At 45.1% G+C, this 115,343-nt stretch carries 113 protein-coding genes (1 of these 113 running past the window's edge); 46 read left to right on the plus strand and 67 right to left on the minus strand.

The genetic code is table 11. The features are described from left to right. Window positions 1-1,901, minus strand: a 1,901-nt coding sequence (locus BC643_RS21025) for an HYR-like domain-containing protein (RefSeq protein ID WP_211338167.1), incomplete at its 3' end; no start/stop codon positions are given. A 96-nt stretch (window positions 1,902-1,997) separates the two neighbouring features. Between BC643_RS21025 and BC643_RS21030 the strand changes: the two genes are divergently transcribed. Next, entirely contained in the window at window positions 1,998-2,327 is a 330-nt protein-coding gene (locus BC643_RS21030; protein WP_120275267.1) for a hypothetical protein, read from the plus strand. On the opposite strand, the gene BC643_RS21035 is transcribed toward BC643_RS21030, so the two are convergent. The 3 genes from BC643_RS21035 to BC643_RS21045 form a co-directional block, all read right to left on the minus strand. Further along, on the minus strand, window positions 2,324-3,187 hold the full coding sequence (locus BC643_RS21035; protein ID WP_120275268.1) for a hypothetical protein: 864 nt from the start codon (window positions 3,185-3,187) through the stop codon (window positions 2,324-2,326). The genes BC643_RS21030 and BC643_RS21035 overlap by 4 nt on opposite strands. A gap of 205 nt (window positions 3,188-3,392) precedes the next feature. Then, window positions 3,393-4,034, minus strand: a complete 642-nt coding sequence (locus BC643_RS21040) for a response regulator transcription factor (RefSeq protein ID WP_170154650.1) — start codon at window positions 4,032-4,034, stop codon at window positions 3,393-3,395. Window positions 4,035-4,284: 250 nt separating this feature from the next. Beyond that, window positions 4,285-4,932, minus strand: a complete 648-nt coding sequence (locus BC643_RS21045) for a response regulator transcription factor (RefSeq protein WP_170154651.1) — start codon at window positions 4,930-4,932, stop codon at window positions 4,285-4,287. A 121-nt stretch (window positions 4,933-5,053) separates the two neighbouring features. On the opposite strand from BC643_RS21045, the gene recR reads away from it, so the two are divergent. Genes recR through BC643_RS21060 form a run of 3 tightly spaced genes read left to right on the plus strand, consistent with a single transcriptional unit; the run spans window position 5,054 to window position 8,161 of the window. Further along, window positions 5,054-5,680 carry a recombination mediator RecR gene (gene recR / locus BC643_RS21050; protein ID WP_262697265.1) on the plus strand — a complete coding sequence of 209 codons (627 nt, stop codon included), beginning with the start codon at window positions 5,054-5,056 and terminating at the stop codon, window positions 5,678-5,680. Window positions 5,681-5,687: 7 nt separating this feature from the next. Next, window positions 5,688-7,637: a glycosyltransferase family 2 protein gene (locus BC643_RS21055; RefSeq protein ID WP_120275271.1), complete on the plus strand. Its 1,950-nt coding sequence runs from the start codon at window positions 5,688-5,690 to the stop codon at window positions 7,635-7,637. Next, the gene (locus BC643_RS21060; protein ID WP_120275272.1) at window positions 7,634-8,161 is read left to right on the plus strand and encodes a GNAT family N-acetyltransferase; all 528 of its coding nucleotides are present in this window, start codon (window positions 7,634-7,636) and stop codon (window positions 8,159-8,161) included. The genes BC643_RS21055 and BC643_RS21060 overlap by 4 nt, the downstream gene beginning before the upstream one ends. Here BC643_RS21060 and BC643_RS21065 read toward each other — a convergent pair. After that, window positions 8,156-8,623 carry a type I restriction enzyme HsdR N-terminal domain-containing protein gene (locus BC643_RS21065; RefSeq protein WP_120275273.1) on the minus strand — a complete coding sequence of 156 codons (468 nt, stop codon included), beginning with the start codon at window positions 8,621-8,623 and terminating at the stop codon, window positions 8,156-8,158. The genes BC643_RS21060 and BC643_RS21065 overlap by 6 nt on opposite strands. Before the next feature lie 89 nt (window positions 8,624-8,712). Between BC643_RS21065 and BC643_RS21070 the strand changes: the two genes are divergently transcribed. From BC643_RS21070 to BC643_RS21085, 4 genes are read left to right on the plus strand one after another with little or no spacing between them, the layout of a single operon-like run. After that, window positions 8,713-9,483: an AMP nucleosidase gene (locus BC643_RS21070; protein ID WP_120275274.1), complete on the plus strand. Its 771-nt coding sequence runs from the start codon at window positions 8,713-8,715 to the stop codon at window positions 9,481-9,483. A gap of 18 nt (window positions 9,484-9,501) precedes the next feature. Then, the gene (gene holA, locus BC643_RS21075) at window positions 9,502-10,500 is read left to right on the plus strand and encodes a DNA polymerase III subunit delta (RefSeq protein WP_120275275.1); all 999 of its coding nucleotides are present in this window, start codon (window positions 9,502-9,504) and stop codon (window positions 10,498-10,500) included. A gap of 7 nt (window positions 10,501-10,507) precedes the next feature. Beyond that, window positions 10,508-11,116 (plus strand): rhomboid family intramembrane serine protease, encoded by a 609-nt coding sequence (locus BC643_RS21080; RefSeq protein ID WP_120275276.1) that lies wholly within the window; start codon window positions 10,508-10,510, stop codon window positions 11,114-11,116. 20 nt (window positions 11,117-11,136) lie between these two features. After that, window positions 11,137-11,952, plus strand: coding sequence for an aminotransferase class IV (locus BC643_RS21085; RefSeq protein ID WP_120275277.1), 816 nt, complete (start codon window positions 11,137-11,139; stop codon window positions 11,950-11,952). On the opposite strand, the gene BC643_RS21090 is transcribed toward BC643_RS21085, so the two are convergent. The 3 genes from BC643_RS21090 to pruA all read right to left on the minus strand — a co-directional run bounded on the left by BC643_RS21090 (window position 11,941) and on the right by pruA (window position 14,712). Further along, complete coding sequence (locus BC643_RS21090; RefSeq protein ID WP_120275278.1) at window positions 11,941-12,534, minus strand: YqgE/AlgH family protein; 594 nt, start codon at window positions 12,532-12,534, stop codon at window positions 11,941-11,943. The genes BC643_RS21085 and BC643_RS21090 overlap by 12 nt on opposite strands. Before the next feature lie 145 nt (window positions 12,535-12,679). Beyond that, a complete protein-coding gene (locus BC643_RS21095; protein ID WP_120275279.1) occupies window positions 12,680-12,976 on the minus strand; it encodes an FtsB family cell division protein in 297 nt (98 codons plus the stop codon). 98 nt (window positions 12,977-13,074) lie between these two features. Beyond that, window positions 13,075-14,712 carry an L-glutamate gamma-semialdehyde dehydrogenase gene (gene pruA, locus BC643_RS21100; protein WP_120275280.1) on the minus strand — a complete coding sequence of 546 codons (1,638 nt, stop codon included), beginning with the start codon at window positions 14,710-14,712 and terminating at the stop codon, window positions 13,075-13,077. Window positions 14,713-14,897: 185 nt separating this feature from the next. Here pruA and BC643_RS21105 point away from each other — a divergent pair, with 185 nt between their 5' ends. Then, window positions 14,898-16,982: a sensor histidine kinase gene (locus BC643_RS21105; protein WP_120275281.1), complete on the plus strand. Its 2,085-nt coding sequence runs from the start codon at window positions 14,898-14,900 to the stop codon at window positions 16,980-16,982. Here BC643_RS21105 and BC643_RS21110 read toward each other — a convergent pair. Then, window positions 16,979-18,286 (minus strand): type IX secretion system plug protein, encoded by a 1,308-nt coding sequence (locus tag BC643_RS21110; RefSeq protein ID WP_120275282.1) that lies wholly within the window; start codon window positions 18,284-18,286, stop codon window positions 16,979-16,981. The genes BC643_RS21105 and BC643_RS21110 overlap by 4 nt on opposite strands. Before the next feature lie 176 nt (window positions 18,287-18,462). Here BC643_RS21110 and BC643_RS21115 point away from each other — a divergent pair, with 176 nt between their 5' ends. From BC643_RS21115 to BC643_RS21175, 13 genes are all read left to right on the plus strand, one after another. Beyond that, a complete protein-coding gene (locus BC643_RS21115) occupies window positions 18,463-19,815 on the plus strand; it encodes a Na(+)-translocating NADH-quinone reductase subunit A (protein WP_120275283.1) in 1,353 nt (450 codons plus the stop codon). 29 nt (window positions 19,816-19,844) lie between these two features. After that, entirely contained in the window at window positions 19,845-21,008 is a 1,164-nt protein-coding gene (locus BC643_RS21120; RefSeq protein ID WP_120275284.1) for an NADH:ubiquinone reductase (Na(+)-transporting) subunit B, read from the plus strand. 18 nt (window positions 21,009-21,026) lie between these two features. Further along, window positions 21,027-21,722, plus strand: a complete 696-nt coding sequence (gene nqrC / locus BC643_RS21125) for an NADH:ubiquinone reductase (Na(+)-transporting) subunit C (RefSeq protein ID WP_120275285.1) — start codon at window positions 21,027-21,029, stop codon at window positions 21,720-21,722. 6 nt (window positions 21,723-21,728) lie between these two features. Next, window positions 21,729-22,379 (plus strand): NADH:ubiquinone reductase (Na(+)-transporting) subunit D, encoded by a 651-nt coding sequence (locus tag BC643_RS21130; RefSeq protein WP_120275286.1) that lies wholly within the window; start codon window positions 21,729-21,731, stop codon window positions 22,377-22,379. Between the two features lie 26 nt (window positions 22,380-22,405). Beyond that, window positions 22,406-23,023, plus strand: a complete 618-nt coding sequence (gene nqrE, locus BC643_RS21135) for an NADH:ubiquinone reductase (Na(+)-transporting) subunit E (RefSeq protein WP_120275287.1) — start codon at window positions 22,406-22,408, stop codon at window positions 23,021-23,023. 19 nt (window positions 23,024-23,042) lie between these two features. Beyond that, complete coding sequence (nqrF, locus tag BC643_RS21140; RefSeq protein WP_120275288.1) at window positions 23,043-24,314, plus strand: NADH:ubiquinone reductase (Na(+)-transporting) subunit F; 1,272 nt, start codon at window positions 23,043-23,045, stop codon at window positions 24,312-24,314. Between the two features lie 160 nt (window positions 24,315-24,474). Further along, window positions 24,475-24,858, plus strand: coding sequence for a hypothetical protein (locus BC643_RS21145; RefSeq protein ID WP_147377297.1), 384 nt, complete (start codon window positions 24,475-24,477; stop codon window positions 24,856-24,858). An 18-nt stretch (window positions 24,859-24,876) separates the two neighbouring features. Beyond that, a complete protein-coding gene (locus tag BC643_RS21150; RefSeq protein WP_120275290.1) occupies window positions 24,877-26,202 on the plus strand; it encodes a 4Fe-4S binding protein in 1,326 nt (441 codons plus the stop codon). Between the two features lie 4 nt (window positions 26,203-26,206). Next, on the plus strand, window positions 26,207-27,475 hold the full coding sequence (locus BC643_RS21155) for a hypothetical protein (protein ID WP_120275291.1): 1,269 nt from the start codon (window positions 26,207-26,209) through the stop codon (window positions 27,473-27,475). A gap of 12 nt (window positions 27,476-27,487) precedes the next feature. Further along, window positions 27,488-28,501 (plus strand): 4Fe-4S binding protein, encoded by a 1,014-nt coding sequence (locus BC643_RS21160; RefSeq protein ID WP_120275292.1) that lies wholly within the window; start codon window positions 27,488-27,490, stop codon window positions 28,499-28,501. Next, window positions 28,479-28,910, plus strand: coding sequence for a hypothetical protein (locus BC643_RS21165; protein WP_120275293.1), 432 nt, complete (start codon window positions 28,479-28,481; stop codon window positions 28,908-28,910). Before BC643_RS21160 ends, BC643_RS21165 begins: the two co-directional genes overlap by 23 nt. Continuing rightward, on the plus strand, window positions 28,907-29,929 hold the full coding sequence (locus tag BC643_RS21170; protein ID WP_120275294.1) for a permease: 1,023 nt from the start codon (window positions 28,907-28,909) through the stop codon (window positions 29,927-29,929). The genes BC643_RS21165 and BC643_RS21170 overlap by 4 nt, the downstream gene beginning before the upstream one ends. Before the next feature lie 124 nt (window positions 29,930-30,053). Next, entirely contained in the window at window positions 30,054-30,743 is a 690-nt protein-coding gene (locus BC643_RS21175; protein WP_120275295.1) for a murein L,D-transpeptidase catalytic domain family protein, read from the plus strand. Between the two features lie 11 nt (window positions 30,744-30,754). Here the strand turns inward: BC643_RS21175 and BC643_RS21180 are convergent, their stop codons facing one another. After that, a complete protein-coding gene (locus BC643_RS21180; protein WP_120275296.1) occupies window positions 30,755-32,455 on the minus strand; it encodes a L,D-transpeptidase family protein in 1,701 nt (566 codons plus the stop codon). Between the two features lie 282 nt (window positions 32,456-32,737). Here BC643_RS21180 and BC643_RS21185 point away from each other — a divergent pair, with 282 nt between their 5' ends. Both BC643_RS21185 and BC643_RS21190 read left to right on the plus strand, forming a co-directional pair. After that, on the plus strand, window positions 32,738-33,352 hold the full coding sequence (locus BC643_RS21185; RefSeq protein ID WP_120275297.1) for a sterol desaturase family protein: 615 nt from the start codon (window positions 32,738-32,740) through the stop codon (window positions 33,350-33,352). Between the two features lie 37 nt (window positions 33,353-33,389). Beyond that, window positions 33,390-33,743, plus strand: coding sequence for a DUF3088 domain-containing protein (locus BC643_RS21190; protein WP_120275298.1), 354 nt, complete (start codon window positions 33,390-33,392; stop codon window positions 33,741-33,743). A gap of 77 nt (window positions 33,744-33,820) precedes the next feature. On the opposite strand, the gene BC643_RS21195 is transcribed toward BC643_RS21190, so the two are convergent. The 3 genes from BC643_RS21195 to BC643_RS21205 all read right to left on the minus strand — a co-directional run bounded on the left by BC643_RS21195 (window position 33,821) and on the right by BC643_RS21205 (window position 37,376). Continuing rightward, window positions 33,821-34,531 carry a YebC/PmpR family DNA-binding transcriptional regulator gene (locus tag BC643_RS21195; protein WP_120275299.1) on the minus strand — a complete coding sequence of 237 codons (711 nt, stop codon included), beginning with the start codon at window positions 34,529-34,531 and terminating at the stop codon, window positions 33,821-33,823. A gap of 59 nt (window positions 34,532-34,590) precedes the next feature. Beyond that, window positions 34,591-35,751 carry a sensor histidine kinase gene (locus BC643_RS21200; RefSeq protein WP_147377298.1) on the minus strand — a complete coding sequence of 387 codons (1,161 nt, stop codon included), beginning with the start codon at window positions 35,749-35,751 and terminating at the stop codon, window positions 34,591-34,593. 341 nt (window positions 35,752-36,092) lie between these two features. Then, a complete protein-coding gene (locus BC643_RS21205; protein ID WP_120275301.1) occupies window positions 36,093-37,376 on the minus strand; it encodes a sensor histidine kinase in 1,284 nt (427 codons plus the stop codon). Window positions 37,377-37,540: 164 nt separating this feature from the next. On the opposite strand from BC643_RS21205, the gene BC643_RS21210 reads away from it, so the two are divergent. After that, on the plus strand, window positions 37,541-38,557 hold the full coding sequence (locus BC643_RS21210; RefSeq protein WP_211338168.1) for an FAD:protein FMN transferase: 1,017 nt from the start codon (window positions 37,541-37,543) through the stop codon (window positions 38,555-38,557). A 17-nt stretch (window positions 38,558-38,574) separates the two neighbouring features. Here BC643_RS21210 and BC643_RS21215 read toward each other — a convergent pair whose 3' ends face one another. Continuing rightward, window positions 38,575-38,823, minus strand: coding sequence for a hypothetical protein (locus BC643_RS21215; RefSeq protein WP_120275302.1), 249 nt, complete (start codon window positions 38,821-38,823; stop codon window positions 38,575-38,577). Between the two features lie 191 nt (window positions 38,824-39,014). Between BC643_RS21215 and BC643_RS21220 the strand changes: the two genes are divergently transcribed. The 3 genes from BC643_RS21220 to BC643_RS21230 all read left to right on the plus strand — a co-directional run bounded on the left by BC643_RS21220 (window position 39,015) and on the right by BC643_RS21230 (window position 41,197). Continuing rightward, window positions 39,015-39,395: a hypothetical protein gene (locus tag BC643_RS21220; protein WP_120275303.1), complete on the plus strand. Its 381-nt coding sequence runs from the start codon at window positions 39,015-39,017 to the stop codon at window positions 39,393-39,395. Next, window positions 39,392-39,673 (plus strand): acylphosphatase, encoded by a 282-nt coding sequence (locus BC643_RS21225; RefSeq protein ID WP_120275304.1) that lies wholly within the window; start codon window positions 39,392-39,394, stop codon window positions 39,671-39,673. The genes BC643_RS21220 and BC643_RS21225 overlap by 4 nt, the downstream gene beginning before the upstream one ends. Before the next feature lie 102 nt (window positions 39,674-39,775). Continuing rightward, window positions 39,776-41,197 (plus strand): pyridoxal-dependent decarboxylase, encoded by a 1,422-nt coding sequence (locus tag BC643_RS21230; protein ID WP_211338169.1) that lies wholly within the window; start codon window positions 39,776-39,778, stop codon window positions 41,195-41,197. A 72-nt stretch (window positions 41,198-41,269) separates the two neighbouring features. On the opposite strand, the gene BC643_RS21235 is transcribed toward BC643_RS21230, so the two are convergent. Further along, window positions 41,270-42,112: an SDR family oxidoreductase gene (locus BC643_RS21235; RefSeq protein ID WP_120275305.1), complete on the minus strand. Its 843-nt coding sequence runs from the start codon at window positions 42,110-42,112 to the stop codon at window positions 41,270-41,272. A 181-nt stretch (window positions 42,113-42,293) separates the two neighbouring features. On the opposite strand from BC643_RS21235, the gene BC643_RS21240 reads away from it, so the two are divergent. After that, complete coding sequence (locus tag BC643_RS21240) at window positions 42,294-42,656, plus strand: winged helix-turn-helix transcriptional regulator (RefSeq protein WP_120275306.1); 363 nt, start codon at window positions 42,294-42,296, stop codon at window positions 42,654-42,656. Window positions 42,657-42,682: 26 nt separating this feature from the next. Here BC643_RS21240 and BC643_RS21245 read toward each other — a convergent pair whose 3' ends face one another. Continuing rightward, window positions 42,683-43,258 (minus strand): Crp/Fnr family transcriptional regulator, encoded by a 576-nt coding sequence (locus BC643_RS21245; protein ID WP_120275307.1) that lies wholly within the window; start codon window positions 43,256-43,258, stop codon window positions 42,683-42,685. Window positions 43,259-43,436: 178 nt separating this feature from the next. On the opposite strand from BC643_RS21245, the gene BC643_RS21250 reads away from it, so the two are divergent. Continuing rightward, the gene (locus tag BC643_RS21250) at window positions 43,437-44,078 is read left to right on the plus strand and encodes a DUF3575 domain-containing protein (protein WP_120275308.1); all 642 of its coding nucleotides are present in this window, start codon (window positions 43,437-43,439) and stop codon (window positions 44,076-44,078) included. A 68-nt stretch (window positions 44,079-44,146) separates the two neighbouring features. Here BC643_RS21250 and BC643_RS21255 read toward each other — a convergent pair whose 3' ends face one another. The 11 genes from BC643_RS21255 to BC643_RS21300 form a co-directional block, all read right to left on the minus strand. Then, window positions 44,147-46,639, minus strand: a complete 2,493-nt coding sequence (locus tag BC643_RS21255; protein WP_120275309.1) for a M1 family metallopeptidase — start codon at window positions 46,637-46,639, stop codon at window positions 44,147-44,149. A gap of 67 nt (window positions 46,640-46,706) precedes the next feature. Then, window positions 46,707-47,450, minus strand: a complete 744-nt coding sequence (locus BC643_RS21260) for a dienelactone hydrolase family protein (RefSeq protein WP_120275310.1) — start codon at window positions 47,448-47,450, stop codon at window positions 46,707-46,709. Window positions 47,451-47,556: 106 nt separating this feature from the next. Beyond that, window positions 47,557-48,360 carry a polysaccharide deacetylase family protein gene (locus BC643_RS21265; RefSeq protein ID WP_120275311.1) on the minus strand — a complete coding sequence of 268 codons (804 nt, stop codon included), beginning with the start codon at window positions 48,358-48,360 and terminating at the stop codon, window positions 47,557-47,559. An 80-nt stretch (window positions 48,361-48,440) separates the two neighbouring features. Beyond that, a complete protein-coding gene (locus BC643_RS21270) occupies window positions 48,441-48,803 on the minus strand; it encodes a hypothetical protein (protein ID WP_147377299.1) in 363 nt (120 codons plus the stop codon). Window positions 48,804-48,814: 11 nt separating this feature from the next. After that, on the minus strand, window positions 48,815-49,867 hold the full coding sequence (locus BC643_RS21275) for a tetratricopeptide repeat protein (protein ID WP_120275313.1): 1,053 nt from the start codon (window positions 49,865-49,867) through the stop codon (window positions 48,815-48,817). Between the two features lie 29 nt (window positions 49,868-49,896). Next, window positions 49,897-50,298: a DUF1648 domain-containing protein gene (locus tag BC643_RS21280; protein WP_120275314.1), complete on the minus strand. Its 402-nt coding sequence runs from the start codon at window positions 50,296-50,298 to the stop codon at window positions 49,897-49,899. 55 nt (window positions 50,299-50,353) lie between these two features. After that, window positions 50,354-51,112, minus strand: a complete 759-nt coding sequence (locus tag BC643_RS21285) for a DUF4919 domain-containing protein (RefSeq protein WP_120275315.1) — start codon at window positions 51,110-51,112, stop codon at window positions 50,354-50,356. 49 nt (window positions 51,113-51,161) lie between these two features. Then, entirely contained in the window at window positions 51,162-51,629 is a 468-nt protein-coding gene (locus tag BC643_RS21290; RefSeq protein WP_120275316.1) for a GNAT family N-acetyltransferase, read from the minus strand. Window positions 51,630-51,729: 100 nt separating this feature from the next. Then, complete coding sequence (locus BC643_RS21295) at window positions 51,730-52,110, minus strand: hypothetical protein (protein ID WP_120275317.1); 381 nt, start codon at window positions 52,108-52,110, stop codon at window positions 51,730-51,732. Window positions 52,111-52,194: 84 nt separating this feature from the next. Continuing rightward, a complete protein-coding gene (locus BC643_RS23445; protein ID WP_170154652.1) occupies window positions 52,195-52,353 on the minus strand; it encodes a hypothetical protein in 159 nt (52 codons plus the stop codon). 368 nt (window positions 52,354-52,721) lie between these two features. Beyond that, entirely contained in the window at window positions 52,722-53,165 is a 444-nt protein-coding gene (locus tag BC643_RS21300; protein WP_120275318.1) for a putative signal transducing protein, read from the minus strand. A gap of 601 nt (window positions 53,166-53,766) precedes the next feature. On the opposite strand from BC643_RS21300, the gene BC643_RS23695 reads away from it, so the two are divergent. Then, entirely contained in the window at window positions 53,767-53,901 is a 135-nt protein-coding gene (locus BC643_RS23695) for a hypothetical protein (RefSeq protein ID WP_262697266.1), read from the plus strand. Here BC643_RS23695 and BC643_RS21310 read toward each other — a convergent pair. The 8 genes from BC643_RS21310 to BC643_RS21345 all read right to left on the minus strand — a co-directional run bounded on the left by BC643_RS21310 (window position 53,891) and on the right by BC643_RS21345 (window position 60,174). Beyond that, window positions 53,891-54,700, minus strand: coding sequence for a hypothetical protein (locus BC643_RS21310; protein ID WP_120275320.1), 810 nt, complete (start codon window positions 54,698-54,700; stop codon window positions 53,891-53,893). The genes BC643_RS23695 and BC643_RS21310 overlap by 11 nt on opposite strands. A 696-nt stretch (window positions 54,701-55,396) precedes the next feature. Further along, window positions 55,397-55,720, minus strand: coding sequence for a hypothetical protein (locus BC643_RS21315; RefSeq protein ID WP_120275321.1), 324 nt, complete (start codon window positions 55,718-55,720; stop codon window positions 55,397-55,399). Window positions 55,721-56,125: 405 nt separating this feature from the next. Further along, window positions 56,126-56,893: an SDR family NAD(P)-dependent oxidoreductase gene (locus tag BC643_RS21320; RefSeq protein WP_120275322.1), complete on the minus strand. Its 768-nt coding sequence runs from the start codon at window positions 56,891-56,893 to the stop codon at window positions 56,126-56,128. Between the two features lie 143 nt (window positions 56,894-57,036). Continuing rightward, entirely contained in the window at window positions 57,037-57,972 is a 936-nt protein-coding gene (locus tag BC643_RS21325) for a helix-turn-helix domain-containing protein (protein ID WP_120275323.1), read from the minus strand. 87 nt (window positions 57,973-58,059) lie between these two features. Then, window positions 58,060-58,257: a hypothetical protein gene (locus tag BC643_RS21330; protein ID WP_120275324.1), complete on the minus strand. Its 198-nt coding sequence runs from the start codon at window positions 58,255-58,257 to the stop codon at window positions 58,060-58,062. 209 nt (window positions 58,258-58,466) lie between these two features. Next, entirely contained in the window at window positions 58,467-58,763 is a 297-nt protein-coding gene (locus tag BC643_RS21335; protein ID WP_317127740.1) for a Bor family protein, read from the minus strand. A gap of 295 nt (window positions 58,764-59,058) precedes the next feature. Next, the gene (locus BC643_RS21340; protein WP_120275325.1) at window positions 59,059-59,391 is read right to left on the minus strand and encodes a potassium channel family protein; all 333 of its coding nucleotides are present in this window, start codon (window positions 59,389-59,391) and stop codon (window positions 59,059-59,061) included. A gap of 186 nt (window positions 59,392-59,577) precedes the next feature. Further along, on the minus strand, window positions 59,578-60,174 hold the full coding sequence (locus tag BC643_RS21345; protein ID WP_120275326.1) for an OmpH family outer membrane protein: 597 nt from the start codon (window positions 60,172-60,174) through the stop codon (window positions 59,578-59,580). Window positions 60,175-60,475: 301 nt separating this feature from the next. Between BC643_RS21345 and BC643_RS21350 the strand changes: the two genes are divergently transcribed. Beyond that, window positions 60,476-61,387, plus strand: coding sequence for a proline dehydrogenase family protein (locus BC643_RS21350; protein ID WP_120275327.1), 912 nt, complete (start codon window positions 60,476-60,478; stop codon window positions 61,385-61,387). Window positions 61,388-61,433: 46 nt separating this feature from the next. Here BC643_RS21350 and BC643_RS21355 read toward each other — a convergent pair whose 3' ends face one another. Further along, on the minus strand, window positions 61,434-62,003 hold the full coding sequence (locus tag BC643_RS21355) for a nitroreductase family protein (RefSeq protein ID WP_120275328.1): 570 nt from the start codon (window positions 62,001-62,003) through the stop codon (window positions 61,434-61,436). Between the two features lie 100 nt (window positions 62,004-62,103). Between BC643_RS21355 and BC643_RS21360 the strand changes: the two genes are divergently transcribed. The 4 genes from BC643_RS21360 (at window position 62,104) to xylE (ending at window position 67,669) form a co-directional block, all read left to right on the plus strand. After that, complete coding sequence (locus BC643_RS21360; RefSeq protein WP_120275329.1) at window positions 62,104-63,099, plus strand: GntR family transcriptional regulator; 996 nt, start codon at window positions 62,104-62,106, stop codon at window positions 63,097-63,099. A gap of 120 nt (window positions 63,100-63,219) precedes the next feature. After that, window positions 63,220-64,704: a xylulokinase gene (locus BC643_RS21365; RefSeq protein ID WP_120275330.1), complete on the plus strand. Its 1,485-nt coding sequence runs from the start codon at window positions 63,220-63,222 to the stop codon at window positions 64,702-64,704. A 57-nt stretch (window positions 64,705-64,761) separates the two neighbouring features. Further along, complete coding sequence (gene xylA, locus BC643_RS21370) at window positions 64,762-66,078, plus strand: xylose isomerase (protein ID WP_120275331.1); 1,317 nt, start codon at window positions 64,762-64,764, stop codon at window positions 66,076-66,078. Window positions 66,079-66,256: 178 nt separating this feature from the next. Then, a complete protein-coding gene (xylE, locus tag BC643_RS21375; RefSeq protein ID WP_120275332.1) occupies window positions 66,257-67,669 on the plus strand; it encodes a D-xylose transporter XylE in 1,413 nt (470 codons plus the stop codon). Window positions 67,670-67,730: 61 nt separating this feature from the next. Here xylE and BC643_RS21380 read toward each other — a convergent pair whose 3' ends face one another. The 3 genes from BC643_RS21380 to BC643_RS21390 form a co-directional block, all read right to left on the minus strand. Continuing rightward, entirely contained in the window at window positions 67,731-67,922 is a 192-nt protein-coding gene (locus tag BC643_RS21380) for a transcriptional regulator (protein ID WP_120275333.1), read from the minus strand. 140 nt (window positions 67,923-68,062) lie between these two features. Further along, entirely contained in the window at window positions 68,063-68,638 is a 576-nt protein-coding gene (locus BC643_RS21385) for a superoxide dismutase (protein WP_120275334.1), read from the minus strand. A 199-nt stretch (window positions 68,639-68,837) separates the two neighbouring features. Next, window positions 68,838-69,824 carry a YhdH/YhfP family quinone oxidoreductase gene (locus BC643_RS21390; RefSeq protein ID WP_120275335.1) on the minus strand — a complete coding sequence of 329 codons (987 nt, stop codon included), beginning with the start codon at window positions 69,822-69,824 and terminating at the stop codon, window positions 68,838-68,840. Between the two features lie 137 nt (window positions 69,825-69,961). Here BC643_RS21390 and BC643_RS21395 point away from each other — a divergent pair, with 137 nt between their 5' ends. Then, complete coding sequence (locus BC643_RS21395) at window positions 69,962-70,309, plus strand: winged helix-turn-helix transcriptional regulator (protein ID WP_120275600.1); 348 nt, start codon at window positions 69,962-69,964, stop codon at window positions 70,307-70,309. Window positions 70,310-70,317: 8 nt separating this feature from the next. Here BC643_RS21395 and BC643_RS21400 read toward each other — a convergent pair whose 3' ends face one another. Further along, window positions 70,318-70,992 (minus strand): VOC family protein, encoded by a 675-nt coding sequence (locus BC643_RS21400; protein WP_120275336.1) that lies wholly within the window; start codon window positions 70,990-70,992, stop codon window positions 70,318-70,320. A 79-nt stretch (window positions 70,993-71,071) separates the two neighbouring features. Further along, window positions 71,072-71,671, minus strand: coding sequence for a superoxide dismutase (locus BC643_RS21405; RefSeq protein ID WP_120275337.1), 600 nt, complete (start codon window positions 71,669-71,671; stop codon window positions 71,072-71,074). Window positions 71,672-71,895: 224 nt separating this feature from the next. Here BC643_RS21405 and BC643_RS21410 point away from each other — a divergent pair, with 224 nt between their 5' ends. Continuing rightward, the gene (locus BC643_RS21410; protein WP_120275338.1) at window positions 71,896-73,197 is read left to right on the plus strand and encodes an MATE family efflux transporter; all 1,302 of its coding nucleotides are present in this window, start codon (window positions 71,896-71,898) and stop codon (window positions 73,195-73,197) included. A gap of 11 nt (window positions 73,198-73,208) precedes the next feature. Here the strand turns inward: BC643_RS21410 and BC643_RS21415 are convergent, their stop codons facing one another. The 11 genes from BC643_RS21415 to BC643_RS21470 form a co-directional block, all read right to left on the minus strand. Further along, window positions 73,209-74,648: a sulfatase gene (locus BC643_RS21415; protein ID WP_120275339.1), complete on the minus strand. Its 1,440-nt coding sequence runs from the start codon at window positions 74,646-74,648 to the stop codon at window positions 73,209-73,211. 47 nt (window positions 74,649-74,695) lie between these two features. Next, on the minus strand, window positions 74,696-76,366 hold the full coding sequence (locus BC643_RS21420; RefSeq protein ID WP_120275340.1) for a nucleoside kinase: 1,671 nt from the start codon (window positions 76,364-76,366) through the stop codon (window positions 74,696-74,698). Between the two features lie 68 nt (window positions 76,367-76,434). Beyond that, window positions 76,435-79,299 carry an excinuclease ABC subunit UvrA gene (uvrA, locus tag BC643_RS21425; protein ID WP_170154653.1) on the minus strand — a complete coding sequence of 955 codons (2,865 nt, stop codon included), beginning with the start codon at window positions 79,297-79,299 and terminating at the stop codon, window positions 76,435-76,437. 2 nt (window positions 79,300-79,301) lie between these two features. Continuing rightward, complete coding sequence (locus tag BC643_RS21430; protein ID WP_120275341.1) at window positions 79,302-80,243, minus strand: lytic transglycosylase domain-containing protein; 942 nt, start codon at window positions 80,241-80,243, stop codon at window positions 79,302-79,304. Between the two features lie 251 nt (window positions 80,244-80,494). Continuing rightward, window positions 80,495-80,968 (minus strand): DinB family protein, encoded by a 474-nt coding sequence (locus BC643_RS21440; protein ID WP_120275343.1) that lies wholly within the window; start codon window positions 80,966-80,968, stop codon window positions 80,495-80,497. A 10-nt stretch (window positions 80,969-80,978) separates the two neighbouring features. Further along, window positions 80,979-81,473, minus strand: coding sequence for a GNAT family N-acetyltransferase (locus BC643_RS21445; RefSeq protein WP_120275344.1), 495 nt, complete (start codon window positions 81,471-81,473; stop codon window positions 80,979-80,981). Window positions 81,474-81,533: 60 nt separating this feature from the next. After that, window positions 81,534-82,181 (minus strand): class I SAM-dependent methyltransferase, encoded by a 648-nt coding sequence (locus BC643_RS21450; protein ID WP_170154654.1) that lies wholly within the window; start codon window positions 82,179-82,181, stop codon window positions 81,534-81,536. A gap of 13 nt (window positions 82,182-82,194) precedes the next feature. After that, window positions 82,195-82,563 carry a hypothetical protein gene (locus BC643_RS21455; RefSeq protein WP_120275346.1) on the minus strand — a complete coding sequence of 123 codons (369 nt, stop codon included), beginning with the start codon at window positions 82,561-82,563 and terminating at the stop codon, window positions 82,195-82,197. Between the two features lie 98 nt (window positions 82,564-82,661). Continuing rightward, window positions 82,662-83,153, minus strand: coding sequence for an IS200/IS605 family transposase (tnpA, locus tag BC643_RS21460; protein WP_120275347.1), 492 nt, complete (start codon window positions 83,151-83,153; stop codon window positions 82,662-82,664). Window positions 83,154-83,347: 194 nt separating this feature from the next. Continuing rightward, on the minus strand, window positions 83,348-84,055 hold the full coding sequence (locus tag BC643_RS21465; protein ID WP_120275348.1) for an SIMPL domain-containing protein: 708 nt from the start codon (window positions 84,053-84,055) through the stop codon (window positions 83,348-83,350). 195 nt (window positions 84,056-84,250) lie between these two features. Continuing rightward, on the minus strand, window positions 84,251-84,637 hold the full coding sequence (locus tag BC643_RS21470) for a VOC family protein (protein WP_211338170.1): 387 nt from the start codon (window positions 84,635-84,637) through the stop codon (window positions 84,251-84,253). Window positions 84,638-85,308: 671 nt separating this feature from the next. Between BC643_RS21470 and ahpC the strand changes: the two genes are divergently transcribed. Together ahpC and ahpF are read left to right on the plus strand one after the other, a co-directional pair. Beyond that, window positions 85,309-85,872, plus strand: a complete 564-nt coding sequence (ahpC, locus tag BC643_RS21480) for an alkyl hydroperoxide reductase subunit C (protein ID WP_120275351.1) — start codon at window positions 85,309-85,311, stop codon at window positions 85,870-85,872. A 73-nt stretch (window positions 85,873-85,945) separates the two neighbouring features. Next, window positions 85,946-87,529 carry an alkyl hydroperoxide reductase subunit F gene (gene ahpF, locus BC643_RS21485; RefSeq protein WP_120275352.1) on the plus strand — a complete coding sequence of 528 codons (1,584 nt, stop codon included), beginning with the start codon at window positions 85,946-85,948 and terminating at the stop codon, window positions 87,527-87,529. A 426-nt stretch (window positions 87,530-87,955) separates the two neighbouring features. Here the strand turns inward: ahpF and BC643_RS21490 are convergent, their stop codons facing one another. From BC643_RS21490 to BC643_RS21540, 11 genes are all read right to left on the minus strand, one after another. After that, on the minus strand, window positions 87,956-88,651 hold the full coding sequence (locus tag BC643_RS21490; RefSeq protein WP_120275354.1) for a hypothetical protein: 696 nt from the start codon (window positions 88,649-88,651) through the stop codon (window positions 87,956-87,958). 2 nt (window positions 88,652-88,653) lie between these two features. Continuing rightward, window positions 88,654-90,267, minus strand: coding sequence for a hypothetical protein (locus BC643_RS21495; protein ID WP_147377300.1), 1,614 nt, complete (start codon window positions 90,265-90,267; stop codon window positions 88,654-88,656). Window positions 90,268-90,269: 2 nt separating this feature from the next. Beyond that, window positions 90,270-91,349 (minus strand): DUF4249 family protein, encoded by a 1,080-nt coding sequence (locus BC643_RS21500; RefSeq protein ID WP_120275357.1) that lies wholly within the window; start codon window positions 91,347-91,349, stop codon window positions 90,270-90,272. Next, window positions 91,349-94,051, minus strand: coding sequence for a TonB-dependent receptor (locus tag BC643_RS21505; protein ID WP_120275358.1), 2,703 nt, complete (start codon window positions 94,049-94,051; stop codon window positions 91,349-91,351). Before BC643_RS21505 ends, BC643_RS21500 begins: the two co-directional genes overlap by 1 nt. Window positions 94,052-94,147: 96 nt before the next feature. Continuing rightward, complete coding sequence (locus BC643_RS21510; protein ID WP_120275360.1) at window positions 94,148-95,605, minus strand: outer membrane beta-barrel protein; 1,458 nt, start codon at window positions 95,603-95,605, stop codon at window positions 94,148-94,150. After that, window positions 95,602-96,150, minus strand: a complete 549-nt coding sequence (locus BC643_RS21515) for an RNA polymerase sigma factor (protein WP_245995041.1) — start codon at window positions 96,148-96,150, stop codon at window positions 95,602-95,604. Before BC643_RS21515 ends, BC643_RS21510 begins: the two co-directional genes overlap by 4 nt. A 190-nt stretch (window positions 96,151-96,340) precedes the next feature. Further along, the gene (locus BC643_RS21520; protein WP_120275361.1) at window positions 96,341-97,708 is read right to left on the minus strand and encodes an OmpP1/FadL family transporter; all 1,368 of its coding nucleotides are present in this window, start codon (window positions 97,706-97,708) and stop codon (window positions 96,341-96,343) included. Between the two features lie 189 nt (window positions 97,709-97,897). After that, window positions 97,898-99,289 carry a dihydrolipoyl dehydrogenase gene (gene lpdA, locus BC643_RS21525; protein ID WP_120275363.1) on the minus strand — a complete coding sequence of 464 codons (1,392 nt, stop codon included), beginning with the start codon at window positions 99,287-99,289 and terminating at the stop codon, window positions 97,898-97,900. Between the two features lie 149 nt (window positions 99,290-99,438). Then, window positions 99,439-100,536: a TlpA disulfide reductase family protein gene (locus tag BC643_RS21530; RefSeq protein WP_120275364.1), complete on the minus strand. Its 1,098-nt coding sequence runs from the start codon at window positions 100,534-100,536 to the stop codon at window positions 99,439-99,441. After that, entirely contained in the window at window positions 100,533-101,663 is a 1,131-nt protein-coding gene (meaB, locus tag BC643_RS21535; protein WP_120275365.1) for a methylmalonyl Co-A mutase-associated GTPase MeaB, read from the minus strand. The genes BC643_RS21530 and meaB overlap by 4 nt, the downstream gene beginning before the upstream one ends. 104 nt (window positions 101,664-101,767) lie before the next feature. After that, window positions 101,768-102,859, minus strand: coding sequence for a DUF1573 domain-containing protein (locus BC643_RS21540; protein WP_120275367.1), 1,092 nt, complete (start codon window positions 102,857-102,859; stop codon window positions 101,768-101,770). 199 nt (window positions 102,860-103,058) lie between these two features. On the opposite strand from BC643_RS21540, the gene BC643_RS21545 reads away from it, so the two are divergent. From BC643_RS21545 to BC643_RS21555, 3 genes are read left to right on the plus strand one after another with little or no spacing between them, the layout of a single operon-like run. Then, window positions 103,059-104,429 (plus strand): sensor histidine kinase, encoded by a 1,371-nt coding sequence (locus tag BC643_RS21545; protein WP_120275368.1) that lies wholly within the window; start codon window positions 103,059-103,061, stop codon window positions 104,427-104,429. Between the two features lies 1 nt (window position 104,430). Then, window positions 104,431-105,141, plus strand: coding sequence for a response regulator transcription factor (locus BC643_RS21550; RefSeq protein ID WP_120275370.1), 711 nt, complete (start codon window positions 104,431-104,433; stop codon window positions 105,139-105,141). Between the two features lie 12 nt (window positions 105,142-105,153). Then, window positions 105,154-105,522, plus strand: a complete 369-nt coding sequence (locus BC643_RS21555; RefSeq protein ID WP_120275372.1) for a sulfite exporter TauE/SafE family protein — start codon at window positions 105,154-105,156, stop codon at window positions 105,520-105,522. A gap of 45 nt (window positions 105,523-105,567) precedes the next feature. Here the strand turns inward: BC643_RS21555 and BC643_RS21560 are convergent, their stop codons facing one another. After that, window positions 105,568-106,605 carry an ATP-dependent 6-phosphofructokinase gene (locus tag BC643_RS21560; RefSeq protein ID WP_120275373.1) on the minus strand — a complete coding sequence of 346 codons (1,038 nt, stop codon included), beginning with the start codon at window positions 106,603-106,605 and terminating at the stop codon, window positions 105,568-105,570. A gap of 255 nt (window positions 106,606-106,860) precedes the next feature. Here BC643_RS21560 and BC643_RS21565 point away from each other — a divergent pair, with 255 nt between their 5' ends. Together BC643_RS21565 and yiaK are read left to right on the plus strand one after the other, a co-directional pair. Beyond that, the gene (locus BC643_RS21565; RefSeq protein ID WP_120275375.1) at window positions 106,861-107,550 is read left to right on the plus strand and encodes an aspartate/glutamate racemase family protein; all 690 of its coding nucleotides are present in this window, start codon (window positions 106,861-106,863) and stop codon (window positions 107,548-107,550) included. Window positions 107,551-107,556: 6 nt separating this feature from the next. Beyond that, entirely contained in the window at window positions 107,557-108,573 is a 1,017-nt protein-coding gene (gene yiaK / locus BC643_RS21570; protein WP_120275377.1) for a 3-dehydro-L-gulonate 2-dehydrogenase, read from the plus strand. Between the two features lie 2 nt (window positions 108,574-108,575). Here the strand turns inward: yiaK and BC643_RS21575 are convergent, their stop codons facing one another. From BC643_RS21575 to BC643_RS21585, 3 genes are read right to left on the minus strand one after another with little or no spacing between them, the layout of a single operon-like run. Continuing rightward, entirely contained in the window at window positions 108,576-109,868 is a 1,293-nt protein-coding gene (locus BC643_RS21575) for a TolC family protein (protein ID WP_120275378.1), read from the minus strand. A gap of 7 nt (window positions 109,869-109,875) precedes the next feature. Continuing rightward, on the minus strand, window positions 109,876-113,085 hold the full coding sequence (locus BC643_RS21580) for an efflux RND transporter permease subunit (RefSeq protein ID WP_120275380.1): 3,210 nt from the start codon (window positions 113,083-113,085) through the stop codon (window positions 109,876-109,878). Between the two features lies 1 nt (window position 113,086). Then, the gene (locus tag BC643_RS21585) at window positions 113,087-114,247 is read right to left on the minus strand and encodes an efflux RND transporter periplasmic adaptor subunit (protein ID WP_120275381.1); all 1,161 of its coding nucleotides are present in this window, start codon (window positions 114,245-114,247) and stop codon (window positions 113,087-113,089) included. A 318-nt stretch (window positions 114,248-114,565) separates the two neighbouring features. Here BC643_RS21585 and nadB point away from each other — a divergent pair, with 318 nt between their 5' ends. Next, window positions 114,566-115,343, plus strand: partial view of an L-aspartate oxidase gene (gene nadB, locus BC643_RS21590; protein ID WP_120275383.1) — the 5' portion only. The gene runs 794 nt beyond the window's last position; 778 of the gene's 1,572 nt are visible here — the first part of the coding sequence; it begins with the start codon at window positions 114,566-114,568; its stop codon lies off the right edge, out of view.

Below are 115,343 nucleotides of genomic sequence, written 5' to 3' on the forward strand. Positions count from 1 at the left end.
TCCGTTGCATTGAAGCTGTAGTCGATGTATTGAGTACAGTCATCCAGCCACATCACTTCACCCGCTACACCTGCCAGTGTGCCCGAGGTTTGTCCACCAACGCCACAGTTGTCCGTCCAGCTGGTGGTCACTTCTGACGGCCAATCCGGGTTACAACCATCCAGGGTCATGTCATCCATGTCGGCAATAACCGGTGCGGTCATATCATGAATCGTGATAATCTGGCTCACTGAAGTCGTGTTACCACAAGCATCAGTATAAGTCCAGGTACGGGTAATGGTTTCCGGACAGCTTTGTCCGTCAGACTCATCAACACCCAGCACTTCACCGCTGCCGTCACAGTTATCCGTCCAGCCCAACATACCTGCAGCCGGAACATCTACTGCACACTCGTAGGTAATATCACCAGGTACTTCAGCAAACACCGGAGCTACCGCATCAGGATAAACCGTAAAGGTTGCACCGCACGAATCCATCTTCCCGCAATAATCTACGGCCTTGATCCAATGAGTTGCGGTGAAGCCGCAAGAAGCTCCCTCTGGAAGATCCTCCGGTAAATCATCTCCTCCCATTGTTACCGTAACCGGTTCGGTTGAATTTCCGGTTCCTTCAACATAGCTAAATTGAACTCGCCAATTATCCCATTGTTCCTCGAGATCAACTTCAGCACAAGGCTCAAATTCAAGGTCGCCGGGGCAACTAACAACCGGTGGGTTACTTAGCACATTCACCTGCGCAGGCGGTCCGGGGAAGTCTTTTAATTCCGCAGTCCCGGATTCTCCTGAAGTCCGGGTGCGTGTAAATACAGTTGCAATCCCAAAACAAGGATTAATAGTCTCATCGAAGAAAGCACTCAAGTTGATAGCCCCCTCGCACCATTGATTAATATCGTAATAGGGAAGCATTCCGGTGTACCCGGCGCCTCCATTGGAACCGACCAAAGTTACCTGCTCTACATTTCCAAATGCAGGAAAATGCACATAGGTTTTCTCCGTGTTTACTGTTGCGAGAATCGTTCCGTGAGGATAATCGGTAAATGGAACGTATTCATAAGTTCCACCAACATTCTGCCAAATCAGAACGATGACGTTCGCAACCGGCCCACCGTTTGTAAACTCAACGGTGACCAAAATATCTCCGGGAGTCCGTCCGCCTGTTGCAGCATCGGCTTCAGTTACAAATTTTCCATAATAATACCCGGCATTGTCCATTCCCAGGGTATCCATATAAAATGGCTTTTGCAGGAACTCGAAGTCGATATAACTACTACCATTCGTTACCTCGCGGTCAGCGGCCCAAGCCACCCACAGATCATCCGGATTACCTGGATTTCCGTCGATTCCGATAATGCTGGAATTACCACGGGTAAAAATTACACCAGCATTCTGAATCTCGTTTTTGTTCGGATTTGAGCCGACACCCCATTCATAAGTACTGGGGTTATCGTTAATCTTGTTTCTTCCGGTAAAAATCGTTGGATCCTTATTTGTAATATCATCAACATACCGAACGACCGTGTAATCAGCCACGCCGGGAAAACTGTTTTCCGATACATCAAAATAAGGAGGATCAGCAATTGGCAAAATATCAAATACACCGCCGCCATCTCCGGGGTATACCTGATCCCAATAAAAAATATCTCCGGCAGTTCCATAATTTTGAGGAAACCCGGAGGTATTATCCGTAAGTCCAAATACGTGATTCGCGTACGCGTTGCCGTCAATCGCCGTACCATTTGTCGGGGCCTGTACAGGAGCGATCCCCTGAATATTTCCCGTTGTTTGTGCGACCGATTTGTTCGGCATTACCATCGCCAGTAGAATCACCAAGAGTATAGGTACAGAAAAGCGCCAACAACCATAACTACTCTTTTTAGAGGTAGAGATGTAAACGTCTGTCATAACTACATAAATTTAGATTTGATAGTGTTCAGTGTTGGCCCCGACTCAAAAACCAGTTATTAAAAATGAGCCCGAACCAATTACAAAACCTTAGGTTTGAACAAAAAAATTCCCTTAATCACAGGGAATCGCAATAGAGAGCAGCAGACCTCCAGCCTGCAAATCATAAAAAAAGGTAAGGGAAAACCCATAGGCGGTCAATCAGGAATCTTACGGATATTTTTCTCAGTAGAAGTGCCAATTGAATATTCACCAAAGCCGCATCAACAGCGACTTTGCAGTAGACCAAATCATTCAGAAAGAAAAAATAAGTGGAAAATTGAGAATGAAATTTTTCAGATTGGACTGACTGAATTAAATGATGGGGGAAGCCCCCAAGAAAGAACCGAAGAAAGCGTCAACTTGAAAATAGAATTTGCGCACTAAGGATTTACGCCCTTCACTTCGAACTCGACACTCGCGATGATCTCATCGCCGACCTTTGCCTCGGCTGTCACTAAAATGGTGTCTTTGGAAATATGTTTGCTAATCCGCCCCACGAAAGTGACAAACTCACCCGCAAATGCCAGCCTGTAAGCCCGAATAGTAGTGTACGGACTGATTAATTTCGAATAGCCGGGAATGTGTTTTTTGAAAAGTTCGAAACCGAGCTCACCGAATAAGTTACCGACCAGTGCCACGGGGAGAGCCGGGTATTGCCGGAAATGCCCTTCGCAATCATTCGGACGAATAACACCATAATCAGCCTTGAGACGATCACCTTCAAACACCAGATTCGTCAAGTTACGACGGTTTTTATACGGACTTTCAATGTTTTCAATTTCCTCCTCCACCTTGTTCTTCCCGTAAAATTTCGTAAAAATGGCAGGGCTCATAATCATGTACTCCACCTCGGCCGTGTACAGCAGTTCGTTGTGCTCGCCCAACAACTCTCCGTAAACTTTCCCCTTGCTTTTTTCGGCTAAAACCGGGATAGCATATAAATTCAGGTAGGGAGCATCGTAAACCAAATCGCTTTTCCGATCGAGTATGGCGTGAATGGCCAAATAATAGTGCCGTTTCTTAAAGTGGAATCCCATTGCCAACACTATCGACCCCAAGATTGCCAAATGCCTGCCACATTCTGCGCCTCCAATCGGTCCGCCTTCATCCGGATTTAAATATTCATTGTAAATTTTTGCTTTCAATCCCCCATATTCCAGCAATTCCAGATCCTGCAAAATATTATAGGGTTCTTCCACCATGATCAACTGATCCAGTTTTATTTCAACTTTATTCTGATCCATGAATTACGAAAAAGGAATTAACAGCTAACAGCATTCAATCATAATATTCCGGCAGAAAACAGCGCGATCCGCCGACCAAAGAGGAGACCAACGTTCAATTACCACATAATTGAAAAAAAGATAGATGATTCAGCAGGGCCATTCAATCAGGAATTTTCCGGATATTTTATGTCGAAAAGAACACGCGCCAAAAAACAACTATTCCTCAAATAATCAAATGATTGTGAAAAGCATACTTAACCATTTCGGCCGTCGACTTTAACCTCAATTTTGTCAGAATATTTTTTTTGTGCGTTTCCACTGTACGAGGGCTGATAAACAGTTTTTTGCCTATTTCTTTATAAGTTAACCCCTGGCAGAAGAGCTTCAGGATTGAGATTTCCCGTTCGGTAAGGGTATTTTTCTTTTTAAGAACCAAGGCATTTCGCTTACCCGATGGCGAAATCTCCGCCAGCCATTTCTGCATTTCGCGCGGCAGATAGGTCGACCCCGAAATGATCTTTCGGATCGCACACTTCAGATCCTCCGGAGTTTCATTTTCGAACACGAAACCTTTAACTCCCAATTTGACGTGATCGGTGAAGCAATCCGAAAACTGCATGCTGGTCAGCAAAACAACCGGCAAATCCGGGTATCTCCGGATTACTCTGCGAATCAGGCGAATTCCGCCATTGTCGCAATGCAGAATGTCGAAGAGAAGAATATCCGGCGATTTCTCTTCGATCTCTTTCAACAAATCGCTGATGGAATTTGCAGCCACGACAATTTCAAGTTGGTTTTGCTCAGCCAATACCGATTTCAAGCCTGAACTAAACAGATTATAGTTCTCAAAAATCGCAATTCTCACAGGCCTTTTCATGAATCAATCCTCCACTAAATTTGAATATACCACTAACTTTAAATTGTTCGCATGGAGTTAAATTGGGCCGGTATTGATTACTTGGTTTTTTCGGAATCTGTCACTTTTTCACCTGAGGGAGTCGATGGACAAGCAAGTTACGAAAACTGGCTAAGCGATTTCAATCCGTAAAAAAACGGATAGCTATCCGTGATTTCACGGATTATTTGTAAACATTCGGATTGAAAATGGAGAAAAATCAGTCAACAAGCTTCATACGCATGGCATATTTCACCAGGTCAACAGGAGTAGACAAGTTCAACTTTTCGAGCAGGTTATTTTTGTGCGACTCAACCGTTCGCGGACTAATCGACAATATATCGGCAATTTGTTTGTAGGAAAGTCCTTCGGCAATCAGCTTGAGAACCTGTTGCTCGCGCGGGCTTAAATCCAGTAACTCTTTTCCGGCATTGTTGGCTTTCTGAAGTCCTTCTAGTAATTTCTTCTCAAGTCTCCTTTCTGACATTTCAAAGTAAATCTCGCCGTTCAAAACACGGCTCATGGCCTCCAATAGATTTTCCCAGGAATCCTCTTTCCATATCACAGCCCGCACGCCCATCATCACGGCATCCAATACCGCGCCTTCGCTTGCACCGATCGCCAATGCAACAACCGGAATATCGGGATGACCTCCCCTTAAAAAATTGAGTATGGAAAACACGTCGTCCTGAAGAAGGGTCAAATCCAATAGAACAATTTCCGGCACGTTTCTTTTAAACTCCGAAAAGAATTCAGCAGGTTTTGAAACCTCCCCAACCACCCTAAACCGCCCGTCGTTTTCGAACAACATTCCTAAGCCCTTTCGCAATATGTGGTTATCACCAGCAATTACGATCTCTTTATTCACAACTCCATGTACGGAATTTTACGGATAGGGTTTTAGACCCACTCGCTCAGAAAATACGATATTCTTGAGTTGAAATAGATTTCCATTATTAAATTTGAGCGCAACAAACACTTCCACAAATATGATGACAGAAAAATTTCCTTCCCGGCTGCTGGAAAATGCGGTGAATGAATTCTCAAAATTACCCGGGATTGGAAGAAAAACAGCTTTACGATTGGTGCTCCATTTACTGAAGCAGGAGACGAACGATGTGGAAATTTTTGGGAACAGTATCATTCAGGCAAGAACGGAAATCAAACATTGCAAAGTTTGTCACAACATATCCGATCATGACGTTTGCAACATCTGCAGCCAACCGGATCGCAGCGGCGAAATCATCTGTGTGGTAGAAACGATTCGCGACGTAATGGCCATTGAGAACACCCGGCAGTTTATCGGCTTGTACCATGTTTTGGGTGGAATCATCTCGCCGATGGACGGAATCGGACCTTCTGACCTGGAGATTAACTCGCTGGTTGAGCGTGTAAAAGAAGGCACGGTAAGTGAGGTTATTTTGGCGCTCAGCACAACCATGGAGGGAGACACCACAAACTTCTACATTTATAAAAAGCTGAAAGACTACAACATCAAAATTTCAACCCTGGCCCGGGGCGTCTCGGTTGGTGATGAACTGGAATATGCAGACGAGCTCACGCTCGGTCGTTCCATCAAAAACCGACTCGACTTCGAAAGTTCGCTATCTCAATAAGCTCAATATGAAGTTGTCCGTCATCATCGTTAATTATAATGTGAAGCATTTTCTGGAGCAATGTTTACGCTCCGTGACCGATGCGTTGACGGGAATTGACAGTGAGATTCTGGTTGTTGACAACAATTCGGTTGACGGCTCCTGCCTGATGGTGAATGATAGCTTCCCAAAAGTCAAGCTGATAGAAAACAAAGAGAACACAGGTTTTTCGAGAGCCAACAACCAAGCCATTTCCGTTGCCCGAGGCGAATACATTCTGCTGCTCAACCCGGACACACTGGTTGAGACGGACTGTTTCCGAAAATGTGTTGCTTTCATGGACGAACATCCGGAAGCTGGTGGCTTGGGCGTGAAAATGATTGACGGCAAGGGCCATTATTTGCCCGAATCGAAAAGAGGAATTCCAACGCCGTGGGTGTCGTTTTGCAAAATATTCGGGTTGACGGCTTTGTTTCCTCATTCTCCCCGCTTCGCCGGATATTACCTCGGACATCTATCCAATACGGAAACCCACGAAGTTGAAGTTTTGGCCGGTGCCTTCATGCTGCTTCGGAGCGCCGCACTGCAAAAAGCGGGCTTGCTGGACGAGCAATTTTTCATGTACGGTGAAGACATCGACCTCTCCGTTCGAATTCGACAAAGTGGCTATAAAAACTATTACTTCCCCGAAACCAAGATTATTCATTATAAAGGAGAAAGCACAAAAAAAGGTAGTCTTAACTATGTCAAACTGTTTTACAAGGCGATGCTCCTTTTTTCAAAAAAACACTTTTCGGGCCGGCAAAATCAACTCTTCAATTTCACCATTAACCTCGCCATCTATTTTCGTGCTTTGCTGTCTGTTGTCAGCAGAGTGGTTGCGGCAATTCTGCTGCCCTTGATTGACGCTTTAATCATCCTTCTCGGTTTTTACCTTTTGATCCCCGTTTGGGAAACCTTTCAGTTTGAAGCCGATCATTTTCCGCCCGAATTCTTCAAGCTCGTAGTTCCCGGGTACACCCTTATCTGGATTGTGACATTATTATTTTTCCATGCCTACCTGCGACCACTCTCAATCGGAAAGCTACTTCGCGGAATACTGGCGGGCGGTGTTCTGGTCATGTTGTTCTATTCATTCCTGAACGAGAACTGGCGTTTCTCGCGAGCTCTGATCGTACTGGGTACTTGCTGGAACCTGCTAATGCTACCACTAATCCGCTACTCATTAAGTAGTACTAAGCTTGGCATTTTTCGGATCAAAGGCTATCGAGCAAGTAAAATAGTTGTGATTGCCGGTACCGAGGAGGCTGAAAGAATCCTCAGCTTGCTGGAAAATTCAGACTTCCGCTACGAGCTGACCGGGCTAATCGCTCCGGACAACAAAGTTCCCGGATCAATCTACTTGGGAAATTTCAGCCAAACCATCGAAATTATCGATATCCATCGGCCCGACGAACTGATTTTTAGCGGGAAAGATGTACCACCGGCCGAAATTATCGATTGCATGCTCGATCTGAATGACAAGAACATTCATTTTAAAATTGCCCCACAGGAAAGTCTGTCGATTATCGGGAGCAGCTCGCCCAATGCAGCCGGAGAGTTTATCAACCTGAAGTCAAACCCGCTTTCAAAAAAAACGAACCTTACATTGAAACGATTGCTCGACATCAAACTGGCAATCATACTGATCATCTTTTTTCCCGTCTTGTTTTTCAGCTTTTCGGATGTAAAAGGATTGATAAGAAATTGTCTAGCTGTTATTTCGGGTAAAAAAACATGGATCGGCTTTGCCAGCCCGATCAGTTCCGACATCCATTTGCCGAAGCTGAAACAAGGGGTATTGACACCCTCTTCGCCATTCGAATTTCGATATTCAGCCGCGAAAATATTGGATAATGACCGTGTGTATGCCAAAAATTACCGAATTTTAACCGATCTGGAATTGATATTCCGCAACTGGAAAATCCTGGGACAATGAACCAACCTTCGCTTTCGTATGGTAACATCAGCCTTCGCCCTTTGGAGCCGGAGGATCTTGAATTGTTATACCTGTGGGAAAACGATTCTTCAATCTGGCAGGTCAGCAATACGCTGGCTCCCTTTTCACGCTATATTTTAAGGCAATACATTGAAGAGTCGCATCGGGATATTTACGAAACCAAACAACTTCGACTGATTATTGAGAACGAATCGGGAGATCCGGTTGGCGCCGTTGACCTTTTCGATTTTGAGCCTTTCCACCAGCGTGCCGGTGTTGGCATTTTAATTTATGCAACTACTGACAGGCAAAAAGGATATGCCGCCGATGCACTGCAGCTAATGTGCCAATATGCCAAAGAGGTACTTGGATTGCACCAGCTTTATGCCAACATCGGAGCAAATAACCCCGCCAGCGTGGGACTCTTCGAAAAATCTGGGTTTCAACTTTCCGGAAGAAAAAAAGATTGGCTAAAATTGCTGTCCGGTCGAGTGGATGAATTCCTGTATCAAAAGATTTTATAAGCCGGTGATTGAAAGATCGGCGTACACGGGAATATCACGGAAGAACTGGTAATTTTTGGACTCAAAATCCACCTGGCAACAATAATGTTCCAAACCATTTGAAATAATCAGGAACGGCACTTTGAAGGTCAGATTGTAGCGGGCAATCTGATCAAAGGTTTTCTGCGTAATTTTCACTTCCGGCGCCTTGAACTCAACAATCAGCAGTGGATTTCCGTTTTTACCGTATACCAGCAAATCGGCCCTAAACTGGTTCCCGTTCAATTTCAAGCCTGTTTCAATAGCCATCAGTGATGCCGGAAAAGCTTTCACTTCAACCAAATACCGAATAAAATTCTGTCGTACCCATTCCTCGGGTGTCAATACCAGAAACTTTTTCCTGATCTCATCAAAAATCTGGACTTTGGAATCGACTTGTTTGGTTCGGAATGAATATGATGGTAAATTTAGCTGAGTAAACATTTTAACGATGCAATTTGTATTTTTGTGCATCCGCTCCAAAAAGCGGAGTCAAACATGCCTTCAAAATTGCAAAAATATATCCATTGTACATGAAGACAAAGAAAGAGATTGTAGACAATTGGCTTCCCCGCTATACCGGTAGAAAATTAGAAGATTTTGGTGAATACATTTTATTGACGAACTTTCAACTGTACGTCGATATGTTTGCCGAAAAATTCAATGTTCCGGTGATCGGCGAAGAAAAAAATATGCCCAGCGCGTCAGCTGAGGGAATGACAATCATCAATTTTGGGATGGGTAGCCCCAATGCTGCCACCGTGATGGATTTGCTCTCAGCTATTATGCCCAAAGCGGTTCTGTTTTTGGGAAAATGCGGCGGATTGAAGAAAAAGAACAAATTGGGAGACTACATCCTCCCCATTGCAGCTATCCGCAGCGAGGGAACATCCAATGATTATCTGCCTGCCGAGGTCCCGGCATTACCGGCGTTTAACCTGCAACGGGCCGTTTCAACAGCCATCCGCGAAAATGCCATGGACTACTGGACTGGTGTGGTTTACACAACCAACCGACGCGTTTGGGAGTACGACGAACGTTTCAAAAAATACCTGAAAAAGACGCGGGCAATGGCTGTGGATATGGAAACGGCAACCATTTTCACCGTGGGTTTTGCCAACCAAATACCAACCGGGGCACTTCTGCTTGTTTCGGACCAACCCATGATTTCGACCGGCATAAAAACTGATGCCAGCGACCAGCGCGTAACCACCAATTTTGTGGAAAAGCACATCAAAATTGGCATTGATGCTTTGGTTGAAATCAAAACAAACGGGCGATCGGTGAAACACCTGAAGTTTTAAACCCTGCAAAAGCAACTTATGACCTTTGAAGATATTCTGAACAACCTGAAGAAAAAAATCTATCACCCCATTTATTTCCTGATGGGTGAAGAGAGTTATTTTATCGACCAAATTTCGGATTACATTAACCAGCATGTGCTCACTGACGCTGAAAAAGGCTTCAATCAACACATTCTGTACGGAAAGGACACGGATATTGACACCATCATTACCTACGCGCGCCGGTTCCCGATGATGTCCAGCCACCAGGTAATTATTGTCCGCGAAGCTCAGAACATCAAGAAGATTGAAGAGTTGGAATCCTATGTGAAGAATCCGCTGAACTCGACGATCCTCGTATTAAATTACAAATACAAAACAATCGACAAACGCAAAACCTTCAGCAAGTTGATCGGTCAGAAAGGCGTTTTGTTCGAGTCGAAAAAGATTTACGACAACCAGCTTCCCGACTGGATCAAACGGTACCTGGCAACGCGCAACTACACCATTGTTCCGCAAGCGTCGATGTTGCTGGCCGAATACCTGGGCACTGATCTGAGCAAGGTTTCCAACGAGCTTGATAAATTAATTATCAGCCTGCCGGAAAATTCTCAAATCACGCCGGATCACATTGAAAAGAACATCGGGATCAGCAAAGATTACAACATTTTCGAGCTGCAAAATGCGTTGGGCGAGCGTAACGTACTGAAGAGTAACCAAATCATCAACTATTTTTCAGCAAACCAAAACGCGAACCCTTTTCCGCGAACAATTTCGAGTCTTTACCAGTTTTTTATGAAGATACTGACCTACCATTTTTTGGAGGATAAATCTCAAAACGCTGTTGCCTCGAGCCTCGGAGTACATCCGTTCTTTGTCAAATCATATATTGCTGCTGCAAAGCAATATCCAATCCGAAAAGTAGTTGAAATTATATCAACGCTGCGCGATTTCGACATGAAATCGAAAGGACTCGGAAATGTTTCGTCCAGCGCCGGTGATTTGCAGAAAGAGATGATTTATAAAATCTTACACTGACAATTTTATGACATTATACATCATTGCTGCTACCTGCCTTGTTTCAATCATGGCATTCAGCCGCCCCGATCTGATTGAGAAGCTGCAGTTCAATGCCAGCAAGATCGTCCACGAGCGCCAGTATTACAGGCTGGTTTCCCATGGCTTTGTTCATGCCAACTGGGAACACCTGATCGTGAATATGATTGTACTGTACTCCTTTGGCCGGGCAATCGAGTTGTACTTTGGCTACACCTACGGCAGAATGGCCAATGCCTACTTCCTGATTTTATATTTCGGAGGCATGTTGGTGTCCAATATTTACGCGCTCATCAAACACCGCAACGACTACTACTACAATGCCGTTGGTGCATCGGGTGCTGTTTCGGCTGTTTTGTTTGCCGCCATCTTTTTCGATCCCTGGGATATGATTTACTTTTTCGGAATCATACCGACTCCGGGAATTGTGTTCGCTGTTTTATACCTGGTTTATTCGTATTACATGAGCCGCAAACAAAAGGACAATATCGCCCACGACGCCCACTTTTTGGGAGCGCTTTTCGGCTTCATTTTCCCGATTCTGCTTAGACCGGACAATTTCCAGTATTTCATCGACAAACTCTTTCGGGTTCTCTAATCCGTTCAAAGCAGAAAGCCATGGCTTATTTCCTTTACAACGGAAACTTTCATTCCGCCGACGAAACTATTTTTTCGCCAATAGCGCTGAAACAGTTTCTGTTTGAGGATCAGTTGAGGGTTATAAAAAGCCGGTTTCTGTTTTGGGATGAACACCTACAGCTATTGCAACTGCACTTTAAGTTGTTTAATCTGAAAGTTCCGGCAATTCTCGAAAACGAAGGGAAAGAGTTGAAACGACAAATTGAACGCAGCATCACAAAAAACAAGTATTTCCACAGCACACTGGTTCGGATCTCCTTTTTTAAAAGGGAAAAGCAAATTGACTATCTGATTGAACTTGTACATAAAAAGGAATCCGCTTATGTTTTCAATCCCTCCGGTTATGCTTTGGCACCATTTACAGGAATCACAAAGTCCGACTCGCCGCTTTCAACACTTGCATCCGGATCCAGAAAACTGTGGGAAATGGCCAATGCGCATCAGGATGATCCTGACACCAAACCAATCCTACTGGATGGCAATCTGCAGGTCCTGGAAACTCCGGGCTCAAATATCTATTTGATCAAAGATCAAACCGTTCGGACGCCAAGCCCGTTGAGCGGCGCCTATCTCAACCCAGCAAAACGCATCATTAAAAAAATTGCAGAGAATTTTGAATTGAAATATTGGGAAGACGATGCAATTACACTTGAAGACTTGGAAGAAGCAGACGAAGTTTTTCTGGCTGACGATTTGAACGGCGTACAATTTATCCGAGCTTTTGGACCCAAAAGATATTTCCGAAAACAAGCGACGGCCATCGCCGACGAGTTCAACCGCCTATTAATTCATTGAGGGATTTTCGGGGAAATGCTCCCACATCAGGTATTTGCCGCCGATTTCGCGAACGATATTCAGCCACATTTTTTTGCGGCTTTCCACATCCATCACATTTTGTTCCTCGATCTCGGAGACGAGCCAACTATTTTCTTCCAGTTCCTCTTCCAGCTGTCCGCCATCCCATCCGGAATAGCCCATAAAGAACCGCACATCGCCGGGCTTCACCATGCCCAACCTAATTTTATTTTTCAGTTCCTCGAAATCGCCACCCCAATAAAGGTTTTCTTTGATGTGGATACTGCCGGAAATCTCATCACCGAGCGAGTGAATGAAATAAATAGAGTCGGTACTTACAGGCCCGCCAATGTAAATATCAGCTTCAAAATCAGGGAAATCTGGAATAATCTCGGTAATTGGATAATCCACTTTCTTATTTAAAATAAATCCGACAGCACCCTTGTCGCTGTGTGCAACCAACAAAATCACGGACCGGTTGAAATAGCTTCCGGGCAAAAATGGTTCTGCAACCAAAATTCTCCCCTTCTTTGGCTCTACATGATTCGTCTCTATTTTAAATATGTTGATATTCAGCTTCATATTCCGAAATCAATTTAAAGAAAAAGTTTTGATATATCAAACACTAAAAAGCGGCGATTCACACAAATCTTTCAAGATTTACAATTTTATAACCCTTTGGTTACAAAATCCACACATAAAAATGATGGGGAATGAGAATACCTGACTATTCGACAATTATGAAAACATCTTCGTTTTCTTTGTGCATCAGGAATTGCTCGCGGGCGAATTTTTCGAGGTTTTTCTGGTTGGTTTGAAGCTCTTCAATTTTCATCTGATCTGCTTCAATCTTCTCTTCCAGTATTTCTTTCTGCTCAATCAGCTGCTCCAGTTTATGCTTGTTTTGCATGTGTTGCACCAAGTTATGTTCGTTGATCAGGAGAATATAAACAAGAAAAAGCACCGTTGCGATGCCCCATTTTGTCAGTAAATTTTCCCGAATCCATTTTGGTGTTTTCAACATAGTTGCGCGATTGTTACCCGACAAAAGTAATCAGTCTGGAAACAAAAAAAAAGGAGATGAATAAAATCATCTCCCCTATCTGAAAATAAATTCTTAGTCTATTCCTGATCCGGCATAAAGTTCGGGTACAGATAATCTTTCGGCGAAACGAAAGTTTCTTTTACGGTCCGAATTGATGTCCAGCGAAGCAGGTTGAAAACAGATCCTGCTTTATCGTTGGTACCCGAACCTCGTGATCCGCCAAATGGTTGCTGACCTACAACTGCTCCGGTTGGTTTATCGTTGATGTAAAAGTTTCCGGCTGAGTTTTCCAGGAACTTCGCCATCTTTTCAATATTATATCGGTTTTGCGAGAAGATGGCACCGGTAAGCGCATAGATTGAAGTCTTGTCCAGCACTTTCATGGTCTCGTCCATTTTTTCATCTTCGTAAACGAACACCGTCAACACCGGTCCGAAGATTTCTTCAACCATGGTTACATAGTCCGGCTTCTTTGCCAAAATCACCGTCGGCTCAACAAAATAGCCAACCGACTTATCGCAACCGCCGCCAAAAATGACTTCCGCATCCGGGCTCTTCTTTGCACCATCGATGTAAGCTGCGATCTTATCGAACGACTTCTCATCGATTACAGCATTTACAAAATTGGTGAAATCTTCAACCGGCCCCATTTTTACGGTAGCCAGCATTTTGCCGAAGCGCTCTTTTACTTCGTCCCAAATGCTCTCGGGCACATAAACCCGTGAGGCAGCAGAACATTTTTGTCCTTGGTATTCGAATGCTCCACGCAACATGGCTACTGCCAGACTTTGCGGATCAGCAGTTGGATCGGCAAAAATAAAGTCCTTACCACCAGTTTCACCCACAATGCGCGGATACGACTTGTACTTGTAAATATTTTCGCCAATGGTTTTCCAAATGCGTTGGAAAACTTCGGTTGAACCGGTAAAATGAATTCCGGCAAACTCAGCATGATTGAAAATCACATCACCCGCAACCGGTCCAGAAACATGCACCAGGTTAACTACACCAGCCGGCAAACCAGCTTCGCGCAACACTTCCATAATAACAGCTGCCGAGTAAACCGCAGTGTTCGAGGGTTTCCACACCACCACATTCCCCATCATGGCCGGAGCAGATGGCAGGTTTCCGGCAATTGCCGTAAAATTGAACGGCGTCAGTGCAAACACGAATCCTTCCAACGGACGATATTCATTGTAGTTCCAGATCCCCGCAGCCGATTCCGGTTGAATCTCGTAGATCTCGGTCATACATTTCACACCGAAGCGAAGGAAGTCGATGATCTCGCAAGCTGAGTCAATCTCGGCCTGGAAAGCATTTTTACCCTGCCCCAACATGGTTGCGGCGTTCATCTTGTCGCGGTACGGACCAGCGATCAAATCAGCTGCCTTCAGGAAAATAGCAGCACGGTGCTGCCAGCCCATGTTCGCCCATTCCTTCCGGGCTTCCAAGGCGGCATCAATCGCCATCTGTACGTGCGATGCATCTCCTTCCGAAAAATATCCCAGTGTATGTTTGTGATCGTGCGGCGGAGCAATCCGCTTGCGACGGTCGGTCGTTACTTCGTTACCACCAATCACCATTGGCAATTCCATTTCAACTGATCTCATTTCGGCCAGCTTGGCCTGCAATTTTTTCCGTTCGTCCGAGCCCGGAGCATAAGTTCTCACAGGTTCGTTTTTTGCTACCGGTACGTTAAAAATTCCTTTTGGCATATTTTATTATTATAATTATTATTGCATTATAATTCTGTTAACCCTTGATCCACAAATCTAAATATTCGCCAAAACCTAATCCATAATAAAAATCAGCTTTCAAAAATTGTGGGTATTATATGCCCGATAAAAAATCAACAGGAACTAAAAAGTATTATATTTAGACGCATATTTTAAGTTCATACATGCAGGAACCAAAAACTCATTTGATCTCAAAAATATTTTCATTTAACCCGAGCGAAGAGAAGCGAATACGAATTGGTCTTTACCTGGTTTATCTTTCCGGTATTGTTTTCAGCCTTTACAGTTTTACTGCCACATTGGCTGGTAGCCTGAAGTACTCGTGCATCCCGGGTGATGCATCGCTGCTGGCCATGTCGGTCATCGGCATCTATTTTTTGCGTGCCAACAAAGTATCCGGCGCAATCAACACGCTTTTCCTGATTGTACTGCCGATGTACTTTTATTTCATTTCAGCTCCTTACGCAATCATGCCGATTCACCTGACGATACCGTTCACTTTGTGGACCGCAATCGGCTGCCTCGTTTTACTGTTATTCTTCAGCAACAACCGCCGCAAAATCACTGTTTTTTTCTTGCTGGCACTCTGTGTCCTGGCCGTTCACGTTTGGGATTCGAACAGGATTGATCAACTCACATCCTTTTATTGGAATGCCAATGAGTTTGTTTTGAATCCGATTATTGTGCTCTCAACTGCTTACATTATCTGTTTTATCACGGCCTGGAGTTTCGAACTGAACATGAAGGAACTGCGCGAAAAAGCAGAAGAAACGGAGAATGAAATCACGCAAACCCTGCGGCAACTGCAACATGGTTACTTGTTGCTCAAAATCAACCGCGACGAGATGGGAAGTGCTGTCAACATGGAAGTTCGAAAAGTAAACCTGGCTTTCGAAAACCTTTTTAAAGTGAATGCTCGGGAAGTGAAGAATGTCGACGCCGACGTGATTTTCCCGAAGATTTTCAGAAATTCATTCGATTGGAATAACTTCTTCTTATTCTCGAAAAAAAATAAAACTGAATTTTTTGTCGAGCATCTCAACAAGTGGGTCGAGTTGACCACCCTTTCTCCCAAGAAAGATTACATCGCCTGCCTGTTTCACGATATTTCATCCAAGCAAAATACCATTGTCAGCCTGAAAGAAAGCCGAAAGCGGTACAAAGTTTTGCTGGAAGCCATTCCCGATTTGTTTTTCATTATCGACAAGGATGGAATTTACGTTGACTTTGCGATTAAAGACTCTGAAGTGATCCAGATCAACGCAGACGACATTATTGGGAATTCAATTTTCGAAGTTGGTTTTTCGGAGAAGATGTCGCGAAAAATCTACCAGTTTATTCAGGACGCTATTCGCTTTGATTCAATAGAGACGATTGAATATGCTTTGGAAGTTGAAAAAGGGACAGCAATGTTCGAGATGCGGATTGCCAAGCTGGATGACAACTCAGTGATCTCGATTGCACGGGATATTACCAAACGAAAAATGGCCGAAATCCGATTGGAAGAAGCCAAACAAAAAGCGGAAGAAGCAGACCAACTGAAATCCGCTTTCCTTGCCAATATTTCACACGAAATCAGAACACCGATGAATGCCATCATTGGCTTCTCGCGCATGATCGGATCACCCGATTTCGACCTGGAAGAAAAGAACCGGTTCATCGACATCATCATCAGCAACGGGCGCCTACTGATGGAAATGATCAACGACATGATCAGCATTTCAAAAATCGAGAGCAAGCAGGTTGTTGTGCACAAGGGATTTTGCAAAATCAACGACATGATGGTCGATCTGTACCGCGAGTACAGTATGGAAGTGAGCAACAAGCCGGTTCGCATGAAACTGAGTAACGAGAATGCAAATCCCAAATTTGGCGTAACAACCGACCGCTATTTGCTCGGTGAAATCCTGAAAAAACTCATCGACAACGCCATCAAATTTACCCACGAAGGTGAAATTGAGTTTGGCTACCAACTTTTGGACAAAACCCGCCTGAAGTTTTTTGTTCGTGATACCGGTATCGGGATTGAAAAGCAAAACCTGGAGCGTATTTTCGACCGCTTTCACCAAATCGACAACAAGAAGTCGCGCAAGTACGAAGGAACCGGACTTGGACTGGCTATCGCCCAGCACTACGCTGTTGTTTTGGGTGGAAAAATTGAAGTGCAGTCGGAAGTTGACAAAGGCTCAACTTTCTGGTTTACTATTCCTTTTGAGAATGGCGATGGCATGCTGAAAGTCGTGCGCTAGTTCATCGAGGTCAACTGTTGAAAACCAACCAGCTGATCATATCTTCCTGAAAGTCCGCGGTAATACACGTAAATCTGGTAATCATTTTCCGTTTCGTAAAAACTGCCTTCCAGTACCGATTCGTCTATTTTGTGATCACCATTATCAACGTAAACGTATTCGTAGTTATAATATCCTTGTTTCAGCAAGAGCGTTAGTTCATATTCCTTCGTCTTGTCATTCCAGGTCATTGCCGTTTCCGGCCCGGTTTTCCAATCGCTTAAAGCGCCGAACACGTGCACTGAACCGCCGACCAATGGCACCGGAACGGCAAGTGAAAAATGCACAAATCCATAATCGCATTCCGTATCCGGATCCTGCACTTCCCGATCCTGGCTCTCAATCCGATATTTCCCGTTCATTTCGCGGTAGAAAAAGTATTTCTTATTCGATCGCAACTCGTCTTTTGCGAGCGTGACGTGATAGTATTGATCAAACTGACCAATCGCATCAACATTTTCGCCGTTGTATTGCCATGAGCGTATATCGAAGTAGCGATACTCATTTCCGCCCGGAAATACATTCTCTTTGTCGTAATCGTAAACCAGCTCATTTTTGCGAACGAAAATCGGCTGCAGTCCTTTTATTCCCGTATCCCAGCAATTGTTTTTCATCACCACCACTTTAATTTCTTTAAACGGGTCATCCAGTTTTAATTGCGCTGGAAAAACACTGAAATCAACTTCCTGGTTGTCGCCTTTATACGGATCGAAGGTGGCGCGCTTCACCTGGCCAGTCACCTGCACTTTGGGATCGAGCACATAAAACCTTCGGCTTAAGACCGGCTTTTCACGGTCGTTTCCTTCGTACACCTGCAACACGTAATTGCCCGAATAGCGAAGCTGTACGCGATCATTCGGAATCAGCAACTGGTAATTGCTGTACTGCATGGTTGTATTGAAACTTAGCGCATAATCGTCAATCGGGTTTTCGAAAAAGCCTCCCAGGTATTCACTTTGAATTAAGAAAGATTCGTGCCAGTCAGCATCGCACTGTATGATGGTATAACTGTAACTTTTGGAACCACCGGAAAGGTCATCAAACTTCAGCAACAACTGTCCGTCACTCCCAAGGTTCAGGATGGGCAAAGCCAGTTGATCGTCATTTGGAAACAGCTGAACCGACTTAATATCGGGGTTGAAAACGGCATCTTCGAAGTAAGTATCGCCAGCCGATTGAGCCGAAGAATTTAATGAAAAGATAACGCATCCGAATAGCTGTAAAAAAACACGTAAAAAAGCTGATTTTGACTGAAAACAAGGCATAATTGAACGCTTTTAGAGATCATCAACCAACATGTTTCAGGAACTGTTCACCGAGTTTATAGTTCATGTGAATCAATCGGTTGATCTGCCTCAAGTTTATAAACAAAGATTGTGAAAAGTTTTTAATAATATTTACATTTGCTACCCATAAAAAATTAACACAACAAGGGATTACAATGTCAAAGCATTTTAAACTAAAACGCGGATTGGATATCCGGTTAAAAGGTGCTGCCGAAGCCACTCTTGAGGTTGCTCCAGCCCCTGTAACCGTAGCCCTTAAGCCAATCGATTTTCCAGGCTTAACTCCAAAATTAAGTGTGAAGGCTGACGCCCAGGTAAAAGCTGGTGATGCCCTGTTTTTCGACAAATACAATCCTGAAATTTTATTTACTTCTCCGGTGAGCGGAACCGTTAAGGCGGTGAATCGCGGAGAGCGTCGTAAAATTCTGGAAGTAATTGTTGAAGCAGACGGCAAAAACGAATTCGTTTCGTTCTCACAAGCTGATCCCCTGAAACTGTCTCGGGAGAAAATTACAGAACAGCTGCTTACCTCCGGCCTGTGGCCATTCTTCAAACAACGTCCTTACGGCACTTTAGCCAAACCTAGTGATCAACCAAAAAATATTTTCATCTCGGGATTTGATTCCAGCCCTTTGGCACCTGACTATGAATTTATTTTTAAGAACGACATTTCTGCTATCCAAACAGGGATCAATGCACTGAGCAAACTGACTGACGGTAAAGTTTACTTCGGTCTTCCAGGCAAAGTATCCAACAGCATTTTTGCTGGTTTGAAAAACGCAGAACTGAATACTTTCAGCGGCCCTCACCCGGCTGGCAACGTTGGTATTCAAATTCACAAAGTTGCTCCGGTCAACAAAGGTGAAGTTGTTTGGACAATCTCTGTTCAGGCTGTTGCCTTCATCGGCCGCCTGTTCGAAACCGGAAAACTTGATCTGAGCAAAACCATTGCTTTAGCCGGTTCTGAAGTTAAAGCACCAAAATACGTAAAAACAATCCAGGGAGCTTTGGTTGGTAGCCTTGTAAAAGGTAAAACCAAACAAGAAGGCAACGAACGGATCATCAGCGGAACGGTTCTTACCGGAACCAAAGTTGAAGCCGACGACTACCTTGGATTCTACGACCAGCAAATTTCCGTTATTCCGGAAGGCGACCATTACGAGTTTATGGGTTGGGCCGAACCTGGTTTCGGAAAATACTCTGCTTCAAAAGCATTCTTCTCCAGTTTATTCCCGAAAAAAGAATATGTATTGGATGCCAACATGAACGGTAGCGAACGTGCTTACGTTGTAACCGGCCAGTACGAAAAATTCTTACCCATGGATATCCTGCCGGTTTACCTGATCAAAGCGATCCTGGCAAACGATATCGACAAAATGGAACAACTCGGTATTTACGAGGTGGTAGAAGAAGATCTTGCCCTGTGTGAATATGCTTGTACTTCGAAAATCAAAGTACAGGAAATCTTGCGCCAAGGTCTTGATGTCATGGTAAAAGAAGTGGGATAACAGAACGATTGCTTTAAAAAAGAAATTCAATGAAAGCGATAAGAAATTTTTTCGAAAACACAAAGCCTCATGTACAGAAGGGCGCCAAGTACCATTGGTTGCACTCTACGCATGATGCGCTATTTACGCTATTCTTCGTACCGAAGAATACCTCAAAGTCGGGAACACATATCCACGACTTTATCGACCTGAAAAGAACCATGGGTATTGTTGTACTCGCCTTGGTTCCGGCATTGCTATTCGGAATGTATAACGTCGGTTACCAACACTTCGGTGCGTTGGGTGAGTTGGCAACAGCTTCATTCTTCGACCTGTTCCTGTTTGGTTTGCTGAAAGTTCTTCCGATTGTTGCCGTATCGTACATCGTTGGATTGGGTATCGAATTCATTTTCGCCCAATACCGCGGTCACGAAGTAAACGAAGGTTTCCTGGTATCGGGTCTGTTGATCCCGATGGTTATGCCGGTAAACACGCCGCTTTGGATGATTGCCATCGCCGTTGCCTTTGCTGTAATCTTCGGTAAAGAAGTTTTCGGTGGTACTGGTATGAACATCTGGAACCCGGCTTTGGTAGCCCGTGCATTCCTGTTCTTTGCTTACCCGGGACAAATGTCAGGTGATTCTGTTTGGATCTCTGCGTCGGGTATTGAAAAAGCTGTTGACGGTTTCACCGGTGCTACTCCAATGGCATTGGCTGCTGCCGGACACACCGACGCACTGAACACATGGAACGCATTCGTAGGTTTAATTCCCGGATCAATTGGTGAAACTTCAACCATTGCCATCCTGATCGGTGCCCTTGTGCTGATCGTTACCGGAATCGGAAGCTGGAGAATCATGTTGTCAACCGTAGCTGGTGGATTGTTCATGGGTATCCTGTTGAACATCTTCGCCGGCGACAACGCTTACATGGCTCTTCCGTTCTACGATCACCTTATTATTGGTGGTTTTGCTTTTGGTGCTGTGTTTATGGCAACCGACCCGGTTTCTGCTGCACAAACAGTAAAAGGAAAATGGATCTACGGATTCCTGATTGGTGTATTGGCCATCCTGATTCGTGTGGTAAACCCGGCTTATCCGGAAGGAATGATGCTGGCCATTTTATTAATGAACACCTTTGCACCGCTGATTGACCACTATGTTGTTGAAGGCAACATCAAACGGCGGTTGAAACGGGCAAAAGTAAATGTTTAACCTACAAAGACTACGATAATGGACAGGAATAGTAATGTTTATACATTTATATATGCCTCGGTAATGGTTATCCTGGTTGCTGCGATCCTTTCGTTTGCAGCTTTCAACCTGAAGCCATTACAATCGAAGAATGTTGAAACGGAGAAAAAACAAAACATTCTCGCTTCTGTAAACATCGCAGCAACTGCTGTCGATGCCGAACAGATTTACTCCGAGAAAATTGTCAACTCATACATTGTGAACGCGAAAGGTGAAAAAATCGATGGAGACGCCTTTACGGTTGACATGAAAAAAGAACGTGCCAAGAAAGTCGAAGATCGCCAGTTGCCGGTTTTCGAATGCGAAATTGACGGAAGCATCAAATATATTCTGCCACTTTACGGAGCAGGTCTTTGGGGACCAATCTGGGGATATATTTCAGTGGAAAGCGATATGAACACCATTTACGGTGCGACTTTCGACCACCAGGGTGAAACTCCTGGATTGGGTGCCGAAATCTCAACCAAAGCATTCCAGGAACAATTCAAAGGCAAAACGATCTTTGATAACGACGGCAAGTTCTACTCGATCATTGTTGCCAAATCAAACGAAACTGCACCTGCTGAACACAAAGTAGATGCTATTTCGGGGGGTACCATTACTTCTAAAGGTTTGCAGGCAATGGTACTTGAAGACCTGAGTGCATACAAAGCATTTTTCAACCAGAAAAAATAGAAGAAGATGAGCGACAAAGAAGCATTATTTTCAAAGAAAAACCTGGGTCTGCTAAGCAACCCGCTTAACAGCAATAACCCGATTACCGTTCAGGTTTTGGGTATCTGTTCGGCGCTGGCGGTTACAGCCCAGTTGAAGCCTGCAATTGTTATGGCCATTGCCGTAACTGCCGTTGTGGCTTTCGCCAACGTAATTATTTCGCTTTTGCGTAACACCATCCCGAACCGGATTCGAATCATCGTTCAGCTGGTTGTTATTGCTGCTTTGGTAATTCTGGTTGACCAGGTATTGAAAGCTTTCGTTTACGACGTAAGTAAGCAATTATCCGTATTCGTAGGTTTGATTATTACCAACTGTATCCTGATGGGTCGTTTGGAAGCCTTCGCTTTAGGTAACAAACCATGGCCCTCATTGCTCGATGGTATCGGTAACGGTGCCGGTTATGGTGCAATCCTGGTTATTGTTGGTTTCTTCCGCGAACTGCTGGGTTCAGGTAGCTTGTTTGGTTACAAACTGATTCCTGAAAGCTGGTACATCGCCAACGGTGGTTTCTACTCAAACAACGGTATGATGATTTTGCCTCCAATGGCTTTGATTACCGTTGGTGCGATCATCTGGGTTCAGCGCAGTAAAAACCGTAAACTAATTGAAGACTAATTCAGAAATTCAATCAAAGATACGATATGGAAAATTTGATAAATATATTCGTCAAGTCGATCTTCATTGAAAACATGGTGTTCGCATACTTCCTGGGTATGTGTTCTTACCTTGCTGTTTCAAAATCGGTGAAGACCGCTGCCGGTTTGGGTGCCGCTGTAATTTTCGTTTTGGCGATCACACTGCCGGTAAACTACCTGCTCGAAACAAAAGTTTTGAGAGAAGGTGCCTTAACCTGGCTTGGACCTCAATTTGCAGATGTTGACCTGAGTTTCTTGTCTTTCATCATGTTCATCGCTGTTATCGCATCAATGGTACAGTTAGTTGAGATGGTTGTTGAGAAATTTGCTCCGGTATTATACACCCAATTAGGGATCTTCCTTCCGTTGATCGCTGTGAACTGTGCCATCCTCGGTGGTTCGTTGTTCATGCAACAAAAAGCGTTCAACAACATCGCCGAAGCTACTACTTACGGTGTTGGTTCAGGTATTGGTTGGTTCCTGGCAATTGTAGGTATTGCAGCTATCCGTGAAAAAACCCGCTATTCAAACGTACCGGCCCCATTGCGTGGTCTGGGTATTACGTTTATCATTACCGGATTGATGGGGATTGCTTTCATGGGATTCATGGGTATTAAACTTTAATCTGTAAAAATTGAGGACTATGATATTATTAGCAGCTCAATCAACAGTTATCCTAACCAGTGTAATCATCTTCTTGTTGATGATTGTTCTGTTGGTGGGAATCCTGTTGTTTGTCAAAAAGAAATTGACGCCATCGGGTTCTGTTAAGGTGAACCTTAACGATGGTTACATGGAAATTGAAACGGAGCCGGGAAGTACGTTGCTGTCAACTTTGAGCAACAACAAAGTAATCCTGCCTTCAGCTTGTGGTGGTGGTGGTACCTGTGGTATGTGCCGTTGCCAGGTTGAAGAAGGTGGTGGTTCTATTCTTCCTACCGAAACCGGTTTCTTTACCCGTAAAGAACAAGCCGACAACTGGCGTCTTGGTTGCCAAGTAAAGGTAAAAGAGGATATGAAAATCCATATTCACCAGGAAGTTTTGGGTGTAAAAAAATGGGAATGCGAAGTTGTTTCGAACAACAACGTGGCCACTTACATCAAAGAATTCGTGGTGAAATTGCCCGCAGGCGAAACATTGGATTTCAAATCAGGTGGTTATATCCAGATTGATGTTCCGAAGATTGACGTGGACTTTAAGGACATGGACGTCGACGCAGAATATCGTCCGGAATGGGAACAATTTGGTTTGTTTGACCTGAAAATGAAAAACCCGGAACCAACGTTCCGAGCGTACTCAATGGCCAACCACCCTGCAGAAGGAAACATCATCATGTTGAACATCCGTATTGCTACGCCTCCGTTCGACCGTGTAAATGGTGGTTTTACCAAAGTAAACCCAGGGGTTTGTTCTTCGTTCATCTTCTCGCGCAAGCCGGGTGACAAAGTAACCATCTCGGGTCCTTTCGGTGAATTCTTCCTGAAAAATAACGACAGCGAAATGATGTTCATCGGTGGTGGTGCCGGTATGGCGCCGATGCGTTCTCACTTGTTCCACTTGTTCCACACCGTGAAAGAAAGCAAGAAAAACGTGACTTTCTGGTATGGAGCCCGCTCTTGGAGAGAAGTATTCTACCACGACCAGTTCATGGAAATCGAGAAAAACTTCCCGAACTTCAAATTCCATTTGGCTCTTGATAAAGCCGATCCGGAAGCTGACAAACTGGGTATCGAATACAAAGTTGGATTCGTTCACAACGTGATTTACGACAACTACCTGCGCTCGCACGAAGAGCCGGAAGAAATCGACTTCTACATGTGTGGACCACCGATGATGAACGCGGCAGTACAAAAAATGTTATACGATTTGGGTGTACCAAACGAAAACGTACTGTTCGACGACTTCGGAAGCTAATCCCTTCAATATATCTGAAAAAGCTGTTCTGCAAAGAGCAGCTTTTTTTATGCCTTTTAGTTTGGCCTTTATTTGGATTGAATAACAATAAACAGCGTTTGGTAGGGTTTTTCCTGCCAGCTTAGGATATGCTGTAAACAAAGTCAAAATCAATCCATTTATGATACGGACACCCTACTCCAAAGTGCTGGCCCTGCTGTTCATATTGACAGTAATTAGTTTAAAGGGACTAGCATGCGAAATTGAATTTACCGTTGGCGGCGAGAAGAAGGTATACAGTGCAGGCGACGTCGTCATCGTTGAACTGACCGTTGTCAATACGCACCGCGATTGTCACGAAAATATTGATGATGCCAAAATTATGGCCGACGGTTGCAAAATAGCGGCAGCCACTCCCTGGAAAGAAATTAAACCCGGCACCTACACCCGCAAACTGAAAGTCGTTGTGCTCCCCGGCAACGACATCGAATTCCAGATTGCCTGCAAACGAACCTGCGACAAGGATGGCGGTTTCGGAAAGATAACATTGCAAAAGAAATCCTGATCCCTAAAGCTTTTCGTGATGAAGAAACCAGGGATCAAATCGTTACTCTCCTCAGTTGCACTTTTGCTACTCCAGGCTCAAGCGGCTTTGGCCAGTCTACCTGCAAACGGAATAAGCAGTTGTGCGGACTGTACTGCCTGTCCGGAAAGCTCAGGTGGAATAATCAGTTTGCCGTTTAGCGAATTTCCGTTTTTGCTATTGGTCGAAGTGGTTGTGATTTTTCTCCTCTTCCGCAGCAACAAGCTGAAAAAAACTTTTTGGGTACTGGGCCTGACTTTATTCATTGGTTTATCGGTAAGTGTTGCCGGACAAATACAGAATGGTGAAAAACAAACCGCGATCCCCAATGATACAACTGCTGAAACCACACTCTCGATTGTTGACACAACGACTTCAGAAACATTCAGCGACGATGAATTTGTTGCTGTTGATAGTGATGAATTCCAAAGCATCGACAATTCGGACGAGTTTGTGACAGCCGATGGCGATGGAGACTTCCAGGAATTCATTGAGGAACCGGCACCTGATCAACTGATTGACGACAACGAAATCACATCGCTGATCCGAACGATCATTGCCCTTTTTATGACCGTAATCGCCGGATTTGCCTACACCCGATTCAAAGGTCGAAAGCTTCGCTTTCTGATCCTTTTAGCTTCACTGATCTACCTCGGTTTTTACAGTTCTGCCTGTCCCTGCATGATTTCCAGCTTTCAGAACCTGATTTTGATTTCGCTCGGCGAGCCCACCCGATGGGTAACATTGATCTGGTTCCTCGGGTTATTGCCAATCACTTATATCTTCGGAAAAGTCTGGTGCGGATGGGTTTGCCACCTTGGCGCGCTGCAGGAATTCATTTATCGTCCCGGCCTGTTTAAAGGTCTTCAAAGCGTAAAAGCACAACGCGTGCTAAAGATTATTCAATACATTGCGTTAATTGCCTTGGTCCTTCAGCTTCTCATCACCCGCACCAACCTGTTCATCAAAATCGATCCGTTCAAGGTCGCTTTCAACTTGTTCTCCGTGAATATTACCGGCTACGTTCTGCTGGCAATTTTACTGATCAGTTCACTGCTCATTTACCGGCCTTTCTGCCGCGCGATCTGCCCAATCGGCTTAGTACTCGGCTGGATTGAAAAAATACCGGGAGCTTCGCGTTTGCAAATCACACCATCGTGCAAAAGCTGCAAACAGTGTGTGAAAGTTTGTGATTCGAATGCCATTTCATCCTGTGACGGACAATATATCATCGACCAGGAGAATTGTATCCGCTGTGGGAATTGCCTGGATACCTGCCGCTTCGATGCCGTTGAGAAGAATAGAAAATCAAGAAAAGAGAAATAGATTCATGAGCAAAATCAAAACCATCATCATAGCGCTGCTTTGCTTCTGGACATCACATAGCTTTGCGCAATGGGAATGCCGGAGCCACCTGGCCAGCAACCTGAAACCACTGTACGAGAATTCGAACCTGAGCTGGGCAGCCGAACTGGAGGCCAGTGGCGGCTACCTCACAAACAGCTATATCGGTAACGGCATGGCTTTCCTCGGAGCAGACCTTACCTTTAACCGCGTGCAGTTTTATGCAGAAGGAGCCTACAAATACTGGTACAACCAAGACCTCGACCTGGATGAAACCTTCACCAAAAGCCGCTTTGGCTTGCGCGAATTGTCAGCCAGCTACTTCTCTAACAATTTCAACCTTCGGCTTGGGCTGCACCAAATCCAGGCTGGCGATTTCTTCCTGCTAAATGAAAGAGCATTGGGCGCAAGTTTCAATTATTCGGCATCGAACACCAAATTGGTGCTGGCAACCGGAACCGTTACCAAAGACTTTTCGCGAAACGGAATATTTTGCTCAACGGCCTATATTTATGACATTGTACCGACCCGAACGCCAACGGCCGGAACTGATTTTGGCGAAACCAACTTCGCTACCCTCTCTTTTCAAAAAGACCTTTCGCACAAACCGACAAAAGCATCAAGCTCGTCGGAGGATGAGTTTGAAACCTTTGATGAGTTCACCGATTTTGATGAAAGCTCGAAATCAAATCCATTTGGATTCGCTTCCTATGGCGGAATCATCTACAGCGAATTCGGATCATTCTACGACAATCCGCTGATTGATTTCGGGTTGAATACAGCGATCAACCTCGGCCCAATCGGTACAGCTAAAGCTGAAGGAATTTACCAATTGGGAAACGACAACAAAGCCTGGATTCTTTTTGCACAGCTGGAAAAGGAATTTCAATCCAAATCGGGCAACCTGACAACCTTGCAAGCAACTTACCTCACCAAACATGATATTGGCGAATCGACAGCCAGCCTCCCCCGTTTTTCAAACCTGATCCTCGGCGAAGTATTTCGCATGGATCTGGTGGATTTGCCGTTGATTAATGCGTCGCTCAAACAACAGTTTACCAACAGCGAGCTGAGTTTTAAACTTCAATACACGCAACAGCTGAAAGCTGAACAGCTGAAAGAGCTTGACTTCTCGGTTGGCAAGTTCTACCTCAAAAAACATTTGAGGTTAACCGCAATAACCGGGGTCATGAATTCAGATGATTTAAACGAGTGGGCAAAACTTGCCCGCCTTGAAATGAGAGTATTTTTCTAAAAACACGACGATATGGAAAAGAGTAATCGCAGAAAATTTATCCGTCAATCCTTGTTACTCGTCGGAGCAGCAGGCCTGACATCCCATTTTTTAAGTTCTTGTGATGCCGATTTCTACAAAGGCTTGCGGGTAATTACCGACGATTGCACCTCGTGCGGCGATTGTCTTGAAGTGTGCGAATACGAAGCGATTTCGCTGGAAGAAGCCGTTTATACTATCGACAGCAACACCTGCACCGAATGTAAGCAATGTGTCAGCGTTTGCGATGTTGCTGCCATATCAATTCCGGGAGTGACCTACACCATTAGCTCCAGCAAATGCACTGCCTGCGAAAAGTGTGAAGATGCCTGTCCCGAAAACGCCATCACCATTGATGCCGCGGCATCGGTGAGCAGCTATTCCATCACTAAAAGCAAGTGCGTTGGCTGCGGCGATTGTGTTACGGCCTGCCAAAACGAAGGAAATGCAATTAGCTATGTTGTATCTGTTTATTCTGTGGGCAGCAATTGCCACGGCTGTGTGCAAAAATGCTCCTCGGCCTGCAACTACGGTGCCATCTCGAAGGTGAATAACAAATCATCTATCAGCACCTCCGCCTGTGTGAAATGTGGCAAGTGCCTCTCAGCCTGTCCCCACAACGCCATATCAAAAGCCTACGTGACAATCAGCTCTTCAGCTTGTACAAATTGCGGAGCCTGTTACACCGCCTGTACCCACAGTGCGGTGAGTAAAAGTACAACCGGCAGTACGACAAAAGTTACCACCATCGATCAAACCAAATGTACGCAATGCGGCGATTGCTATGCTGTTTGCGGCGAGGATGCCATCGTTGAAACGACAAGTGGTGTTGACACGCCGACTATTGACACCAGCCTTTGCACCGCCTGCGGAGCCTGCGTGTTGGCATGTTCCGAAGTGAATGCGATTGATGTTGAGAGCAGCCCGGCGGTAATTGATGAAGCCAGCTGCATGATTTGTGGAAAATGTATTACCGTTTGCCCGTATGATGCGATCGAATACGTTTAGCACTGCCTTCCGAAAACTAGCCCTTTCACTCCTGCTGATCGGACTGGCTGGATTAACGGATTCGGCCCTTGCGCAAAGTTCGAAGACCAAAAATCCGATCCGGTTTTCGTTTGAAATTGTCGGCAACCGGAAAGACGCTTTTTCTGCAGGTGAGACAATTGATGTCAGACTTACTGCAATTCAATTGGACCGATCTTGTACACAGGGAATCGAGAAGACACGAATCTTTCTAAAAGGTTTGAAATCGATTCACCAAAATTCGTGGATCGAAAATAAAGATGGAAGTTGGGAAAAAGTCATCACAGTACTGGTCAACGAAAAGGGCAAAGAGCTACAAATTACCGCCTACCACGAAAGTGACGCGGGCAAAACTGTTGAAATCTTCAACCTTAAAAGAAAAGAATCATGAGCTTCATTCAATCAATAGAAATCCCGAAACGACAGAATAACGGAATCAATATTCCCAAAATAGCAATCTGGTTCATCCTCGCAGTTTTGCTGGTCGACACTATCTATTCGAGCTGGTACGGCATTCATTACAATACCCGCGAAAAATGCGCAATCTACAAATTTCTGCCATCGTGGCTGTTTCTGATCAACGAATACCTGCTGGAATTGTTCCTGGTGGTAGTTGCCGGAACCTTTGCCGGCACCCTAACAGAGAAATACTTTACCAAATACCGCAAGTTCATTCCCAAAACTCAGTTGAGCGCTTTTGTTTACGCGTCGGTCATCCCTGTCTGCTCGTGCAGCGCCATTCCCCTGATTGAATCGATGAAAAGCAGGCTCCCCCTGCGCACCATCATCACTTTTGTGATTGCGGCTCCCCTGCTAAACCCCTACATCATCTTTCTTTCTTATTCCGTACTGGGTATTGAATACGGCAGCCTTCGGATTCTGGGATCATTCATTGTTGCCATCGCTGTCGGCTTGGTTGTGGATCTGGCCTACCACCGGATCGGCAAGCCTGAAATTGGCATTTACAAAAGTTGCGACACGGCCTCCTGCGGCGCGGTAATCGGGAAAGACGTTTACCGGAAAACATGGGTACTCGTAGGTAAAATAGCGCCCTATATTCTGATCGCCGGTATTTTGGGCTTGCTGTTTGAGCTAACCGGCCCTTTAAAACTGATCGACCAGTTGCCATTGAGCGGAGGGATCACCAGCCTTATTTTGCTCACCGGAATCGGAACGGCTATCTACCTTTGCAATGGTGCCGACATTCTGTTCCTGGCGCCAATCCTCCAGTACACCGATCTTGGCATGGGCGATGCTTTGGCATTTTCCCTGAGTTCAACGGCTGTTTGTGCCAGCTCCATTATCATGCTTTCGCGCTTTTTAGGTAAAAAACTCACCTTCGTTCTCACCGCTGCAACCATCGTCATGATCCTCATTTTTTCCTTTGCTGTCAATTTTATTCTCCAATAATTTGAATGACCAACGAGCAATTCTAGATTTAATCAGAACCAATACTTTCACACTTACAAAAATTAACAAGTTAAATGAAAGGCGATTAGATTTGATTTATTAAGTTTGCGACAGTTGGAATTGTATGAAGAGAGTAAGCTTATTTTTCGCGCTATCACTAGTAATTATTGTCATTCCGTCGATTCTTCACCGGGGAAAGAAGAATTCGGAGGGGACTGCGTTTGCTATCGAATCAGTTGATTCGTTGTACGTGCAGTACACGGCCCTTAATTTGAACGGCAAACTTCCGTACGAAGTTTTTGTCCGGGCAATGGAGGGTTTCCGGAACTTTCATTTCAACAATAACCATATTCTGACGATTGTTGACTTTACAAAATCGTCGGTAAGCAAGCGCTTTTTTGTGATTGACCTGAAAGCAAACAAATTGCTGTTCGAATGTTTGGTTGCCCACGGAAAAAATTCCGGGATCGACTTCGCTCAACATTTTTCGAACACGGAACAATCCCTGATGAGTAGTCCCGGTTTTTACACCACCGCCGAAACTTACCAGGGCAAACATGGCTATTCGCTCCGTCTGGATGGATTGGAAAAAGGAATTAACGATCGTGCACGAGCGCGGGCAATTGTGATTCACGCAGCGGATTACGTGAGCGAACAATTCATCCAACGCATGGGACGTTTGGGACGAAGCTGGGGATGCCCCGCTTTACCTCCGAGTTTGAACAAGGAAATTATCGATTCCATCAAAAACGGAAGCTGCCTGTACATTCACACCAACGACAAGTCGTACCTGGCAGACTCGCCGGTGAATTGATCTTCCGCATCCTATTTCCGTTTCACGGCTTTCTGCGCTGCATTTAGTTCTGCCAACACCTTGGCATCGCGGCTGTATATATCGTTAAAAAAGCCGACGCCATTGCCTTCATAATAACCAGCCGTCAGGTACAGCAGCAAAACATCAATTTCTTTCTCTGGAAATACACGTTGGGTTTTTCGGGTCTCGATCACCGAATCAATTTTCTGCCGGTTCCATTCACTGCCCTCCAGTAATATTGCCGCCAAATCGAGCGGGTTTTGCGTGCGAATACAGCCGTGGCTAAACGCACGATCCTGCTTCTCGAATAAACTTTTCGAGGGTGTATCGTGAAGGAAAATAGCATATTTGTTCGGGAAAATAAACTTGACTTCGCCCAATGAATTGCCCTTGCCCGGCTTTTGACGGACCGTGTAGGGGAAGTTGCCAACGCGGACTTGACTTCGGTCAATTGAATTAATAGGTACAAGGTTGCCACTCTGATCTATCAATTCGAAATTGTTGCGTTCCAGGTAAGTTGGATCCGACTTGATATGTGGAATGACGCTGCTTTTGAGGATTGAATACGGAACGGTCCAGGTTGGATTAAACTCTATATAATTTAATCGGGATTTAAAAACCGGTGTCTTGGTGTAGGTTCTCCCCACCTGCACATTGGTCGTAAACCGTATCGCACGATCCTCGATATAATAAGCTTTGAATGCCGGAATGTTGACGATGATGTAGCGATCAGTCAGGTCTGACACCACCCAACGCAGGCGTTCCAGGTTGACCCGCAACTTCGAGATCCGATCCTCAACCGATTCGTTTAAAGCCTGAAAAGTTGTCTTCCCGATAACACCATCCGCAGTCAGCGCATTTTTCTGCTGAAAAGCCTTCACGTCATTCATCAACACGTCATCATAAACTGTACTTTCCATTTTACCGGTATCGGTCAACTCGCCTGTTTTTTGAAGACGCTCCCGAATCAACGGAACGCGTTTATCATCCTCTCCCGGCTTTAACACCTGGGCATCAGCTATCTTTTTCCATCCGCCATTCAATGCCAGGGGTTGGTACTCTTCCAGCAAATCCATCAACTGACGGTACAATTTCATATCCGGTCGCAGGTTGTGCAAAGCATCTGCCACGGTTCCGTTTGCGATTGCTTGCTCCAACTTGTTAGGTGCATCTTCTTTAAAACCTCGGAAACTATAATTCCAGTGCGGATCCAGCGACTCCGGATCAACCTTTCCTGCCATTAAATGATATGCGTACAACAGAACGGCGTCCGTCATCAAAATATCGAAGCCGGCCACCCAGGCATAATCAATTTCCTGTCCGGCGGGCCTGTCGCGAATCATCTCTACAAGCTTGCGAATTGCATCAGCATGGTAGTCGTTGGGCAGCAGTCCATCCTGCCAGGCGTCGTGAAGCGCATCAACGGCATCCATCAGCGTTTGGTAGTTACCCCAAGCCGGACGATAATCCCTGTTTTTATAGAATTCGGGAAGAACGGAATCCGAATAAACCGTCTCTCCTTCTATCTTCAGCGAATGCCCGTCCGCCATTTTCGTGATCACGTCACGAATCCAAAAACTAATCTTATCGGGATTTGAATACACTAAATCATGAGCCTTTCGGTTGTCTTCAGCCTTCGACTGAGCCACTACAATTTGAACTCCCAATAAAAAAATGGCGAGAATGAACAAGGCGCGAGAATGAATTTTCATACGCTTGACGGTTTTAAAATAGGAAAGTAGAACTATCGAATCACATTTTATTCAATTTATGGAATGCGCTATACAAATACAACAAGCACCGGACATTTTATCATTAATAAATCTCCCAAGAGTACTTTCGTCCAGAGCTTTTCACACGAACGCCTTTCCCAACCAACCTTTAGTATTTCTAAAATTTGAATCGCCTTTTGAAACAAATTCACTCAATTTCTTGTAATTTTTGAAATACAAAAGACCCCAAAAGTGTTTCCTCGAACTACTAAAATACACGGTATGGAAAAAAGTAAATTTGAGGCTACTTTCTCGCGAAACAAGTTTATTGAGCGTCTTTCCCGAACAAACACCTATGCAGCCGTAAGTACTTATATTGTTATTTCGGCCCTGAGTTTTGCTTTCGGATTCGGCAGACTGGAGATGACACTACTCGCAAAACTCGGATTGCTCCTGTTTGGCCTGCTACTTTTCTCACTCGCGGAATACCTGATCCACCGATACGTTTATCATTTCGCAAAGATAGGGCCCTTCCGAAATCCGGCGTACGAATTGCACGACTTTCACCATCACCACCCGAAGGACAAAAAGAGGCTGGCCATGCCGATACCGGTTGCTATTTTAGTCGCACTGTTTCTGCTGAGTATTTTCTGGCTTTTAGCAGGCAAGCTCGGCCTACTCTTGTTTTCGGGATTCATGTTGGGCTACGCCGGCTATTTGTTCTTGCATTATCTTATCCATATCATTGGGCCAGTCAATCCAATTATGAAATACCTTTGGGTTCATCATTCAGTCCATCATTTTAAAGACGACCATCGTGCGTACGGCGTGTCGTCGCCCTTGTGGGACTGGGTTTTCCAGTCGATGCCGACCAAAGAACAAACCAATTTTAAATAGTACTGCAAATACAAAACCGCTTTAATAAAATAACACGATGACAAAACTCTTTTTGATCAAAGCTGATTTCACAGATCCGAATGCCGACACTGAAGGCAAGCGTTACTTTTGCCCCTCTTGCGCTACCGTTAAGGGAGCGTTGAGTTACTACCCCGAGCTGGAAGAAAAGCTGGACGTCGAGTATGTCGATTTCAAACGGCCCCGCCCAGCAATTATCGACTTGATTGGTGAAGAAAACCAAAGTTGCCCGGTTCTGATTCTCGACGAGGGTGCCAAACCAGTTTCCGGAAACATCGAAGTGAAATCCGCTAATGGTAAACTGTTTATCAATGAAACCGACGACATTTTAAAATATCTCTCGGAAACATTCGGCATCGGATATCCGCACTAATAAGTTAAAGGACAGCCACCAAATAAAAGAGCCGCATCCTTCGGGATACGGCTCTTTTCTGTATAATTTTCAACGCTCTATGCAATGTTGGTGAAGACGTGCTGCACATCGTCATCTTCTTCGATCTTGTCCAGCAGTTTTTCAATGTCTTCCAATTGTTCGTCGGTAAATTCAACCGGAGTGGTAGGAATACGCTTCAAAATTGCTTTTGTAACATCAATTCCTTTATCTTCCAGCGCTTTCGACAATGTTCCGAAACTGGTGTAATCGCCGGTTGCGTAAACAACGCCTTCTTCCTCTTCAATTTCTTCCAAGCCGGCATCAATCAATTCAAACTCGAGCTCTTCAATATCAATCGCGTCGGTTTTTTCGAATTCGAAAACAGCTTTACGCGAAAACATAAACTCAAGTGAGCCAGTTGGCACCAAGCCACCACCCGACTTGTTGAAATATGATTTCACGTTGGCAACTGTACGCGTTGTGTTGTCGGTAGCACATTCCACAAAAACCAAAACGCCATGAGGACCTTTTCCCTCGTAGTTAACTTCAGTATAATCCGAGGCATCTTTACCCGCCGCACGCTTGATGGCCGAGTCGATGTTGTCTTTCGGCATGTTCTGAGCTTTGGCGTTCTGAATTGCAGTACGCAACTTCGCATTCATGTCCGGATCTTGTCCGCCTTCTTTGGCAGCCATGGTAATGGCTCTCGATAATTTTGGAAAAATTCGGGACATATGGCCCCAACGTTTTTCTTTTGCAGCCCGGCGGTATTCAAATGCTCTTCCCACGGTGATATATTATTTAAAGTGAATGACTTTTTTAACGGTGCAAAAATAAAAAATACTTCCTAGTCACAGACAATTTTTCCATTAAAATCGAGTCTGAGTACCCGCTTCTTTGGAATCGTAAAATAGAAATCGGATCCTGCACCATATTCGCTTGAGAACCAAATGATCCCTCCCATCTTTTCAACCAGCTTTTTCGATAGCGGTAAACCAAGCCCGATCCCCCGTTCCAAAACATTTGATCGGTTTTGTCCCTTCACGAAGGGTTCGAAAATAGTTGCCTGATCTTCCTGCTTTATTCCGGCTCCGGTATCCTTCACCCAAAATACCAATTGATGCTCTTCTTCCCGCACTCCATATAAAACTTCTCCGTCTTCGGTGTAGCGTAAGGCATTGGATATCAACAAACGCAAAATTTGTTTGATCCTGTTTTGATCGATACTCTGAATATTGGATTTGAGGTATAACTCATACTTCAATTCGACGGCTCCGGACTTCTCGTCCAATATAATGTGACTAACGTAATCTTCAATCTCCTTAAACGTATTTTCAAGATCGACGTCTGTGCGCCGGATTATCAGTTCATCAACATTCAATTTCGAATAATCGACAATGTCTTCCAGCAAATGCAGCAAGGTGCGGCCATTCAGGTCAATCAGCTTATGAATTTCATCCAAATCCTCTCGCGAATACTCTTCTTCAGCGATCATTGTCGTAAAACCGGCAATCACATTTAAAGGTGTACGCACTTCGTGTGATAGATTCGCCAAAAAGGCTGCTTTCAGTTCGTCGGCTTGTTTCGCACGCTGGTATTGCGTGATGTAATTTTTCTTGATGTAATGGACCAACGCAAAAATAACAAGCAGGGTTAAACCGGTCCCCATGTAAGCATTAACGACTCTTGTTTCTTCACTGCTGCTGTGATTCAGGAACTGCGGAAAACTGAATTCCAGGTAGAATAAAATTCCCAGGTTTACAGCCATCAGTAACAATAGAAACTTCATATATTTTTCATGCCAAATCAGCATAAAAAAGATATAAACACCGATAATCAGCGCAAGAGAAGGGCCTTCGGAACCGAAACTCCAGTACCAGCCGAGGTTGTAAAACAAAACCGACAGTATTGAAATAAACTGAATGATGCGCTGATGAAAATGCCCGGCCCTGGCAATACCAAAACAGGTATAAGCAACCACAGCAAACACACCGGTGAGTACTCCCATTTGCTTTAAACCGATACAAAAATTACAAATGGACGAAATACTTAAAATTACAGCAACCACCAGACAGCCCAAAATAGCCAACCGGTGCTCGAAAGGACTGTCTCTGTAATTTCCGAATACGATTTTACGCGAAAAGCGACAGCCGCAAAAAGGATTAAATGCCACGTTACCTCTCCTTCCCGAATAGGATATAGAAATGAAGTTAGTGAGTCATCGTCGATGATAACCACCAATGCCCCAACAATTCCCGATTTCCCGTTCCCTTTAAATTAGTTTTAGACTCCCTGATCTCAACACTAGTTCACAGTTGCTAACTCCATTGTAGCCATTTGTAAATGAGCTTACTTCGGAATAGAAAAATAGAACTCCGATCCCTTCATATACTGAGAATGAAACCACATGTCTCCCTCCATGCGCTCCACCAGCTTCTTTGCCAAAGACAAGCCAACGCCGACTCCACGTTCGATGGTGTTGTCCCGGCTTTGGAATTTTACAAAAGGATCAAAAATTTTATCTTCATGCTCGGGTTTAATCCCAAGCCCACTGTCTTTCACGTAAAATACATATTGGTGCTTCTCTTCGTAGCAACCAAACAAAATCGTTCCTGAATCGGAAAACCGACATGCATTGCTGATCAGGCATCGAAGTACCTGGGAAATCCGAGATGCGTCGACATTGATGATAAAGTCACTCAACTCGAGCTTATATTGAATGGCAATATCTTCTTTTTGCTCAATGGCCACAATGTAGCTGAATTCTTTCTCCAGCTCCCTGAAAATACGTCTCAAATCATATTCTCTTGTATTAATCTCCAGTTGACCGATTTCCAGTTTCGACAAATCAATCATGTCTTCAATCAGGTACAACAGCTGTCGCCCGTTCATGTCAATTACCTTGTGAATTTTGCCGAGATCCTCGTCGCTGTAGTTCATCTCCGGAATCATGGAGGTAAAGCCTGAAATCACATTCAGCGGAGTACGCACTTCATGCGAGAGGTTTGCTAAAAAAGCGGTTTTCAACTGGTCCGATTTCTTTGCCCGATCGTATTGATGCTCGTAATTTTTCTTAATTGAAATAGTCATGATAAACGTGAGCACCAACGCAAAAACGTTACCTGAATACACATCAATAGTCCGTGTTTTCACATCCACGTAATGGCCGGTCAATGTCGGGAAATAGTATTCGAGGACAAACAATACCAGCAAATTTGTGGCACACAAAGCGATCAGCAGGAAGCAGTTCTCTCTCTTCCAAATTAGAATGAAGAAGATATAAATACCGATAATGATACTTAAGGTCGGACCGCTACTTCCAAAATTAAAATACCACGACATGTTGTAAAAGACAATCGCTATTACAAAAATGGCGTGAATTAACCATCTTGGAAAAATTCCAAACCGGGCTGTCAGGAAACAAAACGAGGACAACAAACACAATCCCAACGTCACAAGCCCCATATCATAGAGGCCAGTCATAAAATTGAAAAGTGTTGCAAATACAGTTACTAATGCTACAGTGAAACAACCGATTATCGTCAACCGCTGTTCGAAAGTCCCGTCCTTAAATGTTCCTAAAACAACCTTCCCTACCATATCGTTAAATCGACGAGGAAAATTGTAACTCATAAGCGCGTAAATACAAAAGGGGTTTTAACCATTTTGAGAGGCATGAAAATAGAAAAATTACAATATAATGACAAACTGCAGGGAAAATAAAATTCAATTATAAATCTCATGCTACGCCACATTTCTTTTTCATTATATCTTTGCCTCTCAAAATCCATCCGGTTATGAAATCGAATATCAAAATCCTGTTTTTTCTGTTCTGCGTAACGCTGGCATCGTGTAGTAAGAAAGTAGATTATATACACAACGAAGGTCAGATTTTCGGAACAACTTATCACATAACCTATCTCAACCCGAAAGGCGAAGACCTGCACGACGGAATTAAACAAACCATGGATGAGCTGAATCAATCTTTATCAACCTACGATCCCAATTCTGTTATTTCCAAGGTAAACTCGAACCAGCCGGTTGAGCTCGACTCCTTTTTCACAACGGTATTTAAAAAGGCTGAAAAAGTCTCGGCGATTACCGACGGCGCTTTCGACATTACCGTGGCTCCCATGGTGAACGTTTGGGGCTTTGGATTCAAGAATAAAGAAAATGTGACAACCGAACTGGTTGATTCGCTGAAACAGCTGGTTGGTTACGAAAAAGTAAAGTTGGTGGATGGGCAGATCGTTAAACAGCATCCCGGCACCATGCTCGACTGCAGCGCCATTGCCAAAGGCTACGGAGTTGATGTGGTTGCCGCATACATTCGCAACCAGGGATGTAAAAACTATATGGTCGAAATTGGTGGTGAGGTAGACGCCTTCGGAGTCAATCCAAAAGGAAAACCTTGGAGCATCGGCATCAGCAAACCCGACGAAGACAGTTTCTTCAAAGAACAGCAACTGCAAGCCATCGTAAATTTAAAAGATAAGGCTTTGGCCACTTCCGGAAACTACCGCAACTTTTATGTTGAAGGTGGTAAAAAATATGCCCACACCATCGATCCGCACACCGGCTACCCGGTGCAGCACAGTCTACTTAGCACAACAGTACTGGCCGACAGTTGTATGACTGCTGACGCTTTTGCAACAGCCTTCATGGTTTTAGGATTGGAAAAATCGATTGAAATTGCGAATGCCGTTCCGGATATCGAAGTGTATTTTATTTACGGCGACGAGGAAGGAAACTACAAAAGTTATTTTTCGGATGGTTTCAAATCGTTGATTCAGGAAGACTACACCCAGAAATGACATAAAAAAACCGGGTATTAACAGCTACCCGGTTCATCTTTTATCAGCGATAATTGTTTAAAACTTAATTCTTTTCGCGCCGCTGCCTGCTCCATCTTGTCGTAGGTCTGTGCGCAGGTAACTCCCCGTGCTTTCATGTTTTCGTTTGCACCGATATGCAAATTGGGAAATTCACCTTTTTTCTCCAGCAGGATTTTGATAGCCAACCCACTAAATGCAATTGCCATCAAAACAACTGCCACTCCTAATACTAATAAGAAATTCATGTTGTTACCCTTTCTTTTACGGGCACAAATTTAATCAAAAACAGTTTGATTTTACCGGCGACCGTTGATAAAGAAACAAATGACAAAAGGACTTGTTTGCACTTGCGCAAAAGAAGCCCGTACCGAACATTCGTTTTTCCGAACATTCTTCCTAATTTTAAGGAATCCGTTTATACCCAAATTTCAACACTATGGATAAACATGTTCGAATTATCGCCATCCTCTACCTGGTACTGAGCTGCCTCGGCCTGCTGACAGCCGTCTTCCTCCACTATATTCTAAACCTGGCAGGTGCTTTTTCTGACGATCAGGATGCCAGCCTGGTACTTTCGATTGTGGCTAATGTAATCACAGTAATCCTTGTTGTGTCAGCCATTCCCGGAATTCTTGGCGCACTCGGACTAATGAAATTCAAAGAATGGGCGCGAATCCTGATGATTATTATTTCGATTATCAGCCTGCTAAACTTCCCGCTTGGGACAATCCTGGGTGTGTACACCATCTGGGCGTTAACTCATCGCGAAACCCTCCCCCTGTTTTCGCCTGAAACTCCGGAAAAAACCAATTCTTGAGCAGCCGTAAACGATATCATCTCGTTGTCATTGGGCGCGTACAAGGTGTCGGGTTCCGCTACTATGTGCGTCAAAAAGCCAACGAGCTCAACCTGGGTGGATGGGTGCGAAACAAAATGGATGGCAGTGTTGAAATTGAAGTTGAAGGACACGAGGACACCGTCCAAATTTTCATCGATCATGTAAAACTCGGCAATGGCTACAGCCGTGTCGATCGTATTTTTAATTCCGAGCTTCCCGGCCTGGAAGCCTACCAGTCCTTTTTTGTGAAGTACTGAACTTCGATTTTTCCAGCATCCCGCTTTTGTTTGTGGCTTTGCAACAACATTGCCAACAAATGTCCGTTATTCACCACGAGTAACACTTCCAACTGAGACCACATGAACTACCACATGAGCCCCGAACAATTTCGGGAAGAAGGAAAAAAACTGATCGACTGGATTGCCGATTATTACGAACAAGTTGAAAAGTACCCGGTGTTATCGCAAGTTCAACCGGGAAATATTACCAAACAGTTGCCGAATAATGCACCTGAAAAAGGTGAAGAATTTTCGACCGTAATGAAAGACGTCGAGCAAATTATCATGCCGGGTATCACGCACTGGCAGTCGCCCAACTTTTTTGCTTATTTCCAATCCAACAATTCGTTTCCTTCTATTTTGGGAGATCTGCTTTCGTCGGGGCTAGGCGTGCAGGGTATGCTGTGGGCAACAAGCCCGGCCTGCACCGAGCTGGAAACCCGGGTAATGGATTGGTTGGTCGATTTGAAGGGACTTCCGAAACATTTTAAAAGCACCGAAAACGGGGGCGGCGTCATTCAGGACACGGCTTCGAGCGCGGTACTGGCTGCTCTGCTGGCTGCACGCGAACGGAAAACGAACTTTGCCTGCAACCAAACAGGCGACAACTCAGGCCTTGTCGCGTACATTTCAACACAAACGCACTCGTCGGTAGAAAAGGGGGTGAAAGTGATGGGCTTGGGAACCGATCGTCTGCGCCGTATCGAAGTAGACAGACATTTCGCCATGCGTCCAGACTTGTTGGAAAAGCAAATCCAACAGGACCTTGAAGCCGGCTTGAAACCATTTTTCGTCTGCGCCACGATCGGAACGACTTCATCAAATGCGGTGGATCCGATTGAAGCAATTGGACGCGTTTGTCGGCAGCACAGCATTTGGCTACATGTTGACGCCGCCATGTCGGGAACAGCAGCACTTCTACCCGACTACCGGCAATATTTTGAAGGTCTGGAACTGGCCGACAGCTACGCCTTCAACCCGCACAAATGGATGTTTACCAATTTCGACTGCGACTGTTTTTGGGTAGCCGACAAGGCAGTGCTGATCAAAACACTCAGCATTCTTCCGGAATACCTGAAAAATGAAGCAACCGAAAAAGGGGCCGTTATTGACTACCGCGACTGGCACGTGCAGCTCGGACGTCGTTTTCGCTCGCTGAAACTTTGGTTCGTGTTGCGACACTACGGCGCCGAAGGATTGCGTTATCACATCAATCAACATATTGAGCTCACGCAATTGTTTACCGAATGGGTGAAAGACTCTGATGATTTCGAATTACTGTCTGAACCGCCTTTTAACCTGGTTCTGTTTCGACATACCAAAGGCAACGAGTTCAATAAATACTTGATGGACTGCCTCAACAAAGACGGAAAAATTTACCTGACGCACACTGTTCTGAACGGCACTTTCTGGTTGCGCATGAGCATTGGGCAGACGCAAACGGAAGAGCGCCACGTGCAGGAAGCATGGCGACTAATCAAGGAAAAAGCGGAAACGCTATAACACGAAATAGCACAAAAAAAGCCTCATTGCCGGATAGCAAGAGGCTTCGTATTTTCATGGCTTTGTTGACGCTTACAGTGCTTTGGCCACAACATCGGCTAAAGGCGTGGTTGGCCGGCCAATCAATTTCGACAATTGTTTTTCACCGTCGAACAAATCGTTTTTCGATGCACCTGTGTCCCAACTGGCAATCGCTGCAGCCAGGAAGTCAGGTAGCCCAAAACTTTTCAGGATCTCCGCGTAAGTTTCTTCAGGTAAATTATTGTAAGGAATATCTTTTCCCGCTTGGCTGGAAATTTCGGCAGCCAAATCCTTTAGCGTATAGCTTTCGTCGCCTGCCAGTTCGTACACTTTTCCTTCGTGCCCTTCGCCCGAAACAACCACAGCAGCCGCTTCTGCAAAATCGGCACGGGCAGCCGATGAAATTTTACCGTCACCCGCGCTGCCAATGAATGCACCTCCGGCCAATGCGCCAGCAATAGAACCGGTATAGTTCTCGGTATACCATCCATTACGCAAAATGGTGAAGGCAATACCCGACGCTTTCAACGCTTCCTCTGTTGCAACGTGTTCACCCGCCAGGCTCAGCGACGATTTGTCGGCATGCAATAAACTGGTATAAACAATCCATTTCACACCTGCCTCTTTCGCTGCAGCAATCACATTCTTGTGTTGCTCCTCGCGTTTACCTACTTCATTACCAGAAATCAACAGCAGCTTATCAATTCCGCTAAGCGATTTCACCAAGCTCTCCGGTTTCATGTAATCAAACTCGCGCGCTTCAACTCCAAGACCGGCTGCTTTTTCCGGCGTCCGCACCAAGGCTACAATCTCTTCACTGCTCACTCTTTTTTTCAACTGTTCAACGACTAGCTGGCCCAATTGACCTGTCGCTCCTGTAATTCCAATTTTCATGGTTAATTCTGTTTTCGTGTTTATAATTTGATTTCTACTTGCTATCTATTCGTTCTTTAATTACTTTTGGTAAGTCAAAGGTATTTGGTTAGTAACTAAAAAACAAGAACGTACGGGAAGGTTATCCGGTTACCAAAAAGTTAGAAATACTTATTTGCAACGATTTACAAGGAAGATAAAAATGAAAAATTATAATAACGTTGAAAATTGCCCGGTCCGCAATGTGATTGACCGGATTGGTGACAAGTGGTCGATGCTTGTTTTACTGGTGTTGGAAGAAGGTGAAGTGATGCGTTTTTCGGAGATTCACAAAACCATTGAAACCATTTCGCAGAAAATGTTGACTGTTACTTTGAAAGCACTCGAAGCCGACGGTTTGGTTAGCCGCACTGTTTACCCGCAGATTCCGCCTAAGGTTGAATACCAGCTGACTGAACGCGGCAAAAGCCTGTTGCCTCATCTGCACAGCCTGGTCGGCTGGGCGGTTGATAACATGGTTAACATCAAGCAATCAAGGAAGGAATATGCTGCAGAGTTGAGCTAAACTATTCATCTTGTAATGAAAACACGTTACGAACCGCCGCTTATGCGTTTTCTCATCCGGCTCAGCGAGACAGGCGTAATACCCAAATAAGAAGCAATGTGGTATAGTGGCACCCGTTGAAACAGGTCCGGACGGCTGTCCAGCAGTTTAAGATACCGCATCTCGGGACTCATCTTTTTAAAATCGTCCAAGGTGTCTTGCTTTTGCGACAACAGTTCGCCACTCAGGTTAACAACCATCGCCCCCAGCTTTGGTACTTTATTCATCAATTCCCTGTTTCTCTCTTCGTTCCCAAGGGCGATAACACAATCTTCCAGGCAGGACAAATAGTAGGATGAAGGTTCCTTCATTAAATAGCTGACCGGATTAATCGTTTGATTTTCTGTAAAAAACTCCGTGGTTTTATCTTCCCCGTCAACGAGGTAATAACTACGCACACAGCCTTGCAACACAAAATAACAATCTTTTGCCCGTTCGCCCTCCGACAAGAGCACCGTGCCTCGCGGATAAAAATTAATCAGGTTCTGCGACTTGATAATGTCAATTTCCTCTGGAGTTAGCGATACATATTGAGAAATGAATTCGATAATTTTTTCATCCATAGGGGTTTCGTGCTGATACTGACATTTCCAAACAATCGGTCTCCCTAAATGTTTCGGCGCCTTCCTATTAGAGACATAAAAAAATATCGGTGTTTTTTGCTTCTTATCTTAAGTTAAGGAAATCAGACAAAGCACCCTCTAATTTTGTCTTCATAAGAATTAACAAAATCAATCTGATATGAAAACAAAAACTGTCAATCGAAAATGCTTTATCTTTTTATTTCTTCTTTTAACGTTAGTCGCTGTTAGCTTTTCACTCAGCGCACAGAACATTTCAGAAACCGCTAAAGGCGATACAATCCGGAAGGAGAAAACCTTCAAACAATCGATCAACCTTTGTCCGATTGCTCCCGCCTTTGGGATCTTTTCAATCAACTACGAGCGCCTGTTAACAAACCATCACGGGTTGATGATTCGGGCCGACTATGAATCTGTTCCGAACAACTATTCTGAAGCGAATATCAATGTTAGCGGTAAGGCAGCCATCCTCAATTATCGCTACCACGTGAAAGGAGGCCTTCAATCTTGTTTTATCGGTGCTTTTTCGCGCTACCGCATTTATAATGGGGACGGTAATTTAAACGAAACTGATTTCGATTTCAAGCTCTCGGAAGTTACCATCGGACTAAATGCCGGCAAACGCTGGATCCTGAAAAACGGGCTAAATCTCAACATGGCTCTTGGCTACGGGGTTTTCATGGATCACCTAAACACCAAAAACACGTCACCCGACGTATTGGAATCAATCAGTCAATTTCAAAAAGAGTATGATCTGTACAATGGATTCTTCGGCGAGCTTTCCATCGGCTATGCATTTTAAGTTTGAATCTATTTGGGCTGATGCAACTTTGAACGACATCAAATCGAAAGGAATTATTTAGGCTGGAATTACAGCCCTTCCTTTTCGATCAAGCCATCCAGGTATTCGATCTGCGCCTGCATCTGGTCAACCATCCTGCCGTCTTCCTTATTTTTCTCCTTCACTTTTTTCAGCTCCAGAATCTGCTCATCGGTGTAGGTTGAAATCTCGGGAATCCAAGCTGCCGCCTGATTCCGAAGCTCCAGCGCGAATTGCATTCCCTTCTCAAAATTCGCTGGGTTGTCAACCCGCTCGAGGTAGTGCATATAGTTTTTATAACTTCTGAGTTTCTCACCAAAGCTTTGCGCACTAAGCATGGCATAAATAGTATCGAAATCAGCATCTGTTTTGGTCAGAAATTCCGCTCGCTGAACAGCGATTTTCAGTGCCCCAAGCGCATCATCCTGCAATTTCGGCAACAAGGCCAGTCCTTCCTTTTCATCCAAATCGAGCAAGGCCTGGTAGGCTGCACCTGCTACAGTGTAGGATGAATCTTCCACACATTGAACAAACAGCGCCTTGTACTGATCGTCTTTCCGGGTTGCCAGCAAACTGAGTGCAGCTGCCTTTGCATACTTCGACGGATCGCTTTCTGCGATCTTTCGGATTTGGGCGAAAAGTTCTGCCGGTGGGTCAAGCTCCAACAAACCTGTCAGCACCGTCGTTCTGATCCGGTAACTTTGATCCTCCAGTGTCGCACGAATCAAATCAACATTCTTTTTATCCATCGGTTGTGTCAGCGCGAACTCAGCCGCCTCCCGGCGATCCACGTAGTTTTTCGCATGTTCGTATTGAAACACAAACTCATCAAAGGATTTATGATCCTCTTTATTGGCGAGCAAGACCTTCCTGGCATCGAAATTTATGAGATCAGGCTTTGCTGAAACATCGAACACCAGGGTATCCGATTGGCCGTCGATCCATCTGAAATACGAATTAATTTGATCTCCCTCATAAACATCAATCCACACCGGGAACTTAAACAGCTGTGTCGTCTGTTTCTGGCTGACATAAACGATCGCCTGTTTTGCCGATTCGTTGTAGCCATAGCTGATGTCCAGGTGCGGGTGACCAGCACCGAAGTACCACTGGGAGAAGAACCAGCTTAGATCTTTCCCGCTGACATCCTCAAAAGCCTGTTGCAGTTTACGGGCATTTCCCGTTCCGAAACTATTTCGTTCCAGGTAAGTTTGCAGCGATTTGTAGAAAGCATCTTCACCCAGAAAATCGCGCAGCATATTCAGGATCGCTCCTCCTTTGTTGTAACTTACCAAGTCGAATACATCCTCGCGCTGTGCATAGTAATGGCGCACCAAAGGTTTGACAGTATCATTCGCATTTTCCAGGTAGCGGCTTCGGCTGGCATAGGCATAGCCCATTCCTTCGTCAGCCCCATAGCGGTGTTCCTGCCACATGATTTCGCTGAAATCGGCAAAACTCTCATTCACCGTAATATTACTCCAGCTTTCAGTGGTCACCAGGTCACCAAACCACTGGTGAAACAGCTCATGGGCAACAACCGGCTCCCATGTATTTCCGTCGGCCAACTGGCGGGCATTCAGGCGACCACCATCGCCATGCAAAGTGGCAGTGGTATTTTCCATCGCCCCGCTCACATACTCACGGGCCGTCATCTGCGAATATTTGTCCCAAGGGTAGTCTACGCCAAGCTTCTCAGAGAAAAACTTAATCATCGCGGGGGTTTCGCCAAAGGTGCGAAGCGCGAATTCTTTGTAGGGCTTCTCCACATAATAAGAGATTTCCCGCCCCTCGTAGGGCTTGTCTTTCACAATAGCATAATCGCCAATGCCAATAAAAAAAAGATAAGGAGCGTGTGGCTGAGTCATTTCCCAGGTGTCGGTCCAGCTGCCATCACGGTTATTCTTCGACTTTGTCAACAGACCGTTGCTGAGGCTCACATAATTCTCCGGAACTCTCACCATAAACTTGGTTGTTGCTTTCTGATTGGGTTTATCGATGATCGGAATCCAACCGCTGTTACTCTCTGTTTCTCCCTGCGTCCAGATCTGTGTCGGCATATCCTTATCTTCCCCGGTTGGGTTGATAAAATACAATCCTTTCGCCTCAACGATAGCGGCACTTCCGGCCTCCTTAATTTTATTCGGATTAGCCGTGTACTCGATGTACAACGTATATTTTTCTTTCGCTGAATAAGTCCGCCCTAGCTCGACGGTTAACTGCAGACTGTCGTACCGATATTCCAAAGGCGTGTTTTGCTTTTCACCAACCAGCTCCACCTTGTAAAAGTCCATGCACTTGGCGTCCAGCACTACGCTGTCAACCGGATAAAAATGAGGCTTCAATGTCAGCCATTCCTTTCCGTTCAGTTGGGATTTGGAGTAGTCGAAGCGAGCATCCAGCTCCACATGAACCATGTCGTTCACTTTCTCCGCGGTGGTGCGGTAAATTGTTTTCCAGGAATCATCGGGAGCGGTTTCCTGCGAGAAAACAGGAAAATTCAGCAACAGCAACGCAAAAAGCAAAAGGTAATTTTTCTTCATATCGGTTAATTATGGAAAGACAGTTCTTCTGATTCTTTTTATTACTCCACGCGCGAGCAAGCCTACCCTATTTCAGCAACTCATACAAAAACAGAAGGGTGTGATTCCAGGCACGTTTGGCCATCACTTCGTTGTACTCACCCGATGCCGGGTTGGTAAACGTGTGTCCGCAATTGGCATAGGTAATGATCTGCCAATCGGCACCGCCTTCGTTCATCTCTTTCACCAGGTTGGCGTAATCTTCTGGTGTCACCGAACGATCTGCGGCCGGGTTTTCCACCAATATTTTTGTTTTAATCGGTGCGTTTTCACGCTCCGGTGCTTTATACAAACCGCCATGGATAGACACAACGCCTTGCACATCAAATCCACCACGAGCCGTTTCCAGTGCCCCGGTTCCTCCAAAGCAATAGCCAATCACGGCAATTTTCTCCGGGTTGGCACCAGCCTTTTTCAACTCATCCAGTGCCAGGCCAATTCGCTTTTGGTAAGCTTTATAATCTGTTTTGTATTGGGTGGCTATCTTCGCCGCCGCGCCGTTATCGGCCGGGATGTTTCCTTTTCCGTAGATGTCGGCAACGAAAACAATGTAGCCCTGCTCCTCCAGGTTCAAGGCGGCTGTCCGTGCTTCATCATCAATCCCCTTCCAGGCCGGAAGAATTAAAACGCCGGGAAGTTCTTCCCCGACATTGGAAGTCACAAGTCCATTCAACTCCTGATCGCCATCGGCGTATTGAACGGTCTGAAGCGATTGTGCTCCTGTTATTCCGATAAATCCCATAAATGCTAAAATGGTGCAAAGAATTCTCATGGTCTGAACGATTTGGTTAAACGGAATCCGGCGACTGGTGGTTCGTTTTGCCGGCTTATCCTACTTTAACATCCGACAAGCATTCGGGTTTTACCGAACAGGCAATTTATTCGCTTTCTGATGTCTGCCGACGAATATAACCGGCCACATCAACCATCGGGGCTACCCAAATATCGCATTCATTGTCGTGCAGGTAGCGAATTAACGCCCGGTGTGCCTCCAACGACACATTCAGGTCGTGACCACCACCAACGCCATGAAACAAAAAGACCAGCAAGCTTCCGCTTTCTTCCGCCTGTTTCACCAGGTCGATCATATACTCCGCCGAATGCCCGATAATCGGGTAAGCTCGAATATCGTCCAGGTTAACCTGATTAATGGTCTGCAAAGCGGGAACAACACCCCGCGCCCCGGCAAAGTCATCTTTCAGGAAATCGTAAAAGGCAACTGTGTCAATCATCTTGTCGCCGCAGGGAAAGGCAAAGCTGCGCTCTGTCTTCCCGTCGATCGCCTTCAGCAAGGTATTCATGACTTTAATTTCGTTCACTGCTCTCGCCACCGAATACCGGCTCAAATCATTTTCCGCCGATACCCACGAGCGCCCTTCCAGCTGTCCATCGCAGGGATGATTCAAACTGTGGTTTCCCAGCTCGTGCCCCTCGCGGGCAGCTTCGCGCCATTCGGGGAGCCGGTCGTTCAGGGCCGGGGCATTGCCAACGACATAAAATGTCCCCTTCAATCCAAGCGAATCAAGCGCGGGGATCACATTGTCGAGGTGGACATCCAAGGCATCATCATAAGTCAGCACAACGGCACATCGCTTGCCGTTCCACTCACCGGTTTGCTGTGCTTTTGCCATCGGGGAAAACATCAGGGAGACCAGAATTGGTAAGATTAATCTTCGTTTCATTATTTGACTACTTATTCATTGGGTTGTTGTTAGTCCTAAAAATAAGAATTAGCGCCCAATGAAACGAAGATTGAGCGACTTTAAATAGCGCGAAACCCTTGATTTCTGGTTCTATTTACCGTCGCCAGTTTAAGCGAAACGCCAACTGCCAAAATCAACGAAAGCACCATCATTGCAATTGACACGATGTTGATTGTTTTTAATTGGCTCAGCACCTCTCGATTTTCGTCACTGCTAATTCCAAACTGAGCTGTCAGGCTTTCCAAATTCTCCAGGTAAGCGATGGTTTCGCCCAGCATCAAAGGTCTGCCAGCTGCATCCGTTACAGTTATTTGCAATTTCGGATCGATGTACGATTTGAAATATTTCAGGTAGACTCCGCCAGCTAAGCCGATAATTGCAACAAATAAAATCAAAGTAAAAAGGGGCTGTCGTAGTATCATTATTTGGGTAATTATTGGTTGAATTTATTTTCCGTTTCAGAAATCAGTTTGTCCAGTTCGTCGCCAAATACAGCCTGGGCATTTTCGTAAGTCTGGTTGGGAAAGAATGCCAAAAACTTGTCCTTGCCGAAGCGGTCCAGCAATTCTCCGACAAAAAAGCCGGAAAGCGGGTAAGTCAACTCCGTCGGATACTTTCGGAAATCAGTCCAGATATCCTTCAAATTAACGGGTTGCTTATTCGCTGCAATCCAATCCAGCACCTGTTGCTCCTCATTTCGTGCTGAAAGATCAAAACAAACCGCTGTTCCTTCATTGATTAAGCCGGTACGCAGCAGCATCTGTCTCGAACTGTTCGAGATCACATGAGTCATCTCGTGCCCACGGGTTTGTTCAAAATGCGAATGAACAAGGCAATACTCCGGTCTCGCAAAGCCCAGATCCGCACCAAACACACGCTTGGCATCTTCCCGGGAATTCCACACAAAAAAATCGATCTTCTTCGAAATCGTGCTGTTAAAAAACCGGTTGATTTTCACAAAAGCTGCTTCCCGCGATTGCATGAAGGCTTGCATCTGCGTCTCCTCCATGTCCTGAAAGTGGAATCGGATGTGTTCTGTTTCCTGAATTGTCCAGGTGGCGAAAAAGTCATCGCTGCCCAAAATCAATGACAATCGACGGGCAGCCCGGGTCGCATTTTGGGTGGCATTCAGCTCGATACAAGCCTTCAGAGCGATTTTTGACTGTTCATATTCTCCAATTCGGTAGTAACATGAACCGATGTCCGCCAAGGCCCAGGCTTTCCGCCACGATCCGGTATTCCCGATAACAAATTGCAGGTGAGGAATCGCCTCTTTACTGTCTCCCGTAGCGGTTAGCGAACGCCCCAGAACTACCTGTCCATCCACATTCGAGGAATCGTTGGCCAAGATTTCCCTGGCTTTGACAATCGCCTGATCAAACTGTTTCGATACAAACAGCTGGTTCAATTCATCTACTTGTGGGTTTTGAGCATTTGCATACAGGGCGCATACGAACAGCAAAAAGGCTACTGAAAAAAATTTCATTCGGTTGGTTGTTATTGGTTTTTAGTCGTCTACATCAATACAAATTCAATGGTCTTAAAACTCATAAAAGCGAACAGCAGCACAATCACGACTTTCGCGAGACGAATGATCCGGGTTCCGGTTGTGTAAAGCCGGGCGGCATTGCTTTCGGTTACTTTCACCAGATAGTTGAAGTGATGCGGATACCGATTCAGAATAGTCAGGCCCAAATAAATAAGCAAGCCAACGCCAGGTAACAGCCAAATCATTCCCCGGCTGCCATAGGCATCTACTTCACCAAGCGCATTAAAGTGTGTGGGGATTTCGGCCGGCAGGTACCGATAAAAATAGAGGGGTAAAGCAATTAATGCGAATAGTCCAACTGCGCCCAAAGCCTCTACAAAGTAATCCAGCAGGCTTCGTTCAATGTGGATCCGGGGTCGTTTGTTCATGTTGGTTTTGGTTTACTGACATGATTCAAGGAGACTGTTGACTTCCTCTCTCCCATCAGTTGTTGTGCTTCTTCTTTTTACTCTTTTTCGGATTGTCTTTCAAGTTCTCTTCCAAGGCTTTCAGGCCATCGGGGCCGAACATCCGCTTCACAGCATGCTCGATGTTGAAATACAGGTGCTGACAACTTTCGGGGTCATCATCCCAGGCAATGCCGAGGATGTCGTGAAAGTTGCCGTTGGCATCGCTGCCCGAGCCCATAAAACAAATTTTTCGGTGAAAAGCCAGGCGGATAATCCACTGGCCATCGGCAGGAGACAGTGCGAACCACGAGCTTTCCATCGACTGGCCATCGCCTGAGGCGAGGTCGCTCATGGCCACCAGGTCGAAACGGTCGAAATAAGGCTGGGCCTCGTCACTTCGCCCCAGTTGATCCAGGGCAAATCCTTTTTCGCGGTTAGCCAGCAGGCTGAAAGGATTATTGCCCAGCAAGCTATCGCATTTCTGCAGCGCCTCAGCAAACTTTCCTTGTTCGTTTAAGTCCCAAATGGCGTTCTCCAGCTCCATATCCTGGTACGGCCAATAGTGCTCGTTATCGGTGTAGCCAATTTGCAGGGCAATCATTTCCATATTGGTCAGGGTGGTGTCGGCAGCCTGAAAACGCGGAAACAGCCGGCTATATGCAAAAGCGGATGAATCGATTTTACTCTGTTCCAGCAGGCGCTGGTAATCGCGTTGGTAGTCGAAGTCGATGTGCAACTGGGCGCTGGCCCAATGGGCAAGCAGGAGGAGCAATACAAGCAGGAGTGGTTTCATGAGGTTGATTTTTTATTCGTAATTTCCTTTTCTATCGAGTCCGTTCGGTTCATTCGTTTCTCCACCTGATTTTCACCGCCGATAATTTATCCAGTTCCAGCCGGATAGCCGGTAGTTGTTGAAAACCGTTTTTCAGGTAAAAAGCCAGGGGCGACCGGTAAGGCTCGCCATTGCTTTTATGATCATTTTCGTGGTCGGCAACCCAACCGTTGAGCTCCGACGCATTGGTTTTGGCCAGATCCAGCATCTGTGTTCCCAATCCTTTTTCCTGCAGCGCCGAGTCGATGATAATTGCAAACCACCTTTCGCCATCCCGCTTAAAATCGAAGTACCAGCCACGAATCCTCCCCACTTCATCGATCATCAAAATATGAGATTGCCCCGGCAAGGCATCAAGGTAGCGGTCGAAATCTGCCAGGCTCGCGTAATTCAGCTTTGCCGGATATTCCCGGTTCCAAAGCAGACGGATTTCACTGCGCTCTGCTGCCGTTAACTGTTTTTGATGTCTGAATTTCAAGGGTGATGCGATTTGTTAAAAGGAACAAAATTATGTCTCAAAAATTAAGCCATTTCAGCCTTGCTTCTTAGACGAGCTATAAAGATTCGTCGGAATCGGCTTATTTTAATATGAAAAATGTTCTGAAACTGACTAGCGTTGTATCGGGTTTGATTTTGAAAGTTACCAACCGGTCAAGCGGACCGCCGTTGGTATAGTAGCCTGCGCCGAGTCTTTCCATTTTCCCATCGGCACGAGTGAACTCCAGCACGTACTGTCCGTCACCGGCATTCGCTTTCATAGACAGGAAACCCGATAGCTGTTCACCAGCCCGGATGCTGTCGAATTCGGCAACTTCCAAACGCTCGCTTGTCGATAGCCTGACATCGGTAATGGTGGTAATCAATTTGTTCTTAATACGAAAGTCGATCCCTTTTTCTTGCCGATGCGGCAAACAGGCAGTCATTGCCAGGATCAGGAGTAGCAGGTGTAGTTTTTTCATTTCTTTAAGACTAATTATTGCTCTGATTGACCGGATGACTTGGAGTCACCCGGTCAATCCATGAAACGTCAGCCAATTATTTAATTATTCCTGGGTTTGCTCTGATTGAAAAGGCTTACCATTGTAGCCGTCTTGAAATGCCTGGACATTGCGATCCCAGTCAATAACGAACTCGATCAATAAAATGGCGAATGCGCCCAGCACAAAAAAGAGCAGGTCGCGTTTTTTAAGGTTTAATTTCATGTTTGTTTATTTTGGGTGGTTAAAATTTAGTTGTTGTTTGGTGCTACCTCACGATTATACCTTTAGCTGAACACGATGCAAAAAATGACTACGCCAACTATAGCAACAAGAAACACCCAGGTGAGTGGTTGCCCGAAATTAAGTGTCCACCCATCTCTTGGGTAGGGCCTGGGAATTAATAATCTCGAATCTTTCTTGTCCTTAATTAATGGATCTTTCCAAATCGACGATTTCATGTTTTTTTTATTTTTGGTTAGTCTTAATCGGCACGGATTACAAATCCGCGCCAGCGAGATGCTAAACTGACCGGGTGACTCTGAGTCACCCGGTCAGTTCGCCACGCGAAAGGATTCGCGCAGCAGCAGGGGTTATCCTTTTTCATATTTCCATTCTTTTCCGCAATCGAAACATTGGTAGCCCGCTTTGAAAATGGGGAAGATGGCGCCGAGCAGGAAGTACACCACAACCACCAGGATGTTTGGGTCTCGCTTTTTGGCGATATTCCGCGATTGGCAATACGGGCAAAGCGTTTTATCGGTTAAGCGATCCGGACGGATGAGTTCCATTTTACTTGCTTCGTCCTTGCTCACAATGTAGCCTCCGCGCTCCAGCAGTTCGGTTGCGGCTTCTATTTCCGCTTCCGGCACCAGGAGCTTCACCCCACCAATGGCATTCGAGTAAAAACTATTGACCTGCGCCGTTAACTCATCGACAACAATCACCATGATCTCGTTCGACTCCAGGTAGGCTTTCGCCATATGCGCTTCGTGCGGATAAGTGAAGGTGAGTATTGTTTTCCATTGGTGTCCCATTTTTCTCTGTTTAGCGTTTGTTTAAAATGGAGTTTTAATCTCGTTAAGTTTAATCGGCACGGATTACAAATCCGCGCCAGCGGGTGCTTTTTTTTATTGTTAGCATTAGTTATTTAATTTATTATAAATCGAAAGAGTACAGTCGTTCCAATTCCAAGTACTACTGAGATTAATAAATTTTTCCCCCAATCAATTACTGTTTTAATATGAAAGTAATTTCGTGTTAGGCTTGTATTGATTAAAATGATTACAAATATTGGGAAAACCAACATTGTCCAGTTATAATAAAATTGCTTTCTCAGCAGAAAGAATAGGCCAATTGAAAAATACGGTAGAATCGACACTAGTATATACCCAATGTTTTTCCTAAAGCAAAGTCCAACTAAACCAATTACGGTTACAATATCTTCTATGAATAGACCTCGGTGCCATAGAGCAATAAAATCAGAATGACTAATAGGGAAGCTATATGCTATTTTGATGGCTTCAATTTCTGATTTCACCATGGTAAGTACTTTCATAAGATAAAGTACACCAATAAACACGATTATTCCATATGTAAGTTTCTGTCTGTTCATAATTAATGTAAACGGTCTCGGCTATGGGCAGTGGCGGATTGCGTGCGACTTTCCGTTCGGCAGAACGCGAAAGTCAGTGCGGGAATCCGACGCTCGAACACGAGCATCCACCCGCCATTGCCTATGAGCCATTGTTAGGCAAAGTATTTATTTCTTAAAGTCTGATAATATAAAATCAATATTTTTCATTGCCTGTTCAATTTTCTCTTTTGTTTCTTCGTTTTCTTTTATCTCTGGTTTAAGACTTTCTTTTATGGTCAAGTAATCAAGTTCAAAGTATTGTTTAAATCCAATCATCATTATTTGAGATAATAATAATTGACAATGAGATTTAAGTCTTTCGATGTCTGATTTAAACTCCTCACTTTCAATTTGAATCTTTTTATTAGGGTCTGAATATTTAAAATCTAATATAATTGGTTCTTTTACAGGATAACCATCCCAATGCTTAATACAGTTTGAAATGTAATTTATGCGTTCAGTAATTGGAAATAAATGATGAGATTTGAATATATTAATTTTGAATTCTTTTTTACAATAGTCTTCAATACTCATAAGATTATTTTCATCATTCAATTCCTTAAGCAGAAAATTTACTGCGTCAACTAAACTCTTTAAATAAGATTCATATTTATGAAACAGTCCTACGTAGCCAAGCCTAATTGTTTCATAAAGATTATCCTTTAATTCGTCTTTAGAAATATTTATTAAATGCTTATATTTTGATGTTTTTACTTGGTTCCAACTGTCAACTATTGATTTATTAGATGCTGGAATATAATAATTTAGAAAAAGAGTTTGAAAATTTTCTAACTCTGATGACGATTTTACAATTAAGTCAAAAAGTCTTCTACCTTCCTCTGATTCTTGAAGTATATTAAAGTTTTTAATCTTAGCAAAACTTTCAGAAAGTCTTTCTATAAGAACATCGATTGTATTTATGTGTCGTTTCTTCATATTTTGCCTAACTAGTCTATAACTACACCCACGAGTGTTGTTATTTCATTTATATCCGATTAAAAGGTGTTGTTATCCCTCCGAAATCGGGGGTATAACAACACCTCTCTATTTAATTCCCTAATTTATCATTTTTCATAATCAAACTATTCAATCTTATGTCTAAAGTGATTCTGAATTGGCTTTTGATCCCCTTTCAAAAAACAAGGCCGGTAGTCTCAACAGCTGTGCTGATCGGTCCCATGTTCCGGCCTTGGTCTTACGACTATAATTACTCCACTTGCTGGTGGCTTTTTATCTGTTTTCTCAGCAATTTGCCTGGGTACAGAGCTTCTAACCCACTTTTTTAAGGCGCTAACCTGGGGTACGGAGCTTCGAACCCACTTTTTTGAGGCGCTAACCTGGGGTACGGAGCTTCGAACCCACTTTTTTGAGGCTCCAACCTGCTTTTTTAAGTCTCTAACCCGGGTTAGAAGGTCGCTAACCTACTTTTTTGAGTTCCCAACCTGGGTTAGAAGGTCGCGAACCCGGGTTAGAAAGTCTCGAACCTGCTTTTTTGCCTCGCCAACCCGGGTTGGAAAGACTCGAACCTGCTTTTTTAAGCTTCTCCCCCACCGCTAAAACCCGGCTCTGGAGCAAATAAGGAAAAAGGCCCCGCCTCCGGAGAGGACGGAACCTTCATTAAAAGAGCCCAAATCAATTATTTCGGAACTGGCGTAATTTGTGCACCAGCTCATTGTCTTTACCCAACAAGCCTTCAATCAGGTTTACCAGCGACGAGGCATCGTCGTAGGCCACTTTCAGTGTTTCCTGCGAAAGCCTGGTTGCTTTCAGCGACTCGGCCTGTGCTTTTTGCTGCGCTATTTCGGCCGCATTGGCCGCTTCGTACTCACTGCCAAGCTGGCTCACACGGTTGGCCGGGTCGAATCCGGCAGCCGTTAAAGCAGCTGCTTCATCCGTCACCGTGGACTTCACATGGTTGATAAAATCGCGTTTTTCTTTTTCGTTGAGGTTTGCCATAATTATAAAGTTTAGTTAAACAAATCCCACTTGGGGCTTTAGCAATCGTCTCGAAATCGTGTGCTGATTTTAATCGGTGGTAAGTGCGGCCTGCTTGTTGTGCCCATCTCCGAAAAGCTGCGCGGGCACAGTGATCTCTCGTGAATCCTACCTCGTCGTTATTCCGTCAATCCTTCCCGGTTTCAGCAACCGGTTATTCCTGTACTTCTTAGCGACAGCAAGTTAACATGGGATAATCAAAACATCATTATTTGTTCAATAGAATTTCACGAACGAATGGTTTTGAGGGGTCTATCCCCCCTGTTTACCATACGAAGGAGCTAAATTGGGAGCATAAAACAAACTGACCGGGCAACTCTACAGCCACCCGGTCAGTTCCGATCTTCTAAATTTCGAAGCCGGGGATTACAGCATCATGCCACCCGACACTTCAATGCGCTGGCCGTTGATCCAGCCGCCTTCCGGGGAGCAAAGGAAAGCCACCACCCCACCAATATCGGCAGGAAGGCCCACGCGTCCCAAGGCTGTTGCGCCAGCCACCTGCTTGTTCACCTCCTGGTTGTCGCGAACATGTCCACCGCCAAAGTCGGTTTCAATGGCACCGGGAGCCACCGTGTTGGCTGCAATACCGCGCGCACCAAGTTCTTTGGCGAGGTAACGGGTCAGCACCTCAACAGCGCCCTTCATGCTACCATAGGCCGAAGAACCGGGGAACGAAAAGCGCGCCAGCCCCGACGAAATATTGACGATCCGCCCACCATCGTTCAGGAAAGGCAGGGCTTTCTGGGTGAAGAAGAATACGCCCTTCAGGTGAATATTCATCACGGCATCGAAATGCTCCTCGGTGGTTTCGGCAAAAGGAGCATAAAGCGCTGTTCCGGCATTGTTGATCAGGAAATCGAAATTGGGTGTACCGTAGGCCTCGGTTAGGTATGCCGCCAATTGTTGGTAAAAGGCGTCGAACGCGCTCACCTTGGAGGTGTTTAACTGAAAGGCTGCTGCCTGCTGTCCCAACTCCTGAACCTGCGCAATTACTTCGTCGGCTTTTTCGCGGTTGCTGTTGTAAGTAATCACTACATCGATTCCCTTTTTGGCCAAATTGATAGCCATGTCGCGCCCTAAACCGCGGCTTCCGCCGGTTACCAGGGCAATTTTTGTTTTTGTCTCTGTCATTGTTTATTGTTTCTAAACTGTTTTCATTCGATGATGCACGAAGCATCGCCTGTTTGTTTTCGACAGGACAAAGTTGAGACAAAACAACGGATTGAATTTTGCAAGCAACAAAGCATTCCTTGCAAAATTCAAACAATGCGACTTTAAGCGCGGAAAGCGACCGGGGTCACGGATGTTTGCCGTTTGAAGAAATTGGAGAAGTGCGCCACCTCTTCGAAGCCCAGGGCATAGGCAATCTCGCTGATGTTCCAGTCGGTTTGCTTCAGCAGGATTTTGGCTTCCTGCACAATGCGGCTGCCAATAATATCGGTGGTTGTTTTCCCGGTGCTTTCTTTCAGCACTTTATTGAGGTGATTGACATGAATGGCCAGGCGTTCGGCGTAATCCTTGGCGGTACGCAGGCTAAGGCGCTGCGAGCCCGACTCGATGGGAAACTGCCGCTCGAGCAACTCCACAAACAAAGAAACAATGCGTTGCGACGCATTTTGAGACGAATGCAAACTAGCGGCGGGCTGCATCTTTTGGCCGTAATGAATGAGTTCGAGCACGTAGTTGCGCAGCAGGTCGTACTTAAACTCGTAATCCGAAGCAATTTCCTTTTTCATCTTCCGGAAAACCAGCGCAATCTCGTCGGCATCCTCATCGCTCAGCTCAAACACCGGGTATCCGCCCGACTTAAAAATCGGCAGCTCGTCGATCATCACCCCGCTTTTGTTTTTCACCAGGAAAGCATCGGTAAACACACAGAAGGTACCGGCCTGGTTTTCATCTTCCGGAATCCAGTGATAAGGCACTTTGGGCGTACCGAACAGGAGGGCGTTCTTTTCAACCTGGATCACCTTGTCGGCATATTCGGCCCGATTGCGGCCACGAATCAAACTGATTTTGTAGTAGGAACGACGACTGTAGGGCATTGGGGCTTGGCGCTTCACCGAGCGGATGGTTTCGGCTACATCGAACACATTGAAATGCCCCACGTCCTTGTTGATACCGGACGGCAATAATTCCTGAATGTCGCGGCCGGTAAAGGCGGCTGCTTCGCGGTAAAACTCGTCGAGCGATGTGTTTCGAATATCCATATCGGTGCACCCTTCAATTTGCAAAATTCAAAGGTACAAATTATCCGGCAATCTAATTCAGCACACGAGAATCGGATAAACTACTGCTTAGTTATCGCGTTGAGCCGGTTTTCGTGCCAACAGATAACTGAAAGAGGCAAACAGCAGAAATAGAATGACAGAACCCGCCAGATAACCAAAACCGTAGTCGGTTAAGCGGCTAAAGTCGTACCACAAAATACGAAAAATGCGGATGAACAGGATAAGGGAGAGGACAATGCAAAAAATCAATGCTATTCGTTTCATAATTGCGTTGAAAAAAAAGCTGCCCGGAAAGACGGGGTCTTATCAGAAAGGCAAGTTGATCATCATTGCCAATTTACCCCTCCAAACCTCCCCTAAAGGTGAGGCTTAATTCCCTTCAGGGGATTTAGGGGTAAAACAGATTAGGAGTTGCTTACAAGCCGACATTCAAAGAAACGTAACTCCAACTTCCCGGACAGCCATTGCTATTCTTATTTCTTTACTGTTGTGGTTGTCGGGGTGTAGATCCCGAAGGTAATCGCTGAAATAAGACCGTTGACAAAGGTCTGGCGAGTAAACACCTCGTAATTTTCAGCACCGCCAGCCATTGCTTTGCTGTCGGAAACACCAACCGGAGCAAGACCATAAATTACATAGTGATTCCACTGGGTTACCTGACTGCTTCCCTGTGCTCCATCGCCAACAACGCTGGTGTAGCTGTAGCACGAAGTCAATAACAGACCGCATAACAATGATGCTCCCATAGCTTTCAAGAATCGTTTTTTCATAGTAATCGTTTGATTAGTTTTCCTACTCGTTTGGCTTTTCGGAATTCGCCCCGTTTTAAAAGGTGGTTTCTGGCCTCCACAACCTGCCCGGCAATTATCCGGCAGATCTATTTGAAGATGTCTTTAATCTACTCGCTAAGGCAAACCGTGCCCAAAAATAAAGCTCAACAGCGAACGATTGCCTTATTCAAATTACGCCAAATTATGTTGCCACGGATTATTTCTGCAAGGAATTTGATGAACGAATACCTTTCGCTGTTTGAAACCATTGTTTGGCTTTACGAGAAGACAAATTCTAGTGTTTCTTCGCATGCTCCTTTTTTTCCTGTTTGTCTCGGTGCTGCTTGACGCGGTGCTCGTAAAAGGCATTGACCAGGCCAAACAGGATGCCAATGCCGGTGAGAATGTAAACGATGGTGAATGCTTTGCCCAAAACCGTATGGGGTGAAAAATCACCGTACCCCACCGTACTCAGCGTAATGACGGAAAAGTAGAATGAATCGAACCAATGCCAGCCTTCTACAAAATGGTAGAAAACAGTTCCGGTTCCAAGAACCGACAAGGTGGAAATGGTAAGGGTGCGATAGCTTTTGACTTTCAAAAAAGCGATGATATTATTAAACAGCATGCGGATGAGAAGATTTGGGAGTTAGTAGCTTCAATTTACGATTTTTTTTAACGCCCGAACATCGCTGTTGACTACGCTAAGTCCTAAACCTCAAGCCCCGACATCCAAAAGTGTATTTCCAAAAGTTTGGGGCAAAAAAAATCCGGGCAAAACCCGGATCTTTTAATAAGCTATCGTGTAAACGTGTTATTTCGCTTCTTTGGCGTATTGCTTGTTCATTGCTTCCAACACTTCTTTGGTAATGTTGTGAGCGTCGTCGCCAATCAGAATACCGCTTGAATTGAAGATGTAAGCGTATTTCTTGGTTTTGTTGAAGTCTTTCAGGTAAGCCATCAAGCTGTCAACCAATTGTTGGTTGTTGGCATTTTGCATTTCAGCCAATTTTGACGACAATTCCTGATCCAGTTTCAAAATTTCCTGTTCTTCGTTAACCAAGCGATCGCGTTCCTGTACGGCACGTTCTTCAGTCAAAAATCCACCACGTTGCAGTTTTTCCTGGAAAGCAGCGGCTTGCTCTTCAAATTTTGAACGGCGAGTTGCATATTCTTTTGTGTAAGCTTCCTGGTTTTTGGTGAACTCATCGTGTAATTGCTGAGCCAAATCGTAATTCACAATCAGGGAGTCAACTTTTACATAGGCGATTTTAAGATCGGTCAACTGAGCCGGACCTTCTACCAAAACATCACCGGAGGCAGCGCTTTTACCTGATGTAAAATGCAACACATAAATAACGATAACTGCAACTACTAAAACGATGTTTAAGATCAATGAAGAATTTTTCATGCGTATTTGTTTGTTTTTCACAGGAAATCAGGCGTGTAAATTTCAGCACATCCCTCTCTCCACAATTTTCATTCTTTTTTCTTAGTCGATTAATCGGAGCCAAAAATAAAAATTTAAAATTAGGAAAACGTCCAATAGCTGAATATTTTTTCGGTAGAAGTTAAATAACATCTTCGTTTTTGAAACCTGCGAAAAATCATAACAATCGGCTGATAAACATCATTGAAGAAAGGCCTTTCGTGATCGTATTTTTATCAGGTGAGTTAGATAAACCAAAAACCGATTTACAAGATAAACGAAGATGATAAACAAACTAATTGCCCACGTGCTTCCGTACATGCCCGAGAAATTGATCTGGCAATTTTCGAAGCGCTATATCGCAGGTGAAACCATGGATGATGGTATTTCGGTTGCCCGCCAACTGAACGCAGAAGGCGTCATGGTAACCATTGACCTGCTGGGTGAGTTTATAACCAAGCTGGAACAGGCGGAAGAAAATAAAAACCAATACCTGGACATTATCGAACGCTTTTGCGCCGAAAACATAAAAGGTAATTTCTCGCTGAAACCATCGATGTTTGGTTTGTTGCTCGACACGGAAGTTTGTTACCGTCATGTTCGCGAAATCGTGCAAAAAGCCGCCGCTTGCAACAGCTTTGTTCGCATCGATATGGAAGATTCGCAATGCGTTGATCCGGAGATCGACATATTCCAGCGACTGAAGAAAGAATTCTCCGGCCACGTTGGCCTGGTGATGCAAGCTTACCTCCGCCGCACGCTGAATGACCTGGGACAAATGGCACAAATGCCATCAAACGGTCATCCGCTGAACTTCCGTTTATGCAAGGGTATTTATGTTGAACCGGCGCAGATCGCCTACAAAGAATACCAATCGGTTCGCGACCACTACCTCGAGGATTTGGAGTACATGTTTAAGCACAATATGTATGTGGGAATTGCCACCCACGATAAATACCTGGTCGAGGGAGCCATGGAGCTGATTGATCGCTACAGCATTCCAAAGGATATGTACGAGTTCCAGATGTTGTATGGCGTTACACCGGAACTGCGCAAATCAATCGTTGACCGCGGCCACAAAATGCGGGTTTACGTTCCATTCGGAAAAGAATGGTTCGGTTACTCCACCCGTCGCCTGAAAGAAAATCCGAAAATGGCCAGCCATATTATAAAAGCATTGTTTTTTAGGGGTTAATTTAGAATAGGGTAATGGAGAGAAGTTGGTTTCTCTCCTACCCTTTTTAAAGTTTTAAGATCAATTCGTCCAAACTGCGCTTTGGCACGTGGTGAACACCCTCTTCGTCGCGCCAGTACTTAAAATCACCGTCTTTCATCTCTTCCAGCACCACTTCCTCTACCGGTTTGCCCAAAGCAATCACCATCAATAATTGGTACCGTTCCGGAATCCGGAACTCCTGTTGTACCGCTTTTTTATTCACCGAAGCAATCATACATCCGCCATAACCAGCCTCAACAGCACCCAGCAAAATACTCTGGGCTGCAATACCATCGTCGCAAAAATAGTTGGTTGCAATTTCCGTGTCGTTTACTATTATAATATAAGCTGAAGGGCGCTCACCCGATTCAGGGCCTTTCCAATCTTTCAAATAACCGGCCCACCCTAAATGCGGGAATAAACGATCGCAATCTTCCTGTTGAAACAATGGAATATATTTCAACGGCTGGGCATTTCGTCCGCTGGCTGAAAAGCGAGCCAGCTCAATCCAATCGGTCAATTGGTCTGCTGTAATCCGGGCACTTTCATCAAAGCGGCGGTAGCTGCGGTTACGAAGAATCAAATCTCTAAGCATGTGGTTTTTCTTTCAATATTACAAAAAGCATTTGTTTGAAATAAATGGTTTCAACGAACTTTTGTATGTTTGCATAACAGAACAGAACACCTAACAACTTATGAGCAAATTCAAATTCCAGATCGATCCGCTTTCAAGCCAACTCAAATTTCAGCAACTGGTTGACTCTGTCATTGACGCTATCAGTGAAAACCGCCTGCAAATTGGCGATATTCTACCTTCGGTTAATCAGCTGGTAAAAGAAAGTTCACTCTCGCGCGACACGGTTTTTAAAGCCTATGCCGAATTAAAAAACCGCGGGATTGTGGAATCGGTACCCAACAAAGGCTATTTTATTGCCAAAGCGACCACCAAGGTGTTTTTGTTTCTCGACACATTTAAAGCTTACAAAGAAGTGCTGTACGGTTCGTTCCTGGATAATCTGCCCGAAAACTTTTCAGTCGATCTGCACTTCCATCATTACAACATCGACATCTTCGAGAAGATTATCACCGAAAACATTGGCCGGTATACCAAATATATTGTGATGAATTTTGATCACGAACGCGTGCCGGAGATCATCAAGCAGATCCCGCCATCGAAACTGTTGGTAATCGACTGGGAGGTACACACTGTTCCGGAGGCCTCGACCATATACCAGGATTTTGGCCAGAGCTTGTACGATGCGCTGTGTAGTGGCCTTGATTTGATCAAAAAATACAGGCGCTTTGTCTATCTCTATCCGGAATTTACCTACCACCCGGTCGAGTCCATCGTTTATTTCGAGAAATTCTGCAAAGACAATTTCATTCCGTATGAAATATTGAAAAACTCGAAAAAGCTCGATGTGAAGGCGGGCGATTTATACCTCATGGTCAGCGACCGAACCCTATCGCGTTTCCTCGATCAGTGTGCTGATCGCAACCTGATAATCGGGCAGGATGCGGGGGTAATTTCGTATAACGAGACACCGATGAAGAAATACGTCAAGGACGGCATCAGCGTCATCTCCACCGACTTCGAACTCATGGGCAAAAAAGCAGCAGAAATCGTAACAAGCGGAGAATCAATCCATTTAAAAATAGACACTCACTTAAAGGTTCGGGCTTCCATGTAGACATTTGTGCTCTACAACACAAAAATTCAGCTTTGAAATCGTCAACCGACCATCTAAATTTGCAGAACACATCAGAACAGAACGGACAAGAACACTTTTAACCACTAATACAACTTAAACATGTACCTACTAGGATTCGATATTGGCAGTTCTTCGGTGAAAGCCTCCATCATAAACGGGGATTCCGGAGAGTGTCTGGCCTCAGCTTTTTACCCTAAACAAGAGATGAAGATGACCGCCATCCAGCCGGGATGGGCAGAACAGGAGCCCGACCAATGGTGGGCGAACCTGAAACTGGCGGTTGCTGAGATCATGGATAAATCGAAGGTTGATCCGACAGCAATTGACTCAATCGGTATCTCGTACCAGATGCACGGATTGGTTGTTGTGGATAAAGACCAAAACGTTTTGCGCCCATCCATTATTTGGTGCGACAGCCGTGCTGCGGCCATCGGCGATAAAGCCATGAAGGAGATTGGCGAGCAAAAATGTTTGGAGAGCCTGCTGAACTCACCGGGTAACTTCACCGCTTCGAAGTTGAAATGGGTGAAAGATAACGAACCGGAATTGTACGCTAAGATTGATAAAATTATGCTGCCGGGCGACTACATCGCCATGAAACTGAGTGGCGAAATCAAAACAACTGCCGGCAACCTGTCGGAAGGTATTCTTTGGAACTTCAAAGAAAACTCGGTTGCTAAAATGCTGATCGACTACTACGGTTTCGAGGAAAGTTTTATTCCCGAGATTGTACCAACATTCTCGGTTCAAAGCGTGGTCAACGAAGCAGCAGCAAAAGAACTGGGGCTGGCACCTGGCATCAAAATCAGCTACCGCGCCGGCGACCAACCCAACAATGCCTTATCATTAAACGTGCTTAACCCGGGCGAAATCGCCACAACTGCCGGAACATCAGGCGTTGTTTACGGGGTGAGCGACGAAGTAAAATACGATCCGAAATCACGGGTGAACACCTTTGCCCACGTAAACCACAGCGCTGAGGCCAACCGTTTGGGCGTACTGCTTTGCATCAACGGCACAGGTATCCTGAACTCGTGGTTGAACAAGCAAGTCGGTGGCGGCAATATCTCTTACGAAGGGATGAACGAAGCGGCATCGAAAGTAGCCATTGGCTCCGACGGCATCAGCATTTTGCCTTTCGGCAACGGAGCTGAGCGCGTTCTCGAAAATAAAAACCTCGGGTCAATCATGTCGGGTATCAATTTCAATATCCACTCCAATGCGCACCTGTTCCGTGCTGCGCAGGAAGGCATCGTCTTCTCGTTCAAGTACGGGATGGAGATCATGGAAAGCATCGGTATCGACGCCAAAGTGATTCGTGCCGGAAAAGCGAACATGTTCCTGAGCCCGATTTTCCGCGAAACCCTGGCAGGCGTATCCGGAGCAACCATCGAATTGTATAACACCGACGGATCAGTGGGTGCTGCCCGTGGTGCAGGAATCGGTTCCGGCTATTACAAGTCGCCGGCCGAAGCCTTTTCAAACTTAACCAAACTCGAAACCATCGAACCAGATTTAAACAAAAAGGCGGAATACGAAGCTGCTTACGGCAACTGGAAAAGTATGCTGGAGAAATTCATTTAAACGAAGCAGCTTCATTAAAATCCGTTTCAACATAAACAATTTAATATCAAGAATAAGATGAGCACAACTGTTTATTTCCCATCAGTGGAAAAAATCAAATTTGAAGGAAAAGAAAGTAAAAACCCAATGGCATTCCGTTACTACGATCCTGAAAAAGTAGTTTATGGAAAAACAATGGCCGAATGGTTTAAATTCTCAATGGCTTGGTGGCATACCTTGTGTGCCGATGGTGACGATCCATTTGGTGGAAAAACACAAGACCACCCATGGGTTGGCGCAAAAGACGCTGTAGAAGCTGCAAAAAACAAAATGGACGCAGGTTTCGAATTCATGCAAAAAATGGGTATCGAATACTATTGCTTCCACGATATCGACTTGGTAAACGAAGGTAAAAGCATCGAAGAATACGAAGCGAACCTGAAAGCGATTGTTGAATACGCCAAGCAAAAGCAAGCTGAAACCGGCATCAAATTGATGTGGGGTACTGCAAACGTATTCTCAGCAGCTCGCTATATGAACGGAGCCAGCACAAACCCTGACTTTGATACTGCTGCCCGTGCCATGCTTCAAATCAAAAACTCAATCGACGCAACTATCGCTTTGGGTGGTAAAGCATACGTTTTCTGGGGAGGACGTGAAGGTTACATGTCATTGTTGAACACCAACATGAAACGTGAAAAGCAACACCTGGGAACCATGTTGAAAATGGCTCGCGACTATGGTCGTTCAAAAGGTTTCACCGGAACTTTCCTGATTGAGCCAAAACCAATGGAGCCAATGAAACACCAATACGATGTGGATTCAGAAACAGTGATTGGCTTCCTGAAAGAATTCGGTTTGGAAAAAGATTTCAAATTGAACATTGAAGTAAACCACGCTACTTTGGCTGGTCACACTTTCGAACACGAATTGCAATGTGCTGTTGACGCCGGTATGTTGGGTGCAATCGACGCTAACCGCGGTGATGTGCAAAACGGCTGGGATACTGACCAGTTCCCTGTTGACCTGTACGAATTGACGCAGGCGATGATGGTTGTATTGAAAGGCGGCGGTATGCAAGGTGGCGGTACCAACTTCGACGCTAAAATCCGTCGTAACTCAACTGACCTGGATGATTTATTCATCGCGCACATCGGAGCAATGGACATTATGGCTCGCGCACTGGAAACTGCAGCAGCTATTTTGGAAGATTCTCCATACGAAAAAATGCTTGCCGACCGCTATGCATCATACGATTCAGGCAAAGGGAAAGAGTTTGAAGAAGGAAAATTGACTTTCGAACAAGTTTACGAATACGCTAAAGCGAATGGCGAGCCAAAACAAATCAGCGGCAAGCAAGAATTGTACGAAGCAATTGTAAACATGTACATTTAAGCCAAACAAACACATGAAATGAGTTTCATTTCAGACATAAAATAGTCAGAATAACCCGGTTCGTGTCCCAAAGATAGGAATCGGGTTAATCTGTTTTTCATTGCCCTACAAACCATAACAAAGATGGACAAGGTATTTCACCCACAACAGATGCCTTGTCACCACAAACCAATCAACAATGAAACAAAGTAATTTCTTCATCATTGCGATTACGATTGTCGCCACATTGGGAGGATTGCTGTTCGGATACGATACAGCAGTTATCTCGGGAACAGTTGGATCGCTGGACGTCTTTTTCATCAAACCGATGGGCTTAGGTGAAACCGCAGCCAATTCTCAACTTGGATTTATCGTATCGAGTGCCCTTATCGGCTGTATTATCGGAGGTATTTCAGGCGGTCTCGTCAGTTTAAAACTTGGACGCAGAAACGGACTAATCCTGGCCGCGATTTTATTCTTTATTTCTGCGCTCGGTTCATCCTATCCCGAGATGTTCTTTCGCCCTTTCGGCGAAGGCGATCACACCTTCTACTGGCATTTCGTGATTTACCGGATTATCGGTGGTATCGGCGTCGGACTGGCGTCCATGCTCTCGCCGATGTACATCGCAGAAATCGCACCTGCCAACATCCGCGGACGCCTGGTTTCGTTTAACCAGTTCGCGATCATCTTCGGGATGCTGGTGGTTTATTTCGTCAACTATGCCATCGCCCGTCAAGGCGACGACAGCTGGCTAAACACGATTGGCTGGCGCTACATGTTTGGTTCGGAAATGATACCGGCAGGCCTGTTCCTCGTGCTGCTACTTTTTGTTCCGGCAACACCTCGTTTTATGGCGCTAAAAGGCAACGATGAGAAAGCATTGCAGGTTCTGTGTAAAATCAATGGCCCAGAAAGAGGCAAACAGGTTTTGACCGAAATCAAACAAACCCTAACCACGACCTCATCAGGCAAACTATTTTCGTTTGGCTTCCTGGTTATCGTGATCGGCATCCTACTCTCAGCCTTCCAGCAATTTGTTGGAATCAATGTGGTGCTCTATTACGCCCCTGAGATTTTCAAAACCATGGGATCAGGTACTGACACCGCGCTACTGCAAACCATCATCGTTGGCATTATCAACCTGTCGTTTACAGTTGTCGCAATTCTTACTGTCGACAAATTTGGTCGTAAACCACTTATGATTATCGGTGCTGCAGGGATGGCATTCTTCATGTTCGCCCTGGGTTTTGCCTTCTTCTTCCAACAAGTGGGACTGGCTGCCCTGATTTTCATGCTGGGCTACGTAGCTTGCTTTGCGGTAAGCTGGGGACCGGTTGTTTGGGTACTGCTGGCAGAAATTTTCCCGAACCGGGTCCGAGGACGCGCAATGGCGGTTGCGGTTGCCGCGCAATGGATTTCGAACTGGCTGGTTTCATGGAGTTTCCCAATCATGAACAAGAGTAGCTTCCTGGTCGAAAATTTCCACAACGGATTTGCCTACTGGATCTACGGAGTTATGGGTGTTCTGGCCGCTTTATTCATGTGGAAATTTGTTCCGGAAACCAAAGGAAAAACCCTGGAGGAAATGGAACAACTTTGGAAAAAATAGAGATCAACAGAGTAACATAGAAGTTAGTCGATACGTTCAACTAACAAATAAGAAAGGGGCCCTAAAGCCCCTTTTTCAATTTTTTCGGTTCCCAGGCGCAACGCACCGGGGACACAATTTTGCCTTCTTTCTTCAGTTGATTCATTGCCTTATCAACTTCTTTTCGATCCAGCCCTGTAGCTGTAACAATTTCTCCGGCTTTTACCGGTTTCCCGGCAGCTTCCATGGCCGCCAATACTTTTTCTGCACTCATGTTTTCAAGATTATTAGATTGTTGGACTGTCAGATTTCCGGACTATTGGACTATCGGATTGTTAGATATTTAGACCACTAAACATCCGGAGTTCTATCTATTTCTGATAATCTGAAAATCCAGAAATCCGGCGATCCATTCTAGAAACGCCCTTCAACAACTTTCCAATCCAGTACTTTGAAGAAATCTTCGATGTACTTTGGACGCAGGTTTTGTTTGTCCAGGTAATAAGCGTGTTCCCAAACATCGCAAGTCATCAGCGGAGTCAATCCGTCGCGTAACGGACAAGCGGCATTGCTGGTTTGAACGATGCTCAATTTGCCTGCTGCATCTTTCACCAACCAGGCCCAACCTGAGCCGAACAGCGTTGCAGCAGATTTTGAAAAAGCTTCTTTAAATGCGTCAAACGATCCGAATGATGCATCAATTGCTTCTTTCAGCGCACCTGAAGGCGCTGTTGCGGGTGTAGCTGAAAATTGAAAGAAATAGAAAGTGTGGTTCCAAACCTGTGCACCGTTATTGAAAATACCACCTTCTGCCTTCTTCACGATCGTTTCCAGATCGGCATTTTCAAACTCAGTTCCCGGAACAAGATTGTTCAGGTTAGTAACGTATGCATTGTGGTGTTTGCCATAGTGAAATTCCAATGTTTTTTCACTGATGTATGGCTCCAAAGCGTTTTTGGCATATGGCAATGCCGGTAATTCAAATGACATAATAATTCATTTAAAAGTTAGACGATTTTGTGGTTTTTTGACTCCTAAAACATGAAGGTCGTCTAAAAGTTTGAGAAACTATGCTCAGTTAAATCTATTTAAAGTGATTCCAAATAATTCGCCCGTAAGCAAAAAATCCGGTGATTTTGAAACATCACCGGATCAATACTCTGTATTTTCACGAGCAAGATTGAAAGCCTCAAAGCTTTACAACGACCCGCCCCCTGCTTTTCTTTGTCAGCATAAGTTGAATGTAGTGGTTCAGCCCGTCGAGATCGGTCTCGAAAACAAGCTGATCGCTCAAATCTATTGCCCAATCAGCAGCCAACAAATTCCAGATTTCTCGTCTCAGGGGCATCGGACAACTTTGCGCATCAACACCCAACAGGCTCACTCCTCTCAGAATAAACGGGTAAACCGTCATATTCAAATCCCCGGATCCAATATTGCCGCAAGTCGTCACATTTCCCAACGGGTTACATGCCTTCAACAAAGTGGTCAATGTATTTCCTCCAACCACATCAATAGCACCTCCCCAGGCTGAACGTAACATTGGGCGGCCGGATTGGTCGTCGGTTTCCATTTTTGTGAACTGAGAAGTAGCCCCCAACAGGTTCATCATCTCGTCGCTCATACCGTTGGAACTAGCCGCTATAACGTCGAACTTCAATTTATTTAAAATTTGACAGGCAATACTGCCAACACCGCCCAGTGCCCCGGTGACTACAATTGGTCCCATTTCCGGCTTCTGTCCGTTTTGAAGCAAGCGATAGACCGACAAAGCAGCTGTAAAACCAGCAGTTCCGTAAACCATTGCTTCCCGGGTGGTCATTTTAGTTGGCATTGGTATAACCCAGCTCTCCGGAACCTGTATATATTCAGCATACCCGCCGGGGTGGTTCATCCCTAAATCATAGCAACTTACAATCACGAGATCTCCAACGCCGAACAACGTACTCTTACTTTCGGTTACAACACCTGCCGCATCGATACCCGGAATGTGCGGATAATTTTTCGTTACGCCTTTATTTCCACTTGCGGACAAAGCGTCCTTGTAATTCAATGAACTGTATTCGACTTTCACTCGGACTTCTCCATCCTGCAAACCAACAAAATCCACTTTTTCAACCGTCCCCGAATAAACCCCGTCACTTTCGCGAACTACAAATGCCTGGTAATTGCTCATATCTTGAATTGCTTTTATCGTTATTTTTGAACAAACTTGCTGAAAATAAATTACATCAGAAAGAACTTACAATTGCTGCTCATACTTACATTTCTTTCGGAATTGAAGAAAATCAGCCAATTAGAATTTCGATTTTTATGAAAAAAAGTTACTGTCCGATCGATACCTTTATTAATGTCGTGAAAGGAAAACGAAAAGCGACCATCATTCTACACCTTTATCAAGGAGAGAAAAGATACAGCGAGTTGGTTCGGTTGCTTCCCGACCTGAGCGAGCGCATGCTAAGCAAACAATTGCGCGAACTGGAACAAGACCTGTTGGTTGAGAAGACAGTTTATCCGGAGGTACCGCCACGAGTCGAATATCGACTTACAGAACTTGGCAAAACTATTCGTCCGATCTTAAAAAGTATGATGAAAGGTGGCGTTATTTTCGAAAACCTAATAGAAACAGATTTCCTGAATACCTCGCAGAAAGAAAATTAGTTTAGAAACTAAATTGAAGCAGACTCAACCATTTTCCCGTCCTTAAAAACCACAGAAAAAGATTGGGCCAGATTCTCAAACTTCACCTCAAAATCGGATGAATATGTTTCATCATTGGTCGGATACCATCGCTTTTGGTGCTTGTTGACAACGATAAACAGGCCCTCTTCATCTCCGACAGCACAAAACCGCTCCATACTTCCATCATAAATTTTGAAGTCGGAAAGTTGTTGCAGCTGCCTGTAAAAAGTGGCATTATCGTCAACAGGCACACCAATCTCACTAATCCGAATCAGTGAATGATAATCGAAGGCATCTATATTTTTGTATGGAAGATTTTTGCGGGCAATAAACTCCAAGATGTTGTGATCGGGATCGTAAAAATACACGGACTTGGCATTCCAACTCACAAAGTTGATAATGTCTTGCCCTTCATCTTGTATAATGGAAACTCGTTTGTGAAGCCAGGCCAAAGCATCGCTGACCTGATTGGGAGGTATGTTCACAGCCAAATGATAGGGAGTGGATTTCGCTTTGTAGGAAAACCACAACACCGATTGGCCAACTAACACCTTAAAATCTGTTTGGGAGGATTCCAGCAGCGGCAGGCTCAAAACCTCCTGATAGAATTTTAATTGTTCATCCAACCGGGACGTGTAAATATGAAGTTCTTGAATCTTCATGCTAAAAATGGTTGGACAGTCCCTCTTAAAAAAGAAAAACCCCGAGACCACTGCCTCGGGGAAAAAAACCAAAAATCAACTAACCTTTAAATCGTTTGGCAACCTCATCCCAATTGATCACTTTAAAAAATGATTCAATGTAGTCAGGACGTTTGTTCTGGTACTTCAAATAGTAGGCATGTTCCCAGACATCGAGACCAAGGATTGGAGTTCCTTGAACCTCTGCTACATCCATTAAAGGATTGTCCTGATTCGGTGTGGATGAAACCACCAAACTATCACCCTGTTTTACCAGCCAAGCCCAACCCGAACCGAAACGGGTCGCGGCAGCTTTGGTAAAAGCGTCTTTAAAATTATCGAATGACCCAAATGAGTCGTTAATAGCTTTTAATAATTCACCTTCCGGACCTTCGCCATTGCAATAGCCCATCACAGTCCAAAATAAATTGTGGTTATAAAAACCACCACCATTGTTGCGAACAGCAACCGGAAGTTTTGAAATGCCGGCCATCAATTCTTCAATTGATTTGCCTTCCATATCAGTTCCCTGAATGGCATTGTTTAAATTTGTTGTATAAGCAGCGTGGTGCTTTGTGTAATGAATCTCCATTGTACGAGCATCGATGTAAGGCTCCAGAGAATCATAATCATATCCTAACTTTGGTAATTCAAATGACATATCTATTTCCTTTAAACTGGTTAATCTAATTCTTGGTTTTGATTTCAAATAAAAGATATTTAAATCTTTTTCTGCAAATCTATAAACTATCTAGACTCATTCCAAATAAAAACTATGCTTTTTTTATTGAAAAAATCTATCCGCAATCGCTTCGCTCAATTTAATGTTCGGATCCAGCACTTTAGCCTGTCTTAATTTTTTCTTTACTTTGCCCGAAAAATTTCGTGAACAGGAAAATTCTCCACCTCGCCATTCCTAATATCATCAGCAACGTCACCATTCCACTCCTCGGATTAGTCGACATGGCGCTGATGGGACACCTTGATTCTGAAGTCTATATCGGAGCTGTTTCGTTGGGAACAGTGCTGTTCAATTTTATTTACTGGGGCTTTAGTTTTCTGCGAATGGGAACGAGTGGTTTCACCGCTCAGAGCTACGGCGAAGGCAACCAGGCAGAGACCTTCAATATTTTGGCCCGTGCTCTGATGATTTCGACACTGATCAGCGCCCTGATCATTCTGTTACAAGTCCCAATTGAGTGGATCGCTTTTAAAGCTATCAATGGTAGTAAGGAAGTGGAAGGACTGGCACGTGAATATTTCCGCATCCGGATTTGGGCTGCACCCGCCACACTTGGACTTTACGCCCTTAACGGATGGTTCCTGGGGATGCAGAATGCCCGCTACGTGATGGTCACTTCGATCCTGGCAAATATTTTCAACCTGGTTTTTAGCTTCATCTTTGTGTATTTCCTGCACATGAATTCAGCAGGAGTCGCCTGGGGAACTGTTATTGCACAATACGCCGGAATCCTGACAGGTTTGTTTTTACTGCAGAAGAAATACAAGTATCTGCTAAATTTTAGAGACCGAAAAGCAATTTTTGACCTGGATGCTATGAAAAACTTCTTCCGGGTGAACTCCGATATTTTCATCCGGACTTTTTGCGTCATTCTGGTATTCACCTTCTTCACGTCGAAGTCGGCAAGTATCAGCGACCATATATTAGCCGTTAACTCCATTCTAATCCAGTTCCTGTTATTTTTCGCTTTTTTTATTGATGGATTTGCTTTGGCTGGTGAAGCATTGGCCGGGAAATATAAAGGTGAACGACGCCGGGATTTATTTACCGAACTCACCCGCCGTCTTTTTGTATGGGGAATCGGATTGGCACTTGTTTTCAGCTTCCTGTTTTTAGTTGGCAACAAGTTCATCATCGGACTGCTTACCAACCAGGAAGGTTTGTATGAAACAGCCAGTCAGTTTATGGTTTGGGTGATTTTGACACCTCTGATTACTTTCAGTTCCTTTATTTGGGATGGTATTTACATTGGTGTGACCGCCTCGAAAGAAATGCGGAATAGTATGCTGGCCGCAACACTGCTGCTTTTCGCTCCTAGTTTTTATTTTCTGCAGGCTATTCTCGGCAACCACGCACTTTGGCTGGCGATGATGCTATTTATGCTGGGGCGAGGTCTTTTCCAAACGATCCTTTTCCCAAAAGTCATGAGTAAGAGCTTCAAGTAAATCAAGGCTTATCAATTAGCGGAGTAATCTATTCCCAAGTCGTTGGTTCGCACTTCTTGCAGTTTGTTTCGAAGCTTCTCCTGAAATTCATCAACGACCTCTGCAAATTCGGGCTTGTACGCCAAATTGGTGTATTGCTTCGGATCGTTTTTCATATTGTACAATTCCATTCCCGATCCGGCATCTTCGTCGTATTGAATGTAGGCCCAATCATCGGTTCGAAGCAAAAACGATTTGCCTCCCTGTGAAACCGTAAAAGCCATGTCGCGAACCTTCACTGAGGGATCGTCAAGCATGTCTGCAAGGCTCTTTCCTTGAAGATATTCAGAATGCTTCAACCCGGCCAACTCTGCCACAGTCGGGTACAGATCGACCAATTCAACAAACGAATTGCAGACCGCAGGTTTCTTTCCGGGCACTTTTATAATAAAAGGAACTCGCACCGATTCTTCATGAAGACTGACTTTCATCCAAAAATCATGTTCGTCCAAATGAAATCCATGGTCTGAGGTAAAAACGACAATGGTGTTATCTTCCAATCCCTCATCTCTAAGTGTTTTCAGCATCTTACCAACCTGTGCATCCATAAAGGAAACGGAAGCGTAATAGGCCGCAATGGCCTTTTTCTGCTGGTCGACGCTCATTTGCCCATTGACACTCGTCACATAATTGATTCCCCGCTCGGGAATATCATCCCAATCGAATTCAACCTTTTTCGGCAACTGAATCTTCTCAAATGGGTATGGATCGAAATAGGATTTCGGCGCCACAAACGGCACATGCGGCCGCACCATTCCTACTGCCAAAAAGAACTTCTCGTTTTTATGCTTTCGGATTAACTCGCAAGCCGTTTCAGCCGTTTTTCCATCGGCATGTACCAGGTCATCCCCTTCCGCCTTCACGATGGTCATTACGTTACCGCCCTTTCGCTCAATCGAACCATCAGGATTTCCCTGCACCAATTCAGCTTCACCTGCCGCGTTCCACTCAGGCGCCTGGCTGTTGTATTTTTCAGTCCAGGACGCGGGGTCTTCAGCGCCGTCACTTCCGTTTTCAATGTCAATCGGAACTCCCATGTGAAAAATCTTGCTCACCCGAGCTGTAAAGTAGCCGTTGTCTTTAAACAGCTGAGCCCAAGTTTCACGTTCGTCACCGATATTTTCCCGACCGCTCACGTAACCGTAGGTTGTCGTTGCGTTGGGGTAATAACCACTCATGAACGAAGCCCGCGATGGTCCGCAAACCGGATATTGGCAATACGCTTTCGTAAACCGCACACCCTCGGAAGCCAGCTTGTCAATATTGGGCGTTTGACAAACTTCATTTCCATAGGACGACACAGCCGTTGCTGTTAGGTCATCAGATATAATAAACAGCACATTGTAATCTTTCTTCGGGACGCAGGAAATCAAGATAAATCCAACGAATAAGACGAAATACTTCACCGGCATAAACTCAGTTTTTTTGTCGATTTAAACTGGCTGTAAACAGCATTCGGCTAATATTTAAAGCTGCTACCCCCCAAAAACTCGCGAATCAACGAGGTTGGTGGAATCTCGGCATCATCGATGTGATGAAAATAGCTGAAGAATTTGAGCAGGCGATTGGCTTCGCAATGTTCCTCGCAAACCTCAGGAACGGCTTTCAGCAAAGGTTCCACGTATTTTTTCAGCACAGCCAGCTCGTAAATCAGGGCAGAGTTGAACATCACATCCGCATTTTCCTGGTACGGAAAAATATTTTTTTCCTCGCCACTTCGAACACTCGGCCAACGTTTGATTGTATCCGCCGCCGAATAACCACGATACTTGCTGTCGCGAATCATGCGTCGGATTAGCCGGTTATCGGTCGTTGAAATATGGTTGTGATCGTCCAGAGAAATTTGCGTCAAAGCAGAAAGGAAAATCTTGAAACTTCTGCCGTTTTGCACATGCGGCATCAAGCCGGGATTCATGCCGTGAATTCCTTCCACAATGAGGATATGCCCTTCTCCCAATTTTAGTTTTTCACCCGTAAACTCCCGTCGCCCAAGTATGAAATTAAACCGAGGCAACTCCACTTCCTCACCACCAAACAGCTGTAGGAGCTGTAAATTGAAGAAATCCACGTCAATCGCATCCAGCGATTCAAAATCGTAATTGCCATGCTCGTCCCGCGGCGTTTGTTCACGATCAACAAAGTAATCATCCAGCGAAATCAAGTGTGGCGTAATGCCGTTTACGGCCATCTGCACAGCCAGGCGTTTGCTGAATGTCGTTTTTCCAGAAGCCGACGGTCCGGCAACCAAGACCACTTTCACATGGTCTTTCCGCTCATCAATCATGTTGGCAATTTCCGCCACTTTCTTTTCATGCAGTGCCTCCGATATTTTGATGATATCACCACCTCTTCCCGACTCAACATACTCATTCAGCATCCCTAGATTCGGCACATTCATCAACTCGGCCCGTTTTTTATGCTCTTTGAAAATCCCGAAAAGCTTTTCCTGAAGTTCAACTTCGTTAACTTCTTTGAAATTATCCGGTTTGGGAACCTGCAGCAAAATCCCATCGAAATACGGAACAATATCAAACGTTGTGAGGTAACCGGTCGAGGGCACATGATGGCCATAGAAATAATTGCAGTAGCCATTCAGGAAATACAGAAAAGAGAACATCATCCCCTGCTGATCAAACAGCTTTGCCTTTTCTTCCAGCCCCTGACGCACCAATTCCTCAACGGCATCGGGCGTCAAAATCCCTTTCTTTTCGAAGGGCAAATCCTTTTCAACCCACGATTGCATTTCGCTTTTCAATTCCCAAATATCCGAATCGGTAATCTTGCGTTTCAGGCCGATCAGCTCGCAATAGTAGCCGTTACTAATGCCATTCAGCACCTTCAGTTTTACCTGCGGGAAAACCTCCCGAACAGCAACATAGAGCAAAAAAATAAGGGATCGTACGTAAAGGCGGCGTCCGTCGATGTGCGTGTAGTCGATAAATTCGACCTTCTTCGACTTAACAACAGAGAAGGAAAGCTCCTTCACTTTGTTGTTCACCAATGCCCCGCAAATTGGATTATCCAATTGGATGCCGAGGTCATCTTTTACTTCTTCAAGGGTAGTTCCTAAGGGGTAAGCCTGAACTGTGTTATTGTTTTCACAATAGATGTCAATTGTTCTCGCGCTCATGTTTTCTGAAATCAGCACATTGGCGTCGCCAAACTTCGCCGTTTTCCCGGCGCCAATGCGTTAGTAGACTATAAATCTAACTCTTTTTTCAGAAACTTCGCCGTGTACGAATTATGGTTTGCAACAATTTCTTCCGGCGTTCCGGCACCTAAAATCGTACCGCCGCCGCGTCCACCTTCAGGTCCCAGGTCGATGATATGATCCGCCACTTTAATGACATCCAGGTTGTGCTCAATAACAATGACCGTGTTCCCCCGTTCAACCAGTTGATCCAACACTCCCAGCAGAATGCGGATATCCTCGAAATGCAATCCGGTCGTCGGCTCGTCGAGAATGTACATGGTTTTGCCGGTGTCTTTTTTGGCCAGCTCGGTTGCCAGTTTCACACGCTGCGACTCACCACCCGAAAGGGTTGTTGACGACTGCCCCAACGTGATGTATCCCAAACCAACTTCCTGCAAAGTCTTCAACTTGTGCGCAATGGAAGGCAAGCTTTCAAAGAATTCGACACCTTGATTGATCGTCATGTCCAGCACATCGCTGATCGACTTTCCTTTGTAACGAACCTCCAGCGTTTCGCGGTTGTACCGCTTGCCATTGCAGGCATCGCAATGCACATACACGTCGGGCAGAAAGTTCATCTCAATCAGCTTCAAGCCACCTCCCTGGCATTCTTCGCAACGACCACCTTTAACGTTGAATGAAAAACGTCCCGGTTTGTAGCCACGGATTTTGGCTTCGGGCAATTGGGCAAACAAAGCGCGAATATCAGAGAAAACGCCGGTGTAAGTGACCGGGTTCGAGCGTGGTGTGCGGCCCAGCGGCGACTGGTCTACCTGCACCACTTTGTCAATATGTTTCAGCCCTTCAATTTTATCGAAGGGCAGCGGATCTTTCAATGAGTTGAAGAAATGCTGGCTTAGCACCGGCTGCAAGGTTCCGTTAATCAGGCTCGACTTGCCACTTCCCGAAACACCGGTCACGCAAATCATCTTACCCAACGGAAATTCCGCGGTCACATCCTTCAGGTTATTGCCTTTGCAACCAATTAGCTTCAGGCTTTTGCCATTTCCTTTCCGACGTTCTTCGGGCACCACAATCTGATGTTCACCTTTCAGGTATTTCGAAGTCAGCGTATCGGCTTCCAAAACCTCCTGCGGAGTACCCGCCGCAACCACCTCCCCACCATGACGGCCGGCAAATGGCCCCATGTCGACCAGGTAATCGGCACTCATCATCATGTCTTTATCGTGCTCAACCACGATCACTGAGTTACCAGTATCGCGCAGTTTCTCCAACGAACTAATCAGTCGAAGGTTGTCACGCTGGTGCAAACCAATACTTGGTTCATCGAGAATGTACAACACATTTACCAGCTGCGAACCAATTTGTGTAGCCAGACGAATACGCTGCGACTCGCCACCCGACAAAGTTCCCGATGAACGATCGAGCGACAAATACTCCAAGCCCACATCAAGCAGGAAGCTCAAACGGGTCCGGATTTCCTTGATGATTTCCACCCCGATTTTTTGCTGACGCTCCGTGATGCGTTCTTCCAATCCCTGGAACCACTCCGTCAGCTCAGCGATGTCCATCTGCGCCAGTTCCGAAATATTTTTTTTGTCGATTTTGAAATATAACGACTCCTTTTTCAAGCGATGCCCGTCGCACTCGGGACAGGCCTTTTCGCGCACAAACTGGTTCGCCCACTTCTGCGCTGTTTTCGACGGATTATCGTCGCGCTGACTATCGATATATTTCACAATTCCCTCGTAGCTCATGGCGTAATTTACCGAGCCACCAAGCGGCGAATTTTTCAGTTGAATTCGTTCGTTGGTCCCGTACAGAATCGCATCCATCGCTTCTTCGGGAATATCTTTCACAGGCGTTTTCAGGTCGAAACCATGCTTTTCACCCAACGCTTCAATTTGCCAGAATATCAGTGTATTCTTTTGCGTGCCAAGTGGAGCAATTCCGCCTTTGGCAATGCTCAACTCCGGATCGGGTACAATCTTTTCCTGGTCGATCACCGCAATTCGTCCCAAGCCATTACACTTCGGACAAGCACCTTGCGGCGAGTTGAACGAGAAATTATGCGGCGCCGGCTCGTTGTACGAAATACCGGTGGTCGGGCACATCAACTGGCGGCTGTAGAATTTGAGGTCTTCCGAATCATTGTCCATGATCAGGCAGACACCATGTCCCTGTTTCATGGCCATCGCCACCGAATCCTTCAGGCGTTTCGTTATGCCCTCTTCCACCTTCAGCCGGTCGACAACAACTTCGATGAAGTGATTTTTATACCGATCGACACGCATGTTGGGCTTCATTTCAACCACTTCTCCGTCAACACGGGCATACAGAAAACCTTTTTTCCGCGTCGATTCGAACAGCTCGCGGTAGTGCCCCTTACGGCCGCGCACCAAAGGCGACATGATGAGAATCCGCTTATCGGCAAAATGTTCCTGGATCAGTTTCAGAATCTGGTCGTCGGTGTATTTCACCATCTTTTCACCGGTCTCGTATGAGAAAGCTTCCCCGGCACGGGCATACAACAAACGCAGGAAATCGTAAATCTCGGTTACCGTTCCCACAGTCGAACGCGGGTTCTTATTGGTCGTCTTCTGCTCAATGGAAATCACCGGGCTCAGGCCGGTAATCTTGTCCACATCTGGGCGTTCCATGTTGCCCAAAAACGAGCGGGCATAGGCCGAAAAAGTCTCAATGTAGCGTCGCTGTCCTTCCGCATAAATGGTATCGAAAGCCAGCGAGGACTTGCCACTACCGCTCAAACCGGTTATTACCGTCAGCTTATTACGCGGAATTTCAACATTAATATTTTGCAGGTTGTGCACACGGGCGCCGTGCACAATGATTTTTTCATCCTGGTCAAGCAACTCGTCCTCCAGTTGCAACTTATCGTTCTCCACCATTTTTAGTCGTTTGCTTTGGTCCGGAATCCTTTCGCCGGAATTTTAATTGCGTAAGTTTTTCCTTTGGAATTGGTTAGAAAAGTCTCGCGCAACCATGGATTCAACATTTTCAATATTTTGTAGTTGGTACCGTGCTCTGTTGCAAAATCAGCAAAATCCTTCACCGGCCCATTTACCGTAGTCGTTTTCACTTCCCACAGCGGATATTTCTCATCTTCGGTTACAACGAAACCGTATTCCGCCGGGTTTTCCATGATTAGTTTGAGGGCTAAAATCCGGAACACGTAGCGCGAGGTTTCCTCACCCACCAACAAGTCATAGTAACTGCTCACCTTTTGGCGTTCCAACTGCCGGTCGATAAAAGAGCGGCCAGCATTGTATGAAGCTGCAACCAGAGTCCAGCTTCCGTATTTCTTGTACGAATCTTTCAGGTATTTGCAGGCAGCCTGTGTGGCTTTCTCCACATGATAACGTTCGTCAATCTCGTTGTTCACTTCCAAGCCGTAATCGGTCGCGGTACCTTTCATGAACTGCCAAAAACCAACAGCTCCTGCAGGCGACACAGCACGCTGATCGAAACCACTTTCGGCCAAAGCCAGGTAAGCGAAATCTGTCGGTACGGTATCGGCTTCCAGAATCGGAACAATGATCGACATAAATCGCGGTGCCAATTTCAGAAAACGCAGCGTCTGCGAATGGAAATAACTGTTCACCAGCAACTCCCGATCGAGGCTTTCGCGCACATCGTTATACGACAGCGGCACCTCTTCCTCCATAAAAGTCAGCTTCTCCGGGATATTCACTGCATGAAACATCATCCTGGCAGGTTCTTCCGTTTTCACGTTGCTTTCCGGCAGAGCCGAGGATTCCAGCAAATGGTAACCGGCAAACAACAACACAATAACTGAAAGGCTAAAAATCGAACGTCCAAAAATCTTTTTCATATCCCTACAAGCAATTTAAAAGGCAAAAGTAATGGTTTTCCAAGTGGCTATCAACGAACTTGAAAGATTAATTTTAAAGACAGCCGAAGCGGGTAGTTGTTCACGAAAAATAGCAAAAGTGATGCCGGCAATGCCATTTAAAAAGTCGGGAGAGAAGAATGGTTTTGGATCGAAAAAGTAGAAGAACGGACGAAAAAACAGAAGTTGCATCCGCTTAAACCGCCAACCCAAAATAGAGATACTGAAAGGAACTATTGATTAATCAGCTCGCAAATTTCGTTTAAATGAAGCTGAAAATGCCGAAGAAAATCGGTGATCATCTCCCGAAGTTTGACAACTTCGTCGGCACCGGCGATCCACTCATTCTCCAATTTATCCGGTTTGACCTGCTTGATGACATGAATCAGGTGCAGATGGCTGTATTTCCACAACTGCACCAAGTCTCCCCAATTTTCGTTTTGGTAATTTTGAATGGCAATCCAGCGATCGTTGCTGCCATTGGTGGCATAATTGGGGAATTGCAGCGGGCTGGACTGGTATTGCAAATGCACAATCCGGTGCGTATTATTGGAAGCCGAATCGACCATGTGCCCCAAAATTTGCTTGATGGATCGCCCCTGTCCGTTTCGCTTGTCGCAAATGGTTGTTTCCGGCAAAGCTTGCAAATCGGGCTCCCAGCTTCTCAAACCAGCGCTGATTCCTTCTGTGATATTCGAGAAATCCATGATGATGGTGTTATTGGGGTTCTACTCTTTTTAAACTTTCCGGATCATCTCCAAGATGCTTCTCCATCACCGGCATAAAACGCCCTACGATTGTTGTCTTCAATTTGCTAACCGTGCGGAAACCATAGCTGAGGTAAAAAGCTTCCGAATTGGGGTCAGCATCCAACACCACTTTTTTAAATCCGTCACCCTCAACACGCATCATAAAATCGTTAAGCAGGTAATTACCGAAGCCACGACCAATAAAGGCGGGTTCGACAAACAGATTATCGAGCTTGACTGTCCCCGAAGCAACAGTTCGATAGGCGTAGTAGCCCACCAACTCTTCATCGGCGAACAGCTTGAACGCTGTGCTTTCGGCCAGGTATTCCGTCGTAATTCGAAGTTCATCACGCCAGGCCTCCATTTGCTCGGGGCTATAATTCCAGTAAGCTTTCGACCGAAAAGTCAAATCGGTTAGCACCTGGGCATCGGTGCTCTGTACTTTTTCAATAGTTAGATTCATGCTTAAACTTATCCATAAGTTCTGAAAATTCAAACTTTCAACATACTAAAAACCAAACGCTCAGCCCCTCCGCTTCCGACCGATTAAAATTAGATCCGTGCTGATTCGGCCATCCGGCGCTTGATAGTCCTGCCGAACCGAATGCTCGATTTCAATTCCGGCCTCTCGCAGCAATTCTTCGAGCGATGCCTTCAAATGATAATTGAAAAACACCTCACTGTCGCCCGAAAAACTGGTCGGTTCAAAACCGGCGTTGTCCGAATCTCCCTCCATGGTGCTGATGTAAATCAATCCGCCCGGTGATATCTGCGCTGCACAATCGACAATCAGCTTTTGGGTATCTTCAGCAGACAAAAAGGGTAGACAAAACGAGCACATTACCAGATCGAATTGCCTTTTCAACGCTCGGATTTTTCGAACATCCATCACGCGAAAATCAACTGACGGCAGCGAACGACGTGCAATCTCAATCATCCGGGGTGCCAAGTCGATTGCCGTGATTTGAGCATCCGGAAAATGGCCATGCAGAAATCCGGTTATATTTCCCGGACCGCAGCCCAGCTCCAAAATACTCGAAACCGGCTCGGGTGCCAAACTCACAAAAAGGTCCAAATGCACCTGGTACGAATCAATATTCTTGAAACGCTCATTGAACTCGTCCGCGAACTCATTAAAGCGCTGAACAGAGATGTCAAAATTTTCTTTCATGAGTTTAAACGACCTATTTTCTGCCATCTTTCCGGTTATATTGACTCCAGCCTCCGGCGGCAATCCCAGCTCCTCCTAAAACAGGGCCATAGGCAACCAGATAAGAATTACCGGTATTGATATACCCCAGATAGGTGCCAAGTGTCACAATAATTCCAACAACTGAAATCACCAGCCCGACAGCAATCAGTTCCCGGGCTTTTTGATTTCGACTCTTTTTCACGTCCCCCCGGAGAATCTGGTTGTCAATCAATCGAATAATTACCCGGATATCTTCTTCCGCCACTCCCTCCGACGCTAATCGACTCCGAATCTCTCCAAAACTCATCCCCTCTTGTTTTAACACCAAGTACTTATCGTATAATTCTTTACTACTCGCCATTTATTTATGCTTTGTTTTTATTGATCCATTCAACTTACTTCTATTCGCGTCGACTTCAAAGTCGAGCCCGAGTGGTATTCTTTAACCCTGATTTCTTTTTATAGACATATGATGCCTCCGGCATCTTCATCTTCAATCCATTGAAAAAGATGTTCCGTCTTATACTCCACCTCAAATGCTTTCAGGAAAGCAAGATATTCTTCTTTAAATGTCTTCCTTTTGTGATGTTCTTTCTGAGATTGAATATACTGGATCACATCCGACAACTGAGAACGACTGTATGAAAATGCTCCAAATCCTTCCTGCCAACGAAAACGAAATTTTGTAAATTCTTTCTCTTTGAGAAAATCGTTGGACGATTTTTTAATTTCCCGAACAAGATCCGACAAGCAACAGCTCGGTCGCATACCAATTAAAAAATGAATGTGGTCGGCAGTTCCATTTATGGCCAGGAGCTTTTGCCCTTTATTCGAAACTATGCCGGTGATGTATTTAAACAATTCTTCCTCCCAATCTCGGTGAATTAAAGCATTTCGATTTTGAACAGCAAAAACAACCTGAATATAAATTTGTGAAAAAGTATCAGCCATATTGTATTTTCAATTTAACGAGATGAAATCCGGAGGATTTTAATGTTTGTAGCATTTGAGCAAAGTGGAAAACTATACGACTCCAGCTGGAGTCGTATTCCTATTGCTTCAACCTAATTCCTTTCTACAAACATTTGATGCCTCCGGCATCGAATATTCTATGAAAAGCTACTCCCTTGAAATCGGAATCAACATCACTTCAACTCGAAACGCACAAGCAAATCGTATTTCAACTCCATCTTTTCAAACTCAATATTAGGGGGTGCTGACGATCCATAAATTGTGCTCTTCGCCCCTCTAACACGGACTCCGGCAACAGCTCCGGTTAATGCAAACGATGCATTCGTTCCATTGTCCGAAATATACAATGCCCGGCCAGTCTCCTGCCCCAATGCTTGAGCCAGCGCATCTGCCTTCGACTTGGCGGCCTTGATTGCCTCCACTTTTACTTCGTCTCGGTATTTCTCGATAGAGCTGTTATCCAGCTTATCGATCGAAATATTGGAGATTCCCAATTCTCCCAATTCCAAATACACCTGTCCTACTGTTTTAGCGTCATGCACCAGCAGCTGATATTCTTTGCTCATCAAAATATCTGTTTTTCGCAACAGGTAAAACTGGAAGTTGCTCACAAAATCTCTGACCACCAATTCCTTTTCTACATCAATCCCAATCTCCTCCAGCTTAGAATACATCTCGCCCTCCACTTCCGACAACGTCTTCCCCTTTATCTCTTTCTCATTCAACAATATTTTAAGATAAATGAGATCGGGCGCAACCTGTTTCTCGGCATGACCACCGACCTCAATGTAATTCTGGTCGATAAAATTTTTCCCTGACTCTTGTGCTTCTACCATACCAATGCTAAGAATTAGCAAAAGGATTGAGAGTAATTTCTTCATTTTAGGTGATTTTAGGCTTTGTACAAATCTGTTTTTTCGTTTTCAATTTAACATTTTTGTTGTTTCATTTCACAAACCAGCTGATTTTGTTTTTAGCATTTGATCAAAAAAATTATGCATCCCATAAAAAAATAAAAAATCCGATCTTTAATAAAAGACCGGATCTACTTCCTTAAGTTTTAGAACAACTTGCTATCAATCCATCGAATGGATCCCAATCATGTTGCCTTCGGTATCGGCAGCCAAGGTTATAAAACCATACTCGCCAATCGACATTTTGGGACGAATGACTTTTCCGCCAGCGCTGGCCACGCGAGCTTCTTCAACACTGCAATCGGCACTGGCAAAATACACGATGGTACTATTTCCGCCAGCGGGCACGCCTTCCATCCGTACCAAAGCACCCGACACACGACCCTTAACTTCCATATCGCCGGGGAAAGCCATCATTTGAAGCTCGTCATCGGTCGGGCTTTTCAAAGGTGCTAACTCGGTTTCGAACACTGTTTCATAAAATTTTTGAGCGCGTAGCATATCATCCACATAAATCTCGAACCACACAACCGGATTTTGAATTTTCATAGCATCTAAGTTTTATTGTTTCCAAACGATAAGTTACGCTGATTTTCTACGAGTTAAAAATTATACTGTTCAACCTGATGCGGGATTTCGCAAAACATATCAAAACAAAAAACCGGCTATGTGTAACCGGTTTATTGGGGAATAGGAAAAAATAAAGTTGGACTTTTTGTCCTTGAAACGGGATTCTGTTTCGGAACTGTCTCCATGGCATTGAGACAAACGTTGCTGTTTATTAAAAATTGTTTCTGTTTTCTGACGGATAGATGCAAATACCATCCCAAAGTTGCTCTCGGGAAACATGTTGCGCAGCAGTTTTCAAAATAAAATACATTGAGCGCTTCCTTTACTCTTCAACGCCACCCTTAAATAAAAACGGTCTTCGCCAATAACCGATTTTAAGATTTTTTACTCGGCTTTCGGAAGTTTCAAACCCACAAATGACGAGGCATTTAGCCCATCGAAAATGAGTTTCTACAAAGGCAAAAACGACGCCAAAAAATCACAATTAACAATTAAATTACATTTGATTTTTTCGACATAAAGGCTATCTATTTGATTTCCTGAAGTCATAAATCCCATCTATATCGTATAGAAAATTTCGCTTTGCCAGTTTTCTTATGTACCTCTATGTTTGCAGTACAAATTATAACAAACAACTAAAATTTTATATCATGTCACAGATTGGTAAACAAATCGTAGATTTTAAAGCGCAAGCTTTCGTAAACAACGGATTTCAGGAAGTAACTAAAGAAGATGTCGTAGGCCGTTGGTCAGTATTCTTCTTCTACCCTGCCGACTTCACTTTTGTATGTCCTACTGAATTGGAAGATTTGGCAAACCTGTATGAAGAGTTCAAAGCTGTTGATTGCGAGATCTTCTCTGTTTCAACCGACACTCACTTCGTACACAAAGCATGGCACGATACTTCTGATACTATCAAAAAAATTAAATACCCAATGTTGGCTGACCCAACAGGTGTATTGTCAAGAGGTTTTGATGTAATGATCGAAGAAGTAGGTTTGGCAGAACGCGGAACTTTCATCGTAAACCCACAAGGTGAAATCGTAGCTTACGAAGTTGTAGCCGGAAACGTAGGTCGTAACGCTGAAGAATTGCTTCGTCGCTTGAAAGCTCTTCAGTTTGTAGCTGCTCACCCAGCAGAAGTTTGTCCTGCAAAATGGAAAGAAGGCGCAGCAACATTGCAACCAAGCATCGATTTGGTTGGCAAAATCTAATTGCTAAGAAATTAAAACTTAACAGGGAGAATTTGCAATCAGAGTTCTCCCTGTTTTTTTAAACAAAACAGCCATGTTAAATCAAGGATTAAAAGACCAGGTAAAAGCTGTTTTTGCCGGTCTGAAAAACAATTATACTTTTCAGGTTACTGCAGCCGCATCGCACCCAAGCAAAGCTGACTTGGTGAGCCTGCTCGAAGATGTTGCCTCGTGCTCTGAAAAGATCAATGTTCAGCAAACAGAAGGCGAAGGACTTTCCTTCAACATTTTGAAAAACGGCGAAGCAAACCCGATTACTTTTCGGGCTATTCCAAACGGACACGAGTTTACGACCTTGTTGCTTGCCGTATTGAACCTGGACGGAATCGGGAAAAACCTGCCCGACGAAGCCATGACCAAACGTATTCAGGCATTGAAAAATCCGGTTCAGCTGAAAAGCTACATTTCGTTGACTTGTACCAACTGTCCGGATGTAGTGCAGGCTTTGAATATCGTTGCTATTCTGAATCCGAATATTCAACACGAGTTGATTGACGGAGGAATTAACCAGGAAGAAGTTGAAAAACTAAATATACAGGCAGTTCCGGCGGTTTATGCTAATGGCGAATTGCTGCACGTAGGCCGTTCATCATTGGGCGAGCTGATTGAAAAGATTGAAACGTTGTCGGGTTCCAGCTACCAGGCTGAAGCCGGACCAGCAAAAACATACGATGTAATTGTTGCCGGAGGTGGCCCCGCCGGAGTTTCAGCAGCCATCTACTCGGCCCGTAAAGGTTTCTCCGTTGCCATTGTTGCTGAGAAAATCGGCGGACAGGTAACCGAAACAGTTGACATTGAAAACATGATTTCGGTGAATAAAACAACCGGAGCACAATTGTCGGCCAACCTGAAACAGCACATCAGTGATTACCAGATAGACGTGATGGAGAACCGTCGTGTAACCGAGGTTGAAGTGATCGACGGTCTGAAAACCGTAAAGACTTCACTGGGTGAAACATTGATTGCCCCGGCCTTGATTATCGCGACAGGTGCTAGCTGGCGTAAACTGAATGTTCCGGGCGAAAGCCAGTATATTGGCTCAGGTGTGGCATTCTGCACGCACTGCGACGGACCATTCTACAAAGGCAAAAAAGTAGCTGTCATTGGTGGTGGTAACTCGGGCCTTGAAGCTGCAATCGACTTGTCTTCCATTGCCTCTGAGGTAACTGTGCTCGAGTTTATGGATACGCTGAAAGGCGACCAGGTATTGCAAGACAAACTGGCTACCCTGCCCAACGTTAAAGTAATTACCAATGCCCAAACCAAGGAAGTGATCGGCGATGGCGGCAAAGTAACTGCACTGGACTTCAAACACCGCAGCACCGAGGCCGAAGAAAGATTAAATTTGGATGGTGTGTTTGTTCAAATCGGCTTAACGGCCAATAGCGAGGTATTTGCCAATGTGGTTGATCGGAACCGCGCCGGCGAAATTATTATCGATGCACACTGCCGTACCAAACAAGCGGGTATTTACGCGGCGGGCGACGTTTCGGAAGTACCTTACAAACAGATTGTAATTGCCATGGGTGAAGGCTCAAAAGCCGCACTTTCGGCATTCGACGATAAAATTAAAGGGCTGCAACTCGGTGTTGTGCCCGAAGCCATGACAGCAAATTAGTTCGATCAGGACATTTATTTTAGGTTTAGAGAGAAAAGGTGAAAAGGTGTTTGCGACGGCAAGCACCTTTTTTTTTGGTATGTTAGCCATCTTACTGACGTGTAAATCCCAAATAAAAATTTGAGAGCCCTACCGGGCGGGTTTTCATCTTTGGCTTGATCCAAAGACGAAACAGAAAGATCAAGGCTGATTTTTGTCTTCTGCTTTCATCTCCCAAAAGCTAAGTTCAGCCGGGTGATCTCCTCCTTACGTCGGAGCTTCCCGGTTTCTCTATTCTTTCGGTTCGATTTTCAGCTTTGACAAAAATAGGCCGGGACGCATGGAACAAGCTTCAAAATAAAATTTCAACCAATCATTTACTTCTTACTTTTACTCCTCGGCTTCGTTCCCGGTGTCACCCTTGTTTTTCTGACTCCCCTGTTCCTCTCAGAATTTCAGTTCAATTTTATTCTCCTCGAAAAGCTGCATGCCCGACGAAAATCCGCCAACATCTTTCAATTCCAGATTTCCCTTGCGAATGAGTTGACGCGCCTGCTTTAAATCATCCTTTTTCACACATCGCAACAACGACTTTTTCCGAAGTTGTACCGATGTAAAATCACTTTCGGGTTGAAACAGGAAGTAGCGATAGCCGCTAAAAAACTCCTGGTTTTTCAACACATCATTTTGGTCTTTGTAAGGCGACGTATTCAACAGATTCACCTTATAATAGCATAACAAATCGGTTTGCCCCTCGTGCAAAATCCGAAAAAAGCGATCGCCTTTCGGGAAGCCGGGGAAGAAACGTTTTTCGAATAACCAATGCTCGCCAAACAAATCAAACTCGAAGCGATGCAGGGTATATTTATCGAGTTTGATGACCGTAAAATAAACCGGGTTATAGGTGATCAGCTCATCGAGGTAGGCATTGTACTTCAATGGAACATTCTCGATTACCTCTCCCGAAACCAAAGTAACTGAGCCGTTAATCCAGTCATCAAACAAAAACGGCGATCCACGCAATTGCTCATGGTAAGCATAGCGTTGCCCCGTCAGTTTTTCCTGGTCCCAATTTTCCTTTGGCTGCGCCTGAAGAGTTAAGGCACCAAAGAACAATAAAATTATCAGTATCGTATTTTTCATGCTTATTCGCTTACGGTGAAATATTCGGTTCGCTCAAACAATTGCCCGTCGTCCCTGCGTTCAATCAGCTGCATCCTGTAGGTTCCTTTCACATCGGGAATCCGGAAACTTATTTGCAATGAATCAGAGATAGCAACGTCAGGATTCCAGTACAACACCTGTCTGAAATCGGGGACATGCGCTTCCTTACTTTTCGGAACAGCAAGTGAAACCGGCTGTTGTAAACTTTCCACTTCCGTTTTCAATACCGATGGCGAAGCCGGCAAAATAGCTAAATCACCTTTCTTTGTGTAGATAGCCAACACACCGTCCATTTTCAGATTACCGTAAAACCGTTGATAAGGGACGACATCGATCCAGTCAATTTCCTTTGAGCCCAAAGGCGCAATTCGCGATAAATCATCAACCGGCACACCATCAACCAAAATCATCGGTTGCCCGGTCAAAAAAGCTTTCACGTCGTAATCCACCATTGTGAGCTCATATCCTTCTTTGCGTTCCCGAAAGCGAACCGCCTGAAGCAATTCCTTCGAGATGGCATTGAAATCTTCCAGCTCAAAAAATTCATCCGGATCAACTGTCATCTCCGGCTTCCCATAAAACGGATAGGGATAAACTAGATCAATTGCAACGGTTTGTTTCTGCAAGGTTTCCGTTTCGAAGACTTTTTGGAAAGTGACCAATTTAACGGCATCAGCCAGGTAGTTTCGCTCCGCTGCTCCCAGCGACAAATATTGATTCTGAAACGTCAGCTTCGAACTATCGACAAATTCATCCAAAACAACCTTCAACTCCTCCTCGTTGTCTTCTTTTTTGGCTTGTACCACAACCGACTTCTGTCCGTACATCTGCGGAAGCAAGAAATAGAAGCGACCATCGTCCCAGGTTTTATAATAATCGAAGTATGGAATCGAATCCGGAATAGAAAGAAAAACCGTTGCACCCGAAACAGCTTCTCCTGTGCCGCTGTCTTTCACCAGCCCCTGAATAACGACTCCCTCCTTTCGTGTCAACATTTCATTGCTTTCCAAATCGGGTTGAACAGGCAAACAATGTTCCTCCCAACCCGGCAGGCAGCGACTGACCACAATCGCGAAGTGCCTATTCGCAGCTTCGTCACCCTGGATCTGCACTTCGCCTGTTTCGCCAAACCGGTATTCATTTCGCAATCCAACCAACCGGTAAGCCGCGGATTGCAAAGACTCACAAGCGGGTAGTGCTGCTCGTCTCAACGGGAAATCCTCATCGGCACTTTCGAATCGGTTCACCACTAAAATTTCACGGTTGCCAATGGCCTGTTTCCGAAAATTCGGGCTGAAAGCCGTTAACAAATAACTTCCGGTCCGAAGTGAGTCGGGCAAATAAATGTGCCCGTTGGCGCAATGCTCTTCTATTTTAAGGTTGACGGAATGAATCAGTTGCCCATCTTCGCCCGACAAGGCTACGCACAAAACTTTAAAATCGAGCCCTGAATCCAGAAAAGCAGTCAGCAAAACCTCTTCCCCGCTAACATACACATCGCGGTCGGTTGCCAGGTAATTTGTATTGGTTTGTGCCATCCCTCTACAGACAGCCAAACTGAGCATCACAAGTAGTATTAAATAGTTCTGTTTCATGTTTAGTCGCTGTATGGATCCTCCCAGAATTCGGGGGGCGTGGTACTTTTTATCTGTCCGCTTGCAGGTATTGCGGCGGGGGCACTAACATAGTGGAAATAGGAATTCTTGCTGTAGTAAGGCACATAAGCGTAGAAGCGCTGGAACAGGTGCGAACTCACTTCAAAATAGCCAACAACCTCAACATCCGAATTCGAGGTACATTCAAAATTCGGTTCCAATTGTGCATAAACCGGGTCGAACAACTTTCCGTCAGCTTCCAGTTGCGCATTAACCGATTCGTAGAAATTATAGGTTTTCTCCGAGATTCCGAAGACCGACATATTGACCAACCAACCCACCATATAAGCACTCGAATCAATCTTTTCCTGTGTCACAAAGTCGCCAATTCGATTCGACAGAAACAGCAACTGGCGATCTTTCAACTGCGTTTCGTTTCCATACTCAGCCGGTCCTTCAATCGGAAAAATACCCGACTGGCCGTAATTGATCCAGCTGTAAACGGGCGGTGGCGATGGCATCTCATCAGGCGGAGGAACAATATACTCCAGTGTCCGGGGAAAGGTGAAACGGTAGTTTTTCAAGCCAGAAGAAACCGGCAGATCGGCGACAATCTGCATACCCGTGACCTCATGAGCCCGCGGTTGTCCATCCGAATCATAAGTGTAGGTTGTTATGGTATCGGCCACAACGTTCATACTGTCAATTGTTGGCACAGGCGGTAATGTTTCGAAACCGGACTCGTAAGTCTCCCCGACTGCTTCAACCACTATTTTGTACGAGGTTCCAGGGACAGCATCAAACGGAATACTGAAATTACCAGTCGATTCTTCTGACAGTTCCCAGCTGTTTCCACCGTCGTCGCTTATTGTTACGGCTGCTCCCGTAACCCACTCCTGGCTTTCAGTGGCATAGAAATTTCGGGTCATCCGGACCTTCACGTAATTTACGTCGGCATCGTTCGTGAGCAAAGCTTCAATCACGACGAGATTTTCAACCTGGTCCAAATCCGGGTTATAAGTATCCTCGCATCCGAGAGCTACCAGGCAAAACAAAGCAATATATCGTAAATAATTTTTCATCAGAAGCGGAAATTATAGGTTATTGAAGGAACCGGGATCCCGATAATTGAGAATTTGTAAAGACCAAACAAACCGGACGACTGATCTTCAGCTTCTCGCTGGTAGTAGACAGAATAGGGATTTTTGCGTCCGTAGAGGTTGTAGATCGACAGTGTCCAACTGCCCTTCCACATCCGCTTCCGCCTCAGGTTTTCGTCGAAAGTCAAACTAATGTCGAAGCGGTGATAGGTCGGCATTCGGTATTTATTCCGGTCCGAGTAATAAACCACTTGCTCGCCACCAAAGGTGTAGCGCAGTTCCGGCAGTGTCGTCGGACGCCCCGATGAAAGTACGAAGTTCCCTGAAACCCTCCAGCGACGCGAAATCTGGTAGTTGGCAACCACCGACACATCGTGAGGTTTGTCGTAAACCGAAGGGTAGTATTTCCCATTATTGATAACTTCTTCGTCGAAAGTATTATCGGTTTTTCGCATGGTGCGCGAGTAAGTGTAACTCAGCCAACCATTCAAACGGCCGGTCGCTTTCTTCACGTAAAGCTCCAAACCATAGGCATAACCATCAGCCTGAATAATATCAGTTTCCAAATGATGATTCATCACCAGCTGAGCGCCATTCTTGTACTCCACCAGGTTTTGTAAACGCTTGTAGTACATTTCAACCGAAGTTTCCAGCCCTTTTTGCGTGAAATCGCGGAAATAGCCCAAGGCCAGCTGATCCGATATTAATGGTGAGGTGTGATAATCACTGATTTTCCAGAAGTCAGCCGGCGACACCACGGACGTGTTTGAGATCTGATTCAGGTATTGATAAACCCTTTGATAAGCCCAGCGCACGGAAGAACCGTCGTTCAAGGTATATTTAAATGAAAGACGCGGCTCGAGACCCTGCCAGGTTTTTATTTTATCATTCTTCCCGAAAATCAACGAATCGACCACATGCTCTGCCGAAGAGCTGTAGTTGGGATCGTACAAATAAACGGTTGCCGGCCCCAGCGCAGTAAAACGGGAGTAGCGCACGCCTGCTGTCATCGCCAGCTGATCAGTGAGATCAAGCTCTGCACCGGCAAAGATTGCCGTTCCCAAAGCCTGTTCATCCTGCACCTTTTCATATTCAATATACGAATCACTCTGCCCCGGAGCAATTTCCCCCGGATTCACCTGCTGGTAATTGGCTTGAAAACCGAGATTCAACTTCAAACCATCCGACGGCAAATAACTGAAGTTGTATTTTCCACCCCAATATTCAATTCCGGTTTTCAGCTCGTAGTCCAATTCAGGCCCCAGGTCATCCTCCTCATACAAACTGAAGCGATAGCGACTGTACGAGGCATTGAAATCGGAGACGAACTTGGTTCCCAAAGCCAGCTTCCAGTTCAACGCGCTAATCAGGTTGTCGTATTGGTAAAGCGAGTTCGAGTTCAGGTTGAATTCGTCGGAACTGGAATAGGCCATCAACTTCAGTTTATTTTTATCCGAGAAATGGATGTTGACATTGCCATTCAGATCATAAAAACGGGCAACGCTGTGGCGAAACTCCAGATTGCGCATTTGTCGCAACATCCAATCGCTGTAGGTCGTTCGGCCGCCAAGCAAAAAGCTGCTCTTTTTATCTTTCACAAAGGGACCTTCGAGCGTAAAACGGCTGTTGATTAATCCCAAGCCACCATAAAACTGCAGCTTCTCGACCGATCCTTCTTTGAGCTGCACATCCATTACCGAAGCAACACGCTCGCCATAGCTGGCAGGCAAACCGCCTTTAAACAAAATCACATCGGAAACGGCATCCGGATTCAGCATCGAGAAGAAACCGAATAAGTGGCTGGTATTGTAAATGGGTGCTCCATCGAGCAAAATAAGGTTCTGGTCAGTGTTTCCACCGCGAACGTTGAAGCCCGACGCCAATTCGCCAACGCTCTGAATCCCGGGCATCATCACCACGCTCTTGATCACATCAGCTTCTCCCATCAAAACCGGCAGTTCTTTGATGACCTTTGCATCCACGCGGCTCATGCTCATCTGGGTTCGTGTGCTTCCCGAGTTATCCGCCTTAACTGTAATTTCATCCAGACTGTGGGTTTCTTCAAACAGGTCGAGCAACACCTCGCCATTTTCGATCAACTCCACCCGAACCGTTTGCGGCTCATAGCCCATGTAGCTCAACTGCAACTGGTGCAGTCCTACCGGAAGTTCCATTTCAAACTCCCCATTTCGGTCAGTACTGAAACCTTTGTCCAAATCGCGCACATAAATGACAGCTCCCGCCAGGCGATCTCCCTGCTTACCATCGGTAATTGTACCCTTGAGAACTGCTTTTTTATACCGGCCCCGATCAACTGGGTCACCGATAACCAGAACGGAAACATCGCCTTCTCGCCGGATATTCTCGCCGGACAGCGAGCGCGGAATCAACACAATGGCATCCTGAAAAAAACGATAACCGAGCGGGCTCTGTCCAAACACTTTATTCAGCGCCTGAACAAGCGGAATGTCGTCGAAGGTGGCGGTAACGGTAATGCTATCCAGCCAGCTTTGTTGATAATAAGATAGTAGGTGGTACTTTTCATTCAGATCGTCGAGAAAGCGCTCGACCGGAGCGTCGTTGTAGACGCCTGAAATTTTCGTCTCTTTAACGGAATCCTGGGCCAAAAGGTGAACGGTCCCCGCAAAGAGAAACAGTAAAGTCAGGTAGATTTTAAAAGTCATGAAGAGGGGTGAAAGGTTTAATTGCTTTAAAATTAAAGATTAAAACTCTCCCGACCTCATATTATCAATGATTTTTTTATCGTTAATACAACTTTTTCAGAATGAATAGCTGATCCCCGTGTAGAAACCGAAGGTGTATGGTTTGTAGCTGATATCCGGATTGCTGCTCAGCGACTCCAGGTAATAACGCATCTGCGGTTCGAATCGCAATTGCAAAGCCGGTGTAAGTTTGTACCCCAGTCCTACGCCAAAGTTAGTCGAATAACTCACCGAGTTCATATCAGATGTTTCGCCGATATTGCTTCGTCCGCTACCACTGTCGGCATAAGCAGAATTTCCAACGAGAAAACCGGTGTTCAAACCAGCCATCAGCTGTAGTCCGAACTTCTGATCAACTAATTGATAACGCAGCAAAAGAGGTATTTCAATATAATCGAAATGCTGCTCAAAGTCAGTACTGGTCATCAACACATCGCTTGAAGACGAAGCCAGCGCCTCATAATCTGCTGCAACTAGTGCATTTTGAGGGAGACTGTTCACCTGGATTGTACCTGCCGGAGTTTGAATAGAAACCGTTCCGTTGCTCGATTCGCCAACTTTGTAATACGCTGCACCGGATCCCGGAATACCGGATGTTTCAGGAGCAGCAGCATAGTCCAGGTTGCTGTTTCGATTCGACACATTGTTCGATGAGCTTTGGCTCAACGTGTTGTACATGACACCCGACTGTATACTCCAACGACCACTGCGTTTGACGGCAACCGTTAATCCGCCGCCCAATTGCATTGAGCTGTTTTCCGTCGCCTTGTTCATACCCGACGCATACTGTTGACTTTGTTTACTATCGTTGACCGCTAAAACAGGATTGACCTGCGCTCCAACTGCCCAACCGAGTCCGCTTCTTTTCTTTTTCTTTTCGCTTTGCAACGTCTGCTGGTTCTGAGCAATAATTGCCCGATCCTGCTCACTAAGGAATGCGTCGTCCTCCGACGGATCAATCTCATCAAGCTCGTTAGTCTTCGGATAGATGAACGCGATTTCAGACAAGCGTTTTTGCAACATGGCTAAAATTGATTCGCTGCGCTCAACTTCTGCGTTCTCTAGCACTGTCAAATTAGATGCTTCTGAACTTCTCTGTTGCTCTGAGTTCTTTTGTTTTACTACCGAAGACTCGTTTACTAAAAGGTCTTTATCGTTTGTGTTTTTACTGTCTCCTATTGTCCGGCTACTTTCTGCCAATTGACTCTCGACATCCTTTTCGTTATTAGAATCAATTTCATCTTCACCATTGAAATTATCTTTCCCAATCTGTTTCGCCGCCATTTCGTTCGTTGCAGGCAACTCCCCCTCGTGCTGCAATTCCCAACCCAAAAGGAAAGCCAGCAACAGAGCAGCTGCTACCCCACTGAATTTAATCCACAACGCTCTCTTTTTACGCTTGTCTGCTTCCTGCTTTTCCAGAATAGCATCCCAAACGTAAGCCGGCGGCTTGATCTCGAAGTCATCCAGCTTCGAGCGGAACAATTCGTCTATATGATTGTCTTCCTTCCTCATGCCGTGTAATTTTCTGCGTCAATCAACTCGTTTTTAATCCGGTCCTTCAAAATCATCCGGGCACGTGCCAGATTCGATTTGGAAGTTCCCTCAGAAATAGCAAGTTCTTTCGCAATCTCTTTGTGATTCATCGACTCAAAAACGTACAAGTTAAAAACCATGCGATAGCGCGGTGGAAGCTCCTGAATCAGTTTCATCAGGTCTTTGGTTGACAACTCAACGTCACTGAATTCTTCTTCCGCACTATCAAATTTCTCCATGTCTTCAACCGGATACATCGTGTGTTTTTTCCGAAACTTCTCCAGCGAAATATTCACCATTATCCGCCGCATCCACCCCTCGAAAGATCCTTGGTGCCGAAACGAATCGATCTTTTGAAAAACCTTGATAAAACCCTCCTGCAGATTGTCCTCCGCTTCGGTCTGATCCTTGGAATAGCGCATGCAAACCCCGAACATTTTGGGTGCAAAAAGCCCGTACAAGCGCGCTTGTGCACTTGCTTTGCCTGCAGCACATTCCTTAATCAAAACAGTCAGGTCGTTCAAATCGGGTTCTTTCGATTTATCAAATTAATTAACTCTCGCACCAATCAATCCGGCTGAGCAAATACATATTCCGCTCGATAGATGCGTCACAAACCAATCGGTTGCGTTGGAAATACAAAAATTACTGCTTTTTTTCAAAACAAAAAGGCAGCTCCGAAGAACTGCCTTTCCAAACATATTGTAAAACCGCTTACTTAAACAGGTGGTAAGTCACACCGATTGTAAAAGCCAGGTTCTTTTTGTCGTAAGTTTCTTTGTACGGAATCTGCAAGGCTGGCAAAGAAGACGGAGAATAAATAGCTTCTTTGTAGTTTCCTTCGTACGCCGTGTAAAGCATACCTAAGTCCAGGTCAAATTTTTCATTCACTTTAAACATAGCTCCGAAACCAACTGAATTGGCATCCAAGCTGTAATTGATATCAGACTGGAAGCCGCGTCCCACGCCTGTTTTTGTGTGCATATAACCGGCACTGATTGTTGTAATTTCGGAGATTTGATATTCCATACCAAGCGCGAGTTCGTACAGGTTTTTGTCCACGTTACTTTCTTTTCCGTCCCAGTTTGCATCTTTGTCAAAATAGTTGGAATAAGAAGCAGACACTTTTAAGTTTTCAAATAGCTGATAGTCCACTCCGGCTCCCAAAATCGCAGGAATATCGTTACGATATGTATCGCCATCAGGGAAAGTTCCTGTTCCGTCTGTTTTGGTGTGGTTCTCCAATTCCAGTTTAGTCCGGAATTCGTAGCGAATACCAATATTCATTTTGTCGAAGGGCTTCAGGTTAACGCCAATAATCGGAGTGAAACCAGTTCCTTTTTGCTTTACATCCACTTCCTGGTCGGCTGTCATTGCCGCAAGTTCCGCCTGTCCGATCGCAGTAAAGAAATCGGTAGCCGGAATATATCCACCCGTAGGATTTACCAATGGATGTTGCGGGTTGATCATGATATCACTGATGTGTCCATCATAATTGGTTACTGCATTCAGGTACCGCAAGCCAATTGCTCCGCTAAAAAAATCACAGAATTCATAAGAAGCACCTAGCTGGAAGCCAAGGTAAACTGATTTCCCTTTGAAATACAAATCGGCGCTGTAACCAGTCGTCGGTACACCCAACGCTGTAATAATCGTTGGCAATGCCGAAATTGGCAATTCGAACGAAGGCAAACCGTTTTTGTATTCAGCCGAACCACCTCCTGAATTAATTCCGAAGCCGAAAGACAAAGCCAGGCGATCTTTTTTGTACACTGCAAAACCAGAAGGGAATACTGGGATGGTTAAACCGCCTTCGTAACTTGATTGGTTCAAGGTTGGAGCCGTGTTTTCAATCGTACGGGTTTGAAACAAGCTTTGGTTGTTCAACGCAAAGTGAAAACCATTCTGCAATTGAGTTAGACCGGCCGGGTTAAAATAAACCCCGTCAATCTGGGTTGATGCGTTCCGGGATAACATCCGGATATACTGCGCACTTTGATTGGCATTGGTCAGGATACCTCCCGCAAAAACCGACGAAAAAGTGAGCATAAATGTTAAACACAGTAAATAAATCCTTTTCATAAAAATATTGTTAGTAATGCGGGCGCAAAAGTATCATTTTTTACCAATCAACAAAACAAATATGCTATATATCAGCCATTTACAGACTTTTCAAACTTTACAGTCGTTTATTCTACAAATTCAGAAAAGGCAAAAAAAAGAGCCCGACCAAGTGGCCAGACTCCTTCTTATCGCATAATAAATTGATTCTTACAGGTGGATTACCTCGTCGTAAGCGGCAGCTGCTGCTTCCATAATCGCCTCGCTCATGGTTGGGTGAGGGTGAATTGATTTGATCAATTCGTGACCGGTAATTTCCAAACGTTTTGCAACGACCAGCTCAGCAACCATTTCAGTTACATTGCCACCGATCATGTGTGCGCCTAACAGTTCGCCGTATTTCGCATCGAAAACCAGTTTTACGAAACCGTCTTTCTGACCGGCAGAACTTGCTTTACCACTGGCAGAGAATGGGAATTTACCAACTTTTACTTCGTAACCGGCTTCTTTCGCTTTGGCCTCAGTTAAACCAACTGAAGATACTTCCGGCATGGTATAAGTACATCCTGGAATGTTGCCATAGTCAACCGGGTGTGGATTTTGACCGGCGATTTTTTCAACGCAAGTGATCCCTTCAGCAGAAGCAACGTGTGCCAATGCTGGGCCATGAACGATGTCGCCGATTGCATAAACGCCTTCAACGTTTGTGCGGTAGAAATCATCAACAATGATTTTACCTCTTTCGGTTTTAACACCCATTTCTTCCAAACCAATACCTTCGATGTTCGTTGCTACACCAACAGCTGATAAAACAACTTCGGCTTCCAACTCTTCAACACCTTTCTTGGTTTTAACTTTCACCTTACATACTTTGCCTGAAGTGTCAACAGACTCGACAGAAGAGTCAACCATCACTTTCATTTTCATTTTCTTAAATGAACGTTCCAGTGTTTTTGAAACTTCTTCGTCTTCGTTTGGGACCACGTTTGGCAGGAACTCAACCAAAGTTACTTCAGTTCCAATTGATTGGTAGAAGTAAGCGAATTCGCTACCAATAGCACCTGATCCAACCACAACCATCGATTTTGGCTGTTTCGGAAGCGTCATTGCCTGACGATAACCGATGATTTTCTTTCCGTCCTGTGGCAAGTTTGGTAACTCGCGCGAACGTGCTCCGGTTGCTAAAATAATATGTTTGGCTTCAACTTTCGTTTTTTTGCCGTCAGCATCGGTCACCTCAACAACACCTTTTCCGGCTAATTTACCGAAACCGTTGATGACCTCGATTTTGTTCTTTTTAAACAGGAATTGGATCCCTTTGCTCATGCCTTCGGCTACACCGCGGCTGCGTTTTACCATCGCTTCAAAATCCGGCTTCACTTCACCGGTAATGGCTACACCATAATCTGCGGCATGAACAGCATACTCATATGCCTGCGCGCTCTTTAACAATGATTTTGTAGGGATACATCCCCAGTTCAAACAGATACCGCCAAGGTTTTCTTTTTCAACCACGGCAACTTTAAAACCTAACTGGGCTGCCCGAATGGCGGCAACATATCCGCCAGGGCCACTCCCTATCACTAATACATCGTAGCTCATAATAGTTGTTTCGTTATTTTTTCGACTGTAATGAAAACATCTAATGTTCTAAAAAGTTTTGAAAAAATGTTCCGGAGAAAAGATTTCAAAAATCGAAAGATTTCGCTCGCTTCGGAAACAAAAAAGCCGGTAAAAACCGGCTTTATATTTTAATCTAAAAGTTCTGCAAGTTTGCTGTCGAGTGCTTCACCGCGTAAATCTTTTGCGATGATTTTTCCATCGGGATCCAACAGAATTGAGTGTGGAATTGAAGTTACATCGTAAAGGCGAGCAACTTCATTTTGCCAGTATTTCAAATCCGACACATGGTGCCACGCCAGTTTATCGTCATCGATGGCTTTCAACCAGGCATCTTTATCGCGATCCAGAGATACACCCAAAATATCGAAGCCTTTATCTTTGTATTTATTGTAAGCCGCAACAACATTCGGGTTTTCCTGACGACATGGTCCGCACCAGCTTGCCCAAAAGTCAACTAACACATACTTTCCGCGCAATGAAGAAAGTGTCAGGGGGTTTCCTTCCGGATCGTTCATTGTAAAGTCAGGTGCTTCAACACCAACGGCCGTTTTTGCCTGTGCTGCCACCATCTCGTTCAATTTAACGACGTATTCTGATTCTGCCAATTTCGGATCGAAACCATCAACGAGGCTTTTCAGCTCAGCATATTCCAAACGACCACCTAACTGCGACAATGCGATGAATGGTCCGACAACGCTATTACTGTGTTCGCGAACAAAGTTTTTCGCATAAACTTCCATGTTGTCGGAAGCCGCTTCAATATCGATACGGATGCGATCCATTTCGTCCTGGTTACCGGTTGCAGCAGCTTGAGAATACTGAGTTTGATATTCGCGGATTTTTTGGCCAAGGTTGGTTACTTCATCAACATACGTATTGAAAATATCAGTCGTTTCTGAACCGGTGATTTTTGTTGCACGAAGGCTATCCTTGTAACTTTCTACTTTAATATTTGCATTCTCCAGGAAGAATTGAGCGAAATAATCACGCTCATTCAAGCGTAAAAAGTTCAACTCCGGCAATCCTGCTGATCCTTCGAAGGTGAATTTTCCAGCAACAAGTTTCGCGGTGTCTACAACCAACGGCTGACCAGCCTGTGCTTTCACCAGGTATACAACACCCGAGTCCAATCCGGCAATGGTACCGCTCACCGTATATTTATTTGAATTGCTTTGACAAGCGGCGAGCACCATCACAAGCAGGATGATTGGAAATAATTTTTTCATTCTTTTACTTTTTGAGATTGATAATATGTTTCTAATAATTCTTTTGCTGCAACAAACGAGCTCAACTCTTCATTCAATACCTGTCCTTCAAAATTTCCGAGTATTTCTTTGATCTTGGGGTTTTGGTAGAAGTTCGATTTCAGCTGATCATTAATCGTTTCGTACATCCAGAACTTCGACTGTTCGCTTCGCTTAAACTGAAAGTAACCGTTCTGATTGACGTGGCTAAGATAATCATTGATTGTTTTCCAAATCTTGTCGATTCCAATCTTTTTATAAGCCGAGCAAGTCAGTACCTTAGGCTTCCAGCCCGAATCGGTAGGCGGAAACAACTGCAAGGCACTCATGTACTGAACACGCGCCATTTCTGCCCGATCTACGTTGTCGCCGTCGGCCTTATTTATCGTGATGGCATCGGCCATTTCCATAATTCCACGTTTGATTCCCTGCAACTCATCTCCCGCTCCGGAAAGCATCAGCAACAAGAAAAAGTCGACCATGGAATGAACGACGGTTTCGCTTTGTCCAACCCCAACAGTCTCGATAAAAATGACATCGAAACCTGCAGCCTCGCAAAGAATAATGGTCTCGCGCGTTTTCCGGGCAACACCACCCAGCGAGCCCGCCGAAGGAGAAGGACGAATGTAAGCATTCGGGTCGATTGAGAGTTCTTCCATGCGGGTCTTGTCACCCAGGATACTTCCTTTCGACCGTTCGCTACTCGGGTCGATCGCCAAAACTGCCAGCTTGTGACCCAGCGAGGTAATATATTTACCGGTCGACTCAATAAAAGTACTCTTCCCAACCCCCGGCACACCTGTAATCCCGATTCTGATTGATTTTCCGCTGTATGGCAAACATTTCAGAATAATTTGCTGCGCAATTTTCTGGTGTTCCGGCTTCGAGCTTTCAACCAGCGTTACCGCCTTGCTCAAAATAGTCCGGTTACCTTCAAGAATTCCGGCTACATACTCCTCAACAGAAAGCTGATTTTTCCGTTTATTCTTCAGAAATCGCTGAATTGAGCTCTCATCAAACGAGTCGGGCTGTTCCACTCCACTATTCACATTCAAACCTTTGTAGGCCTCATCATTCTCTATATGGTGATGTTCGTGATCTCCTATCATCTTTCAAAATTTTTACGAGTTACGAAGGTAAAACTTCGCTGTAGATAAAAAAAACAAGCCGCTCCGAAATTGGAAGCGGCTCACATGATGATAAACTATTTCTCTTATCCGGCTGCCTGCACATTGGTGGAAATGCGCAAGATTGTTGTAGGATTCTTGGGATCGTTTGTAATTACAGTGATGGCCTTGTTCTGACGACCTCGTTTTCCTTTCGAATTGAATTCGACTTTCAACGGTACAGACTCGTTAGCTCCGATCACTTTTTTCTCCGGAGTCACCGCAGTACATCCGCAGGACGTTTTCACATTGCGAATGATCAAATCGCGCTGGCCGGTATTTTTCAAAGTGAAGACGCATTCCACTTTGTCGCCTTCCTTAATTTCGCCAAAATCGTGCGAATCTTCACTGAACGATGCTACAGGAGCGCTCGCCAATTCAGCAGGCGACAACGCTGAGAAGTCTTCCTCGATGGTTGCCGAAACACCTATCGAATTGCGATAATCCGCTTTTCCGTCAACATTCAAATAAATACGGTTCATCACAAATCCGTAAGTATGCACTTTTGAGGCGTCGTAACTCACAATGATATTGCCCTTCTCGTGTGGTTTCAAAGTTGATGGCTCAACCTTGACGGTAATATTTTCAGGTGGTGTTTTGAAATCCAGGGTAACGGCTGCATCCGAGTCGTTGATGATTTCAAGACTTTCCGTTTTCACTTCGTTTTCCTTGATATTTACAAAGGCGATGTGATTAGACATGGCACGCACCGGGCCAATTTCGCGCGGATACAACTCAGCGACTGTTTTTTCACGTTGTTCCACGTTACCTTTAATTCTCAGAATCGTTCTTGGAACTTCACCGTTACTGGTAACAGTAATCGTTTTGTTGAAAGGCCCCGGACGATTAGCCGGATTGTAACTCACTTTGATAAAACCTTTTTCGCCGGGAGCGACAGGTTTTTTCGTCCACTCAGGAGTTGTACAGCCGCACGAAGCTTGCACATTATTCAAAATCAACGGCGTTGAACCGTCATTCACAAAAGCAAAGTTGTAGGATTGTGATCCTGCAGCCTCCTTAAAGTCACCAAAATCATGCTCGGTTGTTTCGAATACAATTTTAGCCTGAGATGACTGAGCTTTTAGTTCCCCAACAAATAGTGAAAGGGTTAAAACCAGAAGTAATAATCTCGCTTTCATAGGCAATTTTTCGTAAAATAGTTTTGGGTTAAAATCGTTAATACTTGCGTAAAACCAGTACTTTAAATACAAAGCTAAGAAAGCCTGAGAGCAAACGCTGTTAATTGCAATAAACTTTTGTTAATGAGTTGTTAACACCCCTGCAGTATATTGAAAATTAAGCTAGTTTCGCAATTCAACGGTTTAGAATTGAGGGTTTATGGGTCGGAATACATTGCGTGTTATAATCATTTTAGCCACATTTTCGGTGCTCGGAATCCTGGTTATCCAGTTTTTCTTCCTGAAGAATACGGTCGATTTAAATGAACGAAAGTTCCATGAATCGACAACCCAGGCATTAAAAAACGTAGCTCAAAGCCTTGTGGATTACAACTCAAAAACATTGGGCTACCAAAGCAATTACGACCCTTACAATTCTGTCGACCAGATTTCGAACAACTACTATGTTGTCAATGTCAACGACGTCATCAACCCAAGCCTGCTGGAGCATTTACTTTTGGTTGAGTTCAAGCGTTTCAACATCGAGCTCGACTTTGAATATGCTATTTACGATTGTGAAACCAACCAGATGGTCTACGGCATCTCATACGCTGCCAATAAGGATACCTTGATTCGCTCCACTTATATCCCGGCAAACGCCACCGGTCAGCCTATGACCGACGAGGAGATCTTTGAAAACCACTACGCCCTAAAACCGACTAAAATTACAAGGCCTTTGTTGCCCACCTGCGACAAATACACCTATTACTTTGGTGTCTATTTCCCGAACCGGAGCCAGTATTACAGCAGCCACGTTCAGGCCTGGTACATGGTTAACGGCTTCCTCATCATCGTCATCCTTTTCTTTGGATATACATTGTATGTCATCTTCAGGCAGCGGCAACTTAGCGAGATTCAAAAGAATTTCATCAATAACCTGACGCACGAATTCAAAACACCGATTGCAGCCATTCGTTTGTCGGCCAAAGTGCTCGAAGATCCCAAAATCATCGAACACCCGAGACGGCTGACGGAATATGCCCGTATTGTTGGGGAGCAAACGCAGCGTCTGACGTCACAAGTTGAAAAGGTGTTGCAAATGGCCAGTCTCGAGAAGAAGATAATTGAACTGGATAAGACGGAAATTCACCTAAATGAATTCGTTGAAAAAACAATTACCGATTTCAAAAGCAGCCAGGAAACAGCCGTTGATTTCATTCAATTTGAAAAACTTCCGGTGGATGTGAAAATCAAAGCCGATGCACTGCACTTTTCAAATATCATTTTTAATATTCTCGACAACGCCGTTAAATATTGCCACGAAACACCGGACATCAAGGTGAGCCTCACCAAAGTGAAGAATACCATCTATTTGAGGTTCGCGGATAACGGTATCGGCATTCCCAAAGAATACCGCAAAAAGATCTTTGGCCGGTTCTTCCGGATTCCAACCGGAGACATCCACGATGTGAAGGGTTTTGGACTTGGGCTGGATTACGTTCGCAAAATGACCGACTTCCACCGCTGGAAGATAGACGTCGAGGATAATTCACCAAAAGGTACTATTTTTACGATAATCATTCCGAAATAATATGAATTTCACGGGTAAGAAAATTTTGTTGGTCGAAGATGACAAGACACTGAATTTTATAGTTAGAGACAATCTGGAAGAAGCCGGATACACCGTTACGTCTGCCGAAGACGGAGAAGCGGCCCTTAAGAAATTCCAGGGTGAAGAATTCGATTTATGCTTGCTGGATGTAATGATGCCAAAACTGGATGGCTTCTCGCTGGCAAAGAAAATACGGGAAAGCAACGAGTCAATCCCTATTTTATTTCTGACAGCGAAAGCGCTGAATGAAGATAAAATCAACGGTTTCACCATTGGTGGCGACGATTACATTACGAAGCCATTCAGCATGGAAGAATTGCTGATGCGCATCCGGGTTTTCCTGAAACGCAGCATGCCTGCCAACGAAACCGAGAGCGAATTGACCAACTGCAAAGTCGGCCATTTTGATTTTTACTTCGACAATCTCACGCTTCAGAGCGGCGACGAAAAAAGAACACTCACTTATAAAGAAGCTGAACTACTTCGCTATTTCTGCGAAAATCCAAATACTGTTTTGAGTCGTTCTGACATCCTCAAAAATGTTTGGGGTTCCGACGACTACTATCTGGGACGAAGCCTGGACGTTTTCATTTCCCGACTTCGGAAATACCTGGGCAGCGATGATAATATCAAAATCATCAACCTGCACGGAATCGGCTTCCGCTTCAACGCGCCGATCGAACGCAAATAACCGAATGCTGCAATGACTGCCTCGCAAATAATTCTGCTTGTTTTGGTCGGACTCTCAGCCGGGCTTTTAGGCGGAACGTTGGGTGTTGGCGGAGGAATTGTTGTGATTCCGGCATTAGTGTTCCTATTTGGTTTCAATCAGCATGCAGCACAAGGAACAACCCTGGCATTCATGCTTCCGCCAGTTACGATTCTGGCTACCTGGAACTACTGGAAGAACGGGCATGTAGACTGGCGCTATTCGCTGATTTTATCGGTGACCTTCCTGATCGGAGCCTACCTGGGATCAATATTCGTTCAGTACATTCCCGATCGGATTTTGAAAAAAGTGTTTGGATTCCTACTGCTTTTTATGGCTGCAAAAATGATTTTCTCTAAATAAAAAACCCTGCCAAAAGCAGGGTTCTTCGTTTGAGAACAATTATAGTTACATAAATTCATCGCCAAATGAAACGCCCATCTTCCGGGCTTTTAAAACCAGCGGATGTTCTTTATCCACCAATCTCAGTTTATCGCTGATCTCTTCCAACGGAACAGTTATCAAGCCATTGTTTTTCATAGCTACCATGGTACCGAAATCGCCGGCTGCGATACACTCGGCTGCAAAAGCGCCATAGCGCGTCGCCAAAATTCGGTCCATCGGGGTTGGGCTACCGCCACGCTGGATGTACCCTAACACGGTTTCGCGGGTTTCAATTCCGGTGTAGGTTTGAATTGCTTCCGCCAAATGACGGGCAGCCGAACTCTCTTTCGGGTGAGCAATTCCCTCAGCCACAACTACAATAGAATATGCTTTTTTACTTTCGTAACGATCTTCAATTTTCTTACAAACCGAACGAATATTGTACTCCAGCTCCGGCAAAAGAATGATATCTCCACCACCGGCCATACCTGCATACAGTGCGATCCATCCGGCATGGTGCCCCATCACTTCAATAATCATCACCCGCTGGTGCGAGTTAGCTGTTGTGTGCAAGCGGTCGATCGCTTCGGTGGCAATATTCAGGGCCGAGTCGAAACCAAAAGTTACGTCAGTTCCCCAAACATCATTATCAATTGTTTTCGGAATACCAATTACATTCAAGCCTTCATTAGCCAGTTTGTTGGCCGTTTTCATCGTTCCGTTTCCGCCGATGCAAACCAAGGCATCCAATCCCAGCTCATGGTAATTTTGTTTGATCAATTCCGGTTTTTCGTTGTCGCCTTCTTTGACAAATTTATACGGCTTCTCACGAGACGTCCCCAAAATGGTTCCCCCCAAGGTCAATATGCCCGACAGGTTACTTTCCTTCAACTCCACATAGTCCTTTTCAATCAATCCTGAGTATCCGGCATTAAACCCGATGACTTCCATACCGTATTCTACGATCGCTGTTTTTCCTACCCCACGGATGGCTGCATTCAACCCGGGACAATCACCTCCCGCTGTTAAAATTCCAATTCGCTTTGGTTTTCTAGAGGTCATATTCTGAATTTTAGATTTTCGCTGATTTTCTAATTTCTTCCGAATTTAATAATTCTATTTGGCTTTTAAGTCGCATGGTTGTGATCAATTTTTACGGCAGTTATTTTTTCAGGTTCAATATTAACATCGATTCTGTTGAGGTAGGTGAACGAAATCATTCCAACTTATTGCACGCCAGAAAGCTTTTTGCTAATTTGATTCGCCAATAAACCTGTTTCGGGTTAAAGATTAAATTTCACAGCTAAATTTTGCAACATGAGAACTTTGGGACTAATTGGTGGAACCGGCTGGGTTTCGACCATCGAATATTACCGACTGATTAACAAGTTGACCAACGAAAGACTTGGAGGGTTGAACGCCGCCCGCCTGATTTTATATTCCGTCAATTACAACGATTTTGAAAAAATGAGCCAACGCAACGATACGCTTTCGATGATGGCCACGCTGAAGCACATCGCCCTCAAATTGCAAGCGGCCGAGGTCGACGGAATCGTAATTTGCGCAAACACCCTGCACCGGTATGCCGAAGATGTTCAACAGGCTCTGCGCATACCGCTTATTCACATCGGTGAAGCGACCGGGCTAGCTGTTAAAGAGCAGGGCATGAAAAAGGTCGGGCTTTTGGGAACTAAATACACTATGGAGCTAGACTTCTACTCTAACAAACTGGCAGAGCAAGGCATACAGACGCTGGTTCCGGAAACGGACGACCGGAACTTCATCCAACAATGCATCAACGATGAATTGTTAAAAAATTGTTTTTTGGAAGAAAGCAAGAATCGTTTTCTCTCGATAATTGACAATCTTGCAGACAAGGGCGCTGAAGGTATTATTTTGGGCTGCACCGAAATCCCGCTGCTCATAAAACCAGAAGACGTCCGGCTGCCACTTTTCAACACAACCGAGATACATGCCAGGGCAGCCGTTAATTTTGCTCTAGATTAAATTAAAATGACAACTACCCCACTACGCATAACTGCTGCAACCATGCAGCGGACCTTTTACGACATCCTTATTCGGGAAAACGTTTCGCCAGACATCGCCGAAAAATGTGCCGCAATATTTACTGAAAACAGTCTCGATGGAATTTACTCACACGGCGTCAACCGTTTTTCGAGATTTGTCGGGCACATCCGAAAAGGATTCGTAAAACCAGCTGAAAAGCCTTCACTGATCCATGCGTTTGGGAATATGGAACAATGGGACGGAAACCTTGGGCCCGGCCCGCTGAACGCTATGCAGGCAGCCGGGCGAAGCATGGAACTGGCGCAAAAATTCGGGATTGGCCTCGTGGGGCTGTCCAACACCAACCACTGGATGCGTGGCGGAACTTACGGGTTAAAATGTGCGCAAAAAGGATTTGCTTTCATCGGCTGGACAAACACCATTGCCAATTTGCCGCCGTGGGGTTCTGCGGAGAATAAATTGGGCAACAACCCGATCGTGTTCGCTGTTCCGTTTCGCGGCGATGCCATTTTGCTCGACATGGCCGTTTCGCAATACTCCTTCGGGAAACTCAAAGACTGTGAAAACTTCGGCAAAGAGCTTCCCCAAATCGGTGGCTACACGGCCGCCGGTGAACTCACCACTAATCCGGGCGAAATTCTGAACGGCGGCCGGGCACTACCAATCGGCTTTTGGAAAGGATCGGCACTTTCGTTGCTACTCGACATTCTCGTTTCCATCCTTTCGGCGGGGCTTTCTACTCACCAGGTTTCGGAAAAAGGGAAAGAAGAATACGCCGTTTCTCAGATTTTCATCACCATCGATTTAAGCAAGCTGAAAAACTTCCCGACCATCGAATCCACAATCGAGCAAATTATTCGCGATTACCAATCAGCCGAGCCGATCAACGCCGACCAACCTGTTCACTATCCGGGCGAGTATCGCATTGAAATCCGGGAGAAAAACCTCAAAAATGGAATCCTTGTTAGCCCCTTGGTTTGGGAAAAAATTTGTTCACTCTAAAACTATTCGCTGTACTGCTGAATAATCGCGCCCGTCACACGCAGCAAATTGGTGTGAATATCGATGAACTGGTAAATGGCTTCAAGCTCGCCAACCGCAACATTCAGATACAGGTTTTGCACATCGCGAAAGTTAAACGAGTTAATGCTCCCGTTTTCAAATTTTTCGCGGCTAATTTGCAGGTTCAGTTTTGCAGCTTCCATGTTTTCACGAGCCACGCCTAACAACTCCTTCCGCACCTGGTAAAAATCGAAAATATTACTCAGCTGATTCCTCAGTTCGTGCTTCATTTGCCCCAGCGAAACATCACCCGACTGCTGCTCAATCTCCGCAATTTGTAATGCCCTTTTTTTCTCACCACCGCCAAAAAGGTTAAAGCTCAGCGTGAAATTCCCGTAGAAATTGCTCATGTTGCTCAAGTCCAGCCCCTGCCTGTCGTAGTCAATTCGGGTGCGGGTAGCCGATGCCCCGCCTGCAAAATTCAAGCTAGGGTAGAAATCGCTTTTGGCCAGTGCCACCGCATTTTTCAACAGGTTTTGATTGATGTACTGATTCTTCAATGTTTTGTTGTTTGCCAACATCGCTTCACTGAGCTCAGAAAGACTGTAATCCACCGGAATGGCTTCGAAGCTGTCGGTCAGTTCGTAATCCGTCAGCGAGTCGGTTGCCATCAAAAACTGCAGATCGCGCAAGGCACTTTTATAAGCCACCTCCTGCAACAGGAAGGACGACTTGTCTTCCAGAAAGGCATTCTGCGCCTGGAGCACTTCATAAGTTACAGCCGAGCCAATCTCTTTTTGGAAAGTCGCCTTCGAATACAAATCCTCCGACAGCTGCATCACCTCGCGAAAAACCTCCAGCTTTTCTTTTTGCAGAAGCACTGAATAATAAGCTAAAATCACCGACTGAATCGTGCTTTCAACCATCAGCCCGGTGTTTTGCCCGGAAAGCGTTTCCAGTTCATTTAGCCGTTGTTTATTCAAATTAACAGAGAAACCATCAAACAGCGTCCAACTAACGGTAGCCGCGCCAACAAGTTGGTTTTGCAGGTAATCGTCGTTCTCATTGTTATTGAAATTATTGCGGGCTTCAGCAGAAAGATTCACATAGGGGTAGCGGCCAACCGCGCCCCAGGCGTTTCGTGTTTCGGCAATCAACTGATCATTTCGTTGAATCTCCAAATCGTAGTTCTTCTCCATTGCGATCTGAATCGCATCGGCCAGCGCGAGCTGCGTTTGAGCGCTCGAACTAAAAACCGCACAAAGCAGGAATAGTGATATCGTTAGGTATTTCATAGTTGTTTTATCCGTGTTGTGTTTCGTCGTCGATTTCTGTTTGTGTTTTTCCCTCGTTTTTCCTTAAGTAATTGATGTACGCAATCTCAACTTCCTCGCGTTCAAATGGGCGCCCGTGGTAAAGTTCGCGCAGTACCCGACGGATATCATTCAACACGATCACCAAAGCCGGGAAAAACAACAAAATAAACAGGGTTCCAAAAGCCACTCCATACACCAGCGAAATCGCCATAGGGATCAGGAACTGCGCCTGGAAGCTCTTCTCCAAAACCAAAGGGAACAGCCCCGCAGAAGTTGTTAGTGTTGTCAGGATAATTGGTCGCAAGCGTGACTTTCCAGCCTCCAGAATGGCATCTTTCACTTTGAAGCCTTCTTCAATCAGCGAGTTGAATTTCGACAACATCACCACCGAGTCGTTAATCACAACCCCGGAGAGTGCCACAATTCCCCACAAGCTTAAAATTGAAACCGGTTTACCATGAATACCATGCCCCCAAACCGCACCGAGTATGGAAATCGGAATCATAATCAAGATGATCAGAGGCTGCTCAAAGGACCGGAAGTTGATCATGAGGATGAATATAATGCCGAGGAAAGCCATTGGGAAGAGCACCGCAATGTCATTCATATTTCGGGCGCTTTCTTTTTGTTGCCCCTGGTATTCGATATGGATACCAGGAAACGTCACATTCAGATCCGGAATAATTTCACGCTTGATTTGCTCCAGAATTTCGGTCACCGACGCATCGGGATCGACCAAATCAGCATTCACGCGGATCTCGCGACGACCGTTAAAACGCTGAATATTCACAGGACCGCGTTTCATTTCGTAATCAACCAGCTCGGTCAGCGGATATTCCCCGGATGTTGTCTTCAACTTCATGCGTTCCAACTGTCCAAGCCGCTCCCGGTCTTCCGCCGGATAGCGCACCCAAACACGAAGTTCGTCGCGCCCAACCTGCAAGCGCTGTGCCTGACCTCCATAGAAGCCTTGACGAACCTGCTCCGAAACCGTGCCCTCATTGAAACCCAACATGTATGCTTTCGGCTTCAACTTCAACAGGATTTCCTGCTTGCCGAGCGCGTTCGTGTTAACCACATCTTTTAACTGCGGCATCTTTTGCAAACGCTCGATCAGGAATGCCTGCGCCAGTTCCAGCTCTTCAGGATGCCGTGACTGCAAGCCGATGGACACCGGGTCGCCAAAACGACCTCGGGCGCCGATGGTATATTTCACAGCTTCAGGTATCGGACCAATTTTCTCCCGAACACGATTGATAATTTCGAATGAACTAATTCCCGTTTCCTCCGAATTTCGCGGCGAAACAAAAACATTCCCGGTATGTGTCCCGTTTTCTGCCCTGTCAAATCCCGACCCGAGATTCACAGTACAGTACTCAATAATGTCGACTGTATCGCCATAATCTTCCATCAAATCCTCATTCACCTGCCACACCGCATCTTCAAAACGCTGCAGGTAAGCCATCGTTTGCTTTTCACCCGATCCGGGCGTAAAAGCAACGTTTACATTGAAGGAGTCGAATTCCATTCGCGGGAAAAAAGTGGTTTTGATGATCTGCCCGCCGAGCATTCCAAAGGTAATCAGCAGCATGGCAACCGGCACAAAAATGACAATGTAGCGCCATTCAATCACCAGTTTCAACACGCGATCGTACGCGTAGTCGCGTAACCAGGTGAAGAATTGTTCGGTGTATTTTTTCAGGCCTTTGGGAGCACGTCTTAACTTATCGGGGTTCAACACATGCTCGTTCCCGATATGGGCGGGCAACACAAAAAATGACTCAAATAGCGAGAACAACAAACTGACAACAACGATGAAAGCCATTTCGAACATCATTTCCATATTCCCGGAAATGAAAAACAGGGGCGAGAAAGCAAGTACGGTTGTCAACACGGAAGTGATAACTGCCGGCACCACTTCAACGGTACCATCCACTGCTGCCTGAATCGGGTTTTTCCCGCGCTCGAAATGCTGAAAAATATTCTCACCAATCACAATCCCATCGTCAACCAAAATCCCGATGACCAGGATCATCCCGAACAGGGAAATCATATTGATGGTAATTCCCGCCAGGTTGGCCACGATAAACATTGCTAAAAAGGAAGAAGGTATTCCCCAGGCCACCCAAAACGACAGGCGTAAACTCAGCATCAACGCCAAAAGAACGACCACCAGGAACAGCCCCTGACCTCCGTTTACCAGCAACAAGTCCAGACGACTTTTCAGCAAATCGATAAATGAGCGGGTGATAATCAACCGAACACCATGTGTTTTCTCGTTAAAAGTATTGACGTAATCCTGAATATATTCGTCAATGTCGCCCAGGTCTTCTGAAATCAATTTTGAAACCGAAATACTGATAACCGGATTTCCTTGCTCCAAAGATTTATCTGGAGTTATATCGGAAAACTTCTTTTTGACGGTCGCCACATCGCGGATGCGGATAACGCTCCCATCCGAATTCGCTTTCAGGATAATTTCTCCAATCTTGTTCGGATCGGCGCTGCGAGAGCGCAGGCGGATGAGCATCTCTTCATCATCCGACCGCAGCTGACCTCCGGAAACGTCGCGATTATTCTGAGTGACAGCATTTTGCAGCTGTGTAAAAGTGATACCGTAGCGCAAAAGGGTTTCTTCGTGTGCTTCCACTGAAATTTCGAGATCCGGATAGCCCGAAAGCGAAACCTGGCTGATGTAGCCGGAAGACAGGAAGTCTTCTTCGATTTGCTGCGCGTAATCTTTCAGCGTCAACAGATCAACATCGCCGGTGACCACCAAACGAGCTGCGGGAGATGTTGTCCGCTGTTTATAAACGATCGGGCGCTCAGCAGCGGTTGGAAAAGAAGAAATACCGTCAACCGCATTTTTGACTTCGATCAGTGTTTCATCGATGTTGATGTCGCCGGTTATTTCAATTTGCACACTGGCCGAATTCTCAGCACTTGTTGATGTAATCTCGTAAATTCCGGGAATTCCCCGAACGGCTTCTTCAATCCGGCTGGTCACGCCCTCCTCCATTTCAACAGGCGAAGCTCCAGGATAAGAAACTCGTACGTAGATCATTTTTGACGGTCGTTCCGGGAAGAACGACAGTTTCATCGTTACCAGACTAATGCCTCCAACGATCAGTAGGAATAATACAATAAGGTTCGCATAGAATGGAAAGCGAACAAAAGTTTCGACAATCTTTCTCATGCTATTCTGATTTACCGGCTGTTTGACTATTGGCACCAGCTAATATTTCAACCGGTAAATTCTCTTTTACATTAATCAATGGTTCAGTGACAACCATCGTTCCTTCGGGCAGTCCATTAAAGATCAAGTTTGTTTCGTTGACCTTCATCACATTGATTTCAGCTTTTTTTAATTCGCCGTTCACCACTGTGAAAACCACGTTCGAATTGAAAACGGCACTACGGGGGATTTCCATAGCTCCATGAATTTTCTGCCCCGGAAAGACCACCACTTTATATTCGCCGGCCAGCAAATCGTCTTTGCGAAATTCTTTTACCCGTACAAAAATACTTCGCGCCTGCGTGCTAGCATCAACGAATGCGGCTTTGCGCACCACAGTCCCTACCAGCGTGTCTATGCTGATTTTAGAAAGCACCTGCACCTGATCCCCTATTTCAATCCACTTGCTGTTGTGATTTTCAACGGGAACTTCGACCTCCAGTACATCCGTTCCAATCATTCGTGCAATCTGGCTACCTGCATTCACATAAGCCCCTGCTTCAAAATTAACCGATGAAAAAGTCCCGTCAAACGGAGCCACCAAAGACCGGCGTTGCAGGTTTTTCTCGTCCTGCAGCAATCCAAAGTACTCACTCAAAATACTACGACTGGCCAGGAAAACCTTAAATTTTTCGGTTCGCGGTTCCGGCAAACGCGGCAGCGGTTTATTCAAATCAACCGTCGAGAAATAATCATAATATGATTGAAATTCCTCCGGGTAATCCACCTTCAAATCAGGGAGAATATTGGATAATGAATTCAGGAAACTGCTCTTGCGAGCTTTCAAAGCCAGTTCCGCTTCATCTTTATAAATACTTGCGAGTAATTGTCCTTTCCGAAACGACGTGCCTTTTTTCAGCGGAACCTCCCCGGGTTCAATTTTCCCGGCAGCCTCCGCAACCAGCAACACATCGTGGCTAGCCGTCACCCTTCCCTCTCGTTTCAAGGGTGATACAATCGGTTTGTAAAAGACCGCCTCTGCTTTAACATATCGTTTTAAACCGTCACCCGGGCGTCGGGGTGGTTCGGGTTTCATATGGATAAAAACCCAGGAAAGTGCTGCAGCTCCTCCTAACAGGATCACCAAAGCAGCAATGATAAACGTAGTTTTTCGCCAGCTCATAGATTAGTTTAAATTAGTTTAGTTGCACGTTAGATTACCATTTCAACAAATGGTTTAATTTACAAAATGTAAAAAAGACACATTTTTTTATCCAATTGTTCTACCCCACGCCATCGAGCAGAACATTGTCCGTTATTAAAAGTCTTAAGATGTTCGATTTAATTACAATAAAGTCACCTAATCCTGAAAAATTAAGCAAAATTGAATTTTTCAGCCTTTTCGGTATTGAAAATCGGTGGTTGCTAAGCTAAATCAGCTTTCGAATGAATTCATTTTTTAACTTTGCTTTTCGAATCCTAATTGAAGGAAAAGCATTTCATGCAAAAAAAATCATTTGACATTATTGTTGTGGGTAGCGGGCTTGCCGGGCTCACAGCAGCTTTTCACGCATCGAAAAACGGATCAGTGGCGCTGATCACCAAGTCACAACTCGACACCAGTAATTCTTATTACGCACAAGGCGGTATTGCGGGAGCCATTTCAGAAGATGACTCACCCGATTTGCATGCGCACGACACGCTGGTTGCGGGAAGAGGACTGTGCGAACGCGATGCCGTTAACATCTTGGTCAGCGAAGGTCGCGACCGTATTCTCGACCTGATTGAGATGGGAATGCAGTTCGACCAAAAAGACGGACAAATCGTTTTGGGCCTTGAAGGAGGTCACTGTAAACGCCGGATTCTGCATGCCGGAGGCGACGCAACCGGAAAAGAGCTGACCTGTTTCATGCTTGAAAAAGTGATGGAGCAGCAATCGATCGAGACTTTCGAATACACCGCTGTTACACAGATCATTGTTTCAGAAGGCATTTGCCGCGGCGTACAAGCGATCGATTTTATCAGTGGGCAGAATGTTATTTTCGAAGCGCCGGCCTGTATTTTGGCCACCGGTGGTTTGTCTCGTATTTTTAGCCGCACCACCAACCCGCACACTGCGACCGGCGATGGGATTTCGCTGGCTTACGATGCAGGCGCCAAAGTGGAAGACATGGAATTCATCCAGTTTCACCCATCAGCCCTGTGTGTCGAAAACCAGGATGCTTTTCTGATCAGTGAGGCCGTTCGTGGCGAAGGAGCCTGGTTGATTAACAAAAGCG

Source organism: Mangrovibacterium diazotrophicum, assembly GCF_003610535.1.
Taxonomy (GTDB): domain Bacteria; phylum Bacteroidota; class Bacteroidia; order Bacteroidales; family Prolixibacteraceae; genus Mangrovibacterium; species Mangrovibacterium diazotrophicum.

What these genes read in the sequence shown, in the direction of transcription:
- BC643_RS21490 (WP_120275354.1), bottom strand. Translation starts at nt 88,651, where the DNA reads ATGAAAAATACGATACTGATAATTTTATTGTTCTTTGGTGCCTTAACT.
- BC643_RS21085 (WP_120275277.1), top strand. Translation starts at nt 11,137, where the DNA reads ATGGCTTATTTCCTTTACAACGGAAACTTTCATTCCGCCGACGAAACT.
- BC643_RS21530 (WP_120275364.1), bottom strand. Translation starts at nt 100,536, where the DNA reads ATGAAAAAATTATTTCCAATCATCCTGCTTGTGATGGTGCTCGCCGCT.
- BC643_RS21150 (WP_120275290.1), top strand. Translation starts at nt 24,877, where the DNA reads ATGAAGAAACCAGGGATCAAATCGTTACTCTCCTCAGTTGCACTTTTG.
- BC643_RS21455 (WP_120275346.1), bottom strand. Translation starts at nt 82,563, where the DNA reads ATGGCGAGTAGTAAAGAATTATACGATAAGTACTTGGTGTTAAAACAA.
- nqrE (WP_120275287.1), top strand. Translation starts at nt 22,406, where the DNA reads ATGGAAAATTTGATAAATATATTCGTCAAGTCGATCTTCATTGAAAAC.
- BC643_RS21575 (WP_120275378.1), bottom strand. Translation starts at nt 109,868, where the DNA reads ATGAAATACCTAACGATATCACTATTCCTGCTTTGTGCGGTTTTTAGT.
- BC643_RS21110 (WP_120275282.1), bottom strand. Translation starts at nt 18,286, where the DNA reads ATGCCTTGTTTTCAGTCAAAATCAGCTTTTTTACGTGTTTTTTTACAG.
- BC643_RS21430 (WP_120275341.1), bottom strand. Translation starts at nt 80,243, where the DNA reads ATGAAAAAGATTTTTGGACGTTCGATTTTTAGCCTTTCAGTTATTGTG.
- BC643_RS21560 (WP_120275373.1), bottom strand. Translation starts at nt 106,605, where the DNA reads ATGACCTCTAGAAAACCAAAGCGAATTGGAATTTTAACAGCGGGAGGT.
- holA (WP_120275275.1), top strand. Translation starts at nt 9,502, where the DNA reads ATGACCTTTGAAGATATTCTGAACAACCTGAAGAAAAAAATCTATCAC.
- BC643_RS21240 (WP_120275306.1), top strand. Translation starts at nt 42,294, where the DNA reads ATGAAAAATTATAATAACGTTGAAAATTGCCCGGTCCGCAATGTGATT.
- BC643_RS23445 (WP_170154652.1), bottom strand. Translation starts at nt 52,353, where the DNA reads ATGAAATTAAACCTTAAAAAACGCGACCTGCTCTTTTTTGTGCTGGGC.
- ahpF (WP_120275352.1), top strand. Translation starts at nt 85,946, where the DNA reads ATGTTAAATCAAGGATTAAAAGACCAGGTAAAAGCTGTTTTTGCCGGT.
- BC643_RS21185 (WP_120275297.1), top strand. Translation starts at nt 32,738, where the DNA reads ATGGAAAAAAGTAAATTTGAGGCTACTTTCTCGCGAAACAAGTTTATT.
- nqrF (WP_120275288.1), top strand. Translation starts at nt 23,043, where the DNA reads ATGATATTATTAGCAGCTCAATCAACAGTTATCCTAACCAGTGTAATC.
- BC643_RS21255 (WP_120275309.1), bottom strand. Translation starts at nt 46,639, where the DNA reads ATGAAGAAAAATTACCTTTTGCTTTTTGCGTTGCTGTTGCTGAATTTT.
- BC643_RS21345 (WP_120275326.1), bottom strand. Translation starts at nt 60,174, where the DNA reads ATGAAAAATTCTTCATTGATCTTAAACATCGTTTTAGTAGTTGCAGTT.
- BC643_RS21175 (WP_120275295.1), top strand. Translation starts at nt 30,054, where the DNA reads ATGAAGAGAGTAAGCTTATTTTTCGCGCTATCACTAGTAATTATTGTC.
- BC643_RS21160 (WP_120275292.1), top strand. Translation starts at nt 27,488, where the DNA reads ATGGAAAAGAGTAATCGCAGAAAATTTATCCGTCAATCCTTGTTACTC.
- BC643_RS21510 (WP_120275360.1), bottom strand. Translation starts at nt 95,605, where the DNA reads ATGAGGAAGGAAGACAATCATATAGACGAATTGTTCCGCTCGAAGCTG.
- BC643_RS21230 (WP_211338169.1), top strand. Translation starts at nt 39,776, where the DNA reads ATGAACTACCACATGAGCCCCGAACAATTTCGGGAAGAAGGAAAAAAA.
- BC643_RS21200 (WP_147377298.1), bottom strand. Translation starts at nt 35,751, where the DNA reads ATGGGAGTACTCACCGGTGTGTTTGCTGTGGTTGCTTATACCTGTTTT.
- BC643_RS21470 (WP_211338170.1), bottom strand. Translation starts at nt 84,637, where the DNA reads ATGAAAATTCAAAATCCGGTTGTGTGGTTCGAGATTTATGTGGATGAT.
- BC643_RS21385 (WP_120275334.1), bottom strand. Translation starts at nt 68,638, where the DNA reads ATGTCATTTGAATTACCGGCATTGCCATATGCCAAAAACGCTTTGGAG.
- BC643_RS21090 (WP_120275278.1), bottom strand. Translation starts at nt 12,534, where the DNA reads ATGAAGCTGAATATCAACATATTTAAAATAGAGACGAATCATGTAGAG.
- BC643_RS21355 (WP_120275328.1), bottom strand. Translation starts at nt 62,003, where the DNA reads ATGCTTAGAGATTTGATTCTTCGTAACCGCAGCTACCGCCGCTTTGAT.
- BC643_RS21250 (WP_120275308.1), top strand. Translation starts at nt 43,437, where the DNA reads ATGAAAACAAAAACTGTCAATCGAAAATGCTTTATCTTTTTATTTCTT.
- BC643_RS21205 (WP_120275301.1), bottom strand. Translation starts at nt 37,376, where the DNA reads ATGAGTTACAATTTTCCTCGTCGATTTAACGATATGGTAGGGAAGGTT.
- BC643_RS21335 (WP_317127740.1), bottom strand. Translation starts at nt 58,763, where the DNA reads ATGAAAAAACGATTCTTGAAAGCTATGGGAGCATCATTGTTATGCGGT.
- BC643_RS21120 (WP_120275284.1), top strand. Translation starts at nt 19,845, where the DNA reads ATGAAAGCGATAAGAAATTTTTTCGAAAACACAAAGCCTCATGTACAG.
- BC643_RS21065 (WP_120275273.1), bottom strand. Translation starts at nt 8,623, where the DNA reads ATGTTTACTCAGCTAAATTTACCATCATATTCATTCCGAACCAAACAA.
- BC643_RS21080 (WP_120275276.1), top strand. Translation starts at nt 10,508, where the DNA reads ATGACATTATACATCATTGCTGCTACCTGCCTTGTTTCAATCATGGCA.
- BC643_RS21365 (WP_120275330.1), top strand. Translation starts at nt 63,220, where the DNA reads ATGTACCTACTAGGATTCGATATTGGCAGTTCTTCGGTGAAAGCCTCC.
- BC643_RS21245 (WP_120275307.1), bottom strand. Translation starts at nt 43,258, where the DNA reads ATGGATGAAAAAATTATCGAATTCATTTCTCAATATGTATCGCTAACT.
- BC643_RS21235 (WP_120275305.1), bottom strand. Translation starts at nt 42,112, where the DNA reads ATGAAAATTGGAATTACAGGAGCGACAGGTCAATTGGGCCAGCTAGTC.
- BC643_RS21350 (WP_120275327.1), top strand. Translation starts at nt 60,476, where the DNA reads ATGATAAACAAACTAATTGCCCACGTGCTTCCGTACATGCCCGAGAAA.
- BC643_RS21070 (WP_120275274.1), top strand. Translation starts at nt 8,713, where the DNA reads ATGAAGACAAAGAAAGAGATTGTAGACAATTGGCTTCCCCGCTATACC.
- BC643_RS21465 (WP_120275348.1), bottom strand. Translation starts at nt 84,055, where the DNA reads ATGAAGAAATTACTCTCAATCCTTTTGCTAATTCTTAGCATTGGTATG.
- BC643_RS21155 (WP_120275291.1), top strand. Translation starts at nt 26,207, where the DNA reads ATGAGCAAAATCAAAACCATCATCATAGCGCTGCTTTGCTTCTGGACA.
- BC643_RS21450 (WP_170154654.1), bottom strand. Translation starts at nt 82,181, where the DNA reads ATGAAAGAAAATTTTGACATCTCTGTTCAGCGCTTTAATGAGTTCGCG.
- nqrC (WP_120275285.1), top strand. Translation starts at nt 21,027, where the DNA reads ATGGACAGGAATAGTAATGTTTATACATTTATATATGCCTCGGTAATG.
- BC643_RS21420 (WP_120275340.1), bottom strand. Translation starts at nt 76,366, where the DNA reads ATGAGCGCGAGAACAATTGACATCTATTGTGAAAACAATAACACAGTT.
- BC643_RS21380 (WP_120275333.1), bottom strand. Translation starts at nt 67,922, where the DNA reads ATGAGTGCAGAAAAAGTATTGGCGGCCATGGAAGCTGCCGGGAAACCG.
- BC643_RS21400 (WP_120275336.1), bottom strand. Translation starts at nt 70,992, where the DNA reads ATGAAGATTCAAGAACTTCATATTTACACGTCCCGGTTGGATGAACAA.
- BC643_RS21280 (WP_120275314.1), bottom strand. Translation starts at nt 50,298, where the DNA reads ATGAACAAACGACCCCGGATCCACATTGAACGAAGCCTGCTGGATTAC.
- BC643_RS21270 (WP_147377299.1), bottom strand. Translation starts at nt 48,803, where the DNA reads ATGATACTACGACAGCCCCTTTTTACTTTGATTTTATTTGTTGCAATT.
- BC643_RS21395 (WP_120275600.1), top strand. Translation starts at nt 69,962, where the DNA reads ATGAAAAAAAGTTACTGTCCGATCGATACCTTTATTAATGTCGTGAAA.
- BC643_RS21445 (WP_120275344.1), bottom strand. Translation starts at nt 81,473, where the DNA reads ATGAATCTAACTATTGAAAAAGTACAGAGCACCGATGCCCAGGTGCTA.
- BC643_RS21105 (WP_120275281.1), top strand. Translation starts at nt 14,898, where the DNA reads ATGCAGGAACCAAAAACTCATTTGATCTCAAAAATATTTTCATTTAAC.
- BC643_RS21165 (WP_120275293.1), top strand. Translation starts at nt 28,479, where the DNA reads ATGATGCGATCGAATACGTTTAGCACTGCCTTCCGAAAACTAGCCCTT.
- BC643_RS21190 (WP_120275298.1), top strand. Translation starts at nt 33,390, where the DNA reads ATGACAAAACTCTTTTTGATCAAAGCTGATTTCACAGATCCGAATGCC.
- BC643_RS21215 (WP_120275302.1), bottom strand. Translation starts at nt 38,823, where the DNA reads ATGAATTTCTTATTAGTATTAGGAGTGGCAGTTGTTTTGATGGCAATT.
- BC643_RS21440 (WP_120275343.1), bottom strand. Translation starts at nt 80,968, where the DNA reads ATGGATTTCTCGAATATCACAGAAGGAATCAGCGCTGGTTTGAGAAGC.
- BC643_RS21565 (WP_120275375.1), top strand. Translation starts at nt 106,861, where the DNA reads ATGAGAACTTTGGGACTAATTGGTGGAACCGGCTGGGTTTCGACCATC.
- BC643_RS21580 (WP_120275380.1), bottom strand. Translation starts at nt 113,085, where the DNA reads ATGAGAAAGATTGTCGAAACTTTTGTTCGCTTTCCATTCTATGCGAAC.
- BC643_RS21060 (WP_120275272.1), top strand. Translation starts at nt 7,634, where the DNA reads ATGAACCAACCTTCGCTTTCGTATGGTAACATCAGCCTTCGCCCTTTG.
- BC643_RS21505 (WP_120275358.1), bottom strand. Translation starts at nt 94,051, where the DNA reads ATGACTTTTAAAATCTACCTGACTTTACTGTTTCTCTTTGCGGGGACC.
- BC643_RS21540 (WP_120275367.1), bottom strand. Translation starts at nt 102,859, where the DNA reads ATGAAAGCGAGATTATTACTTCTGGTTTTAACCCTTTCACTATTTGTT.
- BC643_RS21035 (WP_120275268.1), bottom strand. Translation starts at nt 3,187, where the DNA reads ATGGATCAGAATAAAGTTGAAATAAAACTGGATCAGTTGATCATGGTG.
- xylE (WP_120275332.1), top strand. Translation starts at nt 66,257, where the DNA reads ATGAAACAAAGTAATTTCTTCATCATTGCGATTACGATTGTCGCCACA.
- lpdA (WP_120275363.1), bottom strand. Translation starts at nt 99,289, where the DNA reads ATGAGCTACGATGTATTAGTGATAGGGAGTGGCCCTGGCGGATATGTT.
- pruA (WP_120275280.1), bottom strand. Translation starts at nt 14,712, where the DNA reads ATGCCAAAAGGAATTTTTAACGTACCGGTAGCAAAAAACGAACCTGTG.
- BC643_RS21405 (WP_120275337.1), bottom strand. Translation starts at nt 71,671, where the DNA reads ATGTCATTTGAATTACCAAAGTTAGGATATGATTATGATTCTCTGGAG.
- BC643_RS21310 (WP_120275320.1), bottom strand. Translation starts at nt 54,700, where the DNA reads ATGAAGAAACGACACATAAATACAATCGATGTTCTTATAGAAAGACTT.
- BC643_RS21415 (WP_120275339.1), bottom strand. Translation starts at nt 74,648, where the DNA reads ATGCCGGTGAAGTATTTCGTCTTATTCGTTGGATTTATCTTGATTTCC.
- BC643_RS21285 (WP_120275315.1), bottom strand. Translation starts at nt 51,112, where the DNA reads ATGAAACCACTCCTGCTTGTATTGCTCCTCCTGCTTGCCCATTGGGCC.
- BC643_RS21520 (WP_120275361.1), bottom strand. Translation starts at nt 97,708, where the DNA reads ATGAAAAGGATTTATTTACTGTGTTTAACATTTATGCTCACTTTTTCG.
- BC643_RS21220 (WP_120275303.1), top strand. Translation starts at nt 39,015, where the DNA reads ATGGATAAACATGTTCGAATTATCGCCATCCTCTACCTGGTACTGAGC.
- BC643_RS21555 (WP_120275372.1), top strand. Translation starts at nt 105,154, where the DNA reads ATGACTGCCTCGCAAATAATTCTGCTTGTTTTGGTCGGACTCTCAGCC.
- BC643_RS21095 (WP_120275279.1), bottom strand. Translation starts at nt 12,976, where the DNA reads ATGTTGAAAACACCAAAATGGATTCGGGAAAATTTACTGACAAAATGG.
- yiaK (WP_120275377.1), top strand. Translation starts at nt 107,557, where the DNA reads ATGACAACTACCCCACTACGCATAACTGCTGCAACCATGCAGCGGACC.
- ahpC (WP_120275351.1), top strand. Translation starts at nt 85,309, where the DNA reads ATGTCACAGATTGGTAAACAAATCGTAGATTTTAAAGCGCAAGCTTTC.
- tnpA (WP_120275347.1), bottom strand. Translation starts at nt 83,153, where the DNA reads ATGGCTGATACTTTTTCACAAATTTATATTCAGGTTGTTTTTGCTGTT.
- BC643_RS21545 (WP_120275368.1), top strand. Translation starts at nt 103,059, where the DNA reads ATGGGTCGGAATACATTGCGTGTTATAATCATTTTAGCCACATTTTCG.
- BC643_RS21265 (WP_120275311.1), bottom strand. Translation starts at nt 48,360, where the DNA reads ATGAAACGAAGATTAATCTTACCAATTCTGGTCTCCCTGATGTTTTCC.
- BC643_RS21145 (WP_147377297.1), top strand. Translation starts at nt 24,475, where the DNA reads ATGATACGGACACCCTACTCCAAAGTGCTGGCCCTGCTGTTCATATTG.
- recR (WP_262697265.1), top strand. Translation starts at nt 5,054, where the DNA reads ATGATGACAGAAAAATTTCCTTCCCGGCTGCTGGAAAATGCGGTGAAT.
- BC643_RS21275 (WP_120275313.1), bottom strand. Translation starts at nt 49,867, where the DNA reads ATGAAATTTTTTTCAGTAGCCTTTTTGCTGTTCGTATGCGCCCTGTAT.
- BC643_RS21210 (WP_211338168.1), top strand. Translation starts at nt 37,541, where the DNA reads ATGAAATCGAATATCAAAATCCTGTTTTTTCTGTTCTGCGTAACGCTG.
- BC643_RS21115 (WP_120275283.1), top strand. Translation starts at nt 18,463, where the DNA reads ATGTCAAAGCATTTTAAACTAAAACGCGGATTGGATATCCGGTTAAAA.
- BC643_RS21320 (WP_120275322.1), bottom strand. Translation starts at nt 56,893, where the DNA reads ATGACAGAGACAAAAACAAAAATTGCCCTGGTAACCGGCGGAAGCCGC.
- BC643_RS23695 (WP_262697266.1), top strand. Translation starts at nt 53,767, where the DNA reads ATGGGCAGTGGCGGATTGCGTGCGACTTTCCGTTCGGCAGAACGCGAA.
- BC643_RS21390 (WP_120275335.1), bottom strand. Translation starts at nt 69,824, where the DNA reads ATGAGCAATTACCAGGCATTTGTAGTTCGCGAAAGTGACGGGGTTTAT.
- BC643_RS21300 (WP_120275318.1), bottom strand. Translation starts at nt 53,165, where the DNA reads ATGGGACACCAATGGAAAACAATACTCACCTTCACTTATCCGCACGAA.
- BC643_RS21550 (WP_120275370.1), top strand. Translation starts at nt 104,431, where the DNA reads ATGAATTTCACGGGTAAGAAAATTTTGTTGGTCGAAGATGACAAGACA.
- BC643_RS21260 (WP_120275310.1), bottom strand. Translation starts at nt 47,450, where the DNA reads ATGAGAATTCTTTGCACCATTTTAGCATTTATGGGATTTATCGGAATA.
- uvrA (WP_170154653.1), bottom strand. Translation starts at nt 79,299, where the DNA reads ATGGTGGAGAACGATAAGTTGCAACTGGAGGACGAGTTGCTTGACCAG.
- BC643_RS21585 (WP_120275381.1), bottom strand. Translation starts at nt 114,247, where the DNA reads ATGAGCTGGCGAAAAACTACGTTTATCATTGCTGCTTTGGTGATCCTG.
- BC643_RS21315 (WP_120275321.1), bottom strand. Translation starts at nt 55,720, where the DNA reads ATGGCAAACCTCAACGAAAAAGAAAAACGCGATTTTATCAACCATGTG.
- xylA (WP_120275331.1), top strand. Translation starts at nt 64,762, where the DNA reads ATGAGCACAACTGTTTATTTCCCATCAGTGGAAAAAATCAAATTTGAA.
- BC643_RS21170 (WP_120275294.1), top strand. Translation starts at nt 28,907, where the DNA reads ATGAGCTTCATTCAATCAATAGAAATCCCGAAACGACAGAATAACGGA.
- BC643_RS21500 (WP_120275357.1), bottom strand. Translation starts at nt 91,349, where the DNA reads ATGAAAAATTATTTACGATATATTGCTTTGTTTTGCCTGGTAGCTCTC.
- BC643_RS21130 (WP_120275286.1), top strand. Translation starts at nt 21,729, where the DNA reads ATGAGCGACAAAGAAGCATTATTTTCAAAGAAAAACCTGGGTCTGCTA.
- meaB (WP_120275365.1), bottom strand. Translation starts at nt 101,663, where the DNA reads ATGATAGGAGATCACGAACATCACCATATAGAGAATGATGAGGCCTAC.
- BC643_RS21295 (WP_120275317.1), bottom strand. Translation starts at nt 52,110, where the DNA reads ATGAAAAAACTACACCTGCTACTCCTGATCCTGGCAATGACTGCCTGT.
- BC643_RS21330 (WP_120275324.1), bottom strand. Translation starts at nt 58,257, where the DNA reads ATGAAACGAATAGCATTGATTTTTTGCATTGTCCTCTCCCTTATCCTG.
- BC643_RS21180 (WP_120275296.1), bottom strand. Translation starts at nt 32,455, where the DNA reads ATGAAAATTCATTCTCGCGCCTTGTTCATTCTCGCCATTTTTTTATTG.
- BC643_RS21495 (WP_147377300.1), bottom strand. Translation starts at nt 90,267, where the DNA reads ATGAAACAGAACTATTTAATACTACTTGTGATGCTCAGTTTGGCTGTC.
- BC643_RS21055 (WP_120275271.1), top strand. Translation starts at nt 5,688, where the DNA reads ATGAAGTTGTCCGTCATCATCGTTAATTATAATGTGAAGCATTTTCTG.
- BC643_RS21325 (WP_120275323.1), bottom strand. Translation starts at nt 57,972, where the DNA reads ATGGATATTCGAAACACATCGCTCGACGAGTTTTACCGCGAAGCAGCC.
- BC643_RS21360 (WP_120275329.1), top strand. Translation starts at nt 62,104, where the DNA reads ATGAGCAAATTCAAATTCCAGATCGATCCGCTTTCAAGCCAACTCAAA.
- BC643_RS21340 (WP_120275325.1), bottom strand. Translation starts at nt 59,391, where the DNA reads ATGCTGTTTAATAATATCATCGCTTTTTTGAAAGTCAAAAGCTATCGC.